Annotated in this window: 118 protein-coding genes and 1 pseudogene (2 of these 119 cut by a window edge); 3 read left to right on the top strand and 116 right to left on the bottom strand. The window is 41.2% G+C overall.

The genetic code is table 11. The annotated features are described in order from the left end of the window. From NSQ54_11370 to smc, 82 genes and pseudogenes are all read right to left on the bottom strand, one after another. Positions 1-330, bottom strand: the beginning of a protein-coding gene (locus NSQ54_11370) for a PolC-type DNA polymerase III (GenBank protein ID WYP28545.1). It extends 3,969 nt beyond the left edge of the window; only the first 330 of its 4,299 coding nucleotides appear in the window; the start codon lies at positions 328-330; the stop codon falls past the left edge of the window. A gap of 69 nt (positions 331-399) precedes the next feature. Next, positions 400-2,010, bottom strand: a complete 1,611-nt coding sequence (gene proS, locus NSQ54_11375; protein ID WYP24933.1) for a proline--tRNA ligase — start codon at positions 2,008-2,010, stop codon at positions 400-402. Between the two features lie 30 nt (positions 2,011-2,040). After that, the gene (gene rseP / locus NSQ54_11380; GenBank protein WYP24934.1) at positions 2,041-3,288 is read right to left on the bottom strand and encodes an RIP metalloprotease RseP; all 1,248 of its coding nucleotides are present in this window, start codon (positions 3,286-3,288) and stop codon (positions 2,041-2,043) included. Between the two features lie 24 nt (positions 3,289-3,312). Further along, complete coding sequence (locus NSQ54_11385; GenBank protein WYP24935.1) at positions 3,313-4,458, bottom strand: 1-deoxy-D-xylulose-5-phosphate reductoisomerase; 1,146 nt, start codon at positions 4,456-4,458, stop codon at positions 3,313-3,315. 42 nt (positions 4,459-4,500) lie between these two features. Then, positions 4,501-5,307: a phosphatidate cytidylyltransferase gene (locus tag NSQ54_11390; GenBank protein ID WYP24936.1), complete on the bottom strand. Its 807-nt coding sequence runs from the start codon at positions 5,305-5,307 to the stop codon at positions 4,501-4,503. A gap of 21 nt (positions 5,308-5,328) precedes the next feature. Further along, positions 5,329-6,096 (bottom strand): isoprenyl transferase, encoded by a 768-nt coding sequence (locus NSQ54_11395; protein ID WYP24937.1) that lies wholly within the window; start codon positions 6,094-6,096, stop codon positions 5,329-5,331. A gap of 102 nt (positions 6,097-6,198) precedes the next feature. Beyond that, on the bottom strand, positions 6,199-6,756 hold the full coding sequence (gene frr / locus NSQ54_11400) for a ribosome recycling factor (GenBank protein WYP24938.1): 558 nt from the start codon (positions 6,754-6,756) through the stop codon (positions 6,199-6,201). Beyond that, positions 6,753-7,475 (bottom strand): UMP kinase, encoded by a 723-nt coding sequence (gene pyrH / locus NSQ54_11405; GenBank protein WYP24939.1) that lies wholly within the window; start codon positions 7,473-7,475, stop codon positions 6,753-6,755. Before pyrH ends, frr begins: the two co-directional genes overlap by 4 nt. Before the next feature lie 92 nt (positions 7,476-7,567). Further along, positions 7,568-8,452, bottom strand: a complete 885-nt coding sequence (gene tsf, locus NSQ54_11410; GenBank protein WYP24940.1) for a translation elongation factor Ts — start codon at positions 8,450-8,452, stop codon at positions 7,568-7,570. Between the two features lie 103 nt (positions 8,453-8,555). Further along, positions 8,556-9,290, bottom strand: a complete 735-nt coding sequence (rpsB, locus tag NSQ54_11415; GenBank protein WYP24941.1) for a 30S ribosomal protein S2 — start codon at positions 9,288-9,290, stop codon at positions 8,556-8,558. Between the two features lie 151 nt (positions 9,291-9,441). Then, positions 9,442-9,894 (bottom strand): hypothetical protein, encoded by a 453-nt coding sequence (locus NSQ54_11420; protein ID WYP24942.1) that lies wholly within the window; start codon positions 9,892-9,894, stop codon positions 9,442-9,444. Positions 9,895-9,906: 12 nt separating this feature from the next. Then, positions 9,907-10,209, bottom strand: a complete 303-nt coding sequence (locus NSQ54_11425) for a hypothetical protein (protein ID WYP24943.1) — start codon at positions 10,207-10,209, stop codon at positions 9,907-9,909. A gap of 13 nt (positions 10,210-10,222) precedes the next feature. After that, positions 10,223-10,966, bottom strand: coding sequence for a FliA/WhiG family RNA polymerase sigma factor (locus NSQ54_11430; GenBank protein WYP28546.1), 744 nt, complete (start codon positions 10,964-10,966; stop codon positions 10,223-10,225). A gap of 77 nt (positions 10,967-11,043) precedes the next feature. Further along, positions 11,044-11,529, bottom strand: coding sequence for a chemotaxis protein CheD (locus NSQ54_11435; protein WYP24944.1), 486 nt, complete (start codon positions 11,527-11,529; stop codon positions 11,044-11,046). Beyond that, positions 11,522-12,160, bottom strand: coding sequence for a chemotaxis protein CheC (locus NSQ54_11440; protein ID WYP24945.1), 639 nt, complete (start codon positions 12,158-12,160; stop codon positions 11,522-11,524). Before NSQ54_11440 ends, NSQ54_11435 begins: the two co-directional genes overlap by 8 nt. Positions 12,161-12,175: 15 nt before the next feature. Continuing rightward, entirely contained in the window at positions 12,176-13,222 is a 1,047-nt protein-coding gene (locus NSQ54_11445) for a chemotaxis response regulator protein-glutamate methylesterase (protein ID WYP24946.1), read from the bottom strand. A gap of 31 nt (positions 13,223-13,253) precedes the next feature. After that, a complete protein-coding gene (locus tag NSQ54_11450; GenBank protein WYP24947.1) occupies positions 13,254-14,123 on the bottom strand; it encodes a MinD/ParA family protein in 870 nt (289 codons plus the stop codon). Beyond that, positions 14,110-15,204 carry a flagellar biosynthesis protein FlhF gene (locus NSQ54_11455; protein ID WYP24948.1) on the bottom strand — a complete coding sequence of 365 codons (1,095 nt, stop codon included), beginning with the start codon at positions 15,202-15,204 and terminating at the stop codon, positions 14,110-14,112. Before NSQ54_11455 ends, NSQ54_11450 begins: the two co-directional genes overlap by 14 nt. Then, positions 15,201-17,243, bottom strand: a complete 2,043-nt coding sequence (gene flhA, locus NSQ54_11460; protein WYP24949.1) for a flagellar biosynthesis protein FlhA — start codon at positions 17,241-17,243, stop codon at positions 15,201-15,203. The genes NSQ54_11455 and flhA overlap by 4 nt, the downstream gene beginning before the upstream one ends. A 20-nt stretch (positions 17,244-17,263) precedes the next feature. Then, entirely contained in the window at positions 17,264-18,358 is a 1,095-nt protein-coding gene (gene flhB, locus NSQ54_11465) for a flagellar biosynthesis protein FlhB (GenBank protein WYP28547.1), read from the bottom strand. A 16-nt stretch (positions 18,359-18,374) separates the two neighbouring features. Beyond that, the gene (fliR, locus tag NSQ54_11470; GenBank protein ID WYP24950.1) at positions 18,375-19,151 is read right to left on the bottom strand and encodes a flagellar biosynthetic protein FliR; all 777 of its coding nucleotides are present in this window, start codon (positions 19,149-19,151) and stop codon (positions 18,375-18,377) included. Further along, positions 19,151-19,420, bottom strand: a complete 270-nt coding sequence (gene fliQ / locus NSQ54_11475) for a flagellar biosynthesis protein FliQ (protein ID WYP24951.1) — start codon at positions 19,418-19,420, stop codon at positions 19,151-19,153. Before fliQ ends, fliR begins: the two co-directional genes overlap by 1 nt. A gap of 13 nt (positions 19,421-19,433) precedes the next feature. Then, a complete protein-coding gene (gene fliP / locus NSQ54_11480) occupies positions 19,434-20,141 on the bottom strand; it encodes a flagellar type III secretion system pore protein FliP (protein ID WYP24952.1) in 708 nt (235 codons plus the stop codon). Then, entirely contained in the window at positions 20,138-20,827 is a 690-nt protein-coding gene (fliO, locus tag NSQ54_11485) for a flagellar biosynthetic protein FliO (GenBank protein ID WYP28548.1), read from the bottom strand. The genes fliP and fliO overlap by 4 nt, the downstream gene beginning before the upstream one ends. After that, on the bottom strand, positions 20,802-21,164 hold the full coding sequence (locus NSQ54_11490; GenBank protein WYP24953.1) for a response regulator: 363 nt from the start codon (positions 21,162-21,164) through the stop codon (positions 20,802-20,804). The genes fliO and NSQ54_11490 overlap by 26 nt, the downstream gene beginning before the upstream one ends. Positions 21,165-21,181: 17 nt before the next feature. Next, a complete protein-coding gene (gene fliY, locus NSQ54_11495) occupies positions 21,182-22,336 on the bottom strand; it encodes a flagellar motor switch phosphatase FliY (GenBank protein WYP24954.1) in 1,155 nt (384 codons plus the stop codon). Continuing rightward, entirely contained in the window at positions 22,333-23,319 is a 987-nt protein-coding gene (gene fliM / locus NSQ54_11500) for a flagellar motor switch protein FliM (GenBank protein ID WYP24955.1), read from the bottom strand. Before fliM ends, fliY begins: the two co-directional genes overlap by 4 nt. A gap of 29 nt (positions 23,320-23,348) precedes the next feature. Then, positions 23,349-23,780 carry a flagellar basal body-associated protein FliL gene (gene fliL / locus NSQ54_11505; GenBank protein WYP24956.1) on the bottom strand — a complete coding sequence of 144 codons (432 nt, stop codon included), beginning with the start codon at positions 23,778-23,780 and terminating at the stop codon, positions 23,349-23,351. Next, complete coding sequence (locus NSQ54_11510) at positions 23,781-24,014, bottom strand: flagellar FlbD family protein (GenBank protein WYP24957.1); 234 nt, start codon at positions 24,012-24,014, stop codon at positions 23,781-23,783. A 37-nt stretch (positions 24,015-24,051) separates the two neighbouring features. Continuing rightward, on the bottom strand, positions 24,052-24,849 hold the full coding sequence (gene flgG / locus NSQ54_11515) for a flagellar basal body rod protein FlgG (protein ID WYP24958.1): 798 nt from the start codon (positions 24,847-24,849) through the stop codon (positions 24,052-24,054). Between the two features lie 69 nt (positions 24,850-24,918). After that, the gene (locus tag NSQ54_11520) at positions 24,919-25,299 is read right to left on the bottom strand and encodes a TIGR02530 family flagellar biosynthesis protein (GenBank protein WYP24959.1); all 381 of its coding nucleotides are present in this window, start codon (positions 25,297-25,299) and stop codon (positions 24,919-24,921) included. Continuing rightward, on the bottom strand, positions 25,292-25,750 hold the full coding sequence (flgD, locus tag NSQ54_11525; GenBank protein ID WYP24960.1) for a flagellar hook assembly protein FlgD: 459 nt from the start codon (positions 25,748-25,750) through the stop codon (positions 25,292-25,294). The genes NSQ54_11520 and flgD overlap by 8 nt, the downstream gene beginning before the upstream one ends. Positions 25,751-25,767: 17 nt before the next feature. Then, positions 25,768-27,741, bottom strand: coding sequence for a flagellar hook-length control protein FliK (locus NSQ54_11530; protein WYP24961.1), 1,974 nt, complete (start codon positions 27,739-27,741; stop codon positions 25,768-25,770). A 14-nt stretch (positions 27,742-27,755) separates the two neighbouring features. After that, positions 27,756-28,346 (bottom strand): hypothetical protein, encoded by a 591-nt coding sequence (locus tag NSQ54_11535; protein ID WYP24962.1) that lies wholly within the window; start codon positions 28,344-28,346, stop codon positions 27,756-27,758. 12 nt (positions 28,347-28,358) lie between these two features. Beyond that, the gene (gene fliJ / locus NSQ54_11540; protein ID WYP24963.1) at positions 28,359-28,796 is read right to left on the bottom strand and encodes a flagellar export protein FliJ; all 438 of its coding nucleotides are present in this window, start codon (positions 28,794-28,796) and stop codon (positions 28,359-28,361) included. 12 nt (positions 28,797-28,808) lie between these two features. Further along, complete coding sequence (gene fliI, locus NSQ54_11545) at positions 28,809-30,113, bottom strand: flagellar protein export ATPase FliI (protein WYP24964.1); 1,305 nt, start codon at positions 30,111-30,113, stop codon at positions 28,809-28,811. Beyond that, a complete protein-coding gene (fliH, locus tag NSQ54_11550; protein WYP24965.1) occupies positions 30,091-30,885 on the bottom strand; it encodes a flagellar assembly protein FliH in 795 nt (264 codons plus the stop codon). Before fliH ends, fliI begins: the two co-directional genes overlap by 23 nt. Then, on the bottom strand, positions 30,878-31,894 hold the full coding sequence (gene fliG, locus NSQ54_11555) for a flagellar motor switch protein FliG (protein WYP24966.1): 1,017 nt from the start codon (positions 31,892-31,894) through the stop codon (positions 30,878-30,880). Before fliG ends, fliH begins: the two co-directional genes overlap by 8 nt. A gap of 14 nt (positions 31,895-31,908) precedes the next feature. After that, a complete protein-coding gene (fliF, locus tag NSQ54_11560) occupies positions 31,909-33,510 on the bottom strand; it encodes a flagellar basal-body MS-ring/collar protein FliF (protein WYP24967.1) in 1,602 nt (533 codons plus the stop codon). Positions 33,511-33,557: 47 nt separating this feature from the next. Next, the gene (gene fliE, locus NSQ54_11565) at positions 33,558-33,797 is read right to left on the bottom strand and encodes a flagellar hook-basal body complex protein FliE (GenBank protein WYP28549.1); all 240 of its coding nucleotides are present in this window, start codon (positions 33,795-33,797) and stop codon (positions 33,558-33,560) included. Between the two features lie 77 nt (positions 33,798-33,874). After that, positions 33,875-34,306: a flagellar basal body rod protein FlgC gene (gene flgC / locus NSQ54_11570; protein ID WYP28550.1), complete on the bottom strand. Its 432-nt coding sequence runs from the start codon at positions 34,304-34,306 to the stop codon at positions 33,875-33,877. 7 nt (positions 34,307-34,313) lie between these two features. Beyond that, on the bottom strand, positions 34,314-34,712 hold the full coding sequence (gene flgB / locus NSQ54_11575; GenBank protein WYP24968.1) for a flagellar basal body rod protein FlgB: 399 nt from the start codon (positions 34,710-34,712) through the stop codon (positions 34,314-34,316). A 399-nt stretch (positions 34,713-35,111) separates the two neighbouring features. After that, positions 35,112-35,891 (bottom strand): GTP-sensing pleiotropic transcriptional regulator CodY, encoded by a 780-nt coding sequence (codY, locus tag NSQ54_11580; GenBank protein ID WYP24969.1) that lies wholly within the window; start codon positions 35,889-35,891, stop codon positions 35,112-35,114. Between the two features lie 31 nt (positions 35,892-35,922). Next, positions 35,923-37,317 carry an HslU--HslV peptidase ATPase subunit gene (gene hslU / locus NSQ54_11585; GenBank protein WYP24970.1) on the bottom strand — a complete coding sequence of 465 codons (1,395 nt, stop codon included), beginning with the start codon at positions 37,315-37,317 and terminating at the stop codon, positions 35,923-35,925. Positions 37,318-37,336: 19 nt separating this feature from the next. Then, positions 37,337-37,879 (bottom strand): ATP-dependent protease subunit HslV, encoded by a 543-nt coding sequence (gene hslV / locus NSQ54_11590; GenBank protein WYP24971.1) that lies wholly within the window; start codon positions 37,877-37,879, stop codon positions 37,337-37,339. A gap of 22 nt (positions 37,880-37,901) precedes the next feature. Beyond that, positions 37,902-38,810 carry a tyrosine recombinase XerC gene (gene xerC, locus NSQ54_11595; protein ID WYP24972.1) on the bottom strand — a complete coding sequence of 303 codons (909 nt, stop codon included), beginning with the start codon at positions 38,808-38,810 and terminating at the stop codon, positions 37,902-37,904. Positions 38,811-38,871: 61 nt separating this feature from the next. Next, on the bottom strand, positions 38,872-40,179 hold the full coding sequence (gene trmFO / locus NSQ54_11600) for an FADH(2)-oxidizing methylenetetrahydrofolate--tRNA-(uracil(54)-C(5))-methyltransferase TrmFO (GenBank protein WYP24973.1): 1,308 nt from the start codon (positions 40,177-40,179) through the stop codon (positions 38,872-38,874). 109 nt (positions 40,180-40,288) lie between these two features. Beyond that, entirely contained in the window at positions 40,289-42,364 is a 2,076-nt protein-coding gene (gene topA, locus NSQ54_11605) for a type I DNA topoisomerase (GenBank protein WYP24974.1), read from the bottom strand. A gap of 144 nt (positions 42,365-42,508) precedes the next feature. Next, a complete protein-coding gene (dprA, locus tag NSQ54_11610) occupies positions 42,509-43,339 on the bottom strand; it encodes a DNA-processing protein DprA (GenBank protein WYP24975.1) in 831 nt (276 codons plus the stop codon). 176 nt (positions 43,340-43,515) lie between these two features. Further along, positions 43,516-44,430, bottom strand: a complete 915-nt coding sequence (gene sucD, locus NSQ54_11615) for a succinate--CoA ligase subunit alpha (protein WYP24976.1) — start codon at positions 44,428-44,430, stop codon at positions 43,516-43,518. Positions 44,431-44,449: 19 nt separating this feature from the next. Beyond that, positions 44,450-45,610 (bottom strand): ADP-forming succinate--CoA ligase subunit beta, encoded by a 1,161-nt coding sequence (gene sucC, locus NSQ54_11620; protein WYP24977.1) that lies wholly within the window; start codon positions 45,608-45,610, stop codon positions 44,450-44,452. 141 nt (positions 45,611-45,751) lie between these two features. Next, entirely contained in the window at positions 45,752-45,943 is a 192-nt protein-coding gene (locus tag NSQ54_11625) for a hypothetical protein (protein WYP24978.1), read from the bottom strand. Between the two features lie 27 nt (positions 45,944-45,970). Beyond that, complete coding sequence (locus NSQ54_11630) at positions 45,971-46,255, bottom strand: EscU/YscU/HrcU family type III secretion system export apparatus switch protein (GenBank protein WYP24979.1); 285 nt, start codon at positions 46,253-46,255, stop codon at positions 45,971-45,973. Continuing rightward, positions 46,252-47,811 carry a hypothetical protein gene (locus NSQ54_11635; protein ID WYP24980.1) on the bottom strand — a complete coding sequence of 520 codons (1,560 nt, stop codon included), beginning with the start codon at positions 47,809-47,811 and terminating at the stop codon, positions 46,252-46,254. Before NSQ54_11635 ends, NSQ54_11630 begins: the two co-directional genes overlap by 4 nt. A gap of 26 nt (positions 47,812-47,837) precedes the next feature. Continuing rightward, complete coding sequence (locus NSQ54_11640) at positions 47,838-48,611, bottom strand: ribonuclease HII (protein ID WYP24981.1); 774 nt, start codon at positions 48,609-48,611, stop codon at positions 47,838-47,840. A 71-nt stretch (positions 48,612-48,682) separates the two neighbouring features. Further along, a complete protein-coding gene (ylqF, locus tag NSQ54_11645) occupies positions 48,683-49,549 on the bottom strand; it encodes a ribosome biogenesis GTPase YlqF (protein ID WYP24982.1) in 867 nt (288 codons plus the stop codon). Between the two features lie 8 nt (positions 49,550-49,557). After that, positions 49,558-50,115, bottom strand: a complete 558-nt coding sequence (gene lepB / locus NSQ54_11650) for a signal peptidase I (protein WYP24983.1) — start codon at positions 50,113-50,115, stop codon at positions 49,558-49,560. Positions 50,116-50,264: 149 nt separating this feature from the next. Continuing rightward, positions 50,265-51,224, bottom strand: a complete 960-nt coding sequence (gene manA, locus NSQ54_11655) for a mannose-6-phosphate isomerase, class I (protein ID WYP24984.1) — start codon at positions 51,222-51,224, stop codon at positions 50,265-50,267. A 16-nt stretch (positions 51,225-51,240) separates the two neighbouring features. Further along, the gene (locus NSQ54_11660; protein WYP24985.1) at positions 51,241-52,113 is read right to left on the bottom strand and encodes an ROK family protein; all 873 of its coding nucleotides are present in this window, start codon (positions 52,111-52,113) and stop codon (positions 51,241-51,243) included. A 30-nt stretch (positions 52,114-52,143) separates the two neighbouring features. Next, positions 52,144-54,066 (bottom strand): PTS sugar transporter subunit IIA, encoded by a 1,923-nt coding sequence (locus NSQ54_11665; GenBank protein ID WYP24986.1) that lies wholly within the window; start codon positions 54,064-54,066, stop codon positions 52,144-52,146. Between the two features lie 158 nt (positions 54,067-54,224). Then, on the bottom strand, positions 54,225-56,861 hold the full coding sequence (gene mngB, locus NSQ54_11670; protein ID WYP24987.1) for a mannosylglycerate hydrolase: 2,637 nt from the start codon (positions 56,859-56,861) through the stop codon (positions 54,225-54,227). A 41-nt stretch (positions 56,862-56,902) separates the two neighbouring features. Next, on the bottom strand, positions 56,903-58,024 hold the full coding sequence (locus NSQ54_11675; protein WYP24988.1) for a PTS fructose transporter subunit IIC: 1,122 nt from the start codon (positions 58,022-58,024) through the stop codon (positions 56,903-56,905). Positions 58,025-58,041: 17 nt separating this feature from the next. Further along, positions 58,042-58,365 (bottom strand): PTS fructose transporter subunit IIB, encoded by a 324-nt coding sequence (locus NSQ54_11680; protein ID WYP24989.1) that lies wholly within the window; start codon positions 58,363-58,365, stop codon positions 58,042-58,044. Positions 58,366-58,367: 2 nt separating this feature from the next. Next, positions 58,368-58,823 carry a PTS sugar transporter subunit IIA gene (locus NSQ54_11685; protein ID WYP24990.1) on the bottom strand — a complete coding sequence of 152 codons (456 nt, stop codon included), beginning with the start codon at positions 58,821-58,823 and terminating at the stop codon, positions 58,368-58,370. A gap of 196 nt (positions 58,824-59,019) precedes the next feature. Continuing rightward, entirely contained in the window at positions 59,020-59,877 is an 858-nt protein-coding gene (locus NSQ54_11690) for an alpha/beta hydrolase (GenBank protein WYP24991.1), read from the bottom strand. Positions 59,878-59,898: 21 nt separating this feature from the next. After that, positions 59,899-60,387 (bottom strand): DinB family protein, encoded by a 489-nt coding sequence (locus NSQ54_11695; protein WYP24992.1) that lies wholly within the window; start codon positions 60,385-60,387, stop codon positions 59,899-59,901. Positions 60,388-60,465: 78 nt separating this feature from the next. Further along, positions 60,466-60,878: pseudogene (locus NSQ54_11700) on the bottom strand (nuclear transport factor 2 family protein). A 46-nt stretch (positions 60,879-60,924) separates the two neighbouring features. Continuing rightward, on the bottom strand, positions 60,925-61,338 hold the full coding sequence (locus NSQ54_11705) for a nuclear transport factor 2 family protein (GenBank protein WYP24993.1): 414 nt from the start codon (positions 61,336-61,338) through the stop codon (positions 60,925-60,927). Between the two features lie 511 nt (positions 61,339-61,849). Continuing rightward, positions 61,850-62,401, bottom strand: coding sequence for a TetR/AcrR family transcriptional regulator (locus NSQ54_11710; protein WYP24994.1), 552 nt, complete (start codon positions 62,399-62,401; stop codon positions 61,850-61,852). A gap of 250 nt (positions 62,402-62,651) precedes the next feature. Then, positions 62,652-63,329, bottom strand: a complete 678-nt coding sequence (locus NSQ54_11715; GenBank protein WYP24995.1) for a hypothetical protein — start codon at positions 63,327-63,329, stop codon at positions 62,652-62,654. Positions 63,330-63,349: 20 nt separating this feature from the next. Further along, positions 63,350-63,796 carry a DUF4871 domain-containing protein gene (locus NSQ54_11720; GenBank protein ID WYP24996.1) on the bottom strand — a complete coding sequence of 149 codons (447 nt, stop codon included), beginning with the start codon at positions 63,794-63,796 and terminating at the stop codon, positions 63,350-63,352. Positions 63,797-64,016: 220 nt separating this feature from the next. Then, entirely contained in the window at positions 64,017-65,510 is a 1,494-nt protein-coding gene (locus NSQ54_11725) for a DUF4041 domain-containing protein (protein WYP24997.1), read from the bottom strand. A gap of 230 nt (positions 65,511-65,740) precedes the next feature. Then, positions 65,741-66,094: a 50S ribosomal protein L19 gene (rplS, locus tag NSQ54_11730; protein WYP24998.1), complete on the bottom strand. Its 354-nt coding sequence runs from the start codon at positions 66,092-66,094 to the stop codon at positions 65,741-65,743. Positions 66,095-66,243: 149 nt separating this feature from the next. Continuing rightward, positions 66,244-66,975: a tRNA (guanosine(37)-N1)-methyltransferase TrmD gene (gene trmD, locus NSQ54_11735; protein ID WYP24999.1), complete on the bottom strand. Its 732-nt coding sequence runs from the start codon at positions 66,973-66,975 to the stop codon at positions 66,244-66,246. Next, positions 66,972-67,487, bottom strand: a complete 516-nt coding sequence (gene rimM / locus NSQ54_11740; GenBank protein WYP25000.1) for a ribosome maturation factor RimM — start codon at positions 67,485-67,487, stop codon at positions 66,972-66,974. Before rimM ends, trmD begins: the two co-directional genes overlap by 4 nt. Continuing rightward, positions 67,471-67,893, bottom strand: a complete 423-nt coding sequence (locus NSQ54_11745) for a YlqD family protein (GenBank protein ID WYP25001.1) — start codon at positions 67,891-67,893, stop codon at positions 67,471-67,473. Before NSQ54_11745 ends, rimM begins: the two co-directional genes overlap by 17 nt. 81 nt (positions 67,894-67,974) lie before the next feature. Next, positions 67,975-68,205 (bottom strand): KH domain-containing protein, encoded by a 231-nt coding sequence (locus NSQ54_11750; protein WYP25002.1) that lies wholly within the window; start codon positions 68,203-68,205, stop codon positions 67,975-67,977. A 21-nt stretch (positions 68,206-68,226) separates the two neighbouring features. Further along, positions 68,227-68,499 carry a 30S ribosomal protein S16 gene (gene rpsP / locus NSQ54_11755; GenBank protein ID WYP25003.1) on the bottom strand — a complete coding sequence of 91 codons (273 nt, stop codon included), beginning with the start codon at positions 68,497-68,499 and terminating at the stop codon, positions 68,227-68,229. A gap of 97 nt (positions 68,500-68,596) precedes the next feature. Continuing rightward, the gene (gene ffh, locus NSQ54_11760; GenBank protein ID WYP25004.1) at positions 68,597-69,955 is read right to left on the bottom strand and encodes a signal recognition particle protein; all 1,359 of its coding nucleotides are present in this window, start codon (positions 69,953-69,955) and stop codon (positions 68,597-68,599) included. A gap of 11 nt (positions 69,956-69,966) precedes the next feature. Then, positions 69,967-70,296, bottom strand: coding sequence for a putative DNA-binding protein (locus tag NSQ54_11765; protein ID WYP25005.1), 330 nt, complete (start codon positions 70,294-70,296; stop codon positions 69,967-69,969). 94 nt (positions 70,297-70,390) lie between these two features. After that, positions 70,391-71,389 (bottom strand): signal recognition particle-docking protein FtsY, encoded by a 999-nt coding sequence (ftsY, locus tag NSQ54_11770; protein WYP25006.1) that lies wholly within the window; start codon positions 71,387-71,389, stop codon positions 70,391-70,393. 11 nt (positions 71,390-71,400) lie between these two features. Beyond that, positions 71,401-74,967: a chromosome segregation protein SMC gene (gene smc, locus NSQ54_11775; GenBank protein WYP25007.1), complete on the bottom strand. Its 3,567-nt coding sequence runs from the start codon at positions 74,965-74,967 to the stop codon at positions 71,401-71,403. A gap of 138 nt (positions 74,968-75,105) precedes the next feature. Between smc and NSQ54_11780 the strand changes: the two genes are divergently transcribed. Beyond that, complete coding sequence (locus NSQ54_11780) at positions 75,106-75,330, top strand: DUF1128 domain-containing protein (GenBank protein ID WYP25008.1); 225 nt, start codon at positions 75,106-75,108, stop codon at positions 75,328-75,330. Between the two features lie 59 nt (positions 75,331-75,389). Here NSQ54_11780 and rnc read toward each other — a convergent pair whose 3' ends face one another. From rnc to NSQ54_11840, 12 genes are all read right to left on the bottom strand, one after another. Beyond that, the gene (gene rnc, locus NSQ54_11785) at positions 75,390-76,178 is read right to left on the bottom strand and encodes a ribonuclease III (protein WYP25009.1); all 789 of its coding nucleotides are present in this window, start codon (positions 76,176-76,178) and stop codon (positions 75,390-75,392) included. A 139-nt stretch (positions 76,179-76,317) separates the two neighbouring features. Then, entirely contained in the window at positions 76,318-76,551 is a 234-nt protein-coding gene (acpP, locus tag NSQ54_11790) for an acyl carrier protein (protein ID WYP25010.1), read from the bottom strand. Between the two features lie 98 nt (positions 76,552-76,649). Next, positions 76,650-77,393 carry a 3-oxoacyl-[acyl-carrier-protein] reductase gene (gene fabG, locus NSQ54_11795; protein WYP25011.1) on the bottom strand — a complete coding sequence of 248 codons (744 nt, stop codon included), beginning with the start codon at positions 77,391-77,393 and terminating at the stop codon, positions 76,650-76,652. Next, positions 77,393-78,337, bottom strand: a complete 945-nt coding sequence (fabD, locus tag NSQ54_11800; protein WYP25012.1) for an ACP S-malonyltransferase — start codon at positions 78,335-78,337, stop codon at positions 77,393-77,395. The genes fabG and fabD overlap by 1 nt, the downstream gene beginning before the upstream one ends. Then, positions 78,337-79,350 (bottom strand): phosphate acyltransferase PlsX, encoded by a 1,014-nt coding sequence (gene plsX / locus NSQ54_11805; GenBank protein WYP25013.1) that lies wholly within the window; start codon positions 79,348-79,350, stop codon positions 78,337-78,339. The genes fabD and plsX overlap by 1 nt, the downstream gene beginning before the upstream one ends. Positions 79,351-79,369: 19 nt before the next feature. After that, positions 79,370-79,936, bottom strand: a complete 567-nt coding sequence (gene fapR, locus NSQ54_11810) for a transcription factor FapR (protein ID WYP25014.1) — start codon at positions 79,934-79,936, stop codon at positions 79,370-79,372. 91 nt (positions 79,937-80,027) lie between these two features. Continuing rightward, positions 80,028-82,073 carry an ATP-dependent DNA helicase RecG gene (gene recG, locus NSQ54_11815; protein WYP28551.1) on the bottom strand — a complete coding sequence of 682 codons (2,046 nt, stop codon included), beginning with the start codon at positions 82,071-82,073 and terminating at the stop codon, positions 80,028-80,030. 2 nt (positions 82,074-82,075) lie between these two features. Continuing rightward, complete coding sequence (gene sdaAA / locus NSQ54_11820) at positions 82,076-82,960, bottom strand: L-serine ammonia-lyase, iron-sulfur-dependent, subunit alpha (protein WYP25015.1); 885 nt, start codon at positions 82,958-82,960, stop codon at positions 82,076-82,078. A 16-nt stretch (positions 82,961-82,976) separates the two neighbouring features. Next, positions 82,977-83,639, bottom strand: a complete 663-nt coding sequence (sdaAB, locus tag NSQ54_11825) for an L-serine ammonia-lyase, iron-sulfur-dependent subunit beta (protein WYP25016.1) — start codon at positions 83,637-83,639, stop codon at positions 82,977-82,979. Between the two features lie 67 nt (positions 83,640-83,706). Then, positions 83,707-84,570, bottom strand: a complete 864-nt coding sequence (locus tag NSQ54_11830; protein ID WYP25017.1) for a DegV family protein — start codon at positions 84,568-84,570, stop codon at positions 83,707-83,709. Positions 84,571-84,600: 30 nt separating this feature from the next. Then, on the bottom strand, positions 84,601-86,295 hold the full coding sequence (locus tag NSQ54_11835; GenBank protein ID WYP25018.1) for a DAK2 domain-containing protein: 1,695 nt from the start codon (positions 86,293-86,295) through the stop codon (positions 84,601-84,603). Between the two features lie 21 nt (positions 86,296-86,316). Continuing rightward, a complete protein-coding gene (locus tag NSQ54_11840) occupies positions 86,317-86,679 on the bottom strand; it encodes an Asp23/Gls24 family envelope stress response protein (protein WYP25019.1) in 363 nt (120 codons plus the stop codon). 198 nt (positions 86,680-86,877) lie between these two features. Between NSQ54_11840 and rpmB the strand changes: the two genes are divergently transcribed. Then, positions 86,878-87,066 carry a 50S ribosomal protein L28 gene (rpmB, locus tag NSQ54_11845; GenBank protein ID WYP25020.1) on the top strand — a complete coding sequence of 63 codons (189 nt, stop codon included), beginning with the start codon at positions 86,878-86,880 and terminating at the stop codon, positions 87,064-87,066. A 42-nt stretch (positions 87,067-87,108) separates the two neighbouring features. Here the strand turns inward: rpmB and spoVM are convergent, their stop codons facing one another. The 14 genes from spoVM to NSQ54_11915 form a co-directional block, all read right to left on the bottom strand. Further along, positions 87,109-87,189 carry a stage V sporulation protein SpoVM gene (gene spoVM / locus NSQ54_11850; GenBank protein WYP28552.1) on the bottom strand — a complete coding sequence of 27 codons (81 nt, stop codon included), beginning with the start codon at positions 87,187-87,189 and terminating at the stop codon, positions 87,109-87,111. Positions 87,190-87,395: 206 nt separating this feature from the next. Beyond that, positions 87,396-88,058 (bottom strand): ribulose-phosphate 3-epimerase, encoded by a 663-nt coding sequence (gene rpe / locus NSQ54_11855; protein ID WYP25021.1) that lies wholly within the window; start codon positions 88,056-88,058, stop codon positions 87,396-87,398. A gap of 1 nt (position 88,059) precedes the next feature. Continuing rightward, positions 88,060-88,941 (bottom strand): ribosome small subunit-dependent GTPase A, encoded by an 882-nt coding sequence (gene rsgA / locus NSQ54_11860; GenBank protein ID WYP25022.1) that lies wholly within the window; start codon positions 88,939-88,941, stop codon positions 88,060-88,062. A gap of 341 nt (positions 88,942-89,282) precedes the next feature. Next, positions 89,283-91,337 carry a Stk1 family PASTA domain-containing Ser/Thr kinase gene (gene pknB, locus NSQ54_11865; GenBank protein WYP25023.1) on the bottom strand — a complete coding sequence of 685 codons (2,055 nt, stop codon included), beginning with the start codon at positions 91,335-91,337 and terminating at the stop codon, positions 89,283-89,285. Positions 91,338-91,342: 5 nt separating this feature from the next. Continuing rightward, on the bottom strand, positions 91,343-92,104 hold the full coding sequence (locus NSQ54_11870; protein WYP25024.1) for a Stp1/IreP family PP2C-type Ser/Thr phosphatase: 762 nt from the start codon (positions 92,102-92,104) through the stop codon (positions 91,343-91,345). Between the two features lie 34 nt (positions 92,105-92,138). Beyond that, positions 92,139-93,479: a 16S rRNA (cytosine(967)-C(5))-methyltransferase RsmB gene (gene rsmB / locus NSQ54_11875; protein ID WYP25025.1), complete on the bottom strand. Its 1,341-nt coding sequence runs from the start codon at positions 93,477-93,479 to the stop codon at positions 92,139-92,141. A gap of 1 nt (position 93,480) precedes the next feature. Continuing rightward, positions 93,481-94,416 (bottom strand): methionyl-tRNA formyltransferase, encoded by a 936-nt coding sequence (fmt, locus tag NSQ54_11880; GenBank protein ID WYP25026.1) that lies wholly within the window; start codon positions 94,414-94,416, stop codon positions 93,481-93,483. Positions 94,417-94,441: 25 nt separating this feature from the next. Further along, the gene (gene priA, locus NSQ54_11885; GenBank protein ID WYP25027.1) at positions 94,442-96,838 is read right to left on the bottom strand and encodes a primosomal protein N'; all 2,397 of its coding nucleotides are present in this window, start codon (positions 96,836-96,838) and stop codon (positions 94,442-94,444) included. Beyond that, positions 96,835-98,049 (bottom strand): bifunctional phosphopantothenoylcysteine decarboxylase/phosphopantothenate--cysteine ligase CoaBC, encoded by a 1,215-nt coding sequence (gene coaBC, locus NSQ54_11890; protein ID WYP25028.1) that lies wholly within the window; start codon positions 98,047-98,049, stop codon positions 96,835-96,837. The genes priA and coaBC overlap by 4 nt, the downstream gene beginning before the upstream one ends. A gap of 80 nt (positions 98,050-98,129) precedes the next feature. Beyond that, complete coding sequence (gene rpoZ, locus NSQ54_11895; protein ID WYP25029.1) at positions 98,130-98,351, bottom strand: DNA-directed RNA polymerase subunit omega; 222 nt, start codon at positions 98,349-98,351, stop codon at positions 98,130-98,132. Further along, on the bottom strand, positions 98,352-98,966 hold the full coding sequence (gene gmk, locus NSQ54_11900; protein ID WYP25030.1) for a guanylate kinase: 615 nt from the start codon (positions 98,964-98,966) through the stop codon (positions 98,352-98,354). A gap of 31 nt (positions 98,967-98,997) precedes the next feature. Next, positions 98,998-99,261 (bottom strand): DUF370 domain-containing protein, encoded by a 264-nt coding sequence (locus NSQ54_11905; GenBank protein ID WYP25031.1) that lies wholly within the window; start codon positions 99,259-99,261, stop codon positions 98,998-99,000. A 397-nt stretch (positions 99,262-99,658) separates the two neighbouring features. Next, positions 99,659-101,005, bottom strand: coding sequence for an IS4 family transposase (locus NSQ54_11910; GenBank protein WYP25032.1), 1,347 nt, complete (start codon positions 101,003-101,005; stop codon positions 99,659-99,661). A gap of 276 nt (positions 101,006-101,281) precedes the next feature. Then, entirely contained in the window at positions 101,282-103,987 is a 2,706-nt protein-coding gene (locus tag NSQ54_11915; GenBank protein WYP25033.1) for a calcium-translocating P-type ATPase, SERCA-type, read from the bottom strand. Between the two features lie 123 nt (positions 103,988-104,110). Here NSQ54_11915 and NSQ54_11920 point away from each other — a divergent pair, with 123 nt between their 5' ends. Next, a complete protein-coding gene (locus NSQ54_11920) occupies positions 104,111-105,826 on the top strand; it encodes an NFACT RNA binding domain-containing protein (GenBank protein WYP25034.1) in 1,716 nt (571 codons plus the stop codon). A gap of 318 nt (positions 105,827-106,144) precedes the next feature. Here NSQ54_11920 and pyrE read toward each other — a convergent pair whose 3' ends face one another. The 8 genes in view from pyrE to NSQ54_11960 are tightly spaced (at most 21 nt apart) and all read right to left on the bottom strand, a layout consistent with a single transcriptional unit that may run on beyond the window. Beyond that, positions 106,145-106,780, bottom strand: a complete 636-nt coding sequence (gene pyrE / locus NSQ54_11925) for an orotate phosphoribosyltransferase (protein WYP25035.1) — start codon at positions 106,778-106,780, stop codon at positions 106,145-106,147. After that, the gene (gene pyrF, locus NSQ54_11930) at positions 106,765-107,490 is read right to left on the bottom strand and encodes an orotidine-5'-phosphate decarboxylase (GenBank protein WYP25036.1); all 726 of its coding nucleotides are present in this window, start codon (positions 107,488-107,490) and stop codon (positions 106,765-106,767) included. Before pyrF ends, pyrE begins: the two co-directional genes overlap by 16 nt. Next, entirely contained in the window at positions 107,475-108,404 is a 930-nt protein-coding gene (locus tag NSQ54_11935) for a dihydroorotate dehydrogenase (protein ID WYP25037.1), read from the bottom strand. Before NSQ54_11935 ends, pyrF begins: the two co-directional genes overlap by 16 nt. Further along, positions 108,401-109,183, bottom strand: a complete 783-nt coding sequence (locus tag NSQ54_11940) for a dihydroorotate dehydrogenase electron transfer subunit (GenBank protein WYP25038.1) — start codon at positions 109,181-109,183, stop codon at positions 108,401-108,403. Before NSQ54_11940 ends, NSQ54_11935 begins: the two co-directional genes overlap by 4 nt. 16 nt (positions 109,184-109,199) lie before the next feature. Continuing rightward, the gene (gene carB / locus NSQ54_11945; protein ID WYP25039.1) at positions 109,200-112,397 is read right to left on the bottom strand and encodes a carbamoyl-phosphate synthase large subunit; all 3,198 of its coding nucleotides are present in this window, start codon (positions 112,395-112,397) and stop codon (positions 109,200-109,202) included. A 21-nt stretch (positions 112,398-112,418) separates the two neighbouring features. Then, a complete protein-coding gene (gene carA, locus NSQ54_11950; protein WYP25040.1) occupies positions 112,419-113,507 on the bottom strand; it encodes a glutamine-hydrolyzing carbamoyl-phosphate synthase small subunit in 1,089 nt (362 codons plus the stop codon). Next, the gene (locus NSQ54_11955; GenBank protein ID WYP25041.1) at positions 113,504-114,784 is read right to left on the bottom strand and encodes a dihydroorotase; all 1,281 of its coding nucleotides are present in this window, start codon (positions 114,782-114,784) and stop codon (positions 113,504-113,506) included. Before NSQ54_11955 ends, carA begins: the two co-directional genes overlap by 4 nt. 12 nt (positions 114,785-114,796) lie before the next feature. Then, positions 114,797-115,343, bottom strand: partial view of an aspartate carbamoyltransferase catalytic subunit gene (locus NSQ54_11960; GenBank protein WYP25042.1) — the 3' portion only. 365 nt of this gene lie beyond the right edge of the window; 547 of the gene's 912 nt are visible here — the last part of the coding sequence; the start codon falls outside the window, past its right edge — the gene reads right to left on this strand; it ends in the stop codon at positions 114,797-114,799.

Genomic DNA, 115,343 nt, shown 5'->3' on the forward strand with positions numbered 1-115,343 from the left:
TGAAACATCGGTAACCGTTGATGCAATCATTGGCCAGTAGCCTAACCAAACGGATTCTGTTGGAGTCGAGGTCTGATACGTGAAGCTATGAGTAACCGTTGCAATATGTTTAAATGTTTGAGTAAGTCTATCTTCAAACAATTGGTACACGGATGCTGGAACTAAGTTTGATAATGAAATATGAAAGTGCCAGCTTTTCTTTTCTTTTGAAATGACTAGTTTTTGTATAAAGCCTTCTGAAAAGTAACTAGAAATAAGCTCTTCGGGTATTTGTAATTGCGTCAATAACAATTGAAGTCGTTCTTGTCGCGTCTGTTTTTCTTGATCGATTTCTGGCACCCCCTCTTGTGTAGTCAATAAAAAAAGGGCTGATGCAAAAGATTGGATCAGCCCAAACATTTATACGTTTGAGAGCTCCTGCAGCTTGGATTGAATCACGTCTGCAAGATTATCAATGTGTACGTCTTCTGAATCACCAGTTGAACGTACCTTCACTTCTACAACTCCCTCAGAAGCTCGTTTGCCTACAGATACTCTAATTGGTAAGCCAATTAAGTCTGCATCCTTAAACTTAACTCCTGCTCTTTCAGGACGATCATCAAATAGAACATCCCAGCCTGATTGTTTCAAAGATATATATAGCTTCTCAGACAGTTCAGCCTGCTCTTCATTTTTTGAGTTTAGCGTTAATAAATGTAAATCAAATGGCGCCACAGCAGCCGGCCAGACAATTCCATTTTCATCATTGTGCTGTTCAATGATCGCAGCTACTGTTCTTGAGATCCCAATACCGTAACAACCCATTTTGTATGGGTTCGCTCGTCCATTCTGATCTAGGAATGACGCACCCATTGATTCTGAGTAGAACGTTCCAAGCTTAAATACTTGTCCAATTTCAATTCCCCTAGCAAACTGGATCGTCCCCTGGCCATCAGGTGACGCATCACCCTCTTGAATCATACGTAAGTCTGCATAAGAGTCAATGGAAAGCTCAGCGAAATCTACAGAAGTACCAGTGCTTTGCACCGTAAATGACGTGACACCTTTAAGGGACTGATCGGAAATCACTCGATATCCATTTAAATGTTCCGTAGATAACGATCCTTTTTCAACACTGAAGGTTTCTTGTACTTCTTGCTCATTAAGAATGGAAAGTGACTTTACATGAAGTTCATGTAATGATTTCACTTCATTTAATTCATGATCTGCACCAAGTAACAGAACAATGATCTCTTCATCTGCTTGAACTGGCAGAAGTTGAACCACCGGATTCGTCTCTTTTACGCTACCTGCTTGTACGGCTGCCATCTCAATGTTGGCTGCGTAATTGGAGCTATCCGAATAAGCAATGGTGTCTTCCCCTACCTCAGCAAGAGCCATAAATTCAAACGTATCTTTACCACCCATTGCTCCCGAATCAGCAATAACCGCTCTAAACGTTAATCCAACTCTTGTAAAGATCCGCTCGTATGCCTGATACATTGCTTGATACGTATCATCAAGGCTTTCTTCTGTATTATGGAAGGAATAAGCGTCCTTCATGATAAACTCTCGGCCTCGAAGTAGACCAAATCTCGGTCTGCGTTCATCACGGAACTTCGTTTGAATCTGGAACACGTTTAATGGCAGCTTTTTATAAGAACCAATGGCATCGCGAATAATGCTTGTAATCACTTCTTCATGTGTTGGTCCAAGCGCAAAATCTCGACCATGACGGTCTTTCAGACGAATAAGCTCATCGCCCATTTTGTCCCATCTTCCAGTCTCCTGCCATAACTCAGATGGATGTAAGCTTGGAAGAGTTAACTCCTGCACTTCAATCGCTTCAAGCTCTTCACGCACAATTGCTTCTACTTTTGATATCACTCGTTTTGCAAGTGGTAAATAGGTGTATACCCCAGCTGCATTTTGTCGCATCATTCCTGCACGTAGCATAAGCTGATGACTTTTTACATCTGCATCGGAAGGTATATCACGTAATGTTGGTAACAAAAATGTTTTTTGTCTCATAATCCTTATTTCCCTTCTAGGATTTTATCTCTACATAAACAATTTACTAATGTCGTTCCACGTCACGACAATCATTAGAAGCATAAGGAACGCAAATCCAACAAACTGAATCATTCCTTCTTTTTGAGGATCAACTGGTTTTCCTCTTACTGCTTCATATCCTAAGAAAACAAGTCTGCCTCCATCCATAGCCGGTATTGGCAATAGATTGACGATTCCAAGGTTCATACTTAACATTGCAGCAAAATTAATCAATGTAAGAATGCCAAGCGATGCTGCCTCTCCAGTAATATTATAGATACCAACTGGACCGGCAATATAATCTAATGAGAACTGACCCGTAATGATTGTTCCAAGCGTTTTGAAAATAGATATAACCACTTCATATGGTTTAATAAACCCTTCTAAAATCGCTGCACCAAAATCTTGTTTAATGACAGGACCTACACCTAATTGACCAATTTGCTCAGGACCGAGATCAACTGAAATAGTATTCGCATCAAGCTGTATCATTTGTCCATCTCGCTCTAGTCCAACAGTAATGGTTGTACTAGGATTATCTTCTATAATAGAAGTTACTTGTCTCCAAGTAGAAACGTCTTCTCCATTAATACTTTGGATGACGTCACCCTGCTGGATCCCGGCCTCTTCTGCACCTGAACCTTCAGCAACAGCAGAAACCTCCGGTGTTGGGATCCCTTGAATGGCTGCTACTATGACAAATAAGAAAAAGGCCAATACAAAGTTCATTAATGGACCAGCAAAAATGGCCATCGCCCGTTTCCCTACTGACTTTGAGCCAAATTGGCGATCATGAGGTGCAATTTGATTAGGAACTTCATCCTCAATTACATCTGCGCGTTCATGAACATGATACGTCATCAGTTCATCCTCATCATTAAATGCCTCAATGATCAGTTCGCGCTCCAAATCGATCCGCTCAACCTGAACCACTTGCGCCTCAGGGTGTTTCGACTTATTGTTCACATAGATCTTCGTTACTTTATCTTGTGCATCCAGAACTAGTCCTACTTCATAACCTGGTTTGATAGAAACTTGCTCTGGATCTTCCCCAGCCATTCGTACAAATCCACCGATAGGAAGGAGACGAACAGTATAAATTGTCTCATCACGTTTGAACGAGAAAAGCTTGGGACCCATACCAATTGCAAACTCACGGCAGAGAATTCCGGCTTTTTGAGCAAAGTACAAATGCCCCCACTCATGAACAAATACAAGTACACTGAAAATAACCAGAAACGAAAGTAATGTATTCAATGTTAAACTTCTCCGCCTTTCTTGTTACAATTTTGATTGAACAAATTGTCTTGTTCGCGCGTCAGCCTCTAAAATTTCATCTAAACTAGGTTCAGAAATTCGAATATGCTGATTTAAGGATGCTTCAATTAAATCTTCAATTTGTAAAAATGAGATTTGATTGTTTAAAAACGCAGCAACTGCCACTTCATTCGCAGCATTTAATACCGTTGGCACTGTACCAGCAGCACGACCTGCATCATAGGCAAACTTCATGCACCGATAACGCTCCATATCTAACTTGCCAAAATGAAGCTTACCCAATTCCCATAAGTTTAACCTTTCTGCTGTCTCTCGTGCAAGTCGTTCCGGATACGTTAGTGCATACTGAATCGGTAAGCGCATGTCAGCAGTACCTAGTTGAGCCATCACACTTCGATCACGAAATTCAATCATTGAATGGATGATACTTTCTTTGTGCATAAGCACTTCGATTTGATCGTATGGAATCTGAAACAACCAATGAGCTTCAATGACTTCTAACCCTTTATTCATCATAGTAGCAGAGTCAATTGTAATTTTTGCTCCCATAGACCAGTTTGGATGGGCGAGTGCTTCATCTACAGTTACACCTTCAAGCTCATTACGGGACCGATCTCTGAAACTACCACCTGAGGCAGTGACTATGAGACGATCGATTGAACTCGGGTCTTCCCCATTTAGTGCTTGGAAAATTGCTGAATGCTCACTATCCACCGGTATAAGTGCTACTCCATGTCTATTCGCCTCAGTAGTAACAATATGACCAGCTGTTACAAGTGTTTCTTTATTTGCAATAGCAATATCGCGCCCAGCTTTTATCGCTGCAAGCGTAGGTTTGAGTCCTACACTACCAATCACTGCATTCACTAATACATCTGCTTCCTGATGACAGGCAACTTCCATTAACCCATCTTCTCCTGATAGAATAATCGTGGAATCTCCTACTTCAAGCTTCAGCTTTCTCGCTTCTTCCTCTCCTTTTACACTTACAAGTAAAGGATGAAACTCGCGAATTTGACTAGCAACCAGTTCAATATTCGACCCTGCAGATAAAGCAACAAGATTAAAGTGATCTGGGTTTGATCTGATGACATCTAATGTTTGTGTTCCGATTGATCCTGTTGAACCTAATAAACTAATCTGCTTCAAGTGATCACTCTCCATGTTGTGGCTTTTTCTAATGTTGTATCCTTAAATTAGTTGAATGAGATGTAGAATGGGTAAGACAAAGATCAAGCTGTCAAAACGGTCCAAAATCCCACCATGACCCGGTAATACATTTCCAGAGTCTTTAACTGAATAATGTCGTTTTAGAGCCGATTCAACTAGATCCCCGATTTGACCAAATATAGAAGCAATTAGCATCATCCCAAATGCAGTTAAAAACGATATGTACGTTGATAAATCCGGCAACACAAAATAAATGACAGTTCCAATGATTAGTGCAAATACAACACCACCAAGCGATCCTTCAATGGTCTTGTTCGGACTAATATCGGGCCATAGCTTGTTTTTCCCAATGGCTCGTCCAACAAAGTAAGCCGCTGAGTCCGTTGTCCAGATTAATAGGATAACAAAAAAGACAAGGGACATGCCAATGATAGGTGTGTCTCTCGTTAACATTAGATAATGAAAACCAAAACCAACATATACAGATGAGACAACTAGAAATCCTACCTCATCAAATGTGAATGTATTTTTTGTTAATACAGTTAGCATAAGCATGATTAGAATAAAAAAGATAAACAGTTCTACTTTAGTAAATGGAAATGGGAAAATAGCCCCAAACCACTCAGCCGGTATTAATAATATCCACATGGAAAGCAGACCAGTCAAACCTGTAATCGACATGGCCTGCATTTTTTTCATTTTTAACAGTTCAACCATAGCAATTGTTGCTGTAATACTCACAGCCAGGTTAAACAATGTTCCCCCTAAAAAAATCATCGCAATCATAATGATGCCAAATCCAGCACCAGTAATAATACGCTGTTTCATACTGAGTCAGCCCCCTTTAGCTTACACTCCGCCATATCGGCGTTTTCGTTTCTGGTATACCGCAATGGCCTCCACAAAGTCCTGTTCCCCAAAGTCCGGCCATAATACATCTGTAAACCAGAATTCACTATAGGCAAGCTGCCAAAGCATAAAATTGCTCAAACGGATTTCTCCACTTGTTCGAATTAATAGATCAGGATCATTTAATTGTGAAGTCATTAAGTGTTCATGTATCGTTTCTTCAGTTAATGAGTCGGCCGATAATTTGCCTTCTTCAATTAACCTTCCGATGCTTTTAACTGCTTCTAGCATTTCATGACGACTACCGTAGTTTAAGGCAAAGTTTAAGATCATGCCTGTGTTGGACTCCGTGTCTTTTATTGCTTTTTCTACTGCTCTCAATGTGTGATCGGGCAGATGATCTGTCGTTCCAATTAAACGGACCTGTACATTGTTTTCAATTAATTTTGGAAGCTCGGCGTTTAAGTAAAGCTCAGGCAACCCAAGTAAAAAATCAACTTCTTTTTTGGGCCTCTTCCAGTTCTCTGTAGAAAAAGCGTAAAGTGTTAAAACCTCAATACCCATGTTACTTGCTGTTCGAACAATTTTGGTAACAACCTTCATTCCTTCTCGATGTCCAGCAATGCGTGGTAACCCTTTTTGTTTAGCCCACCTACCGTTGCCGTCCATGATGATGGCGATGTGCTGCGGAAGCTTGCCTTCCTCTGCTTGATCAGGTAAATCAGCTGATGTTAAGTTCGCTTTCCATTTTGAAAATATCTCAAGCATTCGTGCGCCCTCCATCTATCTAACAGTAACGTAAAACGTTAAGAATAAAAAACCCCCTGAGTTAGAGGGTCTTATTCTTGATTCATTTTACATGGAAATCGCTCACACTTCCATAACTTCTTGTTCTTTTTGATCGGCTTCTTTATCTGCAGTCGCGATAAATTGATCTGTAAGCTTTTGAATTTCATCTGTTGATTGTCTTAGATCGTCTTCTGTAAGCTCGCCATCTTTTTGTTGTTTCTTAAGATCGTCATTTGCATCACGACGAATGTTACGAATGGCAACTTTCGCATCCTCAGCAGATTTCTTAACGATTTTAACTAGGTCACGACGACGTTCTTCCGTTAGTGCTGGAATCGCAATACGAATGACTTGTCCATCATTAGAAGGTGTAAGTCCAAGATCCGCCTTAAGAATAGCGCGCTCAACATCAGCAATTGAAGATTTGTCGAAAGGCTGAATAACAAGTAAGCGTGCTTCTGGAACTGAGATTGTTGCAAGTTGATTTAATGGAGTTAATGCACCATAATATTCAACCGTTACGCGGTCTAAAATAGCCGGATTTGCGCGACCAGCTCTAAGTTTTGCGAGCTCTCTGCGTAATGAATCAATTGCCTTAGTCATACGCTCAGTTGCTTGTTGTTTTACTTCTGTTGTCATGCGTTTGTCCCCCTCACAATGGTTCCAATATCTTCTTTTAGAACCGCTCGTTTAATATTTCCTTCTTCAAGGATAGAGAATACAACTAATGGAATATCATTGTCCATGCATAAGGAAGATGCTGTGGAATCCATAACAGCTAGACCCTCTTTCAGCACATCCATATATGTAATTTCTTTGTACTTCACGGCGTTTTCATCAATTGATGGATCAGCACTGTAGACACCATCAACTTTATTTTTTGCCATTAAAATAACTTCTGCTTCAATTTCAGCTGCACGTAATGCCGCTGTTGTATCTGTAGAGAAGTACGGGTTTCCAGTACCGGCAGCAAAGATCACTACACGTTTCTTTTCTAAATGACGAATCGCTTTTCTCCTGATGTATGGCTCAGCCACTTGGCGCATTTCAATCGATGTTTGTACTCGAGATTGTACCTCAATATCTTCTAGACTGTCTTGTAGTGCCAGTGAATTCATAACAGTAGCTAGCATACCCATATAATCAGCAGTTGCACGGTCCATGCCCTTTGCACTTCCTGCCATTCCACGCCAGATGTTTCCTCCACCTACAACCACAGCAACTTCAACATCTAATTCTACAATTTCTTTTACTTGCTTGGCAACTGATTGAATAACACTTGGGTCAATTCCATATCCTAATTCGCCAGCTAACGCTTCTCCACTTAACTTTAACACAACTCGATTATACTTGTTCATCGTTACCCTCCATCAGTTTAACGCGATGTTATCACTCGCCGTCTATGTCTTTTCTTTGAAAAAAGGGACACGTAGGTGTCCCTCTTCTTATATTATTTCTTTACTTGTGACATAACTTCTTCAGCGAAGTTCTCTTCACGTTTTTCCATTCCTTCTCCAACTTCAAAACGAACAAATGATTTAGCTGTTGCGTTTTTAGCAGCAAGGAATTTACCAACTTTTTGATCGCCATCTTTAACAAACGGCTGATCTAGAAGACAAACTTGCTCAAAATATTTGCTTAGACGGCCTTCTACCATTTTCTCAACGATGTTCTCAGGCTTACCTTCGTTAAGAGCTTGTTGCTTAAGTACTTCGCGCTCACGGTTTACTTCTTCCGCTTCTACTTCATCACGAGATACATACGTTGGACGAATTGCAGCAACGTGCATTGCAACGTCTCTAGCAAGATCTTCATCAGAAGAGTTACCAAGAACCGTTAACACACCGATACGTCCGCCTTGGTGAAGGTATCCACCAAATACGTCTCCATCTTCTTTTGTAGCAACTGCAAAACGGCGAAGAGAAAGCTTTTCACCAATTTTAGCGATTGCACTGTTGATGTGTTCTTGAACGGATGTGCTACCATCTTTAAATGGTTGCTCAAGTGCTTCTTCAACATTTGCAGGTTCTTTTGCAAGAAGGTGCTCAGCAAGCTCCTTAACAAGTGTTTGGAAGCCTTCGTTTTTAGCAACGAAATCAGTTTCAGAGTTCACTTCGATGATAACTGCTTTGTTTCCTTCAGTTACAACAGCAGCTAGTCCTTCTGCAGCTACGCGATCTGCTTTTTTAGCAGCACTTGCGATCCCTTTTTCACGAAGAAAATCAATTGCTTTTTCCATATCTCCGTTTGTTTCTGTTAATGCTTTCTTACAATCCATCATACCTGCGCCAGTTTTTTCGCGCAATTCTTTTACCATGCTAGCTTTTACTGCCATAATGTGTCCGCCTCCTAATGATTATAGATCAAATTGAATTCATTCAAACGTAACAAAAAGAGTCGTAAAGGGCTTCCCCCTTACGACCCTTTTGGAAACGAGATTAAGCTGTAGTTGTTTCTTCTTCAACTTCCGCTTCTTCTTCTACTTGCTCTTCATGAGCTGTTGCTTCGATTACAGCGTCAGCCATTTTACCAGTTAGAAGTTTAACAGCGCGGATTGCATCGTCGTTACCAGGAATTACATAATCAATCTCGTCTGGATCACAGTTTGTATCAACAATCGCAACGATTGGGATATTTAACTTGTGAGCTTCAGCGATCGCAATACGCTCTTTACGAGGGTCAATGACGAATAGTGCGTCAGGAACACCCTTCATATCTTTAATACCGCCTAGGAACTTCTCAAGACGATCTTTTTCTTTGTTTAGAAGGATAACTTCTTTTTTAGGAAGAACGTCAAATGTACCGTCCTGTTCCATTTTCTCAATGTTTTTAAGACGTTTAATACGCTTTTGAATGGTTTCAAAGTTCGTTAACGTCCCACCAAGCCAGCGTTGGTTGATGAAGTACATTCCGCAACGGATTGCTTCATCTCTTACTGAATCTTGAGCTTGTTTTTTCGTACCAACGAAAAGGATTTTTCCTCCGTCAGCAGCGATATCGCGAACAAAGTTGTACGCTTGCTCAACTTTCTTAACCGTCTTTTGAAGGTCAATAATGTAAATACCATTTCTTTCTGTGAAGATGTAGCGATCCATTTTAGGATTCCAGCGACGAGTTTGGTGACCAAAGTGTACACCAGCCTCTAGCAATTGTTTCATGGAGATAACTGCCACATCAAACACCTCCTCTTATAATTGGTTTTTGTCTTCCTCCGCACTCATCATCTTTTAGCGACACTGACAAGCAGCACCCTCACTAAAATTAGAGGCGTGTGTAATAAACACCGTTAATTAATGTACCATATGTTACTAGCTGTTGCAACTGCTAGTTTGCTTTTTGTTGAAATTTGATGATTAAATCTACTTCACCTTTACCCATGTGCAATCGTTTAGCGATTTCAGCAGGAGAAAACCCTTGCTTGTACAAGTTGAGAACAGTTGCCTGTGTAGAAGGTTGATAGGATGCATCTTCCTGTTTTTCTGTTGGAATAAGAGGTTTATAGTCCTGCGGTAATCCTGAATTGCTACTCTCTACCGAACGCTTAGGTATAGAGTCTACTTTTATTGTCTCAACACCAGATACCTGTTTTAGAATGCGTTCATTCCCACTTTTCATTTCTTCCGCAAAGACAAGAAGAGATTGCTCCAACTCATCTCTCATTTGTTCACTTTTATTTAGGCGTTTCTCGAGCTCTGTCACCCTTCGTTCAGTTGACTGTGCCCTGAGATATAGAAAACTGATTAAACAAATACTAAGGATACTTAGCACGACAGCCATGACGGTTCCTCCTTACATCGAATAATCGATATGTGTCCCCTTTGTTGGATGCTGACTTTTAGCAGAGGGTTCCTCATTCTGCTTCTTTTTTTGCTTTTTTTGTTGATGACCAGATTGGCTGGACCCTTGAAATCTAGCTTCTTTCTTTAAGTCTGAAGCCGGTATCCGTTTTCTCGCTAATTGCTCTGCTTGTCTGCCTGCCTCTGCCATCATTACTTCGTTCATTTGCACTCTTTGTTGAAGCTGCGTTTGTGCTTTGCTTGCTTTAAATGTATGAGATAGGGACCCTAACGCTTCAATTGGCTTAAAGCTCACGCTACACGCCTCCTTATGAGTAAGAACGACTTTGTTTCTCCATTACTTGACGTAGTTTAAATAAAGCCTTTGAATGGATCTGAGAAATGCGTGAGGTAGACAATTCTAAAATATGACCAATTTCGGTTAGTGTCAGCTCTTCGTAATAGAATAAACTAATGACAAGCTGCTCTTTCTCTGTTAGCCCTGCGATTACCTCTGCAAGTTCATCTTTCGTTGCCGACTCCATTAATGTAGCCTCAGGTGTTTTTGTTAACTTATCTTCAATTGTCGCAGCAAATGACTCCTGGCGTTCTGCCTCTTGTGTTGGCTCGTCAATTGATAATATATTTGCAACAAATTGTTCAGCCATGATTTGTGCTACATCAGATTCATCCATATGAAGAAACTCCGCGACCTCTGCACTTGATACATATCTGCCTTCCTGTTGTTCAAGCTTCTCAGACGCTGCCTCTACTCGCTTAATCTTTTCTCTCATTGAACGTGATAACCAATCTTCTTTACGTAACCCATCAATAATCGCCCCACGGACTCTAAACGAAGCGTACGTATCAAATTTCAAATCACGATTCGGATCAAATTTCTCAAGTGCATCCAGCAATCCATATAAGCCGTGACTTGTGAGTTCATCTTTTCGAACACTGCCAGGCAAGCCGATTGAAATTCGTTGTACGTGAAATTGTACTAATGGCAGGTACATTCTTACAAGATGGTCACACGCCTCCCTACTTCGGTCATTAAACCAATCTTCCCACATTTTTTCTTCTTTACTTAACCCTACATTTATCAATTTTACTGCACCTCCATTTCAATTCTTACAACGGGATTCAAGCGTTAGATTACTTTTGTTCCTAAGTGAACCGTTCGGATTGTTAGTTCATGAGTAGCTGGATTAAAGCTGATCGTTCGTCCATTTCTACCACCTGTATCTTCAGCTATTAACGGGATATTTAATTCGGTTAGTTGTTCTTTCACAGCGATGACATTTCTTTCGCCAACACGCATCATTTCATTTCCAGCTGAGGCAAACATTTGCGCACCACCCGCAATCTTCGCTTTTAACCGATAGCTAGAGGCCCCTTTAGCCCTGAGCAGCCTGACTAATTCCGGAATAGCTACATCAGCAAATTTACCGATCTTGTGCTCACGATTACTTGAGATTGTGACGGAAGGAAGCATGATGTGAGCCATCCCAGCGAACGTTGATCCTTCTTGATAAATGATTACGCCTACGCAGGAACCCAACCCAGAGGTTCGCAGAGGAGCCGTATCATTTGAACATAATAGCTCTGCCATCCCAATTGTGACCACTTCATTCATCGATCTCGACTCCTAGGGCTTTGAATAAAACGTTAAACGAATCTGGGTCGAACAGAAGCAAAATACTGCCGAAATTTCTAGTTGCTGTTTCACCATCAATCCTCATATGGGTATCAATACAAATTGCGACATCGCTTTGAATTAATAATCGACTTAATCCGTGACTGATGATAGCGCCTGCCATATCTATTGATAAATCTGGCACTCCCCGTGTAACCTGCAATCCAGTTAAATCAGCAAACGCAGAAAGATAAGAACCAATGACAATATTTCCTGCTTCTAGAAAAGCAGATTGACCATATTGTGCTGCAAGATCTTGATGAGTCGCTTCAGAAAGAGGATGCGTTAATTGCTGAATGACCGCATTTGATTGAGTCACATCCGAGAAAAAATAAACGCTTCCTGGTGTATCTCCAGTGACTGGAGTAAAGATGGCTGCAATCTCATTTTCTGATCCGCCCATACGGTCAGGAAGTTCATCAAATGGAATGACCGTCGCTTCTGGAATCGTCATTTCGATTTTTCTTCCTAACAATGCTGACAACGAGGTGGCGGCATGTCCGGCACCGATATTTCCAATTTCTCGAAGTACATCTAGATGAGTTGAATGAATAAACTCATAGTTTTTCATATCAACACCCCCCCGCTAACAATGAGCTCGTATTTGATTGGCCAACTCTTGCAAATGAACAACTTGATCAATTTTCCCTGTTCGAACGGCCATCTTCGGCATTCCATACACAACACTTGTTTCTTCAGACTGAGCAAGGGCGTAACATAGGTGATTTGTTTTTAATTGTTTCAAGCCTTCAGAACCATCGGAGCCCATGCCTGTCATAACCACTGCAATGACAGCCGCGTCATCTAATCGGGCAATTGATTGGTAAAGTACGTCTACTGATGGGCGGTGACCGTTTACAGCAGGCTCAGTTGATAATGTACAGATCCACTGATTACCTACCTTTTTAACCTTGAGATGTTTTCCACCTGGTGCAATATAAGCTGTACCATCATCTAACACATCTCCTTCACTTGCTTCTACTATACGAATATCGCTTAAGGAGTCCAGGCGATCTGCAAGTGATTTCGTAAAACCTTCTGGCATGTGCTGAACAATAACAATCGGCGCAGCAATGTTTTTAGGAATTTTCGTGAGAACATCCTTTAACGCTTTGGGTCCACCAGTTGAAACGCCTATAGCAACTAGTTTTCTCTCCTTTGGTTTATGAACGAAAGAAGATAATTTTATAGAAATAGGTTGAACGGGCTCTTGGGCAATAGGCTTCCTAACGTTTGCCTGTGCCGCAAGTTTTATCTTATCCCTAAGGAGATCAGCAATCGTAAATAAGTCTAGAGAGATGGAACCACTCGTTTTTGCAACAAAGTCAACCGCTCCTGCCTCCATGGCGAGCATCGTTGTGTGAGCGCCAATACTCGTTAGACTACTCACCATCACAACTGGGATTGGGTGTTCTATCATAATTTGCTTAAGGGCGCCTAGCCCGTCCAAAACAGGCATCTCTACATCCATCGTAATGACATCCGGTTTTAACTCTAGATTCTTTTTGGTCGCATCTTCACCATTTCTTGCTGTCCCTACTACAAAAATTTCAGGATCAGCTTGTAACATATCCGTTACGACTTTACGCATAAATGCAGAGTCATCTACTACTAGCACCCTAATTGGATTCATTGTAAGTCTTCCTATCTATACTTTTATTCATTTAACTGTTTCGTAGCTTTGAACCATTAAACCACTTACCTAAGCGAGTTAAAAATGGTCTAGCTTCACTTTGAGTCTCGCGATTTCCTCTTAACAAAAGATAGGTATCAACAATCTGTTTTGTTGCCACACTCGCTTTCGCTTGCTTTTGATAAACCGTATAAGGAACCTGAGCTTTAACAGCCTTAGAAACCGTTCTATCATGCGGTACCATGCCAAGTTTATGTAGTTCAAGATTTAGAAACCGCTTTGTCACGTGAGATAAATTAGAAAGTGTCAGATTTCCTTCACGGCTTGAATCCGTTTGATTGGCAATTGCGTAGATTTGAGGCAAATCCGGCAACATTGCCAATTGCTTTAACAAGCTATAGGCATCCGTGAGTGCTGTTGGTTCAGGTGTTGTAACAATAAATAGATCATTTGCAGATGAAAGTAACTCTAAGCTCTCTTCTGTTACGCCAGCACCTAAATCAAGAAAGATATAATCGAAATGACCCGCGAGTACTTGAAGCTGCTGTTGGAAATAAGACAAGTCCTCTTGCGAAAAGGAAGTCATCTCACTTAGACCCGATCCACCCGCTATATAGGAGATGCCATATGATGTTGTTTCCATGACATCCCATACAGCAAGTCGCAGCTTAATCATATCTTGCAAATGATGAGCTTGCCCAACACCCATAATCACATCAACATTTCCCATGCCACTGTCCATATCTAAAATTACAGTTCTCGCACCTGTTAAATGCAGACCAATAGCTAGATTTACACATAAGTTCGATTTTCCTACCCCACCTTTGCCACTTGCTACTGCAATGACTCGTGCCTCACTGGATTTGGTCATTAATCTTCTTAAACTCTCAGCTTGATCCATCAATTGTCATTCCTTCGAGTACTGCTTCTACGATGATGTCCTCACTTGCCTGGATCACATCATCAGGTACATTTTGACCATTCGTTAAATAAGCAATTCCAAGCCCTTCGTTTAAGCACACATTAACAAGAGCACCGTAGCTGTTTGTTTCATCTTTTTTTGTAAAAATCACCTGATGGACGGCTAACTGTTTAAACTGCTTAAGCACAGCCACCATATCCAAATATTTAGATGTAAGTGCTAAAACAACGTATAAAGATGCTTCCTCTGAGAGGTGAATTGTCTTCTGCAATTCTTTTAAGTAAAAGTCATGTGTGAAATTCCGCCCAGCCGTATCAACCAACACCACATCATACATTTCAAACTGATTCATTGCAGCGTGAAAATCTTCTAATGAATAAGCTACTTCAATTGGAACATCTAAGATGGAAGCGTATGTCTTTAATTGATCGATTGCGGCAATACGGTACGTATCCGTTGTTAAGATTGCTACTTTTTTCCCGTGTTTGATTGAAGCTTCTGCTGCTAGCTTTGCAATAGTTGTGGTCTTTCCCACTCCAGTAGGTCCAGCAAAAATCATGTATTTTTTATCAAATTGCGAATGTCCAATCGTTACCTGCTGCAACCGTCTTTTAAACCATTGTCTTGTAAACGTAATGACTGAAAGAGGCGTTCGATTCTCTTTTTCTTGACTGTACCAAAAGCCAAATGCATCTTCCTTTAATTCCTCACGTATGGATTCATCCACTCCTTGAAGACGTAGCTCTTGATCAATCTGTCGTATAAGCGCCGGTGCCTCTAGCTGAGTAGATGGAGTTTGTAACTGATTAAAAGAGATTTGCGTTTGAATAGGCTCTATCTCCTTTTTTTCTTGAGATAGCTGTGGTTGTTTCGTAGCAACAGCGCGCTTTGCTGGATCAACCGCCGCCGTGACCTCTAGTTTCTTTTTAGCAAAGAAACCAAACCATCCACCTGTTGAAATCTCTTTGGTGTGAAGAATGACCGCTTCACTACCTAATTCACTCTTAATCTGTTGTAAGGCTTCAGGCATTGTTTCAACTTGGAACTTTTTTAACTTCATTCTGCGTTCACCACTCCAACACTTTGGACTTCAATATCAACTTCGAGCTCGTTATACGAAAGAACTGGAACAGTTGGTAAGTATCGTTCAAGCAACTGCCTTACGTACATTCTGACAGCAGGCGAACATAATAGAATGGCTGATTGCCCCATTTGAGATAATCGATTGGTTTCTTCGACTGCAGAATCTAATATCTTTTGAGAATGAGCCGGATCCATAGATAGGAAGGTTCCATGCTCTGTTTGTTGGACTGAATCAGCGATAAGCTTCTCCACGGCTCCACTTAGTGTGACAACATAAAGGGGTTCGTTTTTAGTGGACACCTGTGTAGATATTTGCCTTGATAATGACTGTCGGACATATTCAGTCAACAGATCCATATCTTTTGTCATTTGACCATAGTCCGCAAGTGTCTCAAATATCATTGGAAGATTACGTATCGACACATGTTCCTTTAATAGATTGGTTAACACACGCTGAATATCACCAATGGATAATAAGGAAGGTGTCGTTTCCTCAACCAGTACCGGATATGTTTCTTTAAGGTGATCAATTAACTGTCTTGTTTCCTGTCTGCCTAGTAGCTCATGGGCGTGGCGTTTAATGATTTCGGTTAAATGAGTCGAAACAACAGACGGAGGATCAACAACTGTATAGCCTGACATCTCCGCACGTTCCTTCATCTCTTCACCAATCCACAAGGCCGAAAGCCCAAAGGCTGGTTCGATTGTTTCAATTCCAACAATGCTGTCATCTTCAAAACCTGGACTCATAGCCATGTAATGATCGAGAAGAACTTCACCCTTGGCAACTTCATTGCCTTTAATCTTAATAACGTATTCGTTTGCTTGTAGTTGTATATTATCTCGTATCCGAATAACTGGTACGATCATCCCTAGCTCAATCGCCATTTGTCGACGAATCATCACCACACGGTCAAGTAGGTCTCCTCCTTGATTCGCATCCGCAAGCGGAATCAGCCCATATCCAAATTCAAATTCAATTGGATCAATTTGTAGAAGATTTACGACATTTTCAGGAGAACGCATCTCGTCCGTTTCATTGTCATCCGGTATATCTGGCGCAAGCTCCAGATTCGTTTCACGCGCTTTAATGTTTTGTAGCTGCCATCCTGCAAATGCAAGCAAGCCAGCCATCGAAAATGTTAAGGTTTTGCTAATAGGCGTAGCGACTCCAAGTAAAAAGATAGTGCCCGCTGTAACGTATAATAATTTAGGATAAGCTAAAATTTGTTTTGTAATATCATTACTCAAACTGCCTTCAGAAGCAGCCTTTGTCACGATGATCCCTGTTGCGGTAGAAATTAAAAGTGCTGGAATTTGAGTAACTAGTCCATCACCTACGGTCAGTAATGTATAGGTAAGGACTGCAGTATTTAAATCCATGCCCATCTGCATCATACCGATGATTAATCCAACAATCATATTAATCGCTACGATGATGATACTGGCAATCGCGTCCCCTTTTACAAACTTACTGGCACCATCCATTGATCCATAAAAGTCTGCTTCTTTTTCAATTTTTTCACGGCGCTGTTTGGCTTCTGCATCTGAGATCAACCCTGCATTTAAGTCTGCATCAATACTCATTTGCTTACCTGGCATCGCATCGAGTGTAAATCTGGCTCCCACTTCAGAAACCCTTTCCGCCCCTTTTGTAATAACGATAAACTGGATAACGACTAAGATGATAAAGACAACAAACCCGACAACTGCATTTCCTCCAATGACGAAGTTCCCAAAGGTATCAATCACATTTCCAGCGTCCGCATTTCCTAAAATCGATCGAGTCGTTGACACACTTAAACCCAAGCGAAACAGCGTAATTAATAGCAGTAACGTAGGAAAGATCGAAAATTGCAGTGAGTCTGTTGTGTTCATAGCTACTAAAATAATTAGAAGTGACAATGAAATATTAAAAATGATTAATACATCAAGAATGGGAGGTGGAAGTGGAATAATGAGCATGATGATAATTAAGATAACTCCAAACAATACAGCTAAGTCTTTTGCTTTCATACTTGTTACGCCTCCCTTCCTTAGTTTTTAAGATGACTATTCGCTCCATGCGCGTCTTTTAGCCTGTACACATATGCCAATACTTCAGCAACTGATTTGAACAAATCTGTCGGAACCTGCTGACCGATATCTGTTTGATGATAAAGGGCTCTTGCAAGCACTCGGTTCTCAACCATTGGAATGGCATGTTCCTCGGCGCGCTTTTTAATCCGTTGAGCAGAAAAGTCTACCCCTTTTGCTACTACAAATGGCGCCTCTGCTTTTGTTTCATCGTATTTCAATACGACAGCAAAGTGAGTTGGGTTTGTTATCACCACATCCGCGTTCGGGATTTCCTGCATCATCCGCTGCATTGCAAGCTCCATTTGCTTTTGCTTTCGTTTTGATTTAATCCGAGGGTCACCCTCAATATTTTTGTGCTCGTCTTTTATATCTTTTTTTGACATTCGAATTTGTTTCTCATGGTCATACCGCTGATAAATATAATCTGGAATGGATAGAACCATAAGTAGGATCGCAACGGCAAGCCCCATAAGTACGGTTAACCAACCGATTACACCCATGGCATCTGTGATTGATTTCTGAGACAAGAGAAGCACTTCATCCAGATGCGTCCAAATTATAAAAACAACCGTTGCCCCAACAAACGAAATCTTTAAAACAGACTTTACTAACTCAACAAGTGACCTGGCAGAAAAAATGCGTTTAAAGCCTTTAATTGGATCTAATTTATTTAGTTTTGCTTTTAATGGTTCCGTCGTGAACATGGCCCCTACTTGAATAAAACTGCCAAACGAACCAGCAAAGGCGGCAAGCAGCATGAGTGGAAGTACAGCCACAAGTGCCTGAGTTGAAATCGTTAGAAATAGCTCAGCAACCGACTCAGCTGTGACTTCCGTAATCAAGTAGTTCGTGAACATCTCTCTCTGCATATCAGCGAACATGGAGACGATCATTTCTCCGCCGTACATCCAGAGAAAGAGAAAAACAATGAGCATCATAAGAGAGGTATTAACATCTGTACTTTTTGGTACCTGCCCCTTTTTTCTCGTTTCATCTCTTTTTTTGGGTGTGGCTTTCTCTGTTTTTTCATCTGCAAATAGTTGCAAATTCATTTTTAATAACAAGGTCTTACCCACCCCCAAGTAATTGAAGAAGTGTTCTCATTACGAGGATCGTTTCTTGGAACAGCTTTTGAACAATCATCATAAATACAGCCATGTACACCATAATGAGTGGAAGCCCTACTAATATCTTTAATGGCATCCCAACAACAAACACGTTCATTTGTGGAACGGTTCTTGAAACCAATCCTAAAGCCAAATCAACTAAGAACAAGCAGCCTGCAATAGGAAAGGCAATTTGAATGGCAACGATAAACATCGTTGCTAAAATGGAAACTGCTTGATTTAGTACTCGTTCGTCTCCAAAAGGTACTGAAAGTTGATCAATTGGGACGTATTGATAGCTATAATAAATCCCATCAAGTAGCAAGTGATGCCCATTAACTGTTAAAAGGAATAGCAAAGCAAACGTATATAAATACCCACCCGTTAAAGGACTCTGAGCTCCTGTCTGTGGATCCACAACATTTGCAATCATAAATCCCATCGTAAAGTCTATAAGCCCACCCGCAACCTGTATCGCGTAAAGCAAAATCATGGCTGCAAGACCAACAGCAAGCCCTACAGCTATTTCTTTTATAATGAGTAAAATATAATTCCAATTAAACGTTAGCTCAGGTATATCAAAGGCTAGCACCATAATCCAAGCAAGCATAATCGAAAGTCCTAGTTTAAAAATCATTGGAACTGACCGATGAGAATAGAGAGGCAAAACAACCATAAACGAACTTACACGTATAAAGATCAATAAAAAAGCTGGTAAATAGGCCGCGAGCTGTGTCATTATCCAATAAACCGATGTAAGTTAGAATAAATTTGGTAAGTGAAATTAGTAATCTGCCCTAGCATCCAAGGTCCAAATACAATTAAAGCGATCAATACGCCTACAATCTTTGGTATAAACGCAAGTGTTTGTTCTTGAATCTGTGTGGTTGCTTGAAAAATACTGACTAAAAGCCCTAACACTAATGCAATGATAAGAAGAGGGCCTGCAACAAGCAGCACGGTCCATACGCCATTTTCAGCAATGCCAATAACAAATTCCTGACTCATAAACACCCTCTCCTTACTGGAAGCTAAGTAATAGTGATTGAACGATTAAGTACCAACCGTCAACCAGAACAAATAATAAGATTTTAAATGGTAAGGCGATCATAACAGGCGGTAGCATCATCATCCCCATGGACATCAAGACACTCGCAACAATCATGTCAATCACTAAAAAAGGAACAAAGATTAAAAATCCAATTTGAAAGGCCGTTTTGAGCTCACTAATTGCAAAAGCAGGTACGAGAACAGTTAGTGGAATATCCTCTAACGACTCAGGTCTTTCAAGCTCTGCATAACCCATAAATAAAGCCAAATCCTTTTCACGTGTATGCTTTGACATAAATTCTTTAATCGGTGCTGTGGCCCGGTCAAATGCTTCTTCCTGTGAGATTTCATTATTAGCGAATGGTTGTAAGGCTTCTGAGTTAATTTCACTAAAAACAGGAGCCATAATAAAAAAAGTAATAAATAAAGCAATACCAATTAAGACTTGGTTTGGCGGCATCGATTGTGTGGCAAGCCCTTGTCTAACAAAGGAAAGTACAATAATAATTCGCGTAAAGCAGGTCATCATAATTAAGATTGATGGAGCTAGTGTAAGTACCGTTAACAAAAGAAGCAGTTGAATCGTAGTAGCTGCATTTTCGTTTGAGCCTGTTAACCCCGTTAAATCAAAATTATTCAGGATACCTGTGGTTGAAAGAATCAGATGCTCCACATTCATGGTTGACGCTCCTTCATGACCTTCTCAAGCTCCTGTTGCGACTTCGATGCTTCTTGAAGCTTCTCTTGGAATAGATCTTGAAAAGAGGATGGCGCTTTTACTTTGTCCTGTTGCGTTTCTGGTTGAGCTTTGGACCTTGTAACCTTTGATCTAAACCAATCAAACGCTTTTTGTGCAGGAACTTGTAAGTTGGCTTGGTCTTGCTCTTCTTGAATCCTTTTTAATTCATCCAATTCCTCTTCAGAATCAATTTCCTTAAGCAGTTGTATAGACTCTCCCACTCCAACGACTAACACACGATCTCCCACTTTGATTAGTTGAATGGACCGATTTGGCCCAAGGGGCATCCCACCGATATTTTCTAACACTTGAGATTGTCTAAACGTTTTTGTTCGTTTTCCTAAAAAGCGTACAAGACCATACATTAACGCAATAATGAGTGCCAATGATCCAATTAGTTTTAGGACTGTTAAGAATCCATTTTCCGGTACAGCAGCTGGCGTTTGATCCTCATCGGTAGTCCCTGTTTCCCCTAGACTACCTGCATCTTTACATTCTTTTTTAAAGATATCGTCCACCATGCCATTGCAGTCAGCCGCCTCCGCCACATGGGCGAAAGACAGCATGAAGCTACCTACAATGAGTAATACAGTGAAGAAATTACGCAAGTGTTTTATTAATCGCATCAATTACGCGCTCCGCCTGGAAAGGCTTCACAATAAAATCTTTTGCGCCAGCTTGAATCGCATCAATAACCATAGCTTGTTGTCCCATCGCCGAGCACATGATAATTTTTGCATTTGGATCAAATAACTTGATTTCTTTTAACGCACTAATTCCGTCCTTCTCAGGCATCGTAATATCCATCGTAACGAGATCTGGTGACAATTCTTTGTACTGTGCCACAGCTTCGTTTCCATCTGCTGCCTCACCCACTACATCAAAACCATTCTTCGTAAGAATATCCTTAATCATCATTCTCATAAAAGCTGCATCATCTACTACTAAAACCTTTTGACCCATTTCATTCATCCCCTATGCTATTTTAAATTTCGAATTCGTTCTGCTTGACTTACAATATCTGTTACACGAACACCAAAGTTTTCATCAATAACAACGACTTCACCTTTGGCTATTAACTTTTCGTTAACTAGAATGTCAACAGGTTCACCTGCTAGCTTATCTAATTCAATGATTGACCCTTGAGTAAATTCAAGAATGTCACGGATAGACTTGGTTGTACGTCCAAGCTCTACCTTTACATTTAACGGAATGTCTAAAAGCATGTCCAAGTTACCTGTTTGTGCACTTGTAAGCTGAGGTTGATCAAAGCTTTCAAATGCAGCTGGCTGAATGGTACTTGCTCCTCTTCCAGACATACCACCTACGTGCTGTGTCGATTCTTTTGGCTCGATTTGGTACGGACGCTCGCTTGACGCTTCTTCTCTAACTGGCTCTTGGCTAACGGGCTCAGATACCGCAGCTACTTCCTCAACAACTTGTGGTTCTTCTGGATTAGTCAGATTTTTAATAAATTCCTTCGCAAAAGCCAATGTGACGATCTGCATAATCTTTGAATCAATTAAGTCGCCTACTTGAAGCTGGAATGAGATTTTAACAAGAATCTCTTCTGGAGGGACATAGCCCGTGTTCTCCCCATTTTTGATATCCATTACATCAACGGATGGCGGCGAGATATCGATTTTCATATTAAACAATGTCGACATTGACGTAGATGCGGAACCCATCATCTGATTCATCGCTTCCTGCACTGCGCTAATATGCATGTCTGTTAATTCTTCTAGTGGGTTGGTTCCATCTCCACCGAGCATAAGATCAGCTATGATCGCCGCATCCGTGGTTTTAATCATTAAAAGATTTGATCCTTCAAAGCCTTCTGTGTATTCCACTTGAACGGCCACGTGAGGGCGAGGGAATTCTTGATCAAGATATTTTTTCTCAACGACAGTTACTTCAGGTGTTGTAATATCCACCTTTTGGTTAAGTAGTGATGATAAGGCTGTCGCTGAACTACCAAACGAAATGTTACCAATTTCGCCTAATGTGTCTTTTTCCATATCTGTTAAATATTCATTTGTATCCAGACTTGGTGCGGATTCCTCTTTGTCTTGATCACTATCCATCCCATTCAGCAATGCGTTGATTTCTTCTTGAGAGAGCATGCCGTCACTCATTCATCTGCCTCCTCTAATACTTCCGTTACTTGAACAGCTAATTTGTTTTTTTGCTTTCCTGGCTGTGCCAAGTACTTTGTTTCTCCACCTACACTTAGCACAAGTGGATGATGAATGGATTGATTTAATTCGATAACATCCCCGTGTCCTAAATGAAGAAATTCCTGTACCGTCATTTCCGATCGACCAAGCTCCGCCTGAACAAGCAATGGGGTATCTCTTACTTGCTTTTCAAGCTGTTTTTGCTCATTTGGACTACGCAGCTTCTTTTTTTCTTGAAGCCAATAGTGATTTGACAGCTTAGGAAGAATCTCCTCAAGCACCATGTGAGGCAAACAAATTGTGATCATCCCTGACGTTTCTGCGATGTTTGTCACGAGTGAAATCACAACAACCGTTTCGTTTGGAGGAACCATTTGTAGAAATTGCGGATTCACTTCAATGTCATCAAGAATTGGATCCATTTCTATCACAGAACTCCATGCTTCTGTGAAACTGTCTAACGTTCGTTGAAAAAGAGCTGACATAATCTTTGTTTCAATCTCTGTTAAACTGTCGATTTTATTTACACTGACACCTTTTCCACCCATTAACCGGTCAAGCATCGCATATGCAATGTTCGGATTAACTTCCATTAAAATGCGTCCATTTAAAGGAACAGGTTCAAATACATTTAAAATGGTCATCTTTGGAATCGAACTGATAAATTCCTCATATGGCAGCTGATCCACGGAGGCTACATGAATTTGAACAAAGGTGCGAAGCTGTGCTGAAAAAAAGGTTGTGAGTAACCTAGAGAAATTCTCATGAATTCGTGTCAAACTTCGAATCTGTTCTTTAGAGAACCTGAGGGCCCGCTTAAAGTCGTATACTCTTACTTTTTTCTGCGTTTCTTCTTTTTTAAGCTCCTCTGCATTCATCTCACCTGTTGATAATGCGGAAAGGAGCGCATCTATTTCACCTTGCGACAGTACATCTGCCAATGGACTCACCTCTTAATTCATCGCCATACTTATTGCAAAACCCATTCAGTCATATACACCTTTTGAACCGTTCCCTCTTGCATGAGTTCATTAATTTGCTCTTTCAGTTCTTCTTCCAGAGCCAATTTTCCGTCAGGTCCACTAAGATCCGTTGCCTCTTTCCCTGATAAGGTTGTAATGATGACGTTTGTTACTTGAAAATCTCTTTTTTCTAGTTCATGTAGCGCATCCTTACTATCTAGTTGAATCTTGTATTTTGAACGAACAAAGCCATTGTTTAATAGATTGGTCGTTAACTCTTCCGTATCATAGGAGCGTTCAATAATTTCATCAATCGTCGGCTCTGCATTTTCTTTTTCTCCTGCAGTTATGTAATCCCAAGATAAAAAGACGGCTCCACCAGCCACAGCTAATGTTAAAAACATAACTAGCAAAACAACACCTAGCTTACTTTTAAACACTTACTTTCCTCCCTTCTTAAAAACTGATCCCAGGACCCCCACTTTCCCAAAACAATCATTAATGAGTGTATATACTTCTTCGATCTCATTTTTGACAATGATCTTTTTTCCGCCTATTAACGTAATACTTGTTTCTGGGATGGCTTCTACTTGCTCAATTAATAACGCATTTAACAAGAAAAATTGTCCATTCAGTCGTTGTAGTCTTATCATCTCATTATGTAGCAGGCACATACTGTGCCTGCATGCCTCCTATACTAAAATCAGTAGATTATCGTTTTAAATTAAGAAGCTCTTGTAAAATTTCATCAGATGTCGTGATGATCTTTGAATTTGATTGGAATCCACGTTGGGCAACGATCATTTCCGTAAATTCTTCTGAAAGATCAACGTTTGACATTTCAAGCATTGATGAGTTAATCGAACCTGTACCATTAGCTCCTGGAGCTTCAGTAGCTGTAGGCTGACCAGAGTTGGCTGTTGGAATGAATGTATTCCCACCCACTTTTGATAGACCACTTGTGTTTGCGAAACTAACTAAACCAATCGTACCAGCCACTGCTGCTTGCCCATTTTCATCTACTAAATTGACCGTTCCATCCTTACTTATGGAAAAGCTTTGGGTAGTATTTGGTATAGTAATAGCTCCTCCTCCAACACCATTCACTATAAATCCTTCTGCAGTTGTAAGATTTCCATTTTGATCTAGATAGAAGTTCCCTGAGCGAGTGTAATAATCTTGTTCCCCATCACTTACTACAAAATATCCTTCACCTTCAATGGAAAGATCAAGAGAACGCCCCGTAAATTGACTTGTCGCCCCTTCATGAATCGTATCAATTGATCCAAGTGTTGAACCTGCTCCTACCTGTTTGGAGTTAATCCCTCCACGGCCTCCGTCTTGAGCCGCTGTAGCTCCTGCAAGCTGTTGGCTGACGAGATCCTGGAATGTTACACGGCCTTTCTTGAAGCCGTATGTATTTACGTTCGCGATGTTGTTACCAATTACATCAAGCTTCGTTTGAAAGTTTTTCATACCGGAAATCCCTGAATACATTGATTTAATCATCTATACTCGCTCCTTTTGTTAACTGCTTCTCTCATTCCGCAGTTTGTGGCATCCCTTAATGGGTCCTGCCTAGATTGATGAATCTAAAAGAATGGTTCCATTAATATTTGTAAAAATATGACTTGTCGCTTCATTCCGATTAAGAGCTGTAATTATCGTTTGACTTTTGGTGTTTGCTACAAGTGCCGCTTCCCTTGTGACAACTAATGCGTCGGTAATTCCTTTTTGACTTGCTTCATGTAGCTTTTCAGAAATGAGCTTCCATTCAGATTGATTCATTCGAATGCCTCGTTGATGGAGACGTTCATTTGCATGCTTGCTTATGGTAATGCTTTGCTGTTCATTTTTTAAGATTTGACTAAAAGAATGGCTAGGGTGTTGCTGGACGTTTGGCTTTAATGCCGATTGGGACCTGTAACCTGGTTTAATATGGAGACTCGGATCAATCATTCACCTTGTCCTCAATGCCCGGAGCAATCCCAACGACTTGTTTTTCCAGAATCCATGTACCATCCTCCAAACCAATTTGAAGAACGCGGTCGCGGTCGTACTTTACTGATGTAACCCTCGCTGTTTTTTGTTCTCCTTCAAGCGAAGTGGAATCACCAAGCTCATACGTAATCTCTTTATTAATTAACTCACTATATTGCAACAACGTTTGTTTTGACTGAGATTGAACAAACGTTTCTAATGTTTTGTTCATATTCGTCATCTGCTCTAGAGATGAGAAGGTAGCCATTTGAGCAATAAATTCTCTGTCATCTACTGGATTACTTGGATCTTGGTTCTGTAATTGTATTAAAAGTAGTTTTAAGAAATCATCCTTACCTAAGCTATCGCCACTCCGTACAGCTTGAGAAGGTTTAGGTAATAAAAAATCATTTGTAATGGATGTCATCATACTCACCTGCCATTGTTTTATGAAAACAAACCTTCTAATAGTGTTTTAAAGGAAAAGCTTGTCTCTGTTCGTGATTCATTCTCATCCTTCTGATGATCTGGATGATCTGATTGTTGTTCATGCTGTTGCTGTTGATCCCGATCCACAAACTCTTCTACGTCAATTTGATCAAATGCGATATTTTGTGAATTTAGTGCTTGTCTTAATTGAGGCAAGCTCCGTTCCACTAATTCTTTTGTCGCACTTGATTCCGCAATAATTTGTGCAGCAAGTTTCTGACCACTTTGAATCACTTGAATCTGCAATTTCCCAAGGTGTTCAGGGAAAAGCTTTAACGTTAAAGTCGTTTGTCCATCAGACCGCTGAGTCATTGAACCTTGATGCAAAATACGTTGAAGTGTTTTAACAAAGCGTCTTTCTTCCGTTTGTCCTTCTGCCTTCAACGTTTCAGCTTGTTGCTGTACCCGATCAAATGCATGGACCGGTTTTACTGGTGCTAGTAGACTCTCATTTGAAGCGGTAGATTTCATGTCATTTACTGTTGGGGCCATCGCGCGATCAGTTGATTTACTTCCCTCTTCTGGTAGTACAGAATGGACAGTGGTTTTTAACTCCATCTCACTCGCTTCTTTATTCACACGTTCATTAAAGGAACGTGAAGTGAAAGTTTGGTTTGGTATGGAGTGTTCTGTTTTTTCAACTCTAGATTCAACAACCAATGGTTTAAGAGTGTCCTCTTTTGCTTTCATAGCTGACTTATCCGTTCTAATAAGCATTAATAGCTTTTCAAGCTCTTCAGATGATTTTAAATCATTTGGCGCACCCTCAATATCCATGTCAACCGGTTTCCTAAACGTCGGACGTACCGCGTCCTTAATCTCAGTGATTAATTGATTAAGTGTTGTTTGATCCTTTGAATGGAAGAATGTTTCTACTTTACTTGCCACTTGTTGAAAAAGTTCAGCATCCTCATATAATTGATGAAGTTTTGGTAGATCTACACTTCGTTTAATAGTATCTAGCAGAATTTCTGTCTGCTCTTGCACTATTTGATCTTCAACTGATTGAGTAGCTTGCTGCCCTTGAACAGGAAAGCTTTTTAAAGCTGATATAGGCATTCGGAATAAAGAAGGTTGATTTTTCTCTCGATTATTAGAGAGTTCTACTTCTTTTTTTTGCATGAAATGTCCTGACTCTTCAAACTCTGGCATAAATGTTATCGGAGTAACTGATTCATCCAATTCAGATTTTAATGGTAGCTGATTCATCGATCCATTGGATTTAGCCTTTAATAACACCTGATTAATTGATTCATTGAGTTTAGGGTTTAATGGTATCTGAGTACTTGTCTTATCAGGTTCAGGCATAATTAATTTGTTTTTGTTTTCCAAAGGTATTGCGCGAAATTCATCTAATTCTTCTGATTCCCGGTTAAGAAATTCTTTCTCAATAGAAGAAAAACGAGTCAATTTTGGCTCTAAACTATCTACGCTTTTTTGTTCAACAGTTGTCATGCTGTGAGTTTGAGAAAGTGGAACAACGTTGTTATCTTTTTTGGATTCTATATCTGTTTGGTTCGTTTGGGTTACTGGATCGGTTATTGCATCTTTGACTCCTATCGCTAACGCCTTATGATTCGTTTGATCCTGATCTTCTTGAGCAATAGCGTGAATAATAACATTTGTGACCATTTCCGGATCAAAATGTTCAGCTAATACTTCGGCATCTGCATATAAAAAAGGTACGATTGCTTTTTCAATACTAATTTCAGGTTCTTTGTGATCAATCGATTCAATTAAGGATTGTTCTTTAGTTTCAGAGTTAGTACCCTCAAACTGTTGGAGTACATTTGAAAATGATAAAACAAAAGACTCATCAGATTGGTTTTCTTTAATGGCCGTTGATTCACTACCATTACTTGAATGACTCTGGAGTTGATTACCTAATCCAACAAAACCTCTCACACTTTGAAATGGTAAAAACTGATTCACTTTTTCACCTCCCTTCAGTTCACTTCATCAGACCAGGCTCGTACAACGTCAGCAGCAAGAGGTGTGTCCATTTTTGCGAGAATAGCCGACTTTGTTTCCGATTTAACGTCTTTAAGTTGGGTGACAATTTCATCTACTGTTAATTCATTTAAAATGGCTGCAGCAGCTTTGGCAGACATTTGTTCGTAGGTTTTTGCAAGTTCTTTATTACGCTCTTCTACCGTAACATCGGTTGTTTCTATACTCGCGTCTTCATCTTGTGAGGCTAGATCTGTCTGAACCTGATCAAGCTCTTCTTGAGTAACCTGCAAGCTTTGTGTAGCTTCTTCTAATTGGCTTTTTGTTTGTTCAAGCTCTACTTTCAAGCTTGAATTTTCTGCCTTCAGATCATTCGGGGTATCCGTAGAAGGACTCTCATTTTCTTCCGTGACAAGAGAGGAAAGAACGGGTACACTTTGTGCCCACTGTTTACTACTTCCCATCACATCAAAACCAATTAAAGGAGCAACAAAAAACAGAACAAGCAAACACACAACGATGAGAGGTAATACAACAGCGAGCAACATCATTTTTAAACCATTGCTTTTCTTTTCTTCTTTTGGCATGTTTTCACCCTCTTACTGTCTGACAAATCGTTGCACAGAAATTTCATCCATACTTAACTGTTCCAGACGAGCTTCCTCTACCACAAATTGCTTCCGTTTCTTATCACGGATCTTTTCATGCTTTTTGTGCTCAAATGAGGCATCTAGAAGTAATTGGTGCTTTTCTTCCATTTTCGTTCTAGCAAGCTGAGTACGTTTTTGTTGCTTCACAATTGCATCTTGAAGAAATAACATACTGGCTTGCATAGACTGAATATCGAGTACGGAAACCAAGTTCGATAGCTTTGCACGTGCATCTTGCTCAAGCGCTTCTTTTCGCTTGAGTAAATGATAAAGTTCTGTTGCTACCTCTTCAAAGGTTTTCACAGCGTTTGAATACACGTTTTCGGCCTCTTCCTTCTCCCTCTCCTTTAAATCCATAAGTTTCTGTAAGGAATAGCGAAACTGCAAGGTAGTTCCTCCTTAGAATCGACCGACTAAGTGTCGTTCTGTTTCATCAAATGTTACTTGTTCATTTGTCGCTTGCTTGATGAAAGTCAATATATCTGGATGTGCGGCCACTGCTTCGTCCAGCTTCGCATTTGAGCCTCTTTTGTACGCACCTATTGAAATTAAATCTTCTGCATCTGTATAAATAGACAACAATTCACGTAATGTAGCAGCGGCAGTTAAATGTTGAGTAGATACAATGTCGCTCATCACACGAGACACACTTTTTAATACATGAATGGCCGGAAACTGACCTTTGTTCGCTAGCTGTCGATCTAAAACAAGGTGTCCATCCAGGATGCCTCGAACAGCATCAGCGATCGGTTCATTCATATCATCTCCGTCTACAAGAACCGTATAAAAAGCTGTAATACTCCCATGTTCATTTGTACCTGAACGTTCTAGAAGCTTTGGCAGCATGGCAAATACAGAAGGTGGATATCCTTTTGTTGTTGGTGGTTCACCAATAGCTAGCCCGATTTCACGTTGAGCCATTGCAAATCGTGTGACCGAATCCATCATCAAGTTCACACTTAGTCCCTGGTCTCTAAAATACTCAGCCACTGCCGTAGCAGTAAGCGCGCCTTTTACTCTCATAAGTGCAGGTTGATCAGAGGTTACGACTAAAAGAACCGTTTTTTTCATACCTTCTTCACCTAAATCGCGTTCAACAAAGTCTTTAACCTCGCGCCCACGCTCTCCAATGAGAGCAATGACATTCACATCTGCGGTGGAATACTTTGCAATCATAGCAAGCAGTGTACTTTTCCCTACTCCACTTCCTGCAAAAATTCCCATCCGCTGACCTTTGCCTACACTAAATAATCCATCAATGACTCGTACACCAAGCCCTAAACGCTCCGTAATTCGAGGTCGTTGTAGTGGGTTAGGTGGCGATTGCTCTACGGGAACCCATTCTACTGGATCCTGCATGTTTGAAGAGGTGAGTGGCTGACCAACTGCGTCGATGATTTGCCCGATTAAGCTATGGCCAACAGGAACGCTTAATGGCTTTTCAGTACACTCAACTAAATTACCAGGTGCGATTTCTACCGTATCTGAAAAAGGCATTAATAACACGTTACTTTCTTTAAAACCAACAACCTCTGCTTGAATTCTTCCGCTCCCATCTCGACCGGAGTGAATAAAGCAAATGTCTCCTACTGCAGCAATCGGACCTGTTGATTCAATGGTCAAACCAACAACTCTGGTCACCTTTCCATACCACTTTCTTGTTGACATTGCTTGAATCGAATCAACTAGCGTTTGATTGATCATGACTACGTTCCTCTAGATGTTTTAACAACTGACTTTTTAATGATTCAAGCTGTTGATCAATTGACGTGCTTAATCTGCCTTGCTTTGTTTCAATCCTACAAGCATTCTCTTCAAGCGCGAGATCTGGAACAATAAAAACGTCGCTCCCTGGCGGTAACACGTTTATTAGCTCTTGTTTATGGTTACTAACTTTTTCAAACCAAGTTGGATGAACGAAAATTTGGATGTCGTCATGATCTCTGGCTTCAAGAACTTGACCTTTTAGAAATTGAAGGACTGCTTCATCGGACGTCAGTTCCTTACCTAATATCTTCTGTGCAATGGCACATGCAAGCTGGATCATCTCAGGTTCAGAATCCTTTAACTTCTGGGCTTTCTCTTGGATTGTTTGATCAATTACAGACTGTGCTTCAATGATCTTATCGCTATACGTTGCCCAAGCAGCTTGCTCCCCTTCTTGATAACCGGTTTCATAGCCTTTTGTTCGGTGCTCTTCAAATAATTGTTCTGCTTGAGCGGCCATTTCTTTTTCTTTTCGTTCAAATAAATCTGTTAGTTGTTCAGATTGTTGCTCTGCCTCTGCCATCATGTCTTGAGCTTGTTTTTCCATTTCAATTAAACGATTCTCAGCCATTTGCTGCGCTGTCTCAAGCTCATCAAACTCTGAATTCGTTTCTGGCCACTTGTCTGCTTTATTCCACAATGGCTTTATGGCGATACTACGCTTTGTTTGAAGGGTCGTATCTGCTTTAGATTTTATGATCCTAGACAAGAACGTCATCTCCTCCGCCTCTGGCAACCACAATTTCTCCTGACTCTTCTAGCTTGCGGATCACTGCTACAATTCGTGATTGTGCTTCTTCTACATCGCGCAACCTGACAGGTCCTTTGTATTCCATTTCGTCCCGGAAAGCATCTGCCATACGTTGTGACATGTTGCCAAAGACGATATCTTTTACTTCTTCGCTCGCTACCTTCAGTGATAATTGTAGATCTTCATTTTCTACATCACGTATAATTCGTTGGATAGAGCGATTATCAAGCGTAACAATGTCCTCAAAGACAAACATTCTCTTCTTAATTTCTTCTGCTAATTCTGGGTCTTGAATTTCAAGTGCATCTAGTATGGTTCGCTCTGTAGAACGGTCCACCCCATTTAATACTTCGACGACTGCTTCTACTCCCCCAGCCTCGGTGTAGTCCTGAGTCACAGACTGAGAAAGCTTTTCTTCAAGAATCATTTCAACCTGACTCACGATTTCAGGAGAGGTGCTATCCATAATGGCAATTCTTCTTGCTACATCCGCTTGTACTTCTTGCGGCAGCTCTGATAGAATCTGGCCAGCCTGTGCCGAATCTAAATAAGATAGTATTAAAGCAATGGTCTGTGGATGCTCATGTTGAATGAAATTTAAAATCTGGTTTGGATCAGCTTTTCTGGCAAAGTCAAACGGCCTGACTTGTAGCGTTGACGTTAGGCGATTAATAATCTGCATCGCGTTTTCTTCACCAAGCGCTTTTTCTAAGATACTTTTCGCGTAACCGATTCCTCCTTGAGAGATGTAGTCTTGAGCCATCACAATATGGTGAAATTGTTCAAGAACTTCATCCTTCACTGAGCTTTCTACCTTTCGGATGTTTGATATCTCCAAGGAAAGTTGTTCTATCTCTTCTTCTGTTAAGTGCTTATATATTTGAGCTGAGACGTCTGGCCCAAGAGAGATGAGTAAAACAGCTGCTTTTTGTCTGCCTGTTAGTTCTTTGTTTGAAGCTCTTCCCACTTCTCTGCCCCCTCTTAATCTTCAGATAACCAAGAACGTAATAGCTTCGAAAATTCTTCTGGTTTTTCTTTCGCCATGTTTTCTAATTGTTTCCGTTTTTCATGAGCAGGCCCGCTTCCTTCAACAGGTAGATCAGGTACCTCCTCAGTTGGCAGTGCCACTGAATCTATAGTCACTTCTTCTGTAGATTCCTCAAGCGCCACTTGTTTTCTACTTCTAGCAAGCATGACAACAAGAACAATAACAACTAGTGCAAGAACAGCCGCTAAAGCATATAACCATGTTGGGATCGCTTGGCCAGTATCCGGTGCTAAGTCCTCTGTTTTTCCTGCAAATTGATGAGAGGTCACAACAATTTTAGAATTTATTTCTTCCTGACTTAATGGCTGTCCATCTACTTCAGGTAATGTGGTTCGAACAATTGTACCTAAGATTTGTTGAATGTCAGCGATTTGCTGAGCCGGAATAGTGTCCGCCCCTTCAGGAGGCTCAAGCATTACTTGTACACCAACATTCCTTATTTGATAAGGGCTTTGTGTAATTTCACGGTTAATACGGTTAACTTCATTATTAATTCGATCTTCCGTGCGCTCCCACTCAGAATTTTCGTTCCCTTCCCCTTCAACAAAATTAGGTATTCCTTCTCCTGTTCCGGCTGTCCCACCTTCAGGAATCGTACCTTCACCTGTATACGCTTCTGATATCCGCTCGACACTTACAGCGATACCTTCCATGTTTTCTTCATCGACAGGCTCAACGAGTTGCTCTGTCCGATTTTCTTGAGTAAAGTCGATATCTGTAGTAACAGAGATTAAGACTTTATCAGGTCCAATCATTGTTCCAAGCATTTGTTGAAGGTTACGAGTCATATCTTGTTCTATTTCTTTTTGAATTCCACGTTGCTGTTCAAAAGCAGCAAGAGTAGAATCTCCGGCCGAACCAGCATCGTATCCGTACGAATTAAAGTGTTGATCTGAAATAACGATATTTTCTATAGGTAAATTAGGTACACTTTTTGATATTAGATGGTAGAGTCCTTTGACTCTTTCTTGGTCCAGCTGTGTGCCTAGTTTAAGATCTAGAACAACAGCTGCGGTTGCAGATTCTTGTGTAGAGCTTAACCATACACTCTCTTCTGGTAAAGTGATGACGACGTTCGCATTTTGAACACCATCAATATTTTTAATTAAATTTGAAATCTCTGTTTGCATAGCTGCACGTTCCATCACTGAAAATTCATTATCAGTCATCCCAAAACCAGATGAATCAGAAAAAATAGAGTAATCGATGTTACCACTTTGGGGGAGCCCTTCTGCAGCTAATTCAACTTTCAAAGAATCCACCTGATTGTCCGGAACTTCAATGGTCATGCCATCCTTAGATACACGTGATGGAATTCCTTTTCCATCTAACGTTTCTTTAATTTGCCCTGTTTCTTGTAATGAAAGTTGGCTATAAAGTGGCACAAAGTTTTGTTTTGTACTGAAGTATGTAAGTGCCGCAGCCATTAATAGAATGAGAATAAGTCCTGCAACAAGCCATATCTTCTGCCGAGGCTCTCTCTCAGTCCAGTAAGTTAGTACTGCATTTTTATATCTTGCAATTGTCTCGTTCATGCGACCTCCTGGCACCCCTGCAAACGTATTTCATTCAACGATAAAGATTAAACTTGCATTCTCATTATTTCTTGGTAGGCTTCAACCATTTTATTTCGAATTTCAATAGTTGCTTGAAGGGATACAGATGCTTTTTGACCTGTGATCATCACGTCATGTAATTCAATCGGCTTCCCTAAAGCTAGAGCTTCTGTTTTTTGACTTGATTCATTTTGCATAGTATTAACCTCTCTAAGCGCATTGCCTAGCAAGGCTTTGAAACTTTCTTGAGCTTCTCCTGAAGAGATAGATTCCGCTTGTCGTTTTGCCGCTTGTCCAACTTGTAATGGACTCTGAATCGCATTTAATTCCAACTAGAACCCTCCTACTTTCCGATTTCAAGTGTTTTGAGTAGCATATTCTTTGATGCATTTAAGGCAGTTACATTCGCTTCATATGATCGTGTGGCTCCCATTAAGTCAACCATTTCGCGCAACGGATCCACATTAGGCATCTGAACAAAACCCTCTTCATTTGCATCTGGATGATCCGGTTGGAAGACAAGCTTAAAAGGTGTATTATCACGCTCTATAGCAGACACTCTCACACCATTTAACTCATTATGTAAAAAAGATTGAAAACCTTGCTTCGATTGATTTGGAGTGACCGAAACCATTTTCCGTCTATAAGGTTGCCATTCTCCATCCACAAGCTCACCACGTGTCGTTTCCGCGTTGGCCATATTTGACGAAACAACATCCATTCTTAAACGGTTCGCCGTTAAAGCTGAGGCACTAGCATGAAATCCAGTAAACATCGACACTCTATTTTCCTCCTCTTATCACTGATTGAAGGGAAGAGAACCTGCCATTCAGCCTTTCAATCAATGCATTGTATTGAATTTGATTTTCAGCAAGAATTGACATTTCCTTATCAATATCCACACCATTTCCATTGTGGTGATACCGATCTTTTAATTCATTTAACTGGGTTGAACCAGACTTACTACCTTTAAAATCCAAATGTTCCGTGTGCGTTTTATATGCACCTATCGATGGCTCTTTTAATGCAACCTCTAATGTTTGTGAGAATGGCACTTGTTTCGCTTTGTAACCAGGTGTATCTGCATTAGCAATGTTATTTGCAAGCACAGACTGCCTTTGCTGAGCTTGATCCAAACCTAGTTCAATAGACCGAAATGATGCACCAGAAAAAAGATCCATGACGTTTCTCCCTTCTATTCGTACAAATTCGACATAAATATTTAAATTCACTACAACTTTTTCACTAGTTATAAGGAAATTGTACTCAAATCTAATACTATTGTCTAACGATGTTTTTTTAAAACACAGTATTTACGATCAAGTACCTACGACATAATTACTATTTATATTCAAATATATGTAATTATTGACTATTTATTATTTGATAACGCTTTATTTTGTTATGATTAGAAATAAAACCGTCAAAAATACCTACAACATGATTCCCATAACTTTTGTATCGACACGTTTTTTGACTATAAAGTTAGTTATAAAAATAATTACTTTGATATAAACATTCATCTTACAAAAAAACCTCTGAGTCGTTTGACTCAGAGGTTTTTTTCATTTAAAACTAAATTATTTTGCTTTCATACGTTCTAATTCATTCAAGAATTTGTCATTTAATACTTTAATGTACGTTCCTTTCATACCTAAAGAACGTGATTCAATTACACCAGCACTTTCAAGCTTACGAAGTGCATTTACGATAACTGAACGAGTAATCCCTACACGATCAGCTACTTTACTAGCAACAAGAAGGCCTTCACGTCCATCAAGTTCTTCAAAAATATGCTCAACTGCTTCTAGTTCGCTATAAGATAATGAGCTAATCGCCATTTGTACAACCGCTTTGCTGCGGGCTTCTTCTTCGATTTCCTGCGTTTTTTCATGAAGAATTTCCATTCCAACAACTGTTGCACCATACTCAGCAAGGATAAGGTCGTCATCGTTAAACGAATCATTTAATCTAGATAGAATTAAAGTTCCTAAACGTTGTCCTCCACCTTTAATTGGAACAATTGTTGTTAGGCCTGATTTGAAAAGATCTTTATTCTCAACAGGGAAAGCTGTGTACTCACTTTCAATGTCAATGTTTGCAGACGTTTCGTCTACTTTAAAGAGACCTTCTGTGTATTCTTGAGGGAATTGTTTTTCTTCAAACATTTTTTTCATACGATCATTTTCAATTTCCTGATGTATTGAAAATCCCAGTAATCGTCCGCGACGACTAAGAACATATACATTTGAACTAATTGTTTCAGCTAGTGTTTGAGCCATATCACGAAAACTTACGTGCTGACCACCTGACTTCTGTAGCATATCGTTAATTTTACGTGACCTTGATAATAAATCCATCTTGATAATCTCCTCCAACGAATCGTTCGTTTTATAAAATAAATTGACTTAAATCTTTGTTTTTTGCAATAGATGCGAGTTTTTCGTCTACGTACTCTGGAGTAATTGTAATTTCCTCAAGAGAGATATCTGGAGCCTCAAAAGATAAATCCTCCAGTAGACGTTCTAGTAATGTGTGCAATCTGCGTGCACCAATATTTTCTGTTTCTTGATTTACCTCAGCTGCGATAACAGCAATCTTACGAACAGCATCGTCTGTAAATGTAATTTTAATACCTTCTGTTTCAAGTAAAGCCTGATATTGTTTTAATAAGGCATTATCAGGTTCTAGTAGAATTCGCACAAAATCATCTACACTGAGGTTTGATAGCTCTACTCGAATTGGGAAACGCCCCTGTAGCTCTGGAATCAGGTCCGAAGGTTTAGACATGTGAAAGGCTCCCGCACCTATAAATAAGATGTGGTCGGTTTTAACGGCTCCATGCTTCGTCACAACCGTTGAACCTTCAACGATCGGTAAGATGTCTCGTTGAACCCCTTCTCTAGATACATCGGCAGATTGCTGACTTTTTCCAGCTACTTTATCTATCTCATCAATAAAAATGATACCAAGCTGCTCAGCTCGATGAATAGCCTCTTGATTCACATCATCCATATCTATCAATTTCTGTGCTTCTTCTTCAATGAGGATCTTTCTTGCATCCGTTACAGGTAGCTTGCGTTTCTTTTTCTTTTTAGGCATCAGGTTACCGAACATTTCTTGCATATTCATGCCCATTTGCTCCATGCCTGCTCCTTGGAACATATCCATCATCTGTTGACTTTGCTCAGAAACCTCAATGGTTACTAAACGATCCTCTAACTCTCCAAGCGCAAGCTTATGAGCCATCTTACGTTTTAGTTCTTTTTGAGATAGTTCTTCTTCTGTCTCTTGTTCCTCTTCGTTTGTATCGTCACTTGAAAAAAATGCCTCGAACGGGTTTTTAACTGCTGATTTTCGTTTCCCAGAAGGAACAAGCAAATCAACAATTCGTTTGTTTGCAAGATCTTCTGCTGGTCCGCGAACGGTTTGAAGCCGCTCATCTTTCACAAGGCGAACACTCGTATCAACCAAGTCTCGAACCATTGATTCTACATCACGTCCTACATATCCAACCTCAGTAAACTTTGTTGCTTCTACTTTCGCAAAAGGTGCACCAACAAGCTTTGCAAGTCTACGAGCAATTTCTGTTTTACCGACCCCGGTTGGCCCAATCATTAAGATATTTTTCGGTGTGATTTCATCTCTTAATTTGTCAGTCAGCATACTCCGACGATAACGGTTACGTAATGCAATGGCCACCGATTTTTTGGCGCCCTCTTGTCCTACGATGTATTGGTTTAAGCGATTAACGATGTCTCTTGGTGTTAATGAGTCCTTCATCAATTACTCATCTCCCTTCAGCCTACTCAAGCTCCTCTAACACAAGTTGATCATTAGTGTACACACAAATCTCTCCTGCTGTTTCTAAAGCAGCTTTTGCAATCTCCTTTGCACTCAGCATGGGTGCATGTTTTTTCAAGGCTCTACCAGCGGCTAATGCATAATTACCACCTGAGCCGATGGCAAGTATTCCATCATCTGGCTCAATGACTTCACCCGTTCCTGAAACGAGTAATAGCTGATCCTTATCCATCACAATAATCATCGCTTCAAGCTTTCGTAACACTCGATCGCTGCGCCATTCTTTAGCCAATTCCACCGAAGCACGCTGCAGATTACCATTATATTCTTCAAGCTTTCCTTCAAACTTCTCAAAAAGGGTAAATGCATCTGCAACAGATCCTGCAAATCCTGCAAGTACTTTGCCACCAAAGATACGTCGAACCTTCTTAGCTGTATGCTTCATGACCACTGCGTTCCCAAAAGTGACTTGACCGTCACCAGACATCGCAGACTTCCCTTGATGCTGTACGGCGAAAATCGTTGTCGCATGAAATTGTTCCATTTTCTGACCCCCTCTTGCATCATTATGCACGTGGATGATGATTCATATATACATCTCGTAAACGGTCTTTAGATACATGTGTATAGACTTGAGTTGTTGAGAGGTGTTCATGACCAAGTAGGTCTTGAACAACCCGTAAGTCCGCGCCGTTATTGAGTAAATGAGTAGCAAATGAATGCCTTAACTTATGAGGACTGATTCGATGGAAAAGTGAAGCCTCTTCCATTCTTTTGGTAAAGATCGTTCGATAACTACGCTCTGATAGTCCATTGCCTCGGTAGTTCAGAAACAGTAGATTTGTTTGTATTACACTCTTAACCTGAAGATGAGGTCTTCCTTCATCGAGATATTGACGAATCGCATGGATTGCATAGGAACCTACGGGGACATAACGTTCTTTTTTCCCTTTTCCATAAACGAGTACTGTCCCAAGTGAAAAATCAAGATGGTTTATCTCCAACAAGCAACATTCGCTTACACGCATACCCGTTGCATAAATCAGCTCTAGAATCGCTCGGTCTCGCAGATCAATTGGATTGGTACCTTTTATTCCCTCAAACAGCTTCTCCATTTCCTCTTCATACAGAAATTGCGGGAGCTTGCTGTCTGCTTTAGGTAGAGATGCATGAGCAAACACATTTTCCTCTAGGATACCCTCTCTTTTTAAAAAGCGACAGAAGCTTCTCATTGAAGATAACTTACGAGAAATTGTTCTTTTAGCGTATTTCTTTTCATGCAACTCTGTCAGATACGTACGTAACACTGCATATGTAACGTCTTTTAACGAAGGCACAGCTTCTTTATTCATAAAGAGATAGAATGCTTTGATGTCCCGAGCGTAATTAGATAACGTATGAGGTGAGCAGCCCTTCTCAATTTGTAAGTAACGCATAAATTGTTCTACCCACTGCTGTTCCAGCTTTTGGTCCAAGTCACTCACCTCTTCTAAGCTTCTAAATTTTATCACGCAGCACAATCAAAAACAACGCTATTCACATTTCTTTCATAAAATTCTGAATTGTACCTAATGCTCGCTCAGCAAGCTGTTCATAGCGTTCTTTTTTTGACTTGATTCGTTCTTCAAGTGGCTTTAACAAACCAAAGTTCGCGTTAATTGGCTGGAAGTTTTTCTTCGCTTCTGTTGTAATGTATTCAGCCATCGCGCCAAGAATGGTTTCCTCAGGAAACACAAGTAGTTCTTGTCCTTTTACAAGGCGTGCTGCATTAATACCTGCAATCATTCCTGCAGCAGCAGATTCTACATAACCTTCAACACCCGTAATTTGACCAGCGAAAAATAGATCTTCTCTCGCCTTAAATTGATACGTGCGGTTCAATAGTTTTGGTGAATTTAAGAACGTATTACGATGCATAACACCATAACGAACAAAGTCAGCCTGCTCTAAACCTGGAATTAAGCGAAAGACTTCTTTTTGCGGTCCCCATTTTAGGTGGGTTTGGAAGCCTACCATATTAAACAATGTACCTGATGAGTTGTCTTGTCTTAATTGAACAACTGCATAAGGACGTTTCCCTGTCTTAGGATCATCTAAACCAACTGGCTTCATTGGACCAAATAACATCGTCTTTGGACCGCGAGCCGCCAACACTTCAATTGGCATACACCCTTCAAAGAAGATCTCTTTTTCGAATTCTTTTAAAGGAACAGTTTCCGCTGAGATTAATGCTTCATAAAATGTATTAAATTCCTCTTCGTTCATCGGGCAATTAAGGTAAGCCGCTTCACCTTTGTCATAACGACTTTTTAAATATACCTTGTCGCGATCAATGGTTTCTGCATCGATGATCGGTGCTGCTGCATCATAGAAGTATAACGATTCTTCCCCCGTTAATTCACGCAGGCTTTTAGACAAGCCTTCTGAAGTGAGTGGACCCGTTGCGATAATAGTCGGTCCATCAGGAATCGAATCTATTTCTTCATTAAATACTGTAATATTTGGGTGATTACGTACTTTTTGTGTGACCGCATCTGCAAAATCATGTCTATCAACAGCAAGAGCTCCACCAGCTGGAACGGCAGCTCCATCTGCTGATGCAATGATTACAGAGTCAAGTCGTCTCATTTCTTCTTTTAGAACGCCAACAGCATTTGTTAAGGAGTTTCCTCGTAATGAGTTACTACAAACCAATTCTGCAAATTTATCTGTATGATGAGCCGGTGTTTGTTTCACTGGTCTCATTTCGTATAAGTGGACTTGTATTCCTTCTTTAGCTATTTGCCAAGCAGCTTCACTGCCAGCTAAACCTGCGCCGATAACCGTAATTACTGGTTGTTCCATCTTACCATTCACCTTTCTTATCTAGCTTGCTTATAGAATAGTACACGTACCAAACAGGACTGTCCAGCATAAATCATTTTTTTGATTCAGACAGCCCTATTCTCTTCATTTAGTTAGTATCTTTTTCAGAATAATCACATGAAACGCATTGCACTTGAACACCTTTTTTCAATTTCTTTTCAACGAGTAAGGAACTACATTTTGGACATGGTCGTGAGATCGGTTTATCCCATGAAACGAATTCACATTCAGGATAGCGATCGCAGCCATAAAAGATTCGACGTTTCTTACTTTTACGTTCAACAATATTGCCCTCTTTACAGGTTGGACACTTCACGCCAATGTCTTTCACAATCGCCTTTGTATTGCGGCAGTCTGGAAAATTGGAACACGCCATAAATTTCCCATAACGCCCCATTTTATAAACCATTTCTGAACCGCATTTTTCACACGTTTCGCCTGCTGGTTCGTCTTTGATTTCAACTTCCTTCATCTGTTCCTCGGCAACACTTAATCGTTTCTCAAACCCTTGATAAAAGCTGTCAATAACCTTAATCCATTGATCTTTTCCATCTTCAATGGAGTCAAGATCTGTTTCCATTTTAGCTGTGAATTTCACATCTAAAATTTCAGGGAAGAATTCTACGATTAACTCTAAGACGATATCACCAAGTTCGGTTGGTATAAATCGTTTTTCACTAAGCGCTACATACCCACGTCGTTGGATTGTATCTAAGGTAGGAGCATACGTTGAAGGTCGGCCTATACCTAGCTCTTCCATCGTTTTTACAAGTCTTGCCTCAGTATAACGTGGTGGTGGCTGTGTAAAGTGCTGAGTCGGATCAAGATCTTTTTGCTTAACCGTCTGACCTTCCTCAAGGTTAGGTAACAGCTTGTCTTCTTCCTTCTTACCATCGTCGTTCCCTTCAATATAAACCTTCATGAAGCCTGGAAATTTCACCTTAGAACCAGTCGCTCTAAATAACACACCATTGTTATTAAGATCTACAGTCATTGTATCCATGATCGCTGGAGCCATTTGACTAGATACCAGCCGCTCCCAGATTAATTTATATAGTCTTAATTGATCTCGAGATAAGTAAGCTTTCATTTCTTTAGGGTCATAATTAACAGATGTCGGTCGAATCGCTTCATGCGCATCTTGAGTTTTCTGGTCTTTCTTTACACTACGTGCACCTTGAGCTACGTACTCTTTCCCGTATGTTGTCTCAATATACGTCTTTGTTTCTTCTTTAGCTGTGTCAGAAATACGTGTTGAATCTGTACGCATGTACGTAATTAAACCGACTGTACCCTGCTTGCCTAAGTCAATTCCTTCATATAACTGTTGGGCAATCATCATCGTTTTCTTTGCTCTAAAGTTCAGCTTTCTTGCTGCCTCTTGTTGCAAAGAAGAAGTTGTGAAAGGAGCAACTGGGTTTCGCTTACGTTCCTTTTTCTTAACGGAATCAACATCGTAGTTTTTTCCTTTAAGTCGAGCGAGAACTTCTTTTACTTCTTGTTCCGATCCAAGTTCCTTTTTCTTTCCATCCACTCCGTAAAACTTCGCTTCAAACTCATCTTTGTTTAAAAGAAATGTACCGGGAATACTCCAGTATTCTTCAGGTTTAAACGCTTGAATTTCTTTCTCACGATCAATGATCATTTTTACAGCGACGGATTGAACTCTTCCCGCACTTAATCCTTTTTTCACTTTCTTCCATAGTAATGGGCTAATGTTATAACCAACAAGTCGATCGAGGATGCGACGTGCTTGCTGAGCATCTACTAAGTCCATGTTTATTGGTCGAGGTGTCTTAAATGCATCTTTTATCGCTTGTTTGGTAATTTCATTAAAAACGACACGACATTCAGAATGTTCATCTATATCTAAGCTATGAGCCAAATGCCAGGCAATGGCTTCCCCTTCTCTGTCGGGGTCAGCTGCGAGATAAACTTTTTTTACTTTTTTTGCTGCTGTCTTTAAATCTTTTAAAACGGGTCCTTTTCCACGAATCGTAATATACCTTGGTTCAAAGTCATTGGATACATCAACACCCATTTGACTTTTTGGTAAATCCCTTACATGTCCCATTGACGCTTTAACGATATACTTTTTTCCTAAGTACTTACCAATGGTCTTTGCTTTGGCGGGAGATTCCACGATTACTAAATAATCGGCCATATAGCCACTCCCTCTCGTCTATAAATGAAATCTCCCTCATTATTAAACACACATTTGCTATTTGTCAAACATAAGAAAAAGGTTTCAAGGTTTTTTTTGCCAATATTGCGGTTTATTTCAACCCTTATTTTTTCTTTTTTTTGTTTAATCTACTTCATATTCTTCGATAATATCTTCTGCCGTTAATACTAACTTTGCTCCTTGTTGAATTAAGAAATTGGTGCCTATAGATAAAGGAGAAAAAAGGGGGCCGGGAGTGGCAAATACATTTCTTCCTTGTTCAAGTGCTTGATCTGCACTTATTAACGACCCACTACGCTGGGCTGCTTCAATCACAAGTAAGCCTCTTGATAATCCGCTTATCAGTCGATTTCGTGCTGGAAACTGCCACTTTTGGGGAGGTGTTGAAGGGGGATATTCGGTTATAACCACATGCTCTGTCACAAGATGTTCATAAAGTGCCAGATTTTCTTTCGGGTAAATGTACTGAAACCCAGATCCCATAACCGCAATCGTTTTACCATTTTGTTTGATTGCTTCAATATGAGCAAGCCGATCGATTCCTTTAGCCATTCCACTAACGATTGTAAAATTATTTTCAATGAGTTCTGGAAACAACGTTTGAATACTTTTGATTCCAAGCTCTGTAGGTTGTCTTGTTCCGACTACACCCAATGTTTTTGCCGTACGTAACAGTTGAATGTTCCCTTTGACTAAGATCACCCAAGGCGGGTCATAGATTTGCTTTAATTGTATCGGATACTCAGGGTCTACATAACTGATAGCCTGTATGTGATCCTTAGAATATAGATGAAGCGTGTCTTCTGGAGAATGTCGATGAAGATCTTGATAAAAAGCTTGTGGACTTGGAAGAGTCGGATAAAACAAAGAGGATAGTTGCGTGAGAGACATAGAGAAAATGCGAGTAAGCGAAGGATCTTTCAAAATTAGTTGAGAGAGCTTAGACCAAGTCATCCCTCTGCAGCTGTGAATATGGATCACTCGGGTTCTAAAATCAGACAGTGTACATCCCTTCCTTCCTATTAAAAAGATAGATAGTAAAATAGACCGATAGGGAGCGAGAATTAAACAGATGAACGTTCTTTTCTCATACCCCTATTCGGTCAATTTCTTATTCGATTGTTCTACAATTACTTCGTTGCTTCGTGTGTTGTACACGCTTCAAGTAAGTTGTTTTCCTTAAGTGCAGCAACGAGTGTATCACCCATATCAGATGGTGTTGCAGCTACTTTGATTCCGCAGCTTTCAAGAGTTTTGATCTTCTCAGAAGCTGTACCCTTACCACCAGAAATGATCGCACCAGCATGGCCCATACGCTTTCCTGGAGGAGCTGTTTTCCCGCCGATAAAGCCGACTACAGGTTTAGTCATGTTTGCCTTCACCCATTCAGCCGCTTCTTCTTCAGCTGTTCCGCCGATTTCACCAATCATGATGACAGCATACGTATCTGGGTCTTCATTAAATAGTTTAAGAGTATCGATAAAGTCTGTTCCATTTACAGGATCTCCACCGATTCCTACAGCTGAAGATTGACCAATACCTGCAGTAGATAGTTGGTGAACCGCTTCATATGTTAATGTACCAGATCTTGAAACAACACCTACATGACCTTTTTTGTGAATGTATCCTGGCATAATACCGATCTTACATTCTTCAGGTGTAATAACACCAGGGCAGTTCGGTCCGATCAAGCGAGTATTCTTTCCTTCTAGATAGCGTCTTACATCTACCATATCAAGTACTGGAATGCCTTCTGTGATACAAATCGCTAGCTCAATGCCTGCGTCCGCTGCTTCCATAATCGCATCTGCTGCAAAAGCAGGTGGTACGTAGATCACTGAAGCATTTGCTCCAGTTGCTTGAACAGCTTCCTCTACAGTATTAAATACTGGAATGCCTTCAATCTCAGTTCCACCCTTACCAGGTGTAACTCCACCGACAATGTTTGTACCGTATTCAACGGCTTGTTGTGTATGAAAAAGACCTGTTGCTCCTGTAATTCCTTGAACAAGTACTTTTGTATCTTTATTAATGAGGATACTCATTTCTCCACGTCCCGCCTTTCTATTTCACTAGAGCTACGATTTTTTGTGCACCATCAGCCATTGAATCTGCAGCGGTGATATTTAAACCAGAATCTTTAAGAATCTTCTTACCTAGTTCAACGTTTGTTCCTTCTAAACGAACAACTAATGGAATTTCAAGGCCAACTTCTTTAGTAGCCGCAATAACACCTTCAGCGATTACATCACATTTCATGATTCCGCCAAAGATATTAACAAAGATTCCTTTTACATTCGTATCAGATAGGATGATTTTAAACGCTTCTGTTACTTTTTCGGCTGTAGCGCCACCACCTACATCTAGGAAGTTAGCTGGATCACCACTGTAATGCTTGATGATATCCATTGTAGCCATAGCTAGACCCGCACCGTTAACCATGCAACCAATATTTCCATCTAAAGAAATATAGCTTAGATCATGTTTAGATGCTTCGATTTCTTTTACATCCTCTTCTTCTAGATCACGGAATTCAAGAACATCTTTTTGTCTATATAAAGCATTTGAGTCGAAGTTCATTTTAGCGTCAAGAGCCATTACTTTCCCGTCGCCAGTTGTAACAAGCGGGTTAATTTCAGCAATGGAGCAATCTTTTTCAACAAAGACTTTGTATAAACCAAGCATAAACTTAACAGCTTGACCAACAAGTTCTTTAGGAATATTAATGTTAAAAGCAAGACGACGAGCTTGGAAGCCTTGAAGACCTACAGCCGGATCGATTACTTCCTTGAAGATTTTTTCAGGTGTAGCCTCAGCTACTTCCTCAATTTCTGTTCCGCCTTCTTCAGAGGCCATCATAACAACGCTTGATGTCGCGCGATCTAAAACAAGTCCAATGTAGTACTCATTTTTGATGTCGCAGCCTTCCTCAACAAGTAAGCGCTTAACTTCTTTGCCTTCAGGACCAGTTTGATGAGTCACAAGAACCTTCCCCAAAATCTCTTCTGCGTATGTACGTACTTCATCGAGATTCTTGGCGACCTTCACTCCACCAGCCTTACCACGGCCACCTGCATGAATCTGTGCTTTCACAACAGATACGCTAGAGCCTAAATCCTTCGCTGCAGAAACAGCTTCTTCTACAGAGAACGCAACCTTGCCGTTCGGAACTGCTACGCCATATTGGCGAAGAAGCTCTTTCCCTTGATACTCATGGATATTCATTCTCTCTCCTGCCTCCTGTCGATTGCATGCGTTTGCATGCCTTTCAGATTTTCACCCCAACCCGGGTGAAATTCTCTTCTATCTTAGCATTTTTTTCATGCTTGTGGGAAGCAAATCGCAATAATTTGAAAAAACAGGTGATTATTTTTTTGCATTTGTCGATTTTTTCTCTTCTTGCTTTTCTTTTTTATCTTTTGATTCTGTTTTCTTAGTTAAAAGTCTACTCAACGCTTCTTTGGCATCGGTTTCCTGAATGGATGGAAATAGACCAAATTCACTTCCCATTTCCTCTGAATTTGTGCGGTTTGTGTTTGTTCTCTTTTGATTGCTCACGTCATCACCTCATCAATTGTTTGGTTTTTAGTCTTCCTCAGATTGAGGTTCTTGATTCCTATCGACTCGGTAGATAAAAGCAAAAAGTTCAGCAACAACTTCATATAACTCCGTTGGAATGGTTTCATTAATCGTCAACTGGCTTAATAATTCGACAAGAGCCGCATCTTCTTGAATGGGGACATGTGAGGATTTTGCAATTTCAATCATCTCAGTCGCAGTTTTCCCCGTTCCCTTCGCAACTACTTTAGGAGCTTTCATTTGATCTTGATGATATTGAAGCGCAATCGCTTTTTGATTTTCAGTATTCATATTCGAATATCCATCCCTTGATATGATGCTTGTGCTTGCATTGGTTTAAACGCAGGTCTGTTAGGTTCTTGAGTTTCCGCTTGCCACTTTTTCCATGAAACAGATGTGAACTGATAGTCTAGCTTTTCTAGACTGTGTTTAACCATCGGCTCAAGCAATGCAACTAACGCATCTGGGCGATCGTGCTGATTTGTTACCGTTACATGTACAATCTTTTTTTGAATGGTTACTTGAACCATTGTCTCTCTTAAACGCTCAAGTTCAAGGAAAAATAGTAAACGACAGTTCTCTGGATCAAGTGTGGCATCTTCACGCTTTTTACCTTGCCATTGAATGAGAAGATCCGTCTTCCATTCACCTAACGTTATTGGTAGGGAAAGCATCGTTTGTACAAAAGCAGGATCAGGTGACAGCGATTGAATCTGATGACCTGTAATGCTGTGAAGAACTCGCTCTGCTTGAGTGCGAATCTCAGTTGTTTGGTTCTCTCCCATTAGTTGTACAAGTACACTTTTAAAAGATGGTGGTTGGTGCACAGCAGCTGATTCATCCTGATACCCAACTAATTGAACCAGTTGAAAAAGTTGATTTGCAAATGTCGTTTGTTTCCCATTGATCATCACTTGTGGTAACACCGTTTCTTTTACAGCTGTTTGAATGAGTGCACGTTCTATGTCAGTAGAGGGCTGTTGTATGATTTTTGTCCAGTTTCTATGTATGGTTGCTTGCTCATTTTCAGAGAGCAACGTTTGCTTTATGAGTGATGATTCCGGTGTGACATCGGGTGGCATCCATTTAGTAAGGAATGATTCAACGGACACGTTTGGTGCTGCACCTGGCCATTGAAGCTTAGTTAAAATAGTCATCGCTGCTTGTTTAGTAACTGGGCTTGCATTTTGATCAAGAAGAGTTTTAAGAATCTGATCAACAGGAGACTGAGTAATTGGTCCATTTGTTTGATTAAGCAAGGCTTGCATCGCTTGAGATGATGAATTCATTGGAGAGGCTGCAAGTTTTGTTTCAAGGGTAGCTAGGCCCTCCGATAGCTGGGGAGACTGAGCTAAGGTAGCTAATGATTGAAATACAACTTTTGTTAGCGGAAGCTGTTGTTGAATTATTGTACGAATGGTATCTAACCCCACTTGACGAGTTACAGTCGAATCCTTTAATAGCTGCGCCCCATCTTTTAGTTGATCTCTTGTAAATGGGGTACCAGTAAGCTTTAGTTCTTGCAGCAGTTGTTGACCTTCTTTGCTCGTTGCAAGCTTCGAAGCATTCATCCCTAACGCCTCCGCATTTAAAGCTGTATGATCAGGTTGAACTATTTGAAGATTAGGCATGCCTTTGCCTTCTTTTACTAAGAACCAATAGGAGGACCCAGCATTCACCATCGTTTCCAGCTTGGCAACAACGGTTGTCCCTCGAATCGACAGAGCTGCTAGCTGGTCTGGATAATGCTTTAAGATCTTTCCAGAGAATAGCTGACCCGGTTTAAGCGAGAGAAGACTCTCACGATTATGAAGTAGATTTCCAATTTGTGAAACACTTTGAAGCATTACGTCTTCTCTCCTTTGTACGATCTTTACCCCAATAAATCCTTTACTGGCTGAAAGGACTTTCTATGTATAGGGGTAACTCCTTGTTGTCTCATTGCTTCTAAATGAGTAGGCGTCCCATACCCCGAATGAGCACTAAACCCATACCCTGGATAGGTTTGATCCCAGCGACTCATCAATTGATCTCGAGTAACCTTTGCAAGCACTGAAGCCGCTGCAATGCTTAAACTCTTTTGATCGCCTTTGATTAATGAAGTCTGTTCTATTTCTAATGGAATGTGCATGGCGTCTACTAACAAATAGTCAGGTTTAGTTGCTAGCTGTTCAACCGCAAGCTGCATCGCACGTTTAGAGGCTTGGTAAATATTAATCTCATCAATCGTCTCCACGTCAATTTCTTGGATTGCATAAGCAATCGCTTGTTTTTTGATTTCATCATAGAAAAACTCCCGCTGTTTCTTTGAGAGCTTCTTTGAGTCGTTTAAGCCAACTAATGAATGCTCACTCGGTAAAATAACCGCAGCAGCTACAACAGGACCAGCAATCGGGCCTCGTCCAGCCTCATCAATACCAGCAATAGCCTGATATCCTTTTTGCAAAAGGTCGCGTTCATACGCTTGAATTTCTTCGTGTTGTAAAAGAGCTTGCTTATGCTTTTCTTGCTTGCGTCTTACCTGTTCAATTATCTGTTGAACTCCCTTACGCTTGTCTTCTTTAAGGATTTCCAGGTATTCTTCAAGCTCTGCATGGGGTGCCGTTTCTAATCGTTTTTTTATATTTGATATGGATTCATTTAGCATACTGTCTCTCCCACTTTATCGTCTCTATCTATGATATTGTAAAGGGAAAAACCGCTTAAAGAGCTTTCTCCTTAAACGGTTTTCACTTCTATGTCTGATGGTTTTTCAAGTGTAACGGCTCCAATTGTTCCAGCACGAAGCTCTCTCAGAACCGTTTCTGCCGTCTTATCATAGTCAATGTATCCACGCTTTTGAAGGAATCCGCGTTTCTCTCCAATTAAATCAAACAACTCTACATTATCCTCAGGCAGCTCGTCCACTTTATAACGCGCTTGGATTAATGTTGGATATTCCTTTTTTAAATAAGTCAGTACAAACAATGCAATGTCTTGAAAATCAAGGAGCTCATCTTTGATCGCACCGGTGGCAGCTAAACGATAGCCAGTCCCTTGATCCTCAAACTTAGGCCATAAAATCCCTGGTGTGTCCAGCAACTCTAGAGATGTGCCAATTTTGATCCATTGTTGCTTCTTTGTAATACCCGGACGGTCTCCTACATTTGCGGTTCGTTTAGACGCAAGACGGTTGATTAATGTAGATTTTCCAACGTTTGGAATACCGAGTATCACCACACGAATGGCTCGTGGTTTCATTCCTTTAGATTCCCATTTATCAAACAATGGCTTAGCAAGTTCCTTACAAGCCGCTTCAATTCGTTCCGTACCTTGCCCATTTTGTGAGTTAATAGAGATAACAGAGGCTCCATTTCCCTTAAAATATGAAGTCCATGCTTTTGTCACAGCAGGATCAGCTAGATCGGTTTTATTTAAGAGGATTAAGCGAGGTTTTCCTTCTGCTAATTCATCAATCACCGGGTTTCTAGATGAAAGCGGGGCACGAGCATCTAATAACTCGATAACCACATCAATGTATTTTAGTTTTTCCGTAACTTCCCGACGAGCCTTCGCCATGTGGCCAGGGTACCATTGTATTGTCATGTAAACACCTACTCAGTCATTTTAATATTGCGGATTGGCCAGAACGTAAGACTCGCTCCACCAATCATATCTTCTTTATGAATAGCCCCAATGTCGCGGCTATCCTTACTTCGTCTACGATTATCTCCCATTACAAAGTAGGAATCGTCCGGTACAACTGAGCCAAGTGAATGCGGTAGCTCTTCTAACGTAAAGTCACCAGTCAAAATTTCTCCTTCGTAATGCTGTTTCATCTCATCAAGAAATGGTTCAGCAACAGGTTCTTGATTAACATAAAGGGTATCATCCCTATATTCAATCTCTTCTCCTGGCAACCCAATGACTCGTTTAATATAATCATTTCCTCCAGGAGCATGAAAAACCATAATATCAAATCGCTCTGGTTCACTCAGCTGTAACCCAATTTTATTGACAATCAATTTATCTTCCGGCTCAAGCGTTGGTTGCATGGATTCTCCATCAACAACAACAGATGCAAACATGAAGGTTCGGATCACAAATGCTAGTATGAGTGCAATCGCAATGGCTTTTACCCATTCCCAAGACTCTGATCGTTTTTTTTCCATGGACAGAACCTCCAACGGGCACTAGACTTTCGTATACAGTCTTAATAGTCTTATTTTATCATATTCACCCTTTGAATAGTAATGACGAGTCTAAACCAATTTAATTTAGACAAAAAAGAAGCGTAGGCACTGCCTAGCTTCTTGATCTATTACGTATGAGAAACCATACATTCCAATTGACCATGTATAGAATATGTTGTGATTCCACTCGGAAGGATAAAGTGTTGCCCTTTCCTAATTGGATATTCCACATCTTCTACTTTTAATAAGCCCTCGCCGTCAATGACACTTACTTGCAAGAAGTTAGCAGTTAATGAAAGAGTTGCGTCACCACTGAGCTTCCAATGATAAACGGTAAAATACGGATCTTCTACTAGCTTTGTTTCTGTTAAGTCCTGAACGGTTTTCTCTTGTTTCGTATATGTAGCATCTTGATGAGGTACTGTCGTTACTTCAATCGAGCGGTCCACGTGTAACTCTCGTTTGTTCCCATTTGCATCCGTACGCTCATAATCGTACACTCGGTACGTAATGTCTGAGCTCTGTTGCGTTTCCAAAATGACGATACCTGCACCAATCGCATGAATGGTTCCACTTGGCACATGAACAAAATCTCCTGCTTGCACCTTCACTCGTCTAAGCAGCTTGTCCCATTCTTTTGATTCCATTAATTGAGTCAGTTCCTCTTCACTTTGTGCATGATGACCAAGTATTAACTCCGAATCTTCTTCAGCACTCACTACATACCAGCATTCCGTTTTTCCGTATGGTACACCTTCAACATTTCTTGCAAACTCATCATTTGGATGAACTTGTACAGATAAATCCTCGGCAGCATCTAAAAGCTTAATTAAAAGTGGATATTCTTCCGTACTGCTGACTGGTTTATTAAAAATTTCCCCTTCGTTTTCCCATAAATCCTTTAGTGATTTCCCTGCATATGTTCCATTTTCTACGACACTTACGCCATGTGGATGAGCTGAGATCACCCAGGCCTCACCTGTATGCTCTGATGGGATCGTGTATCCAAATTCTGTTTGAAGCTTTGTTCCGCCCCAAATTCGCTCTTGTAATACAGGCTTTAAAAATAATGGTTCATGTACAGTCATAATGATCCTCCAAATTTTATTCGTTCGTATGCTCGTTTTGAGCTCTTTTCGCTAACATTAAAGCACCGGTTATTCCAGCCTGATCACCAAGTCCTGGTCTTACAATATAATCCTTTAGCTCAGGTAGCGCGATATACTCTGCAAGCATCTCCGGTAAATGCTTTCTAATCGCTTTAAACACGGCCTCTTGATGACTGACTCCACCGCCAAGAATGATTTTTTTAGGAGAAAGAATGAGGATGTATTGCATCATTGCCTGAGCAAGATAATAGCCTTCTAGCTCCCAAACTTCCTCTTTATTCGTTAATTCACTACCTTTTTGCCCCCAGCGTTTTTCAATGGCTGGGCCTGCTGCTAGTCCTTCAAGACAATCGTTATGGTAAGGGCAGACTCCTTCAAACGAATCACTAGGGTGTTTACGTACAAGAATATGTCCCATTTCAGGGTGTGACAAGCCTTGAAGCAGGTTTCCTTGCACCACTGCTCCTGCTCCAATACCTGTTCCTACTGTAATGTACAGGCAGCTATCAAGCCCTTTTGCAGCACCTAACATCGCTTCGCCGAGCGCAGCTGCATTAACATCTGTGTTAAAGCCGATTGGGATAGGAAACTCTTTTTTTAGTTCTTGCACGATTGGATAGTTCTTCCAAGCGGTTTTAGGTGTAGATGTGATGCTACCGTAGCTCGGACTATTTTGATCAATATCGATCGGGCCAAATGAGCCGACACCCATCGCCGTCACTTGATTTTTTTTGAAAAATGCAATGACTTCTTTCATCGTTTCAGATGGAATGGTTGTTGGAATCGTTACTTTATCAACGATGTTCCCCGTCTCATCCCCAACTGCACAAACAAACTTTGTACCTCCAGCTTCAATTGCTGCTAGCATGAACTCTCCCCCACTCTTTAAATAACTCGTTTATTCATAGATCAGCTTTGCCCGTAGCATAAACTCCGTAAAGCTTTTAGCTGAGCAAAGGACATCTGATAGGTTTTCTCTAATGATTTCAACAATAAAATCATAAATGCCCATGGCCTCTTCATAATCTTCTTTACTAATAGCTAGTAAAAAAATTAATCGAGTAGTCTGTCCATTGTCCCATTCCACTGGTGTTTCTGAAATCGCAATACCAATTTGAGTGCGAAGCGATAGCAAATTAAGTGGGTGAGGAATAGCAACACCCTCACCAATTAACGTTGAACCTAGCTCTTCTCGTTTAAAGATCGCTTCTGTAAACTCATTTTGATTTAGAATGACTTTTTCATTTGCCATAGCTTCAGTAAGGACTCGAATGGCTTCTTCCTTGGTTTTGAATGATCGTTTAAAAAACAATGCTGATGAAAAATATTTAGACAACAGTTCTTGTGTATCACTTAGCTCTTGAGTGATCCTCGTATCTAATTCAATCATTTCTTTTTTTGAGGGTAGTGTCTCGATTTTGAAAATCGGTTTATTCTTCTCTTCAATTTTCACAGAAGTAATGACTACATCTTCCTCAATGTAAGATAACGTATGATATTTTTGAGCAGAGATCGTCTTAGTTATAAATAGATGAGGAATCGCACGCTTAATAATAGATTCAATCATTCGTGCAGTTCCAAACCCTGATCCACACACAATTAAACAAGAGTTATGACGTTCATATTTTACTTGATAATTGCGTTCTAGTGAAGCACCAATATGGAGAGCTAAGTAAGCGACTTCCCCTAAATTGATATCGTAGGAAAACTCTTCTTTAATAGAGCGAACCGCATACAAGGTTACTTCGTACGCAAGTGGGAAGTATTTTTTAATATGTTCTTCCATTGGGTTCCTAACTCTAATATTGTTTTCCGCGCGGTACAGCATCGATTGGATGTGACTTTTTAAATCATGCTTCAGTTGCTCGTCTTCTGTCAGATCGTAATAATAGTTTTCATTGATTTTACTTAAAAACGCGTCAATATAGGCAATTAATAAGCTTTGTGAAGATTGATCAGGTACATTCTTACTAATGACTTTACTTTTTAACTGAACAAATAGATAAGAAGTTTCCGCTTCGGATAATGTCATTGAAAAAAGATTCTCTACTATTGTGACCAGTGGATCCATAACTTGCTTTAACTCAAAAGAAATGTGTGGCCGGTCATTACTAGTCTCTATATAAAATTGGTTCGCCATGCGATCCGCCATAATGACAAGATAATAAATAAAGTTATTTAAATTCTCATCTGAAAAATATAAATGAGCACTATGAAATAAAGGAGGTAGCTTCTTTTGAAGACTGTCTACATCCTTGTTCTGCTTTTTCCAAACAAAATACGTTTCAATTTGAGTATAGTCAATATGATTATCAATTAATGAGAAAAGAATCTCGCGTTTTTGTATTTCTCCTCCTTCTATAAAGATGCCTTTACCGACCTTTGAATGCAGGGTTAACTCGTTTTTCTGGATATACGAACGTACGCCATTCAGCTCAGAGCTCAGTGTTGTCCGGCTGACAAAAAGTCTTTCTGCCAGCTCTTCTAAACTAATGAAGTCCTTTTCATACAATAAGCTATAAATACATTGCTTCATTCGACCTTCCTTTGAATGAATGTCAAAGTATAAAGGGGATGATGAAGTTCCTTGTTTAAAATGTTGAAACGTCTCTTGTTCTGTAACCTCAAAATAAAACCCTTTGCCACGTAAATTCTTAATAAGAAAACCATGCTGCCGGCAGACTTCGTTCATTTCCTTAATTTCTTTTCGAATGGTACGGTCAGAAACAGATAGACACTCTGCCATTTGTTCGCTACTTAGAGTTGCTTCGTTTTTTTCTATAAGGGTAAACAGTTTGTTTTTGCGGTGATCAGTAAACATTGGACTCTCCTCTCCATGATGCACGATCTTTGTTGTCTTCCTTAGAGATCCGTCTCACAACGTTTAAACCATACCTAAAACCATTGCCTTATAGGGGCTTATTCTTTATGAAAGAATGTCCACCTACTTAAACAAAGTAGGTGGAACCTAGGAATTACTTATTGACCAATTAAGATGGTGCTAAACTGGTATGGTTTTAACGTATTCACGTTCTCCGCTTGAGTCGTTTCATCGAGCATGACGAATTGACCTCGTTCTTTTAAAGTTTCATCGATCGTTGAGTCTTTTTCTGTAAATGGATTGAACACACGAACAATGAAATGATCACTATCCTCTGCTTTTTTAATCGTACTTATCACAGAGTTCATGTTTTCCATTTGCAATAAGCTGTACGAACGCTCATTTGTTTTCTCTTCATCACGATACACATAGATCATTCGACCATTTAAGAAATCAGAGAATTGATAATAAGCAATTGGTGATAAATATTCCTTTGCAACTCTCGCAATCTCGGCTTCATCAAATGTCGTTTGGTTCTTTATGCTATAAGCAAATGTTGCTTTTAGGTTCCCTAAAAGCTGTGCATCTGGTGTTTCTACAATTGTTTCACCAGAAGCTCTGCCCGGACGGTATAGCAGATCTGTTTTCCCCATATGACTAAACGTTCTAAAGAGTGTTAATTGAATCGTGTCAAACGAATCACCAACGATTTCGTACTCACGCACGCCTTCTGTGAAAACAGTTGCCACACTACTTGAATTATGAAGCGAGACAAAGCTTTGCATCGGTTCGATTGAAATTGGCGCTTCTTCCCACTTTTCCTCTTCCCACACTTCCATTTCAGGTAAATAAACAGGTCTGGTTACAGTTCCAAATAGCTGATCAGCCGTTGAGAATTTGCTAGCAATTTCAGTATTAAACTGAACACATAGACGATGACTTAATACTTGATTATCCATTTCAACTTCAACACGAATGAGTTCCTCGTCTTTTCTCAAAGCTACTTTCGCTTTTAACACAAATTCACGATCTGCATTTTGTTTCGCTCGTTCTTCTAAGTTGTATGGAACGTTCATCTTCAGCGTGAATTCAAGATGCTCTTTAACCTCAGAAGCGACGTATTCCACTTGTACACATTCTGCATCTGTAGAATATACTAACAAGTCTTCACGTGGCGGAGAATAGTTGTACGAGTCTCCGTCATCCCCGTTCTCAACAAAAATCATTTGATTGTTATACTTTTTCTTGCTGAGCTTGTCTGTAATCGTTAAGGTATTATTTTCTGCTAGACTAATTTCAAAGAACTCATTTTCTATTTGTTTCTTTGAATCGTTTACTTTACCTTGTTGCTCTTCGTTATCCGAAAGATCAAGATAAAAACTGTCATATCCTAGCCCATTCACATTCGTTACGTATAAAAGAATTTCAGCTAAAAACACTTTTTCTGGTGTGTAAATCTTCTTACTTGGATTAAGGTGAATCGTTTGCTTTAATACATAATCCGTTAGTTCAACCTTCTTCTCTATCGAGTAAGGGATTGTATTCCCATTATAATCTTTTACCGAGAAGTTTTCTTCAGGAACATAAAGGGCAACCTTCACCACACCAGATCGCTTATATGGCAGCGGATTAAATAATGTAAAGTTCAAATCATGCTGATAAGGAATTCGTTCTGAAACAAGTCGCATATGAAGGTCAAGAAGATTCTTAGACTTCTCATCCGCTAGTTTATAACGATAGCCTATATCACGGTTTGTTGTATCACTGTTACATCCACCAATACTATCGTGTGCAGCATTCTCAAACATTAGCTTCCAGATCTCTTCTAGCTCACGATGCGGGTATGGATTCCCTAGAGAATAACTAATTGAAAGAATTGGTTCTAACACGTTTGCAAGGAAATTTTCAATTTCATTGTTCGATTGCTTTAAATCAGCACGCGTAGAGAAGATCGACTTGTGAAGGCGACTATGTTTTCCTTCTGTTAACTCCCCTTTTATAACCGGAAGATCCGCAACATCTTTTTCCAGCTCATCAAAGAATGTTTCTGGAGAATGAAGCACGTATTCTCTTTTTTTGTCTAGTTCATTAAATGTATTGATGATCTCAGGCAGATTTTTTCTTAGTGGTGCCTGGTCGAGACCATTTGGGAAATACACATGTTTTGTTGAAGCCTTAGCTTCTAGTCTGCCAATAAAATCTTCAACATACGATTCAATATCTTCTACATCTTCAGGAATGTTTCCGCCGTGATAATAGCCAAATGGAATTTGGTTTGAGAGCATCTGTGTGCCGTCATCGCCTTCCCACGTGAATTCTGTTTGCTTTAAGCGATTATCGGCTACACCTCTCCAGAATAGGAAACGATTTATTCCAAAGTTTTTATAGATTTGAGGCATGTTTCCGCCTTGACCAAATGCGTCTGGAACGTACCCAATTTCCATTGAATGACCTAACTCTTTTGCATATCTTGTTCCATATAATAAGTTACGAGTCACCGATTCTTGCGAGATCACTAGCTGATCGGTTTGCGTATACCAAGGTCCCGTCATTAGGCGCTTTGCTTTGACCAATGCTTTAATTCGATCTTCATCCTCAGGTCGATACTTAAGATAGTCTTCAATTAGAGATGTTTGAGCATCCATCAAGTAGTAATTAAACCCTTCGTTACTCTCTAGTGCATCAAGCACCTCACTTAAATGCTTTACCAAGTAAACGGTTGAACGAGAAGATGTAAAATACCATTCTCTGTCCCAGTGTGTATGTGGAATAACATGTACTTTTGTTTTTTTCATAACGTAAAACTCCTTTTTCGCGTGAGAGCGAGTTTGTTTAATTAATGATCAAATTCGATCTCAAGTTCATCCAGTTCATCATTTTTTGTCTCTGCTTTTTCAGCTTTAACCACGCTTTTTTCTTCGCGGAAATCAACTAATAGATTTGAACCAATCGCAATGATCAGTGCACCAACTAGAATTCCAGCGACATATGCCCAACCATTACCGACCGTAAAGAATCCATACACACCACCAACTGGAGGCATAATATCGTGCGCACCAAGTAAAATCGCTACAGCAGCACCCGTTGCTCCTGCCACTACATTTAATGGAATGAGCTTAAATGGACTTTTAAGTGTAAAAGGAATGGCACCCTCTGTGATTCCGATAATTCCCATTACAAATGAACCTTTTCCTGATTCTTTCAGCTCCGGAGAGAAATTTCTTTTCTTAATCATCGTAGCAAGTCCGTAACCAAGTGGCGGGATACAAATCGCGATGTTAACAATGATTGCAGGTAAGTAAATTCCACTCATAAGTAATGCATTTCCAGCCATCCAAGCAGCCTTATTGACTGGACCACCCATATCAAATGCGATCATCGCACCAAGTACTAATGCAAGAACGACGTTGTTTACGTTGCTTTGAGTCATGGACGTAATCCATTCAAGTAAGGCTGTATTCACCCACCCAAGTGGGCCACCGAGAACAAGTGACATTAGAATACCGGTTGCTCCAACCGTAATTAAAGGTAAGATAATGAGCGGGACTGCAGTTGCTAGAGACCCACCAATGACAATCTTATTTTTCACCCAGTTTGTTACCCAACCTGCGAAGAAACCAGCTACTACGGCGCCTAAAAACCCTGCATTTGTGGAAGTGGCTAATGCTCCACCAACAAGTGCCGCTGCAAGTGCCGGCCTACCAGCAATCGAGAAGGCAATAAAAGCAGCAAGTACAATGTTCAACAAACCAATGGCCGTCCAGCCTACTTGTTCAAACAGGTAAACGTAATGGAGGAAGCCCCCTGATTCAGCAAACTCACCTAAATCTGTATAACCTGCTAGAAAGGCAATAATTTTAGCGACAGCAACCACTAAAGAACCAGCGATGATAACTGGAAGAACATATGAAATTCCTGTCATTAGATGTTTTTTAAATTCTGCGGCTTGCGATTTCATATTCTTTTCCTCCTGTATTAGGACTGTTTTCTTTTTTCTAATGCTTGTACAATCTTCTCAATAACAGCCTCGCCATTCGATACCGCTTGTCCAAGCTTAATACGAACAACCGGTTTTCCTTTAAAGCGATCTTCACCCTCAATGGCTTTATCAGCAGCAATAATGACAGCATCCGCATCTTGTACATCCTCTGCTGTTACTTCATTAACAAGCCCAAGTGCCCCTTGCTGCTCCATTTTCACGTCATGACCGAGCTTTGCTCCGGCCTTTTCAAGTGCTTTAGCTGCCATTGGCGTATGTGCCAATCCAGCGATACACGCAGTCACTCCTACAAATTTCATCTTTACACGACCTCTCTCTCAACACTGTTTAATAACTCTAATACATCGTCTTTCGATTGAATGGTAGCTAAGCGTTCTTGGAACTCTTCCTCCATTAATTGACCCGCTAAAGCAGACAAGATTTGTAAATGTCTTGTTCCCGCCTCGACATTTGGAACAAGGATGGCGAATATGTTTTCTACTTTAAATTGGTCAGGTGATTGCCAATCAATTTTTTCTTTCATTTTTATAAAGATCAGAGCGGCTCTATTCACTGCCGCGCTCTTCGCGTGAGGTATGGCGATCCCTTCTTGAAAAGCCGTAGAATACGTAGTCTCTCTACTAATTAAATCTGCCAGCAGTTGCTCCTGATCATCCGTTATACCTAATTCCTGTGCCTTCTGGGAAATGAGATGTAAGACATCATCTCGATTGCCTAATTCGATATCTAAAAAAATCTGGTTGTCCTTTAAAAGCAATCTGTTTCTCCCCTTTCCGTTGTTATCGCTTACAATTGTAAGTATAAAACGGTTTCATTTATTGCTTAATACAGAGTTTAACCAATTAAGTTGGCAAAAAGTGAACGATAGCATGAAAACCTAAATGACTACTGGCTAAAACCTGACTTTAAAGCACAAAAAAAGAGAGGATTCTAGCCCTCTCTTCTTGTTTAAATTACTTTTCTTCAACTGGTGCTACACTTTTTAAAAACTGAACAAGCTCATAATTAAATTCATCCGCATGTGTCACATTAAACCCATGTGAGCCACCTTTAATGACAACTAAACGACTATTAGCAATGCGTTCGTGTGCTTTTTGTCCACTTACTTCTAGTGGTACAATAGCATCTGCATCACCATGAATAATGAATGTCGGTACATCAAACGCATCTAGATCAGCACGGAAATCTGTTTTACTAAAAGCTGCAATACAATCAAGAGTCCCCTTTGGTGAGGCAAACGCAGCAATATCACGATTATATAGTCGGAATGCTTCACTCACTAAATCTGTCTGATCACCAGAAGCAAAGAAGTTTGTTGTAAAATCATCTAAGAAGCTGATTCGATCGGTTTTCACACCATCTTCTAATCCTTTAATTGCCTCATCGTCAAACCCACCGTCTGGATGATCCTCCGTTTTGTAAAGATAAGGTGGTACAGCCCCTGCTAAGACGGCACTTGATATACGCTTTGTTCCATACGTACCAATATAGCGGGCCACTTCCCCACCACCCATCGAGAAACCAACTAATGTTACGTCGCTTAGGTTGAGATGGTTCAAAATCTTATTTAAGTCAGCAGCAAATGTATCATATTCATATCCATTCCATGGCTGTGATGATTGCCCGAATCCTCGACGATCATACGTGATAACGCGGTATCCAGCCTCAACTAGCACTGGGACTTGCTTCTCCCATGATCTTCCGCTAAGTGGCCAACCATGAATGAGAACGATCGGTTTCCCCGTACCCACTTCCTCAATGTGTAATTCAATCGGTGCTCCATTCTCGTATCCAACTGTTAATTTGCTCATAGTCAATCCCTCCAAATGATATTAATTTTGCTCGTCGTCATGATTCAATATGCTTAAAATGTTTTTTATTGTCGCAAAGTGCATCGCTTCATGGTAGATAGAGAAGGTCAATACATCGTCTACTGTTTTAAAGGTAAGCCCTGAAGAAGAAGAGTGATAGTGCGGATTGATATCTTCTTTAATATGATTTGTAAGTATAGATTCGATTCTAATAAATTGTTCTGATAATAATTCAAGTAATTCAGACATTGATGGACCTTTTTGAGTCCAGTCAGAAGGCTTCGTTCCAGGATCAAATAACTGATTAAAATTAGAAGGTAGGTGCGTTTGATGATTAGTTAAGCCAAATGCAAACTTTTCATGAATGACATAGATATGACCTAGATTCCACTTAATATTATTTCTTAATCCGGTGGGGATTTTCTCTGCCATCGAATCATTAATGTCGTTCACATACTTAAGTGTTTGTCGACGAGTAAATTCTAATTGATTTATGATAAAGTTGGTCATATTTTTTTCCTCCATTTAGGAATATTACAATTTTTATAAAGCAAAACGAACCTGTTTGTTCTTTCTCAATCATTCAGATTATTTATATCGACGATCCTGTTCCTTAATCGGATAATCATTTCCAGACATATCACGTCTTTTCATCAGACCGTCCTCAGCAAATTCCCAAAGCTCGTTCCCGTGGCATCTCATCCATTGACCCGTTTTTGCATCCTGGTATTCATACTCAGATCGAACAGAATCCGATTGTCAGTGTAGCACCACAGCTCTTTCATAAGTTTGTAGTTAAGCTCTCTCTCCCATTTATTAGAGAGAAACGTTTTAATCGCATCCCGTCCTGTTAAGAAATCCGTACGGTTGCGCCAGTTAGAATCTAAGGAATATCCCTTAGATACTCGTTCTGGATCTTGTGAGTTCCAAGCATCTTCTGCAAATTTAACTTTGGCCAAAGCTGTTTCGAGTGTAAATGGTGGGCGAATGTCTTTACTCATTGTTTATCTTCCTTTCAAATTTTAAATGTTAAATCGTTCTTATTCCTTACTTAAGCGTTCGGTCTGCTTCACGAATTGGATATTCGTTGCCAGACATATCTCGTCTTTTCATTAGGCCGTCTTCACCGAATTCCCAATATTCATTTCCGTGACACCACATCCACTGACCCGAGTTTACATTACGGTACTCGTACTCAAATCGAACAGCAATGCGGGAGTCTGTATAGCACCAAAGTTCTTTCTTTAATTTATAATCTGTTTCTTTGTTCCATTTGTTGGTTAAAAACGTTTTGATTGCTTCTCTGCCTGTGAAGAACTCTGTGCGATTACGCCAGTTGGAATCTAAGGAATATCCCTTAGATACTCGTTCTGGATCCTGTGAATTCCAAGCATCTTCCGCAAATTTAACTTTGGCCAGAGCCGTTTCATGTGTAAAAGGTGGGCGAATATCTTTACTCATATCTCATCATCCTTTTTTATTTTTTAAGCACAGTTGATATATGCTAGAAAGCCATCTTCTTCTTTTTTCAATTTAATGCTCCTCACAAAAACTATTATACAGACAGGTCTGTATAATTTCAAGTTATTTATTTTTCTTTCTTACTTTGATTGGTTGCTGCACCGTGCCAAAACTAAATTTAAGAGCGAAGAATAACTAGATATAAAATAGTTGCTACGAGATAAAAGGCCGAGCAACATTTATACGGATAGCAAAACACTAACACAGCTTAATAACCGCTACAGGAGAATCCCTCGCACCTGCGGGAACGGCCTCAGCCCCTTTCGCGGGAAAAGCGCCGCTACAGTGTCTTCACCGCGTTCTGTTTCCAGGAGTCTCGGGTTCTCCTTACGCTAGTTCAAATAAAATCAACTAGAAAATGGCGAATGATTCGATTGTAGAATCATTCGCCTTTTCAAATTGATTTTTAGTTTTGTCCCAGCCTCTCCATTAGATACTAGTTCAGTCAATATTAGATATGGGAAAGCATCAACTTAGCACCAGCCTTCGCTTTTTGGGCTGAATCACCCTTTTGGTACACTAACTCCGTAACGATCGCTCCCTCAACAAGAAGGTATAAGCTATCTGAAAGCTCTGTTTCGTTCGTTAGCCCTGCCTGTTTAACTAATTCAGAGATATAATCTTTTAACAATCTCTTGTGTTCAATCGCAGCCTCATGAAATGGATGTGTGATACTTGTAAATTCAGCAGCTGTATTAAGAAATGCACAACCATTGAAGTCAGTTCCATTAAACCAGCTATCTAATACATCAAATAATGCCAGTAATTTTTCAGTTGGATCGTTCGCCAATTTATTAACTGATTCAACAAACCAAGATCTCCACTCTGTATCACGCTTCTCAAGATAAGCAAGAATCAAATCATCCTTTGAAGGAAAGTGGTTATACATGGTCATTTTTGCTACTCCAGCTTCAGCTACAATTTTGTCTACCCCCGTAGCATGAATCCCGTCTCTATAAAAGAGAGCTGTTGCTATATCAAGAATTTGTGTTCTTTTACTCATTGTTATCATCTCCTAGAAACTAAACATAAAACCTATCTATGAAAAGCAGAAATGTTATAGTAACAGTTACTCTGTCTTCTATCTTCTAACTCTGATTATACAAACAGGTCTGTATAAATGCAATTAAATAAAAAAAGAGATTCCCATGTTATGATGGCTGAATCTCTTTTTTATTTATTTGCATACTTTTGTTTAGTTTGTAGGAATAGATTTCAATGGTCATCATGAGTATGGCAATGGTAAAGCAAAATTAATTACTGTTTCGAACATAATCATCTACTTCGCTCGTATCATCATTATTATAATGTGTAACCAAAAATGGTGTGTCATCAAAGGAATCTGCTGATGGCTTTTCCTGATTCACCTCATATCCGTTATAGAAGATATCTAAATCGTGCATGATGGTATGAGCAATCTCTATCCCTTTGATATCCTCGGTTTCAATTGCTTTTTCAACCGCTGAAGCGGCATTTACAACGTCCTTATTCATTTTATGGCCTTCTGATTTTTCACTAAATGTTATTAGGTTTTCTTTGATTCCATCTAAGTAAACAGCATCTTCCCCGTCAAAACCAATGGTCCCTTCCCACTCCCAAAACATATTATTAAAGCTAATATGCAAGTTGCTAATGTCATTCGCTAATTCTTCTCTCCACCAGTCATCCTCATCTCTTGCTTCATTCAGACCAGCTACACTTTCTCCATTTTGAATCATGGCTTTAATTTCCCTAGTCTTTAGGTTTCTCCAATCCGGCTCCTTCTTACTGTCTGCAATATTTTGAGCCCTATCTTCCCTCTCGCCTTCTTTTAACTCTTGTTCAAGTAAAGCCAGTTCATTAACCTCTGAGTTGGCTGATTGATAAATAAAAATTCCTCCCCCTATCCCTAAAAGGGATAGAACGAGAATCATTGATTTATTTTTTAACATGTATGTTCGGCTCCTACTATTTAATACGTTATTTCAGTACCTTCTGGATGTACCTCTACAACAAATTCATCAAAAAATTCATCCTCAATATACGTTTTAATTTTCCACATACCTTCTGAAGGGAATTGGACTTCAGATGGACTATGACTAATCGTTTCAAGGCTATCTCTTTGTGTAAGAATTGTACTTTGAATAATTGGATTTACTTCATCCATAGACTCTAGATTGGTCGCAACAGCGCTGAAATACTGATTCGGAGCTTCTTCTCCCCAGAAATGCCACATCCATTTTTGACTTTCTCCAGCTAGAACTGGCCCACCTACAATCCCAAGCTTTTGATCAATCCCAAACATCTCCCCAAACTCATTATCAAAAGTCGGACTGACTTCCACTTGACTCTCACCTTTAAAACAACTTGTAATAATAAATAGAAGGGCACTTCCGCTTAATAGAAAAGGAATTTTCATTTGAACGCTCCAATCTGAATTATTGGTGGTAGGATGCTTTCTTAATTTCATACACACTTTTTCTTGATGTAACAGAAGCGATGTATCGCGATTAATGGGAGACTAAGCACTTAGATGACAACCATGCACATATATATTTGTACGTTTTATCATGTCCCAACTTTCCGAGGGAACAATGGAGATGAACCTTTATTTAAATTACGAAAACTAATTGATCGAATTAACTTACAGCTATTTTTTCTAGAGTTTTCTCCTCAACTTCTTCTTGAATCATTTGGAGTGACTTTCTATAATCTTCAGCAACGGCCAATTTAGTAAATTCAATTGTTTTATTGTGATTATGTCTTACTACCTTAGCTATTTCGTTAATATCAACTCTAAAAAATTCTTTTCGAGGATTTACTTTGTTTATTTGATAATTTTCGAATGCTTTATGAAGCGATCGCTCTAGCTTAGGTGCATCGTCGGAGAACACCATTGCATGCACATCGAAGTTAAAAGGTACAGATGCACTTCCAAGTTCATTTACTCGATCCATAGGTTCTAGCCTTCTTGTCATTCCAATTTTAAAAACGTCTGCTCCAAACGAACCGATATTAGAAATTATATAAACATAACCGGCTTTAGCATTTTGTTCTCTAAAATCCACTTTTTCTTTTTCAGATTGTATATCTATTACTTTCTCTTTAATTTCCTCTATTTTCAGTTGAATTTCCTGTTTTAATTCTTCACTAGCAGTTTCCATTTGCTCATCGTACTTTTCCAATGCTTGTTTAAAATGTTTCTCATCTTTTTCAAGCTTTTTACGTTCACGTTCAATTTCAGCCTGAATTCGCTTTTCTTCACGCATCTGTTCTTTTAATAGTCGTTGTTCTTCTTTTTCTTCTTCTTTCTTAAGGTGAAATTCATGGACCAAATATAATTCATCAATCTTTAAAGCTAGATATTCATCTCTAATTTCAATACCATTACGTGAATTAAGTTTATTAATTTGATCTTGTGCCTTTTTAATTTGTTTTTCTATTACTTCTATATTATTAAACTTTGCTTTTAAAATTGCTGTATCACATTCTTGATTAAATGCCCTAACTGCAAGTTTAACGTTACTTTTCCTCATGGCTTCGCCTTCTTTTTCACTTCCATTAACTTGCCAGCTCCTCGAAATCGTAGCTTCATCTACATTTGCCATGATCTTTTGCTTCTGCCTTATATCATTTAACTCATTCTTAAATAATTCACTGTTTTCAAATCCGTACTTAGGTTCATAAAATCCAAATGTTTGATTGAGGTGCTCTTCTTCGTAGGATACTAACTCAGCTTTTAATGATTCTAGTTTATTATTTTCATTCTCAATCTCAAGCTTGATTAAATCATTGTCTTTAGAGAGTTCCCTTTCTTTATGCTTAACTTTCTCTTTGACTTTTTCAATTTCTTTTTCTAAATTTGCCGTTTCATTTAAAATCTCCTGTTTTATGTAATCATTTTGCTTTATTAGCTTTTCGGATTCTTTGGTTAGCTCTTCCGTTTTCAATTTGACTTTCTCTAGATCATCTAAACCATTAGCTTTCCAATATTCTCTTCTCTTTTTTTCAGCTACTTGTTTTATAATTAGCAACACAATACCTAAAATAAGTGGAATAGCTAACAACCACAATGCAAAACATATTGAAATAAACCATGTTGATAAGTACCATCGATTTTCAGTCATAGACATTTATACCCCCATTATTCAGTTAAGTTAAAAAATGTAATAAAACTCATTATACAATACATATATGATTCTCTCCTTATTTATCATTAAATGTTTTACTTTAGTATTAAAATTTTTAAGTGAAGCTTGTACTCCTATTTAAAATCTTTTATAAAAATATATATATTTGGCCCAAACAAAAAGAACGCCCTTCAACCGAAGGACGTTCCTTTTTGATCATTGTCAAACAATGATTATGCTTTTCTGCGAAGTTCTTTGATGCGGGCAGCTTTTCCACGTAGGTTACGTAGATAGTAAAGCTTAGCACGACGTACTTTACCGCGACGTTTCACTTCGATCTTTTCGATTTTCGGTGAATGTAATGGGAATGTACGCTCAACTCCTACACCATAAGAAATTTTGCGAGCTGTAAATGTTTCGCTGATTCCAAATCCGCGACGTTTGATAACCACGCCTTCAAAAAGCTGGATACGCTCACGAGTTCCCTCAACAACCTTAACGTGAATTGTTAAAGTGTCTCCAGGACGGAAATCTGGAAGATCTGTGCGAAGCTGCTCATTTGTAATTTCTTGAATAATGTTGCTCATAGTCGTATTCCCCTCCTTCCAAACAGACATTCTTGTCGGATAGCCGCAGCGGAACATCTTAATAACGGGCGAATTGCCACAATGTCTATAGTAGCATAGATAAAAGTGTGATACAAGATTCTTTTTATGAAATGCCAAGCTTTTTTACCTTACATCTCTTCTTTCCACTCTTTGATCCATGTTTGCTGCTTTTGGGTCAGATATTCTTCGTCTATTAACTCTGGACGTCTTTCGAATGTTCGCTTGAGAGATTCTTTTGTACGCCATTCTTCAATACGGCCGTGATGACCTGAGAGTAAGACCTCAGGTACTTCGAGTCCGCGAAACTCTGCTGGGCGCGTGTACTGCGGATGCTCAAGCATTCCTGTTGAGAAAGAGTCTGTTTGTGCAGATTCTTCGTTACCCAGGGCTCCTTTAAGCAAACGAGTCACACTATCGACAATAACCATTGCTCCAAGCTCTCCACCAGTTAACACATAGTCACCTAGCGAAATCTCATCTGTTACAAGATGCGTACGGATACGCTCATCATAGCCTTCGTAATGACCACAGATCAAGATCAGCTGCTCTTCTTTGGCGAATTCCTCTGCTTTGGCTTGCGTGTAAGGCTCACCTTGAGGGCAGAGCAAAACTACTCTCGCTTTTGCGTCTGGCTGCTTCACATCTTCTACCGCATCAAAGATTGGTTGAGGCGTTAAGACCATACCTGCACCCCCACCATATGGATAGTCATCCACACGGCTGTGCTTATTCGTTGAATAGGTTCTAAAATCTGTTACGTTTAGCGAGACAAGCCCTTTTTCTTGGGCAAGCTTCAAAATAGAGTGTCCGAAGACTCCTGTAAACATGTCAGGAAACAGACTTAAAACGTCAATTCTCATACATCAAGACCTTCTAGTAAATGAATCGTAATCGTCTTGTTTGTGATGTCAATTTCTCGCACAACAGACTCAATATAAGGGACGAGAAGATCCTTTTGACCTTCGCGTTTTACCACCCATACATCATTCGCCCCTGGACTTAAAATCTCAACCACTCGTCCGATTTTTAATCCTTCTTCATCAATGACTGTGCAGCCAATGATTTCGTGATAATAGTATTCACCAATTTCAAGCTCTTCTTGTTGATCGGCCGACACATAAAGGGTAAGCCCTTTATACCCCTCAACCTCGTTAATATTCGTATAGCCTTCAAATGTAAGTAAATGAAATTGCTTATGAACACGATGCGAGGCAACCGTTAATGTTTTGTACTGTCCATTTTCCTGTCTAATGGCAAGCTGACTTCCTTTAGCAAATCGATTTTCAGGGAAGTCTGTTGTTGAGAGAATTTTCACCTCTCCACGCACACCATGTGTATTAACAAGCTGTCCTACTTTATACCATTCCGTCATCCGAATTCCTACTTTCTCGAAATTGTTCAATGATTCCATCCTTCACAACGACCTCAAGCGTTTGTGTTGCGTCTGGCCATGGATCACCTACCTGTAGCTCAACGATAGCCTGTGCTTGGCCACTTGTAATCTCTGAGCCAATGGGAAGGCGCTCCAGCTGTTGAAGTCTGAACTCAATTCCCTTTTTCTTTTCAATCCGTTTATTCATTTCCTGCTCGTAACGCTTTCGTAATTGATATTCTTGAGAGGTGGAATCTGTTTTTTTAATTGATTTGTGCATTTGAAATTGAAACTGCTCAATTTCACGTGTGAGCTGTTCTTGTTCTGCATAGAGCTCATTCGTTAATGTATCTTTTTTGGTTTCGGTTAATACTTGTTTAATGGAAACGGTTTGCAAGAACTGCATGTCATCACACTCCATTCATAAACAATGAGACCACCTAATAATAGACATACAAGAAAAGGGAGAGGTTTCCCCCACCCTTTCTTATTCAACGATATCCAGCTTTACTTTCTTCCCCTGCTTGTTCACAGCTGCATAAACAACTGAGCGCAGAGCTTTTGCTGTTCGTCCGTTTTTACCAATCACTTTTCCCATATCATCCGGATGAACCGTTAATCGTAGATATACTGTCTGACCTTCTTGATGTTCTTCAACCTTCACAGATTCGGGATCATCAACAAGTGATTGAGCTATATGTTCAACCAACGTTTTCATCGCAGATCACCTCGGGTCAAATTACTTTTGGTTTTTAGCGTTGTGAAGCTTTTCCATTAACCCTTCTTTTGAGAAAAGGTTACGAACTGTGTCAGAAGGTTTTGCACCTTTTAACATCCAATCTAATGCTTTGTCTTCTTTAACAGAAAACTGAGCAGGTTGAGCAACCGGGTTGTATGTTCCGATTTCCTCGATGAAACGTCCATCACGTGGAGCACGAGAATCTGCAACTACTACACGATAGACAGGAGCTTTCTTTGAACCAATACGTTTAAGTCGAATTTTAACAGCCATTTCGCTGTACACCTCCAAGATTATTTACACAATTTAGTATAATATCATCAATTCCACGTTCCGACAAGACTTATCTTATGGAGCAGAATAGATTTTTTTAAAATGGTAGTTTCAGGCCACCGAGTCCTTTTCCACGACGCTTCCCTTTTCCAGTCTGCATTCCAGTCATCTGCTTCATCATTTTCTTCATATCTTCAAACTGCTTTAACAGACGATTGACATCCTGAATGGTTGTGCCGCTTCCTTTTGCAATCCTTCTTCTTCTACTTCCGTTTAAGATCGAAGGGTCTTGCTTTTCTTTTTTGGTCATTGAACGAACAATCGCTTCAACACGACCAATTTGTTTTTCATCTACTTGTAAGTCCTTCATGGCTTTGTTTTTCTTCATGCCAGGCATCATTCCAAGTAAATCCTCAAGAGGTCCCATGCTTCTAACCTGCTCAAGCTGCTCTAAAAAATCATCAAAAGTAAAGTCTGCGTTACGCATTTTTTTCTCAAGCTCACGCGCTTTTTCTTCATCAACATTAAATTGAGCTTTCTCAATCAGAGATAAGACATCTCCCATACCGAGGATCCGGGAAGCCATTCGGTCCGGATGAAACGGTTCAAGCTGATCCACTTTTTCACCAATACCAGCGAACTTAATTGGGATGTTTGTGACAGCTTTTACCGAGATCGCAGCTCCACCTCTCGTATCACCATCAAGCTTTGAGAGGACAGCACCTGTTAAACCAAGCTGTTCGTTAAATGTCTCAGCAACATTCACCGCATCTTGACCAGTCATGGCATCAATGACAAGAAGGATCTCATCAGGATTAACGGATTCCTTAATTTGACTTAACTCATCCATTAGCTCTTGATCGACATGTAAGCGACCCGCTGTATCAATTAATACATAATCATGATGGTCTTCTTTTGCTTTGGCGACTGCCTGCTTGGCAATCTCAACAGGACTCACTTGATCTCCTAATGAAAATACAGGCATGTCAATTTGCTTTCCTAACGTCTCAAGCTGTTTAATTGCAGCTGGACGATAGATATCAGCAGCAACCAACATTGGTTTGCGGTTGTGCTTTTTGCGTAAATGAGTTGCAAGCTTCGCTGTATGCGTGGTTTTACCCGCACCTTGAAGCCCAACCATCATAATGACCGTTGGTGGCTTTGAGGAAACAGCCAGTTTGCTTTGCTCGCCACCCATAAGTGCAGTGAGCTCTTCATTTACAACTTTTATGACTTGTTGACCAGGAGTTAAGCTTTTCATTACCTCTTGGCCAAGTGCCTTTTCTTTTACATCAGCAATAAATTGTTTAACGACTTTAAAGTTCACGTCAGCTTCTAGAAGGGCAAGCCTAACTTCACGCATCATTTCTTTAATGTCTTGCTCGCTAACTTTCCCTTTGCCGCGAATCTTTGTCAGGGTACCCTGGAGCCGTTCAGCTAAGCCTTCAAATGCCATGTTACCGCCTCCTAGTCCAGTTTCCGAATCGTATCTATTAGACTCTGCATCTCATAAGGAGCCGCGTTCTCTTGAATAGCTGTTTCTAATTGTGCCAGCAAACTTGTCCGTTTCTCAAACTTCTCGAGGAGCTCAAGCTTGGTCTCATACTCTTCAAGCATCGCTTCTGTCCGTTTGATGTTGTCATAAACCGCTTGACGACTCACTTCGAATTGCTCGGCAATCTCTCCAAGGGAAAAATCATCTAAATAATACTGGGACATATATTCGCGCTGCTTCAGAGTGAGCAGGGAATGATAGAAATCAAACAAATAGTTCATTCTGAGCGTTTTATCTAGCACGAAGCTTCACCCCTTGTTAAGTGATTCCCCTTTACGAGAATTTATATTACAGGAGAGGCGCTCTTGTGTCAAGTTTTTTTCTTAACATAACGATTTAACTCGATTGTACGTCCTCTGGAGAGTCCAGAACATCCTTAAAGAGCCCATAGACAAACTGATCTGCCTGGAATGGCTGCAGGTCATCCTTCTGCTCACCAAGTCCGACAAATTTAACTGGAATATCAAGCTCACGCTTAATGGCCATAATGATTCCACCTTTAGCCGTCCCATCAAGCTTCGTTAGAACGATTCCTGTTACATCTGTTGATTGACCAAATGTTTTGGCTTGTACCATCGCATTTTGGCCCGTTGTCCCGTCTAAGACAAGCAGAACTTCATGTGGTGCACCTGGAACTTCACGTTCAATGACACGCTTAACCTTTTCCAGCTCGTTCATTAAGTTCACTTTATTCTGCAAGCGTCCAGCCGTATCGCACAGAAGAACATCTGCGCCTCTTGACTTAGCTGCCTGAATCGCGTCATACATAACAGCTGCTGGATCACTTCCTGCTTGCTGCTTAATGACATCTGCTCCAACACGCTCGCCCCACACCTCAAGCTGATCAATGGCTCCAGCACGGAATGTGTCTCCAGCAGCGAGCATTACTTTTTTGCCTTCTTGCGTTAAGTAGTGAGCCATTTTTCCAATCGATGTTGTTTTTCCTACACCGTTCACACCCACTACTAAAATAACTGTCAGTCCATCTGTTTGCAGGTTCAGCTCTTGAGCTTCTTTTCCTTCATCTAGCATATTTGCAAGGAGCTCAGAGATCACAGGTTGAACATCTTTTGTATCCTTTAAGTTACGCAGGCGAACCTCGTCTTTTAACTGTTCTACAAGCTCCATTACTGTAGAAACACCTACGTCAGAACTAATTAATAGTTCTTCTAGCTCCTCAAAAAAGTCTTCATCAACTTTACGGTATTTATAAACAAGCTCATTCATTTTACCGGCAAATGATTCTCTTGTTTTTTCAAGACCTGATTTAAACTTATCTGTTACTTCTGTTGTTTGATTTGTAATTTTATCTTTTAGCTTCTTAAAAAAACTCATGTTCTTTCCTCCTAGCTTTCAATTAGTTCCTTTGTTTCTTCCAGTCTAACCGAAACAAGCCTAGATACACCTGATTCCTGCATGGTCACACCATATAAAACATCTGCTTCTTCCATCGTTCCACTGCGGTGAGTAATGACGATAAATTGAGTTGCTTCCGAGAAATCTTTTAAATACTGCGCAAAGCGGCTTACATTCGCTTCATCAAGAGCAGCTTCGACCTCATCAAGTACACAGAATGGCACAGGTCTTACTTTTAAAATGGAGAACAACAAAGCAATTGCTGTTAACGCACGCTCCCCACCTGATAATAACGCTAGGTGCTGCAGCTTTTTACCAGGAGGACGAGCCATAATATCAACACCAGTTGAAAGTATATTAGATGGATCTGTTAAGACAAGATCGGCTTCTCCGCCACCAAACAGCTCACGGAACACTTCTTGGAAATGTCCTCTTACTTGAGTGAAAGTATGCAAAAAGCGATTCGTCATTTCTTCATCCATCTCCGCAATGACCTGATGCAAGGTTTCCTTTGCTTCGAGTAAATCCTGTTGTTGCTCAAGTAAAAACGAGTAGCGCTCGTTCACTCGCTCAAACTCTTCGATTGAACCAAGATTCACTGGACCAAGCTCTTCAATCGTTAACTTTAAAAGCTTTAATCGTGTTTTCGCATCATCGATCGAGCCTTCTAGAGGATAATCTTTTACTGCCGCTTCAAAAGATAGCTCATATTCTACGCGAAGCTTCTCCAAGCGATGTTCAAGATCAACATCAAGGCGGTTTAAGCGTACATCCTGATGCTTATAGTCATCGTGTACAAGTGCATAATGACTTTGATTTCGTTTTAATTGTTCTTCAAGCTCAGTATACTGGTCATCAAGCTTCGCGCGCTTCTCTTCAAGGGATTTCAGCTGTTGCTGAACGCTCTCTTTTTCTGTTCGTAACGAATGAATCTGTTCCGTTAGCTGTTCTTCTCCACTCGAACCACTATTCATGGATGAGGAGAGCAACTCAAACTCTTCGCGTAAATCTTTAAGCTCCGTTTTTAGATCCGTTAGCTGTTGACTTGTAAAATCAAACTGCTCACTTACGTGTTTCACACGCTGCTTGGATTCAGCTTCCCCAATTCGTACGCGCACAAGCTTTTCTTGAAGATCTTCTCTGGAGTTCTGTTGTTCTTTTAATTGTGCCTCTAACTCTTCAATTTCAAGCTTCCATTGTTGCTCACGTTTGTTTGTTTCTACAAGTGCTTTTGCTAAAGCGTCTAAGCGGTCTATGACAGCTTGTTCTTCTCTTGCAGCCGCTGCTTCCTCACGATCCATTCGTGAATACTGTTGTTCCATATTCGCCGAAGTGAGCTCCAGCTCCTTCAAGCGCGAACGCTGCTCCTGCCATTCCGAGCGTTTTGCTTGAATCTTTTGCTGAACATTAGCGTGTTCTGTTCGCTGTTGTGCTCGTTGTTGCTTTTGTTGTTGCATCTGCTGCTCTAATTGATGCACCGTATGTTCTAGCTTTTCGGTTTGATGCGTTAGATCATCAAGCTCACGCTTACGCCCAACTAGAGATGTTTGGTTTTGTTTCACACTACCACCCGTCATGGATCCACCCGGGTTCACCACGTCTCCTTCAAGAGTCACAATGCGGAAGCGATGTCCAATCATGGCAGCTAGCTTATTTGCGCCTTCAAGCGTTTTAGCAACAACAATGGAACCAAGCAAATTAGAAAGGACGTGCTGATACTCTTCATCATAGCGGATAAGCTGAATGGCTAAACCGACAAACTCGTCCTCGCTTGCAATGATACGTAATTGAGCATCAGGCATCATCCGTGGCTTGATAACTGACATTGGTAAAAACGTAGCACGGCCAAAACGTTTTTGTTTTAAAAAGCGTATCGCTTCTCGGGCATGTTGTTCGTTTGTTACGACCACATGCTGAGCTTGTGCCCCAAGCGCCGTCTCAATCGCAAGCTCATGCTGCTTCTCAGTGCGAACGAGTTCAGCGACTGCCCCGCGTATCCCCTGTAGTTGCCCGTCACGTGCTTTAAGAATCTCTTTAACACCTTGATAAAATCCAGTGAAATCTGATTCCATCTCACGCAGGGCTTCGGTTCTTGATTTAGATTTTTGTAAGATACGATAGGCTTCATACAGCTTCGATTCATTCCGTTGATAGTCTTCTTCAAGCTTTGCTTGATTGGCTGTAATCGTTTGTTCCTCAAGCGTTAGTTGTTCAAGCTCATCATGCATGCTTGTCACTAGCTCTTGTGCATCGTTAAGTTGTTGCGTTAAGCTGTTCCGATTTGTTTTTGAATCGGCGTGTTCTTTTACTATTCGATCACGCTTAAAGGATTGCTGACGCTTTTGTTCTTCTAAATATCGCTGTTCATTACGAATGGAAGCCTGTTCGTTTAGAACTTCAATGTAATCAGCCTTAAGCTGATCAAGCTTTGCTTCAATTCCAGGTCCACTTCCTTGAAGTACACCTTCAAGTGAACGTAGCTCGGCTCTCCAGCGATTTAATTCAGCTTTTTCTTTTTCAACAAGCTCTTGTCTTGCCGCTGCTGTCTCTTCTAGACTCTCAAGCTTCGAAGATTTATCGGCAATGTCTTCTGTGAGCTGATCAATATTATAAACCGCATTTTTCTGACGCTCCTGCAAGACACCTCTGCGTCCCTCGTTTTTTTCTAATTCCTCACTTACATGGAGACGACGCTCCTGTGCTTTTTGCAAGGCCTCAGCTACGGCTTTGGATTCCGCGCGACACGATGTGATCGCTTCTTCTGACTGCTGAATGGTTTTCTCATGTACATCAAGCTGTGTTTTAAATGCCGCAAGCTTTTGTTTAGCTTCAGTCCATCGTGCGTGTAGGTTATTGATTTCAGCAGCAGTGATCGTAATGTCTTCTTTCTTACGTTTCTTTTCTGCTTCAATGAATTCTTTGGCAATGGACGATTGCTCGCGTAATGGCTCAACCTGGGATTCAAGTTCATGTAAAATATCTTCTACACGGTTCACGTTTTCTTGCGTTTCATTTAATCGCTTTTCAGCTTGAATCTTACGTGTTTTGTATTTTAAGACGCCTGCCGCTTCTTCAAAAATAAGGCGCCGATCGTCTGACTTGCTGCTCAAGATTTCTTCAATCTTTCCTTGACCAATAATGGAATAGGCTTCCCGGCCTAGTCCTGAATCAAGAAACAATTCCACAATATCCTTTAACCTGCAAGGCTGACGATTTAAGAGATACTCACTTTCACCTGATCGATACACTCGTCTGGTGACGCTAACCTCACTATAATCAATATTTAAATGCTGATCCTCATTATCTAAAATCAAACTAACTTCGGCGACATTTACTGATTTTCTGGAGTCACTCCCGGCGAAAATGATGTCTTCCATCTTGGCTCCGCGTAGTGATTTCGCAGACTGTTCACCAAGCACCCAACGAATACTATCTGAGATATTACTTTTCCCACTTCCGTTCGGACCGACTACAGCCGTTACACCTGGCACAAACTCAACATTTACTTGTTCAGCGAAGGATTTAAATCCCTTCACTTCTAATCGTTTGAGGAACATGCATTCCCTCCTTGCTCTAGACACTTTAGATTTTAGTTTATCACACTTTAGAACGATTTAAGAGATTTCTAAAGGGTTGGGACAAACGGGTACGATTATGATAGGATTAGCTTTATGTAATGGTAAAGGAGGTCCTATATGGACTTATCAATGAACACAGCTGAAAATATGAATTATATGCTTAAGGAAATTGAAAACAAGCTTCAAACCGTTAATGCTGGAGCCCTGAATGCCGAGAAGTTCGATGCTTCTTCCTACGAAGACATTCGTGACATTTTTGAATGGGTGCAAAAGCAACGTTCCGTTTCCGTTCGTGAAATGGAAGCCATTGTGTCGGAGCTTGGTCAATTACGCAAATCATAACCATGTAAAAAAGGCTGCGAGTACATCGACAGCCTTTTTTGCATCAATAATCTGTACCATTACCTGCTTCGGGTATTAGCGTTTAGCTTTTCAAGCGCGAGTTTCGCGGCTAGCTGTTCTGCTTCTTTTTTGGAACGACCAATTCCATCCCCAAGCGGCGTACCGTTTAGTTGTACTTCTGATACGAATTCTCGGTCATGAGCTGGACCTCTTTCTTGTATGATTACATACTGAAGGACGCCAAGACCATCTCGTTGGATGAATTCCTGAAGTTGACTCTTAAAATCCATTTTATGCGAAAAAGCACCCTCATTGATCTTTGGATACATCGTTTGGCTAAGAAACAAATAAACGGCGTCCAAGCCTTGATCCAGATAAAGCGCACCAATAAATCCTTCGAATACATCTGCAAGTAGCGCTGGACGAACTCGCCCTCCCGTTACTTCTTCACCTTTTCCCAGTAGAACAAGTTTGCCAAAGTCTAGCTCCGTTGCAAATCTTGCAAGTGATGGTTCACAAACAATCGAAGCACGAAGCTTGGTCATGTCACCCTCACTCATGTTCTTGTACTTTTTGTACAGGTATTGGGAAACGGCAAGTTCTAAAACTGCATCTCCGAGGAATTCTAGTCGCTCATTATCAGTCGCGGCATATAAGCGATGCTCATTCACATAAGATGAATGCGTAAAAGCCTGAATTAATAACTTACGGTTTTCAAACGTTAATCCGGTTCGGACTAGCAGGTCATCAAATTGACGCTTTTGTTCTTCGGACAAAATCAGACGACGTCCACCGCCTTTTTTGTCATGATTTCTTGATTTACGATAAGGCTTTGATTGATGTGGCATGGTGACCTCCAACACGGAAAATAAACTTACACCTAAATTGTATCAAAGTTTTTGCAAAAAGCTAAGCAAAAATTACAAAGTTCTGCTCACAGATCATAAATAAATCCCATATGGCAGAAGCCACATGGGATTAACTAGATTACTGCTGGCTGTCTATGTAAGAAATAACGTCTCCAACAGTTGCAATTTTTTCTGCTTCTTCATCAGAAATTTCAATGTCAAATTCGTCTTCAAGTTCCATTACAAGTTCCACCACATCTAGTGAATCTGCTCCTAAATCATCTTTAAAAGATGCCTCAGGTTTAACTTGCGCCTCATCAATATCAAGACGGTCGACAACAATTTTAGTCACACGTGAAAGTGTATCTGCCATGTTCATTCACCTCCTCTCAAAATAGCTTGTATCTCAGCTAGATGAATTCTAACGGCATTTTAAGAACCTGTCAAGAAGCACTTTGCCGCCTCATTCATCTAGGGCATTACTAACCCGCCATCTACATGTAGTGTTTGACCAGTCATATAGTCTGCATCACTGCTTGCTAGGAAACGAACAACAGACGCCACTTGCTTAGCTTCTCCAAGGGCTCCTAGAGGAATTTGAGTCAGGTACTGCGCTTTTACTTCCTCACTTAGTACCTCAGTCATATCGCTCTCAATAAAGCCTGGTGCTACCGCATTTACATGAATGTTCCGGTTAGCAAGCTCTTTAGCCATTGATTTTGTCAGGCCAATTACACCCGCTTTGGCGGCAACATAATTGGCTTGTCCTGCATTACCCATAACAGCAACCACAGAAGAAACATTGATGATACGTCCATAACGTTGCTTCATCATTTGTCTGGATACACCTTTTGCACAGTTAAATACACCTTTTAAATTGGTGTTCACTACCGCATCCCAGTCATCTTCCTTCATACGCATAAGTAAATTGTCTCTTGTAATCCCTGCATTATTAACTAGAATATCAATTCGACCAAATGTTTCGATTGACTGCTTAATAAGCGCTTGAACCTGCTCGGAGTCTGCAACGTCTGCTTGTACAGCAATCGCTTCTCCGCCTAATTGTTTAATGTCTTCAACAACCTGCTCCGCTCTTTCCTTGCTTCCTGCATAATTTACGACGATTTTGGCGCCCTTTTCAGCGAGCTCCATTGCAATGGCTTGTCCTAGCCCTCTGGATGCGCCTGTTACGATGGCTACTTGTTCTTTTAACATCATGCATCCCCCTTTAGTTCCGCTGCTACGTCTTCCACACTATTACGATCAGATACCGCGTAAGCTGCAACACTACGATCAATTTTTCTCATAAGTCCTGTTAATACATTTCCAGAGCCAATCTCAATAAATGTATCTACTCCAAGATCAATGAGGTGCTTAATACTCTCTTCCCAGCGAACAGAGGAGTAGACCTGCTCCACAAGTTGCTCTCGAATCGCTTCACCAGAGGTCGTTTCTTTTGCCGTAACATTTGCAATCACTGGTGTTTGTATATCTTGAATCTCTTTGTTTGCTAGAAGTGCAGCTAGTTTCTCAGCAGCAGGCTTCATTAGACTTGAATGGAACGGGCCACTTACTTGTAGTGGCAATACACGCTTTGCTCCGGCCTCACGCGCTAGTTCACCCGCTTGCTCCACTCCCTTTGCCGTCCCTGAAATAACAATTTGCCCAGGGCAGTTTAAGTTTGCAAGCTCAGCCACTTCCCCTGTACTTGCTACATCCTCACTAATCTTACGTAGGCTATCAGCGTCTAGACCTAAGACAGCTGCCATTGAGCCTACACCAAATGGAACAGCCTCTTCCATAAAGAGTCCTCTGTTATGCACAGATTCAATAGCCGTTTCGTATGACATTGCTCCTGCTGCTGCAAGCGCACTGTACTCACCTAAACTGTGACCTGCTACATAATCAGGTTTAATTCCAGCTTCTTTCACTAACTCAAGAACGGCCAAACTCATTGTTACAAGAGCCGGTTGTGTATTCTCTGTTCGTCTAAGTGACTCTTCTGGCCCCTCTTTCATCACTTGACTTAACGAATACCCTAGTGTTTGATCAGCAAGGTCAAAAATGTGTTTGCTGGATGCTTCTGTTTCGTACAACTCAGCTCCCATTCCCACTTTTTGTGACCCTTGACCTGGAAATAAAAACGCAATTTTACCCATTATGACTCTCCCTTTTCTTCCTCTGCTTGAGGCATTTTTGCAAGCTCTGCTTTCACGAGGGCGGCAACCTGCTGTTCTACCATCAGTTTGGCTTGTCGAATAGCATGGAATATCGCTGTTTCATCAGAGGATCCATGTGCTTTGATTACAGGTGAACGTAAGCCAAATAATCCGGCTCCACCGTATTCAGAGTAGCTCATCTGTGTTTTGATATCGCGAAATGTAGGCTTTAGGACTCCTGCAGCCAGCTTGTTTTTTACGGATTTAGTCAGCTCTTGTTTGATTAATCCAAAGAGCGATGAAGCGGTTCCTTCAATTGTCTTTAAAACGAGATTTCCCGAAAACCCGTCACAAACAACAACATCTGCAACTCCTTCTAACAAGTCACGCGCTTCTACATTGCCGATAAAATGAAGGTCTGATTGCTCAAGCAAAGGAAACGTTGCTTTTGTTAACTCGTTCCCTTTTCCACTTTCTGTTCCTACGTTTAGAAGACCTACCCGAGGCTTTGACACATTTTTCACAAGCTGCATATACGTACTTCCAATAACAGCGTGCTGCAAAAGATGCTGTGGCTTAGCATCCATATTTGCGCCAACATCTAAAAGGAGAAAGCCACTCCCACCCATTGTTGGTAGCATAGGAGCAAGGGCAGGGCGATCAACGCCTTTAATTCGACCAACATGCAAAAGTCCCGCAGTCATTAATGCACCTGTATTACCAGACGAGATACAGGCATCCGCTCTGCCTTCCTTTACTTCACGCACAGCGAGAACCATAGAAGCGTCCTTTTTCCTTCTGACCGCGTGAGTTGGCTTATCGGTGTCTTCGATCTTTTCTGTTGTATGTATAATCGAAATTCGTTCTTCATTTGTAAGATGGGAACGAATTGATTGTTCATCCCCAATTAAGGTGATTTCAAGTTCTTTAAATTCTTGAACAGCTCTCATTGCGCCAACTGTTTGCGCGCGAGGTGCATGATCTCCACCCATTGCGTCTAGAGCAATTTTCACTCAGCTTCCTCCTTCATATTCAAGACTCTGTCTTTGGACTTGAACGGTACATAATAAATTCCCCTTGGAACACTTTTTCTTTTTCCACATAGCTCTCAACGGAAACCATTGTTCTTTCTTTTTCAAGACGCGTGACAGTTGCTTTTGCAACAACTCTTTCTCCGCTTCTTACTTGACGCTTAAACCTAATTGTCGCTTTAGCCGTTAACGCCAGTTCGTCGTTAATGACGGCAACAGCTAGAGAGTTCGCCTGCGCAAACAAATAATGTCCACGAGCAATTCCTGACTTACTAAACACTTCATCCTTACTCACTTCAAAGATCGATATGGCTCTTTCATCTAGTTGCAAATCTATAATTTCACCAAAAACTTCTTCTGCAGAAATGGATTGTAATTCATCTAATTGCCTTTCGGCGACGCCTTTAATTCGTTCACGCAACTCCGGGATGGACAGCTCCATACGGTCTAGTCGTATTGTTTGAATACTTACTTCAAAATGAACCGCAAGTTCTTCGTCTGTCATAAACGGGTGTTGCTGTAAGGTCTCCTGAAGAAGGGCCTGCCTGTCCTTTTTTTTACGTCTCATTCTTAGCTGTCCCCCTTTTCCCTGACCGAAACTACTCTTATGACTAGGTCCTAAGAGTAGTATAAACATGAATGTTGTTTGATTTCAACTGCTAATCTAGTTTACCTTGATCGAGCGCACCCGTTGTTTCTAGATACTCTCTTAACCATTGATACTCAGGATCCTCCCAGAAATGCGTGGATTCAACCAACGCCTGTGCATCCTGTCTTGCCACTTCAAGTGTGCGATAATCGTGAACAACATCTGCTACCTTAAAATCTGGCAGCCCACTTTGCTTGGCTCCAAAGAAATCTCCCGGCCCCCGTAGCTCAAGGTCTCTTTCTGATAAAACAAATCCATCATTTGTTTCAGTCATAATTCGCATCCGTTCGCGCCCATTTTCCGTTTTCGGATCAGCAAGTAACACACAATAGGATTGTGCATCCCCCCGGCCAACTCGACCACGTAATTGGTGAAGCTGAGCCAGTCCAAAACGGTCCGCATCATAAATGACCATCATGGTTGCATTTGGGACGTTAACTCCTACCTCGACAACGGTCGTGGAAACAAGCACCTGCGTTTTATTTTGATCAAAGAGTCCCATGACCTCGTCTTTTTCATCAGAGCTCAACCTGCCATGCATTAAGCCTACAGCAAAGCGTTCTTTAAAATACCCGGTTAAAATTTGGTGCACATCCAAAGCATTCTGAACATCAAGCATTTCAGATTCTTCAATAAGTGGACAAATCACATAGGCTTGTCGCCCTTGCTGTAACTCACGCTCAACAAATCCCAGAACACGATCAAGCATGTCATGCTTCGCCCAGTAGGTTTCGATTGGCTTTCTACCAGCAGGCATTTCATCAAGAATTGAAACATCCATATCACCAAAGACAGAAATGGCAAGAGTTCTTGGGATCGGAGTTGCTGTCATAAAGAGCACATCAACATGCTCTCCCTTACTACGGAGTTGCCTTCGCTGATTCACACCAAATCGGTGCTGCTCATCTGTGATCGCAAAGCCTAGCCGGTTAAACACAACATCATCTTGTATTAACGCATGTGTACCAACGGCCAAATCAATGGCACCATCTGCTAAATCTTGAAGCAATTCACGACGACGTTTCCCTTTAAGAGAACCGCTAAATAGCTCCACTCGTTTTCCTAACGGCTCTAGCCAGCCTTTTAGTGATTCTAAATGCTGTTCAGCCAGAATCTCTGTTGGAACCATAAGTGCTGTCTGATACCCCTCACACATCACACCGTACAAGCAGGCAGCGGCAACTACCGTTTTCCCGGAGCCTACGTCACCTTGCAACAAACGGTTCATTTGGTAAGGGGATGCTAAATCACGAACGACTTCTTGAATAACACGCTGCTGAGCATTTGTTAATGGAAAAGGCAAGGATCCAATGAATGTGTTTAGAATTTCTTGGTCAACCGTTATCGCCTGTCCACTACTTTGTTCTCGTTGAACTTTTCTAAATAGCTGCATCTTTAATTGAAACGCTAGAAATTCCTCATACACCATACGTCTTCTCGCTTGTTTTACAGCCCCTTGATCAGTTGGGTGATGGAGCTGAGTCACAGCTACTTGCTTAGATACAAGCTTATACTTTGTTCGAACCGACTCAGGCAGTGGCTCAGGTAGTTCTTGGCCAAATTGCTTTAATGCTTGCGAGATGGCTCCTTTAATCATCTTACTTGGGACAGTCCCTGAAGCGGAATATACAGGTTCAATGGTTTGTTCCTGTTCCATCACACCTTGGTGAAGTTCTGTTCCGGTAATCGTCATACGGTGGCGATCCCATTTTCCAGAAACCGTTACTTCTGCGCTAACTGCTAATTGTTTTTTTAGAAACCCTCGATTAAAAAACGTAACGGTAACAAGCAATTTTCCTACAAGCATTCGGAATGATAAACGGTTTTTCTTTTTTCCATAGTATCGGACAGAAGGCTCACTATGGATAGTCCCAATAACCGTAACTCGTTCATCATGCTCTGCAGATTGAAGATCCTTTACTTTGTAATCTTCATATCTGAAAGGAAAATACTCAAGAAGATCCCCAACTGTTTTAAGCTTTAATCCTTCAAACAGTTTTGCCCTCTCTTCGCCGATACCAGTTACATCTGTAATCGGGCGTTTATGAGGATTTATACTCATTTGTCCATCGACACTCCAAATATTTCAGCTTCAAGTCTACGCCCTGTTGGTGTTGCTGCAAGTCCGCCCTGAGCTGTTTCTTTTAAGGCAACTGGCATCGTTTGACCAATACGATACATGGCATCAATCACTTCATCACATGGAATACGGCTTGTAATACCAGCTAGCGCCATGTCAGCTGCAGTAATGGCCACAGAGGCACCCATTGCATTACGTTTTACACAAGGAACTTCAACTAATCCAGCTACCGGATCACAGACAAGTCCTAGCAGATTCTTAAGTGCGATCGCAAGCGCCTCTCCTGATTGTTCTGGAGTTCCGCCCGCCAATTGTACAAGTGCCGCTGCTGCCATTGCTGACGCAGAACCTACTTCTGCTTGACAACCACCAGCCGCTCCGGATATGGACGCATTGTTGGCAATGACAAAACCAAATGCACCCGCTGCAAACAAATAATCAATCATTTCATCGTCAGTTGGTTGTAGTCTGTTTTGCATTCCAAATAGTACACCCGGTACTACTCCAGCTGCTCCTGCTGTAGGCGTTGCACAAATCGTACCCATCGCCGCATTAACTTCATTTGTAGCCATCGCCTTACTGACTGAATCAAGTAAGTTATCTCCACCGAGCGTGTTTCCTTTTGCGATATACGCTTGCAGCTTTTTCGCATCGCCGCCGGTTAACCCAGATACGGATTTAATATCTTCCGTCGTTCCTCTCTTTACCGCTGCTTTCATGACATCTAAGTTTGCGCGCATTCGCTCAATGACTTGCTCACGCGACCGTCCTGTTTCTTCCACTTCTTGTTGTATCATCACTTCGGCAATGGAAATCTCATCAGATACGGCTCTTTCTATTAATTCAGCTGCATTCCGAAACATAATAACCCTCCTATTCTTATTCGTGAATATTTGATACTAATTTTATATTTGGCAGTGAGGAGAGCTCATCTAGTAACTTTTGTTCAACATTTTGGTCAACTTCCATTACCATTAAGGCCTCTTCTCCTTTTTCTCTTCTTGATACTTCCATATGTCCGATATTCATTTCATATTTTGCTAGTAAATTTGAGACTGCTGCAATTACACCGTAACGATCATGATGCACAACAAAAATCGCTGGATGGTTTCCAGATAAACGTAGCTTAAACCCATTCATCTCAATGATCTCAATTTTACCGCCGCCAATCGAAATGCCTACCAGCTCCATTGATTTCTGCTCGTTTTCAAGGACAATTCGCATTGTATTAGGATGATCCGTGATGGCATCTTCTTCATGGAATGAAACGGCAATCCCAGCTTTTTTCGCTAACATTTCTGATTGCTGGATTCTAGGATCGTGTGTATCAAAATCTAGGATGCCCCCAACGACTGCTACATCGGTTCCATGTCCTTTATAGGTTTGTGCAAACGAGCCATATAAATAGATGTTTGCCTCTGTTGGATTGCCGTTAAATAACGTACGGGCAACACGTCCAATTCTAGCAGCACCAGCAGTGTGCGAGCTAGAAGGACCAATCATAATAGGACCAATAATATCAAAAACGGTCCGATATTTCATATCGAATCCCTCTCTCTTTCGTAAAAAAAGACTGACCTGAATGGAAGCGTCAGTCTTTTTAAAGAATTTATTTGTTCGTAGCTTTTGTACAAGAAATAGAAACAGTTCCTGGACCTACATGAGCACCAATAACTGCTCCAATCGATGTAATCACAACAGATTCCACCTGACATTCTTGTTTCACTCGATCTATTAACTCATTCGCAAGCTCTTCATTTAGTGCATGAGACGCTCCAATATGAATTGGTTCATCTCCATATTGTTCTTTAATTGCTTCAATAATTCGAGCTACTGCTTTTTTAGGTCCGCGAGCCTTATCAAACGGATAAACCTCGCCCTCTTTAGATAATGAAAGAATCGGTTTAACCTTTAATAAGGAACCTAAAATGGCCGAAGCCTTTCCAATACGCCCGTTCTTCTGAAGATATTGTAAGGTATCTACCAAGAAATAAACAGTCGTCTCTTGTAATAAATGTTCTAATTGTTCATCTAAAACGTTAACAGGCTGGCCTTCATTAGCCATTCTGGCCATCTCAGCCACAATAATACCAATCGCATAAGAAGCCTGCTTAGAATCAATCACTCGAATATCAAGCTTATCTTCTAATGCTTGTTTGGCAATGGTTGCTGATTGAAATGTACCACTTAGTTTCGAAGATAAGTGAATCGAATAAATCACTTCAGCTCCGTCTGAATGAAGAGACCGATATAGTTGTTCAAATTGATGCGGAGTTGGCTGAGACGTTGTTGGCATGACCGCATCCGTCTTTAGCTTCTCGTAAAAATCTTTTGGACTTAATGTCACTCCGTCTTCATAGGTTTCTACTTCAGAAAACACTACGTTTAAAGGAATTACTTCAATTCCCCATTGATCTACGAGCTCCCGAGGAATATCGGCTGTACTGTCTGTAACTATTCGTATCTTTGACATTGGTACATCCCTCCTTTTCTGCTGAGCTCATTATTCAACAGAAAAAATATAAGAATATAATGGCTGATCCCCTTGATGAATATCGAGTTCAACATCCGTAAATGTGTCTTCAAGATATTGAATCAACGCTTTGGTTTCACGTTCTGATACATCTTCACCTGCCAAAACGGTAACCATCTCACTGTCTTCATCGATCATATGAGAAAGAAGCTCCTTGGCCGCTTCAACTAGATCCTTGTGAGTGTTCACGATTTTTTTATCGGCAATGCCAATATAATCGTCTTTTTGAATTTGCAAGCCTTCAATTTGTGTGTCTCGAACGGCATACGTTACCTGACCTGACTTTACTGCTTTCATCGCTTCATTCATATGAGACGCATTCTTTTCAATATCAATCGAAGGGTTAAATGCAAGCAAAGCTGCCAGTCCCTGTGGCACCGTTTTTGACGGAATCACGATGGCTTTTGAGTCCACAACGTCAGCTGCCTGTTCTGCAGCCATTATAATATTACCGTTGTTTGGCAGAATCAATATATTTTTCGCATTCACTTTGTTAATTGCGCTAACAATATCCTCGGTGCTTGGATTCATGGTTTGACCGCCTTGAATGACCTCTTGTGCACCTAATCCCTTAAAGAGTTTAGAAACTCCTTCGCCCATCGAAACGGTTACAATTCCAAACTCACTTTTAGGCGTTTCTTTTTGTGTCTCCGCTTGTTCGGAAGCACCATAAAATGCCTGTGTTTCATCAAGAAGATGCGTATGCTGCTCTCGCATATTCTCAATCTTAATATTAATAAAATCACCGTAACGTTGCGCGCGAGATAAGACCTCACCCGGATATTCTGCGTGAATATGAACTTTGAGTAAGTCTTCATCAGATACCACAAGTAATGAATCACCAATCTCACTTAATTCATTACGGAAATCTTCTTCAATAAATGCTTCGTTTTTCAGACGTTCTTGATCAAAACGAACCATGACTTCTGTGCAATAGCCAAATTCAATATCTTCCGTCGCCATGTGGCTTTGCGCTGATTGATGATGGTGTTCAATTTTAACCAGGTCGTCCATATTAGGAGTGACTGGCTGCTGATCTTTTAACTTTTTTCCTTCAAGAACAGCAAGAAACCCTTCATAGATGTATAGCAAGCCCTGTCCACCAGAATCTACTACGCCCACTTCTTTTAAAACAGGCAGAAGATCCGGTGTCCGCTTTAAGGATGCTTTAGCTTCTTTAATCAAATCACTCATAACAACGATGATGTCATCGTTCTTCTTAGCAGATTTTACAGCTTGTTTGGCTGAGTCCTTGGCAACCGTTAGGATCGTTCCTTCTACAGGTTTAATAACCGCCTTATATGCCGTTTCAACGCCTTTTTCAAACGCTTTGGCGAAGTCTTCAGCATTTAGTTTCTCCTTGCCTTCTACTGCTTTAGAAAACCCTCTAAAAAGCTGAGATAAAATGACTCCTGAATTTCCTCTAGCCCCCATTAACAAACCTTTAGCAAAGGAAGCAGCGATAGTCGCTGCATCCTTTGCCGTTTGTGCTTGCACTTCCTTCACACCTGATGTGATTGAAAGATTCATATTTGTCCCTGTATCACCGTCTGGGACTGGAAACACATTTAGGGAGTCCACAATCTTAACGTGCCTCGATAAATTATCCGCTCCCTCAATAAACATATGAGCAAGCTTATTTGCTTCTAGTCTCTTAACCGTCACAACATTTCCTCCTAACTACCCCTAAGTGTTTAACACTCGAACACCTTGTACAAAGATGTTAACAGAACCAACATCTAATCCAAGCATCTGTTCCAGTTGATATTTCACTTTTGTTTGTACGTTATGTGCTACTTCAGAAATTTTAGTACCGTAGCTTACGATAATATACATATCAATATGAATGTCCTCTTCTACCTCGCGAATTACGACGCCTCGACGGAAATTCTCTTTACCCAGTAAATCAGACAAACCATCTTTTATTTGTTTTTGTGAAGCCATACCAACGATTCCATAGCAGTCAACCGCTGCTCCACCGGCTACCGTTGCGACAACATCTCTTGAAACATCTACCATTCCAAGTTGAGTTTTCATTTCAATAGACATATGTATCCTCCTTTAAGAACTGCACATTAGCTTTATTTTACTATACATTAGGCGAATAGGAAAGAAACAATAGGAGTGTCAAGGATTCTCCCTTGATAAAGTTGTTACTTTCTATTGCTTTCTCTTTATGCCTATGCTAAGATATTCGAGTATGAATTGGTCTCATCGTAAGGTGGAATGAATAAGGAGGTGCAAGTCATGGCCCGTGTTTGTCATATTACAGGCAAAAAAGCCCGTACTGGTAATAAGCGTTCTCACGCTTTAAACAAAACTAAGCGCCGTTGGGGAGTTAACGTACAAAAGGTACGTATTCTTGTAGACGGTAAGCCGAAACGCGTATACGTTTCAGCTCGCGCGCTTAAATCAGGAAAAGTACAACGTGTTTAATTGAACCTAGCAAAAAAGCACCGTATATTCGGTGCTTTTTTGCTAGGCTTTTTTAAATGAACTAAGTACAGCCCTCACAAATCCACCGAGAAACTTGGGCAGCTTGATAGTATAAAACTTCATGGCTCCTCCTCCTTAGCGAAATTCGCCAACACAGCTGATCACAACGTGACAACGAGATGTGTTAAAATTCTTACCGATTTCTAACGCTTGCGTCACACTAAGCTTTCTCCCCCAAAAATGAATGAATAAAGCCTACGTTGTCTTCCGAGAACAGCCAAGCTATTCTTTACCACCATGCTATGCCCTAAAACTCCAAAACAGAACTATTATTGCGTCACAGATTGAGAGTTGCGAATGTCTTGGATCGCTTTGCGACGATCAGACTCACCAAAAATGGCTGATCCAGCAACAAGGACAGTAGCACCAGCGTCAAGGCAGGCCTTGGCTGTTTGAGTATTAACTCCTCCGTCAACTTCTACTTCAAAGGAATACCCATCACGTTTACTGTATGCAGCGAGCTCTGAAATATTGCCTAAAACTCCCTCAATAAACTGTTGTCCGCCAAACCCAGGGTTTACCGACATTTGCAGGACAAGATCCACATCTTTTAAAATGGGGACAACTGAACTGACTGGTGTGGCTGGATTTAAGACAATACCTGCCTTCACCCCGTGCTGTTTAATCAATTGAATGGTTCTATGTAGATGTGTGCATGCCTCAACATGAACAGAAATAATATCAGCTCCTGCTTTTGCAAACGCTTCTATGTATTGGTCCGGATTTGAGAGCATCAAATGAACATCCAATGGTAGTTTTGTATACGGTCTAATGGCTTCTACGATTAACGGTCCGATTGTTAAATTTGGTACAAAATGTCCATCCATTGCATCCACATGAATATAGTCAGCACCACTTGCTTCTACATCTTGAATTTCTGCTCCAAGTTTTGCAAAATCGGCTGATAAAATAGAAGGAGCGATTTTAATCATGTTAGTATCTCCTTTTTCTCTGATGAATTTCGTCTAAAAATGATAGATAATGCTCATATCGATATGATTGAATTGCACCTTCCTGTACTGCATCTTTTACTGCGCATTTCGGTTCGGATGTATGCAAACACCCACGAAATTTACAATCCGGTAACCGTTTTGCAATTTCAGGAAAATTAAGGCCCAGGTCCTCTGCTTCAATCTCTGTGAACTCAACCGAACTAAATCCTGGTGTATCAGCTACTAAACCAGTGCCAATACTCAATAATTCTACATGTCTAGTTGTATGCTTACCACGGCCTAGATGGGTAGAGATTTCGTCGGTTTCAATTTGCAAATTAGGCTTTAATGCATTTAATAAAGACGATTTCCCCACTCCGGATTGACCTGCTACAACAGAAACACGGTCATTCAGATCTGGCATCAACCATTCCACACCCTGCTCGTCTTCTTTAGACGTTAATCGAACACGGTACCCGATTGCTTCGTAGTCCTTAACGTAGTTACGAATCTCTGCTTCCTGCTCTGAATTTACTAAATCCATTTTACTTATTAAAATGACTGGTTCAATTCCACTTGCTTCGATGTGGACTAAAAATCGGTCAAGTAACAACGTGCTAAATTCAGGCTCTAGGGCAGAGAACACGAGTAGAACTTGATCAACATTCGCTATAGGAGGACGAACCAATTCGTTCTTCCGCTCTAGTAATTCCATGATATAGCCGTCTGTGATGTTTTCAGCCTCATATTCCACGCGGTCTCCAACTAAAGGCTTGCGCTTCTGCTTACGGAACAATCCCCGACCTCGACATTGAATATACGAATCTCCATCTTGCACATAATAAAATCCACTAAGTGATTTTACGATTAATCCATTTGGCATAAAAACCTTCTTTCTCGTTCATTTATTAGAGTTGATGCGTGTCTTTGTGTGAAAAACTTAGCAAATGAGATGGAGCTAGGACAAAACATAAATTCGCTTATGAAAACACGAATTAAGCAACTTAACCGCTACAGGAGAATCCCTCGCACCCGCGGGTACGGCCTCAGCCACATCCGCGAAAAACCGTCGCTCCTGTGTCTTCACCGCGCACTTATCCACAGGAGTCTCGGGTTCACACCCGCTCGTTTAGTTAAATACGAATGTCGAATGATTTGATTTAAAAATCATTCGACATCTTCTAATCAGTTTGTGTAATGTCCCAAGTGCATCATCAGTTACTATCATTCATACGTTCGTTCACTTGAGCTTTTGATTAATTCGTCGTTAATATACAGATCAAATGAACCAGAGTAGCTTGGGCTTACTCGGATTGGAATGGTGTATGTTTTTGATTCGGAAATCTCTTCATCTACAAACACTTCGTCCTCGCCTTCCGTTGAGGCATCACGATAAACAATTCGGATGTCAAACACTTTTCCATCCTCTTGTTCCTGCTGCGATACTTCTACTGGTTGACTAACATCAATGACTCGACTCGGTTCTTCCTCATCATCCGGTTCGTCATCACCTGGGGTATCCGTTGCTGGAGGGGCTGTCCCTCCAGGAGATTCGCCTTCTGCTCCTCTGGACACAACCACTTCTACGTTGCTGCCTGGATCGAGCATTTCAAATGGCTCAGGATCTTGAGAGATGATTCTCCCTTCGGCAATTGTATCGCTATATTCAAAGGAAAACCGACCTCTTAACCCTTCATTATTGAAGTAAGAACGAGCTTCCTCTTCCGTTTCACCCTCTAGATTTGAAAGACGAATTTGACTCTCAACCGCATAGGTTAAATAGACTGGAGTATTTGAGGGTACAATGGTTGAACCTGCAACTGGTGTTTGACTAATGACCGTGCCTTCAGGCTTTTCATTGCTTTCCCTCGTTACTCTTTCAACTGTAACGTTTAATTGCTCTAGCAACCGTTCTGCTTGCTCAATGGGCAAGTCTACATAGTCTTGCAAGGTAATCTCTTCTTCTACACCACTCACCTGCACTCGAACCGTCGAGCCTTCTTTTACAGAGGATCCTACACGTGGATTTACTGAAATGACATTCCCTGAATCAACTGAGTCATCCTCAACCTCTTGAATATCTACAGTCAAACGAAGATCTTCAAGGGTTTGCTCTGCTTCTTCAATCGGTTCATCAATGATATCTGGAATGGTTACTTCTCCCACACGAAAAACACTTGGTAAAATCGCAAACGCAGTGGCCCCTACGACTAAAGTAAAGAGAGCCGTTAGGACAAGAATAATGAGCCATTTCTTTCGCTTTTTTGGTTTTTTCGGTTTGGCAATCGGCTCTGCTTGAGGCGGTTTACTTTCTGTAACCTGTTGGACAGGTTTTGTCGGTTCCGCTGCAATCGTTTTTTCTAAATCAACCGATTCTGGAAGCTTACCAACAATCGGAACCGCTTTTGTCACTTCATGATCGTCTTCCTTTTTCACCGTATAAGGTGTTTCATCCGATCGCTCTGGGTCTAGAAGTGTATATGCATCCTCTTCCATTTCCTCAGCCGTTTGATACCTTGCAGCTGGATCCTTCATTGTGGCTTTATGGATCATATTTTCTACACTTTGGGGAATCGATTGGTTGATGTTTCGAATGGATGGCATATCGTTTTGTAAATGTTTTATTGCAATAGAAACAGCTGTATCACCTGAAAAAGGTAACACTCCTGAGAGCATTTCATAAAACACGATGCCAAGAGAATAAATATCAGAACGGTAGGTAATATGACCACCACGTGCTTGCTCAGGTGATAAATAGTGAACAGAACCCATGACAGAGTTCGTATGCGTAATGGTCGCAGCTGACATCGCTCGTGCGATACCAAAATCAGCTACTTTTGCTTCACCGTCTTCACTAATTAAAATATTATGTGGTTTAATATCCCTATGCACGATTTGGTTCGCATGGGCGTGTGCCATTGCAGCTAGAATTTGTTTAAGGTAGCCTAGGGCAACTTCTACTTGAAGTGGTCCTTCTTGTTGAATTAACTCCTTTAGAGTCTGCCCCTTCACATATTCCATCACGATATAATATAAATTGCCTTCTTCTCCAACATCAAAGATATTCACAATATTTGGGTGAGCTAAGCTTGTTGCTGCTTGTGCTTCTCTTCGAAATCGTTTAATAAACTGTTCATCATCTGAGAACTGGGGCTGAAGTACTTTAACCGCCACGTGACGATCTAAAATCACATCTAGAGCTAAATAGACGTTTGCCATTCCGCCCCCACCGATGCCCTCGATAATCACATACCGGTCACTAATTCGTTGTCCTATCATGCAGATCACCCGACCTCATCAGAATCTGCAGGGAAACGTACTAGCGCAATGGAGATGTTATCTTCTCCCCCACGGTTGTTAGCTTCCTGTATACATTGCTTGGATACCGCTTCTACTGAATCGTTTGTGCTTAGGAATGATTCAATATCAGTGGTTGAAAGTTTATCGGATAATCCATCAGAGCATAGAAGTAAGTCCCAAGGTGCTTCTAATGAGAAAATCATGACATCCATTTTTATCTGAGGCTCTGTACCAAGTGCTCGTAATAGTACATTTTTTCGCGGATGATTCTCTGCTTCTTCAGATGAGATTTGACCTGTACGTCTTAGCTCTTCAACCAATGAATGATCTGATGTTTTTTGTGAAAATGATTCGTCTGTACGCAAATACGCACGGCTATCCCCGATGTGACCAATCGCAACATATTCTTCCGTACAAATCGCTGCCACAAGTGTTGTTCCCATTCCTTGACATTCTTCATGGGTGTTCGCATGATCATGAACAGCTAGGTTTATTGATGTAAATTGTTCCTTAAGCCAGTTCTCCGCTTCGTTAGCTGTGAGTGGCTGATCTAGTTCTACCCATGCCGTACTTAACAACTTGGAAGTCATCGCACTCGCTACATCTCCCGCAAGGTGACCTCCCATACCATCTGCAACAAACGCAAGAAGTCCTGCGTCTGTTTGGTAAATTCCACCTGAATCCTCATTATGAGACCTAACTTGTCCAACATCTGATAAGAAAATATAATCTAAACTGTTACTCATTCATCCACCTCTTTTCATGAGCTTCGTTGTTTCTTTATGCGTTTCTTTTTAGAGCTGTAATAAAAAATCCATCTGAATGATGATCCTGAGGAAGAACGGTGATCATTCCATCCGTAAAACGGTCTGAATCAAGAGCACTAGGCAATCGATCTTTTAAGCTTGCATCCAGTGAGAACTGAGGATTTTCTGCTAAGAATGCTTTTACTGTTTCTTCATTTTCATCCTTGTCCACTGTACACGTACTATAAACAAGTAAACCTCCAACACTTACACACGTACTAGCTGCTTGCAAAATATCTTTTTGGATGGAAGCAATCTGATGAACGTCTTTTTCTGATTTAGCCCACTTAATATCAGGCTTCCGCTTTAATACACCGAATCCCGTACAAGGCGCATCTACAAGTACTCTGTCATATCGTTCCGTGTGGTCTACAAGCTTTCTTGCATCAAGCGCCTGCGCTTCAATAATCGACAACTCTAATCGACTGGCTTGCTGCTTGATAAGCTTCACCTTTTGCGGATGCAGATCAAGAGCCAAGACGTGGCCCTGGTTGTTCATTCTCTCAGCAAGGTGAGTGGTTTTTCCTCCAGGGGCAGCACACGTATCCAGTACCTTCATTCCTTCTTCTGGAGCAAGCGCTCGTGCTACCAGCATAGAGCTTTCATCTTGAGCTGTCATCAATCCACTTAAGTAAGCAGCTGATTCAAATACAGCCCCTTTTACGATGATGATTCCGTCCTCAGTAAGTTCTGCAGGTCTTGCCTCTATTCCTTCTTCTGCAAGTTGATCAAGTAATGCTTCCCTCGACGTCTTCACCACGTTTACTCGCATACTGACAGGGGCAGGCGTGAGGTTTTCCATACACATTGCTTCTGTTTCTTCTAAACCATACTGCTCGATCCAACGTTTTAGTAACCAGCTTGGGTGGCTTGTTTGAATCGATAAACGCTCAACCGGATCTTTAATGGCATCAAATGATGGACGCTCGGTGCGTTGGAAACTTCTAAGAACACCATTAACCATTCCACTAATCCCTTTGTGCCCTAAGCTTTTTGCGATCGTTACTGCTTCATGAACAACTGCACGCTCAGGTACACGATCTAAGTAAACCATTTGGTAGACAGATAGCCGAAGCAGGACCAAAACCCACGTATCTAGTTTTGCTAAATCTTTTTTTATCAACGGTTTGATATAGTAATCTAGCGTTAGCTTACGCTGGATTGTTCCGTATACAATCTCTGTTAAGAGGGCAGAATCACGTCGATCCAACCCTGCTTTCTTTCTCGTTTCATTTAAGAGCAAATGGCTATATGCTTGATTTTTTTCAATCTTAAGTAGTACATCTAATGCTGATTCACGAACTGTTTTTCCCATGCTATTCTCCTACCTTTGTTCCTAAAGCCACTTTTTGGCCGACACCGCGATAGAAGGATGCTGCATCCATTCGTTTTTTACCGGCTGGCTGTAATTCTGTGATTTTAATCATTTGTTTATCTCCAGTGGAAATAAATAAGCCTTCGTCGTTAAGCCTAACAACGACACCCGACGTGCTCTCAGTTGACTCTTCATCTACGATTTCTGCCTTCCAAACTTTTAGATTCTGACCCTCAAGTGTTGTATAAGCGACCGGCCATGGGCATAGACCTCGAATCTGGTTGTACAGATCTTTTGCACTTTTTGACCAATCAAGCTTTTCCATGTCGCGTGAGATGTTTCTTGCAAATGTTGCTTTTTCGTCATCTTGTTTGATGGGTGTTATCTCGTTATTGAGTAATTGTTTAATCGTACGAATTAAAAGCGGCGCACCGATCTCGCTAAGCTTATCATGAAGGGTACCAACATTATCATCGTCTGAAATCGTCACAGATTCCTGACTAAGGATATCCCCGGCATCAAGCTTTTGAGCCATATACATAATCGTGATGCCTGTTTCTTTCTCACCATCGATAATGGCTTGGTGAATTGGTGCTCCCCCACGGTATTTTGGAAGAAGGGAAGCATGTACATTTAAACATTTATATTTCGGTACATCTAAAAGCTCTTGTGGCAAAATTTGACCGAATGCTGCTGTAACAATTAAGTCAGGCTCAAGATCAGCTACAGTCTGCCACTCATTTTTTATCTTCTCAGGTTGAAGCACCGGTAGTCCTAGCTCTTCCGCCTTCACCTTCACCGGTGGAGGCGTTAACGTTTTTTTGCGACCAACTGGACGATCTGGCTGTGTCACAACAGCTTTTACTGGATATGTGGAATGAAGTGCCTGAAGAACAGGCACCGCAAAGTCTGGCGTTCCCATAAATACGATATTCATAAACTAATTCACACTGCCTTTCACCCTACATAAAAAAGTAAGGATGCATATCTAAACTGATTTGTAATTGACCTTGTGTTGTATCGCGCATATAATGCTGCAAAATTTGTTGCAATGCTTCGATCAGCTTAGGTTCATTTTTGTATTTTATCATGCATTGATAGCGATATCTATCTTTTATCCGGGCGATCGGAGACACCACCGGGCCTAGGATCACTGTTTCTTGACTCAGCGTTCGCTTCAGAAAATCTGCAATCTTTTGTGATTTCTCAATTACATTCGGTAGGTCAGGATCTGAGATCGTAACAAGTGCCATAAAGCGGTACGGAGGGTATTCTCCCACCTTGCGTTGAAGCATTTCGGTTTGATAAAACGTTTCATAATCATGTGTTTTTACTAGTTGAATACTATAATGCTCCGGAGTATATGATTGAAGCAACACTTCCCCCGGTCGTTCATGCCTGCCTGCACGCCCGCTCACCTGCTCCATGAGTTGAAATGTTCGTTCAGCCGAACGAAAGTCTGGAATATGAAGCATCGTATCTGCAGCCAGCACACCTACTAATGTAATATTCGGGAAATCTAGCCCCTTTGCAATCATTTGTGTACCAAGAAGAATATCAGCCTCGCCTCTTCCAAATGAATCGAGTAGCTGCTGATGAGAACCCTTTGTTCTGGTTGTGTCGACATCCATCCGAATGACTCGTGCTTCAGGTAAGACACGCGTCAATTCTTCTTCGACCTTTTGTGTACCCGACCCAAAAAAGCGGATATGATCACTTTGGCATTCGGGGCACTTAACGGGCATAGCTTCTTCATGACCGCAATAATGGCATTTTAACGAATGATTGCTCCGATGGTAAGTTAACGAAATATCACAGTGCTCACATTGTGGTACATACCCACAGTCTCGACACATCACAAACGTGGAATACCCTCTTCTGTTTAGAAAAAGTACAGTTTGTTCACCACGTTCTAACCGAATCCTCAAAGCTTTCATTAAGGCAACCGAGAACATCGAACGATTTCCTGCACGTAATTCTTCTCTCATATCAACAATTTCAACAGATGGCATGGGACGATTATTTACTCGATGATGTAAGGATAGGAGTGTATATACCCCTTTTTGAGCCCGAGCATAGGTTTCAAGTGCGGGAGTAGCACTACCGAGAATAACCGGGCATCCGTGATACTGACTTCTCTCAATCGCTACTTCCTTCGTATGATACCGTGGCATGTCCTCTTGTTTATAGCTCATCTCATGTTCTTCATCCATAATGATAAGCCCAAGATGTTTAAAGGGAGCAAATACGGCTGAACGCGCTCCTACAACAACCTTGACCTCACTACGATGAATCTTGCGCCATTCATCATACTTTTCACCGACGGATAGACCTGAGTGCAGAACAGCCACCTGGTCACCAAAACGAGACTTAAATCTTGATACAATTTGCGGAGTTAACGAGATTTCGGGAACAAGCATGATTGCTTCTTTGCCTTGCTTTAATACAAGATCAATCGCTTGAAGATAAATTTCCGTTTTTCCACTACCTGTCACACCATGTAATAGAAAGGTTTCGCTTTTCTCCTCTTCAATCGTTTGTTTAATCGATGAAAAGGCCTGTTGCTGTTCATCCGTTAAAGGTAATGGCGGCGAGGACGGAACATCTATTCCTTGAAATGGATCTCGATACGTCTCCTTATCCCATTCTTCAATTAACCCTTTATCAATGAGTGTTTTTAAGACTGCTCTTGTTGACTGAGTGAGTTGAAGAAGCTCCTGTGATTTGATTGATTCGTTTCGGTCTGATAGGTAGCGGATTAATTCCAGTTGTTTATGGGCAGTTGGTTTAACAAGTGTTTGATCACCTTCAGGATGAAGCTTTACCCATTTCTCTGTTTTTTTCTTTCCTTTTTCTTTTACAACATAATGAACAGCTAGTTGACCTGACTCCATCGCCTTACGAAGGGTTCCGAGTTGTCCACCTAACACTTCAACGGCATCCTTCCAGAGAACACACGCTTTCTCACTAAAAAGTGTTTGAAGCGTCGGATGAAGCGATGCTACATCTATCTTTAAATGTATCTCTTTAATTACGGCTGTTTTTAAAGCGGCTGGTAGCATCGCTTGAAACGCACTGATTTGAAAACAAATTGTCTTCTCTGCAAGCCACTTCCCTAGCTTAAGAAGCTCGTCCGTTAAAACGGGAACGGGATCAAGCACCTCATCAATCGCTTTAAGCCGACCCACATCACTCGTCTGTGTAACCTCCATGACAAATCCTTGTATCTGACGAGGACCAAAAGGAACCACAACACGCATACCAGGCTGAATGATGTCCTCAAGGTGAGATGGAATCAGATAGTCAAATAACCGATCTGTTTGTGCAGCAGGTACATCGACAATCGTTCGTGCAATCATTCGTTATGAGGCTCCTTCGCAAACTCTTTAATCGCTGATAAAATATGCTGTGCCATTTGTTTTTTACTTCCAATAGGATAGGCTTGTTCTCCCCCTAAGCGATCATAGATGGAAATAATATTCGTATCTCCATTAAACCCTGCTCCTTCAGCGGAAATATCATTCGCAACGATAAGATCCAGATTCTTTTTCGCTAACTTCTCTTTGGCATAGTGCTCTACATTTTCTGATTCCGCCGCAAATCCGATTAATAACTGATCGCTTGTTTTTGTAGAACCGAGTGTTTTAAGAATGTCTGTTGTTGGTTCAAGCTCAATGACCCACTGCTCTTCTTTTTTCTTATGCTTTTGTTCGTATGTAATGGAGGGAGTATAATCTGCTACAGCTGCCGACTTAATCGTTACATCTGCTGTCTTAAATGCTTTAGTTGTTACTTGGAACATCTCTTCTGCCGAGTTAACCTTTATAAGATTTACACCAACTATTGGCTCAAGGGAAGTCGGACCGGACACTAATGTCACATCGGCCCCTTGTTCCATAGCCGTTTCTGCTATGGCATAGCCCATTTTCCCAGAAGAATAATTAGTGAAATACCTAACTGGATCAAGCTGCTCCTGTGTCGGGCCTGCCGTAATTAATACCTTTTTTCCAGACCAGTACGAATCCTTTTCAACAAAAAAAGCTTTTAATGATTGAACAATATCAAGCGGCTCTGCCATTCTACCTTTCCCAACCCATCCACATGCTAAATAGCCTGCCGTCGCATCAAGAAAATGATAGCCAAAGTCTTGAAGCTTCTCCATATTACTTTGAACAGCAGGATGATTATACATATTAATGTTCATAGCTGGTGCGATAAAAACAGGAGCTGTGGTAGCAAGCATGGTTGTTGTGACCATATCATCTGCAAGTCCATGTGCTAATTTTGCCAAAACATTTGCCGTAGCTGGTGCAATGACACACGCATCAGCCCAGTCTGCAATATCAATATGCGCGATACGCTCCGGATTCGGTTCGGTAAATGTATCAATATAAACAGGATTTCTTGATAACGCTTGAAATGTAAGAGGTTGGACAAACTCCTGTGCCGAATTTGTCATCATCACTTTAACCTCTGCACCTGCTTGTACCAATTTGCTTGTTAGGTCACAGGCTTTATACGATGCAATACCACCTGTTACACCAAGTACGATTTTTTTGCCCTCTAACATATTCCCCGCCTCTTTCTTCTATAGTTCCTCCATCATATAAGAAAACAACCTATTTCCGCAAAAATAGGTTGTTTGGTCTTTTATTCAACAGTGTCTTCTGGTTGTAGACGTTCAAACGTAAGCTTGTCTGAAACGATTTCTTCAAGCGCCATGCCTACTGACTTATATGATTTTGGCTTATCAACTAACGGACCACGACGAGCATCCTCACTAATTTCACGTGCGCGTCTTGATGAAACCGTTACTAACGTATACTTTGAATCTAATTTCTCCATAAGGGAATCAATTGATGGATATAACATTTATTCAACCTCCACAAGTTCTTTGTATTTTTCAATTAAACGTACACGTTTGCAGTGTTCCGCTGTGACGATTGACTTAATTCGGCTAACCGCATGCTCAACCGCATCATTTTCAACCACGTAATCGTACATCTTCATTAAATCAATCTCTTCTTTTGCAACCGTCATTCGTTGATCAATGACTTCAGCTGTTTCTGTTCCGCGTCCAACAATACGATTTCTAAGCTCAGCTAAGCTTGGAGGCATCAAGAAAATGAACACACCTTCAGGGAAGCTTTCCCTTACTTTCATAGCACCTTGTACTTCAATTTCTAAAATAATGTCCTGACCTTTATCTAATGTTTCGCGCACATAATCAACTGGTGTTCCGTAAAAGTTGCCTACATATTCTGCCCATTCAAGCAGTTTATCCTCGGCGATCATGGTTTTAAACTCGTCATGGCTCTTGAAGAAATAGTTCACTCCATCTACTTCACCAGCTCTTGGGTTACGAGTGGTCGCTGAAACAGAATATTGAATGTCTGTTTCCTCTTGTCTTAATGCTCCGCAAACCGTGCCTTTTCCTACTCCCGCGGGGCCTGATAACACAATCAGTAGGCCTTTCTCTTTTTTCATGTGAACCGTACCTCCATTTTAAACTGTTAGCTTACGAATCCTCGGAATTCTCATCTTTTACTGTTAGCCTTTGTGCGACTGTTTCTGGCTGAACAGCACTTAAGATTACATGGTCACTGTCCGCTACAATCACCGCTCTTGTTCTACGACCATAGGTTGCATCAATCAGCATATTACGGTCTCGCGCGTCTTGTATAATTCGTTTTATTGGTGCAGATTCCGGGCTCACAATAGAGATAATCCGGTTCGCTGAAACAATGTTGCCAAATCCTATATTAATTAATTGAATACTCAAAGTGGCATCCCCCTGTCTACTTGATCCTTCTAATCTCTCCGTTAGCTCTTTTTCTCATTATTATAACCAAATAATTCCTTATATTATACGAACACATTCTACTTATACGTTGTATAGTTGATAAGTAAACATTTATGTAACGAGATCGCATCCCTTCTATTCTAACGGAAACCGCGCTTAACAACAAGTCTACTTTAGCTTTGAACTAAAAAATACTAATAGTATCTGCCGCTACATGGAAACTTCGCTTTCCGTGGGTACGGCCCATAGCCGTCAAGTTAAGAAAGGAAAAAGAAAGAGCTCATCCTTTATCTTGTAGTGGATCTAGTATTTTCCATCAGGGTACGTATGGATAGATTGGCTCTTTTTATATTTTTTTGCACCGGATTCTACCGTTTTACTCCATACGCGCATGTGTTTCATAGGCGATCTGTAAGATGTCATAGGGACTTTGATGGCGGTGGCGATGGTCTTTTCGTCCATATCGGTAAATGTTCTCGTAGATATTTTCTAGAACGTCTTCTAATGAAGAACGATGATAGAGAGCGTATCCTTTTGACTCTTCTATAGCCCTTTTGGCATGATGGATACACTTGTATTCACTGCCTTCGAGGTGGTGTTTTTGATGAAGATAGAACCGGCATTGAAACGCCACCATCGAAGAAAGCAGAATGTGTATAAGTTTCCCATACATGTGGCAGAGAAACCGATCTGGATTCATCGCGCGCACGTGATCAATGGCGAAAAGGGATTTCCACGTTTTGAAAAGAATCTCGACTTGCCAGCGTAAGGAATACATCGGATACAATGCTTGCACATCCATTTCTTCCTGTGTTAGGTTAGTGGCAAGGATTTGGGTATGATCCTTTTTGTCGGCGGATTGGGTATGACCCCCTTTCCGTCTTCTTTTTCGTAAACCGGCTTTCCTCTTGTTTTGTTGATCCTCTGTCAATCGTTGCACGATGACACGGGTTTGAAGGGTGTTCTTTCCTTTGACCCCTAATTGGATGACCCCATAATCTTTGATCGCTCCCGGTTCTAGCTGCTTCGCATCTTCTTCTGGTTTGATTTGGATTCGTTCCCCTTGATCATCTCTAGTCCAATAGGTCATATTGGCCGGCGTCCGCGTGATATAAGAAGCGCCTGCACGATCAATTTGTTTCAAATGGTCGCCAGAAAAGTAGCCGAGATCACGGATGATCAAATCTCCTGGCTGGATCGTATCGGCTAATGCATAGGCGGCGTGATGGTCACTTTCTCTTGAACCGCAAAGTAAGGTATGCAAAAATTTCCCCTCATATAGCTCATACTCTAAATGAATTTTCGCTCCATCTGAAGAAGTACCTTCTTTCCTTGGTCGTTCAAATGAAGTCGCATCTAAGATGCGGATCCGAGAAAACGGGGTCTCCGGAAGAGGTGGCATGGCGATGACCTCTTGTTTGCCCGCCAATTGAAAAAACACATGCTTCAAAAAAGCGGCTCCTTTTTCATCGAAGCGTTGGTGTAAGGCTTGTTTGGAGAGCTGGGTATTCGATTCACGCGAAAGAGCTCCACAAAGCTGTGTTAACTCTGTAGAACCCACGGGTTGAGGCAGAAACGCACAAATACTCAAGAAATCCTCAGGTTTTAATTTCTTTAGACGCTGTACAAACCCAACGTCTCGGGCAGATTGGCGAAGGTTCGGTACAGATAAAACGTCCAACACGGTTTTCGCAAACGTACTGAACTCCTCTTTTAAAGACACAAACGATCCCTCCCTAGGACTGGTTAAACCCCCATCCTAACGAAGAATCGTCTATAATTAAACCGATTTTACTTAACTTGACGGCTATGGGGTACGGCCTCAGCCCCTTCCGTGGAAGAACGCCACTTCAGTGTCTTCACCGCGCACTGTATCCACAGGAGTCTACGTTTCCATTTCCGCTATTTAGGATTCAACATAAAAAAACTGATGACCCTATATTAAGGTCACCAGTCTTATGTTCGTCTTGATTAAATCTTTTGCTAAGATATTTACAATCTACTTCGCACGTTTCATTAACTGGAAGCCTCCAAGTACTACTGTTGGGATTGCGGCGAGTCCGAGGACTAGTAACCACTCTCTGAGTGAAATTGGAACGGTGTGGAACACTGGTTGTAGTGACGGGATGTAGATAACAGCCAGCATGAGTAGGGTTGAAATAAGTACCGCTACAACTAGGTATTTATTTTCAAATGGATTTCGGTGATAGACCGAATACTCACTCCGGCAATCAAATACATGGATTAATTGAGCCATGACAAGTGTTAAAAAGGCTACGGTCTGAGCACGAGTTAGGTCTGCGTCGTGCTCTTGGTACACAAGCCAGAAGGCAGCTAATGTAACTAGACCAATCATAAATCCTCGACTAATAATTTTCCATGTGAGTCCTCTTGCAAATACACCTTCATTCGGGCTTCTTGGCTTACGTTTCATTACATCGCCTTCAGCCTGATCCATTCCAAGTGCCATTGCAGGAAGTCCGTCTGTTACAAGGTTCACCCAAAGAATTTGGATAGCAGCAAGTGGAAGAGGTAATCCAAGAATCATCGCAAAAAGCATCACGAGAATTTCTCCAACATTTGAAGCCATCATGTAGCGGATGAACTTTCGAATATTTTCGTATATATTTCGCCCTTCTTTGATCGCTTCTTTAATGGTTGCAAAGTTATCATCACTTAAAATAAGCGAAGATGCTTCCTTTGCCACGTCTGTTCCGGTGATCCCCATCGCAATACCAATGTTGGCTGCTTTAATCGCTGGCGCGTCATTAACTCCGTCACCAGTCATGGCAACAATATGACCATTCGCCTGAAGCGCTTGTACGATTCGTAGCTTATGCTGAGGTGATACTCTCGCAAACACAAAGATTCGATCAATTTGCTCAACTAATTCTTCATCAGACATTTTAGAAAGAGTCTGACCATCCACCACAAGTCCTCCGTTTGGAAGAATGTTAAGCTGTCTTGCAATAGCTGACGCAGTAATTTTGTGATCCCCTGTAATCATGACCGTCCGAATACCCGCTTCACGACATTCAGCAATCGAGTCCTTCACTTCTGGGCGAGGAGGATCAATCATCGCCTGGATTCCAATGAACGTTAACTCTTTTTCTGTTTGCTCAGCTGTTTGTATCATTTCATGTGGATCAAGCACGCGGAAGGCGATCGCAATCGTTCGTAGTGCCTCCCCAGCCATCGTTGCCACAGCTTCCTCCAGCTCTTGTTTGCCTTTTGCACTCATTCGTTCGCTTCGGTCTCTTTTTAAAATGAGGCTTGTTCGAGACGAAATCACGTCCGGTGCTCCTTTTGTAATCAGGATTCGTTTCCCTGAGCGATCTCGAACGATGACACTCATCATTTTTCTCGTTGAATCGAACGGAAATTCATGAATCACCTGATATTGTTTCGTTAGTCCTTCTCGACTGTAACCAGCTTTTTTAGCTGCTACTACAAGCGCTCCTTCGGTTGGATCACCATCAAGAATATATTCCGTTTGTGATTTTTTAAAGCGTTTCTCTTCCTTGCGTTCAACAATGTCTGCGTGACTTGCCAGTAAGCCAAAGCTAAGTAATTGAGCGAGCTCACGATTTTGCTCAGGGAGCACATGCTTGCCATTCTCTAAAAACTCACCACTTGGCTCATACCCTGTTCCGGTTACATCCCAGTAGCGTCCACCGCTCCAAAGCTTTGTTACCGTCATTTTATTTTGTGTTAATGTACCAGTTTTGTCCGAGCAAATAACCGATGCGCATCCTAGTGTTTCAACCGCAGGTAACTTACGCACGATCCCTTTTCGTTTAATCATCCGTTGAACACCAAGAGCAAGCGCAACCGTAACGATCGCTGGAAGACCTTCTGGAATGGCTGCTACTGCAAGAGAAACCCCGCTTAAGAACATCGTATTTAACTCATGTCCTTGAAGTAGTCCAATCACTACAACTAACGCCGTTAAAAGTAGGGCCACAGCAATCAGCATCTTACCAAGCTGCTCTAAACGAAGTTGAAGTGGCGTGACGAGTGTTTCAGTTGTTTGAAGTAAATGAGCAATTTTCCCCATCTCTGTTTTCATGCCTGTACTTACCACAATTCCTTGTCCATTACCCTGGGTGATCATCGTTCCCATAAACAACATATTCTCTTGATCCCCAATTTCTAATTCATCTGAATCAAGGCTTTGACTTTTTTTGTGAACAGGTACGGATTCACCAGTGAGAGACGCCTCGTCCACTCGAAGCTCATTCGTATGAAGAAGGCGAATATCTGCACCAATTCGGTCTCCACTTTCAATACGAACCACATCACCTGGAACCACTTCAGCAGATGGGATTTTTATCCACTCGCCATCACGCTTTACTGTCATTTGTGGGGCTGAAAGTTCTTTTAGCGCATCTAGAGATTTCTCAGCCTTACGTTCTTGAACATAGCCAAGTATTCCGTTAAGCAAAACGATACACATGATCGTAATGGCATCAATAACTTCCCCAATCAAACCAGAAATTAATGTAGCTGCAAGCAACACCAACACCATAAAGTCTTTAAACTGAGCAAGGAATACAAGGATCGCTGGTGTTTTTTTGCCCTCATCTAGCTTGTTTGGGCCAACTTGATTTAAGCGTTTTTTTGCTTCTTTGGTTGTGATCCCAACCTCTACATTTGAACCGGTTTTACTTACAACCTCTTCTTCATTTTCTCGATACCAATTCATCTAGACACCTCACCTACAGCTTGGTTCATTAGGCCAAGCAGTCTCTTATACAAGCCATCTTATTCAGTGAAGGTGAAAAACATGCTATACTCGTTGAAGTGAGTTTTATTAAGAGGTGATTCGATGTCCTATGATGGTCTCATGACAAGAGCTGTCATCCATGAATGTGCAAGTCAATTGGCCAGTGGCCGTATATCAAAAATTTATCAACCATTTAAGACGGAATTAATTTTTACCATTCGAGCAAATGGGAAAAACCATTCCTTGTTACTTTCAGCTAATGCAAGCTTTGCAAGAGCGCATTTGACTGAAGAAAAATACGACAACCCTTCTGTTCCACCAATGTTTTGTATGTTATTGCGTAAGCATTTAGAAGGTGGAATGATTAAGAATATCCAACAAGATCAAATGGACCGGATCATTCATTTAGATGTACTAAATAAAGATGAGCTCGGTGATGAAAAAGAAAGACGTTTAATTATTGAAATCATGGGTCGTCATAGTAACATCATTCTCATTGACCCAAAAACAAACGTCATTATTGATAGCATTAAACATGTAAGGCTTGACCAAAGCAGCTATCGTACGGTTGGACCAGGACAGGCGTACAAGCGACCTCCTGAACAACATAAAGTCAGTCCAGTTGATGCAAGTGAGGAAGATGTGTTAAAGCACATCGACTTTAATGCTGGAAAAATATCTTCACAGCTCGTTGATCAGTTTGCCGGACTGTCTCCTTTGCTTGCTGAAGAGATTGTTACCCGAGCAGGCATGGTAAACAAAGAAAGCTTACCTAAGGCATTTATGGATGTAATACAACCAATTAAAGATCATACCTATCATCCAGAAATGGTGCTAACAGATAAAAAAGAATACTTCTATCTGGTACCCTTAACTCATATTGAGGGAAAACGATTATCGTATCCTACAATGAGCCAAATGCTCGATCGGTACTTTTACGGAAAGGCAGAGCGAGATCGTGTTAGACAACAGGCCTTTGATCTTGAACGGTTTTTACGAAATGAATGGCAAAAAAATAAACGCAAGCTAAAAAAACTGCGTAAAACATTAACAGATGCTGACCAAGCAGCCATCTATCAGAAGTACGGTGAGCTTGTCACAGCTAATATTTATCAAATCAAAAAAGGAGATCGTCGTGCAGAAGTCATTGACTATTACGACGAAGAAGGAAAAACGATTTCGATTGAGCTTGACCCGTTAAAAAATCCTTCAGATAATGCCCAAGCCTACTTTAAACGGTATAACAAGGCAAAGAACTCCATCCAGGCTGTTCAAGAACAGATGAGTTTGACGGAAAAAGAAATGGATTACCTCGATGGATTATTGCAGCAAATGGAAAGTGCATCTCCAAAGGATTTAGAGGAAATTCGTGAGGAGCTAATGGAAGAAGGCTACATTAAGAAAAAGCAGTCTAAAAAGCCTCACAAAAAGAAAAAAGACGTGAAGCCTCAGCTAGAGAATTATCAGTCAACAGCTGGCATTGAATTCTTAGTTGGTAAGAACAATACTCAAAATGAGTATTTAACAAACCGATTAGCCAGACAGGATGAAATTTGGCTGCATACTAAGGATATTCCCGGGTCCCATGTAGTCATTCGTTCGCTAGAGCCAGACGAAGAAACGATCAAAGAGGCAGCAACAGTCGCAGCCTTTTTCAGTAAAGCACGAATGTCCTCTTCTGTTCCTGTAGACTATACGCGTATTCGTTTTGTTAAGAAACCGAATGGTGCAAAGCCCGGGTATGTAACCTATGACAAGCAAACCACTGTTTTTGTGACACCTGACGAAGATCAAGTGATGAGTTTGCGGAAGAGGTAAAGGAAAGAGCTTGGGACATAACTAAAAATCACTTTGAAAAGGCGAATGATTCAATTGCAGAATCATTCGCCTTTAGTGTTTTTATTGAAACAAGCGAAGGGAGAACCAGAGACTCCTGCGGAACAGAACGCGGTGAAGACACTGTAGCGGCGCTTTTCCCGCGAAAGGGGCTGAGGCCGTTCCCGCGGAAAGCGAGGGATTCTCCTGTAGCGGATTATTTGCTATATTCGTGTTTTACTCACTACATTAAAGTTAGGCCCCGCCCTATTTTTTAGTTGATTTTTCGTTACGTAACAGCTTCATCTTTCTTACATTCTTTTACTTCATCCACGCATCAGACTGCGGGTTCACTCTCCATTTTGCGAGCATGCTTTGTTCTTCTTCTGTGATCACTTGAGTTTCTTTTGCCACTTGGATGAGCGTTGTGTAGTCTGTTAGGACAGTCGCTTCAACTTCAGCTGCTTTTAATTGCGCTGTTGCTTTTTCAAGCTCGTATGTAAAGATCGCAGCAACACCTAGTACCTCGGCTCCGTCCTCTCTTACAGCCTCTACAGCAGATATTGAGCTTCCTCCAGTTGAAATTAAATCTTCAATGACAACCACTTTTTGTCCCGCTTCGAGCTTTCCTTCGATTCGCTTTTGTTTCCCGTGTCCCTTTGCACTTCCTCGTACATAGATCATCGGTAACTCAAGTTCATCGCTTACCCATGCGGCATGCGGAATTCCAGCGGTTGCTGTTCCAGCAATGACGTCAACGTCCGGATATTGCGCTTTGATCAAATCTGCTAATCCTTTGGCAATTTCGCGACGAACCTTCGGATATGAAAGGGTTAATCGATTATCACAGTAAATAGGTGATTTGATTCCTGAGCTCCAGATGAATGGGTCAGCAGGCTTTAAACTTACGGCTTCGATTGATAATAATGTTTCTGCAAATGTTACTTTGTTTGACATGCGTTCATCTCCCATTCTGTTTTCACTTGATGATAAGCGGCATTCGGATCTATGGCCTTTGTAATACTTCGACCGACAACAATGCCCCAGCTTCCCTTTTCTCTTGCCTCAGCTGGTGTAACGATTCGGTGTTGATCGCTGGCCTCATCTCCTGCTAATCGTATTCCTGGTGTAACGGTTAGAAATGATGAACCGCATGCTTGATGAATATCAGCGACTTCATGTGCTGAGCAAACCACACCATCTAAGCCTGAATCCTTTGTTACTCGTGCATAATGAGCAACCACTTCATTCATTGGTTGATTGATTAATAGGTCGTTTTTAAGCGTCTGCTGACTTGTGCTCGTTAGTTGAGTGACTGCAATAAGCTTTGCGCGGTCCCGTCCGGCAAGTGTCCCTGCTTCAAGTCCTTCACGCGCTGCTGCCATCATCTTTTGACCACCGGCGGCATGAACGTTCACAAGATCCACTTCAAGGCTTGCTAATACTTTCATTGCTTGCTTAACTGTATTCGGAATGTCATGTAGCTTTAAATCGAGGAAAATGCGGTGACCTTGGTTTTTTAGTTCATCGATCACACTCGCTCCTTCCAGGTAAAAACCTTCCATTCCAATTTTCAAATCCAATGTTTCTCCTTTAAAGCTAGCTAAAAAGGCTTGGCGTTTTTCTTTTTGTTCAAAGTCTAAAGCAATGATTAGCGGACGTTGCATGCTTCCTTCCAGCTCCCTCCAATAAGATCTTGTACGTGATCAGCACCGAGTTCATCTAGCATGTCTGGTAGCTGTTCAATCAGTGTTGGACAAATCATCGGGTCCACAAAGTTTGCGGTTCCTACTGCTACCGCACTTGCACCGGCTAGAAGAAATTCAATCACGTCTTCTACCGTTTGCACGCCTCCCATTCCGATAATTGGAATGTCAACCGCTTGACTGACTTGATGAACCATTCGAATGGCCACTGGTTTAATAGCTGGACCAGATAACCCGCCGTACTGGTTAGCCAGGATTGGTTTTCTCGTCCGGATATCAATTCGCGAACCAAGTAGTGTGTTAATCATTGATAATCCATCAGCACCAGCCGCTTCAACCGCTTTTGCCATGGTCACAATGTCCGCAATATTTGGCGATAATTTAACGTATACTGGGACGGACGATACTCGTTTCACTTCACGTGTTAACTCAGCCGCCACTTCAGGGATGGTTCCAAAAGCAATCCCGCCTTTTTTCACATTTGGACAGGAGATATTTAACTCAAGCGCACGAACATTTTCAACCTTTGAAATCGTCTCAGCCACTTCAATATAATCTTCCATTTCAGAGCCTGCTACATTGGCAAGGATCGGGACATCATAAGCCGCTAGTCGTGGCAGTTCTTGTTGGATCACTGTGTTAAGTCCTGGATTTTGTAAACCAATGGCATTAAGCATCCCTGACTTCGTTTCCGCTACACGTGGCGCTGGATTTCCAAATCTAGGCTCAGCCGTTGTCGCTTTAATCGCAATCGCTCCAAGCTCACTTAGATCATAGAACTCAGCATATTCCTTACCAAATCCGAAGCAGCCTGATGCTGGCATAATAGGGTTTTTCATTGATAGGCCTGGTAACTCTATGTGTAAACGACTCATACAACAACCTCCCCGACTGGGAAAACCGGACCATCAGTACACACTTTACGGTACGTAGCACCTTCTGGATCTGATTCCACATGGCATACGCAGGCGAAACATGCACCGATGCCACATCCCATTCTTTCCTCAAATGATAGAAATGCTTTGCGCCCACGATAGCGATCTGTTAAGGAAGCCAGCATCGGAGTAGGACCACATGCATACAGCACATCAAACGTCGCTACATTTTGATCAATCGCATCCGTTACAAAGCCTTTTACGCCGTAGCTACCATCAACCGTGGCAACATAGCAAGCTCCTAAAGCCTGAAATTCTTGTTCGTAAAATACATCTTGCTTAGATTGAAAGCCAAGAACAGCTGTTACTTCAACGCCCTTTTTTACGAGCTCTTTTGCTAAATAATAGAGCGGTGGTACACCGATTCCTCCACCAACGAGTAGCGCATGATCACCTGGCTTTGCTTCTTCTAGCGGAAAGCCATGCCCAAGTGGCCCTAGCGTGTCGATTTCTACGCCATCAGACTTTGCAGAAAGACGCTTTGTTCCAGCGCCTTCTGCACGATATATCATCTTCATTTCACTTGTTTCAAGGTTTACATCACATATACTAATGGGGCGTCGTAATAAAAGATCGTCATAAGGATCCACTTTTATATGAAGAAATTGTCCTGGCTCACGCATTTGCTGCACAAGTTCTCCATGGCATGTTAGTTCAAAGATATTGCGAGCAATTTCGTGTTGCGCGACAACGGTTAGCGTACCTCGTTTCTTTTGCATCGTGACATCCCCCTTCTTAAGCCTGTGTTTGCATAGCTGGCATACTTTCTGAAGAAAACGTGATCGACTCTAGCACACGTAGTAGTGCGTCTGCCGTATCGATGGATGTTAGACACACCACTCCATTTTCAACCGATTCTCGACGAATTCGGAAGCCATCTCGTGCTGTTTGCTTTCCTCTTGTAAGTGTATTTATGACAAACTGTGCTTCTCCCTGGCGGATCGTGTCAAGCAGGTGAGGTTTTTCCTCTCCAATTTTGTTGACTACCTGAACTGGAATACCTGCTTCTTTAATAAGTTTCGCCGTTCCAGCCGTTGCTTGTAGGCTGTATCCAATTCGATGGAAACGCTGGACCAGACTCATTGCTTCTTCTTTGTCCTTATCAGCGATTGTAAACAAGACCGAACCATGAGTTGGGATTTTCATGCCTGAGGCAATCAAGCCCTTGTAAAGTGCCTTTTCCAGCGTTACATCTCGTCCCATGACTTCTCCGGTAGATTTCATTTCAGGTCCAAGCGTAATATCTACTCGACGTAGCTTAGCAAACGAGAAAACTGGTACTTTTACAGAGACTTCTTTCGGTTCTGGTTGATAGCCTGTTTCATAGCCGAGCTCCGGTAATGTCTTACCCAGCATCACTTTTGTTGCTAGGTTTGCCATGGATACACCAGTGATTTTACTTAAGAACGGCACTGTGCGGCTTGAGCGCGGATTCACTTCTAGCACGTACACATCGTCTTTGTGCCACACAAATTGGATGTTGAGTAGACCAACAATCTTTAACCCTCGTGCAATCGCAATGGTACGGTCGATTAATCGCTGCTTTAACTCTTCTGGAACCGACTGAGTAGGATACACCGCGATGGAATCTCCAGAGTGTACACCTGCACGTTCAATATGCTCCATAATTCCTGGAATAAAGACATTCTCTCCGTCAGAGATCGCATCAACCTCAAGCTCTTTTCCTGTTAAATATCTATCAATTAAGACTGGATGCTTTGGATTTACTTTCACTGCATTGGCCATATAGTTTAATAGCTCAGCTTCTTTATAAACAATTTCCATTGCGCGTCCTCCAAGTACATAAGAAGGACGTACAAGAACTGGGTAGCCAATGTCGGTTGCAATAACAACCGCTTCCTCAACAGATGTCGCTGTGCGTCCAAGAGGTTGTGGAATCTCTAGTTCTAGTAACGCTTGCTCAAATTTGTCTCGGTTCTCTGCTCGGTCCATGTTTTCAAGTGAGGTTCCAATGATCCTTACCCCACGGTTTTCAAGCTCGTCTGCTAGGTTGATCGCTGTCTGACCACCAAATTGAACGATTACACCTTCAGGCTGCTCTAAATCAATCACGTGCATGACGTCTTCAATGGTAAGTGGTTCAAAGTAAAGCTTATCTGAGGTACTAAAGTCGGTCGAAACCGTTTCAGGGTTATTGTTCATAATGATTGCTTCGTATCCGGCTTCGCGGATGGCCCAAACTGAGTGTACTGTAGCGTAATCAAACTCAATTCCTTGACCGATTCGAATAGGTCCCGATCCTAGTACGAGGATACTTTTCTGATTTGTTCGGATTGACTCATTTTCTTCTTCATAGGTTCCGTAGAAATATGGTGTGCTTGATTCAAACTCTGCTGCACATGTATCGACCATTTTATAGACCGGCACAATGCCTTTTTCTTTTCGTGTTTGATAAAGTTCAGCCTCGTCCATTCCCCATAGTCTAGCTAAATACGAGTCAGCAAATCCTAAACGTTTTGCTTTTTCGAGTAGTTCATCATTGTTGCGATTTTCTACTAGCTCGCCTTCAAGCTGAACAATTCGTTCCAGCTTTTGTAGGAAGAAGAAATCAATTTTGGTTAGGTCATGAATTTCTTGGATTCCGACACCACGTCTTAACAGCTCACCAATCGCAAACATTCGCTGATCATCTGGTCTTGAAATCTTTTTACAAAGATCCTCTGTTGATAAGGCTGGCATATCTGGATCGATTAAGTGATCATAACCTGCTTCGAGTGAACGAACCGCTTTTAAAATCGATTCTTCAAACGAGCGACCAATGGCCATCACTTCACCTGTTGCTTTCATCTGCGTTCCTAAACGACGGTTGGCTGCTTCGAACTTATCAAATGGCCATCTTGGAATCTTTGTGACAACATAATCTAGTGCAGGCTCAAAGCTCGCATATGTTGTACCGGTAATAGGATTTTTTAATTCATCCAGGCTGTATCCTACAGCAATTTTTGCTGCCATTTTTGCGATCGGGTAACCTGTCGCTTTTGAAGCGAGTGCAGATGAGCGACTCACACGCGGATTTACCTCAATGATGTAGTACTGATCACTGTCAGCATCAAGTGCAAATTGAACGTTACATCCTCCTTCTATTCCTAGAGCACGAATGATCGAAAGGGAAGAGTTACGTAGCATTTGATAATCACGATCTGTTAGCGTTTGACTTGGTGCGGCTACGATGGAATCTCCTGTGTGGACACCGACCGGATCAAAGTTTTCCATGTTACACACAACGATTGCCTGGTTCTTGCTATCACGCATGACCTCGTACTCTACTTCTTTAAAACCAGCAATGCTTTTTTCCACTAAGCATTGCGTCACAGGACTGTATTTTAACCCACTCGCAACAATCTCAATGAGTTCTTCTTCATTATGCACAATCCCTCCGCCTGTTCCACCAAGCGTGTAGGCTGGACGAACGATCACTGGGTAGCCGATCGTTTGAACAAACTGGAGCGCTTCATCAAGCGTATGCACAATCTCACTTTCAGGCACAGGCTCACCTAGTTCATACATTAATGAGCGGAACTGTTCTCTATCTTCCGCTTGCTGTATGGCGTCAAGCTTTGTTCCTAGAAGCTCAATTCCGTAAGTCTCGAGAATGCCCGATTGCTCAAGCTCCATCGCCATGTTCAGGCCTGTTTGTCCTCCAAGTGTGGCTAAAATACCGTTCGGTTGTTCCTGACGAATGATCCGACTAACAAACTCTAATGTTATGGGTTCAATGTACACGCGGTCGGCCATTGTTGTGTCTGTCATGATTGTGGCCGGGTTTGAATTAATCAGGATGACCTCATAGCCTTCTTCTTTTAATGCTTGGCACGCCTGTGTACCTGCGTAATCAAATTCCGCAGCTTGACCGATTACGATTGGACCAGACCCAATCACCAAAATTTTGTTTATATCTGTACGTTTCCCCATGCTACTCATCCCCTTTTCTATTTACGCTAGTACATTTGCTGTTTGTGTTTGATTCATTAACGTCATAAACTGATCAAATAAGTGGTTCGCATCATGTGGTCCAGGGTTTGCCTCCGGATGATACTGCACGCTGAATGCTGGGTATTTCTTATGCGCTAAGCCTTCTACCGTTTCATCGTTCACTGCGATGTGTGTGATGATAAGATTCGTACCTTCTAGAGAGTCTTGATCAACCGTATACCCATGATTCTGTGCTGTAATATCTATGGCGCCGGTTGATAGTTCTCGGATCGGATGATTTGATCCACGATGACCAAAGCGAAGTTTACTCGTTGTTGCTCCTGATGCTAGAGCCAGCAGCTGATGGCCTAAACAAATGCCGAACAATGGAACCTTTCCAAGAAGATCTCCCACCGTTTGAATCGTTTCAGGAACATCCTGTGGATTTCCTGGTCCGTTAGAGACAAGCACGCCATCTGCTCCTAAGCGAATGATTTCCTCAGCAGGCGTATTATAAGGAACCACCACTACATCGCATCCTCGTTCGATAAGCTCCAGCAGGATCCCGTGCTTCATTCCACAGTCAACCAACACCACACGTTTTCCTTTTCCTGGGACGTGGTATGGATCTTTTGTTGATACTCTTGACACTTGATCTTGAAGTGGCGCACTATCTTTTAACTCTTGTACCACTGCGTCAACATTTACCTCCATAGAACAGATACGCCCTTTTAATGTTCCGACTTCACGGATCATCCGCGTCAGTTTTCGTGTGTCAATGCCAGACAGTCCTGGAATTCCTTTTGCACGTAACAAGGTATCAAGTGATTCCTCATTACGCCAGTGACTTGGAGCGAGCTCAACCTCACGAACAATTAATCCGTGAATTGCCGGGCTGATTGACTCAAAGTCATCGCGATTGATTCCATAGTTTCCAATGAGTGGGTAGGTCAGTGTTACAATCTGACCGCAGTAAGACGGGTCTGATAAAATTTCCTGGTACCCTGTCATTCCTGTGTTAAAAACAACCTCTCCGCTCATCTCTTGATCTGCTCCGAACCCAACTCCTACTAGTACTTCGCCATTTTCTAAGATTAGTTGTTTTTTCATTTTGACACCTTCTCCTTTTCCCAAACCAATTTTCCATCGACAAATGTTTGAATAGACCAGCCTGCGCAGTTCCACCCTTCAAATGGGGTATTTTTTCCTTTTGATGCAAAGTGCTGCTTCTGAATGGGTTCTGTCTGCTCTAAGTTAACAATCGTTATATCCGCCTTTGACCCTGCTTCTAGTGTTCCGGCATCAAGTCCAAATGTTTTTGCTGGAATAATCGTTAACCAATCCACAAGCTGCTTTAGCGTCATGCGGTCCTTTTGAACAAATTCAGTATAAAGAAGTGGAAAGGCTGTCTCGAGTCCAACAATCCCAAATGGTGCTCGTTCAATCGGCGCATTTTTTTCTTCTTCTGTATGAGGTGCATGGTCCGTAGCGATAAAATCGATCGTGCCATCCAGTAACCCTTCAATTAACGCCGTATGATCCTCGCTGCCTCTAAGTGGAGGGTTCATTTTAAAGTTTGTATCAAGTCCTGGGATGTCATCTTCACAAAGAAGTAAGTGATGTGGCGTAACTTCTGCTGTCACACGAATCCCCGCTCGCTTCGCATCTCTTACGACACGAACCGATTCTTTGGTACTAATGTGGCATACATGGTAGTGAGCGCCTGCTGCTTCTGCAAGAAGGACGTCTCTTGCAATATGTACTGATTCGCAGACAGATGGGATTCCATTGATTCCTTTTTCTTTTGAGAAGGTTCCTTCATGTACTGAACCATTTTGAATGAGTGTATTATCTTCACAGTGAGCGACAATGGCCATATCTACCTCAGCTGCACGTTTCATCGCTTCAAGCATTACACCTGCAGATTGGACTCCAACACCATCATCTGTAAAAGCAAAGGCACCAGCTTCTTTTAATCCTTTAAAATCAGTAAGCTCCTGTCCTAATTGTCTTGTCGTGATCGAAGCGTATGGAAGGACTCTAACCGATCCCGTTTCCTTTGCTCGATTCACAAGCCATTCCATTTGTTCAGGTGTATCGGGTACCGGACGCGTATTTGGCATTGCTGCGATCGTTGTAAAACCACCTCTTGCCGCTGCCTTTGTACCTGTTTCAATTGTTTCCTTTTTCTCACCGCCTGGTTCACGAAGGTGAACGTGCGCGTCAACAAATCCTGGTAGGATCAAGTTCCCCGCTACATCAATGGTTTCCGTCACTTCACTTTGATCTGCCTCATACTGGATAAGTCCATTAATCATGTATACATCCTGTTGTACTTGCTCCCCGTTCTGCGTTAATACTTGTCCGTTTATTAGCTTAATCCCCATGATAACGCCCCCTTAGATTTGTTTAAGTGCTCGTTTTAATACAGCCATTCGTACAAACACACCATTTTTCATTTGTTTAAAAATTCGTGACCGCTCGCATTCTACAAGCTCATCGGCAATTTCAACTCCTCTATTTACCGGAGCTGGGTGGAGAATAATACTATCTTTTTTCATCTGTTGTTCACGTTGAACCGTTAAACCATATTGCTTATGATATTCAGATTTTGAGAAGCTTTCATGCCCATCATGTCTCTCATGCTGAATTCTTAGCATCATCATGACGTCGGCTCGTCTCGCAGCCTCATCCATGGAAAGATATCCGTAGTGATCTTCAAAGCCATTCATCCATGAGCGTGGTCCACTAATCCAAACGTTCGCTCCTAGCTTTGAAAGCATTTCTGCATTAGAACGCGCGACCCTGCTATGTCTGAGGTCTCCGCAAATGACTACATCTAGATTGTCAAAATCTCCAAATTCCTGTTGGATAGTTAAAAGATCGAGTAAGGATTGAGTTGGGTGCTGTCCACATCCATCACCTGCATTAATAATCGGAATCGAG

The sequence above is a fragment of the Alkalihalobacillus sp. FSL W8-0930 genome (assembly GCA_037965595.1).
Lineage (GTDB): Bacteria > Bacillota > Bacilli > Bacillales > Bacillaceae_D > Alkalicoccobacillus.

Coding starts and splice junctions, on each gene's coding strand:
- proS (WYP24933.1), bottom strand. CDS start 2,010: ATGAGACAAAAAACATTTTTGTTACCAACATTACGTGATATACCTTCC.
- NSQ54_11390 (WYP24936.1), bottom strand. CDS start 5,307: ATGAAACAGCGTATTATTACTGGTGCTGGATTTGGCATCATTATGATT.
- NSQ54_11395 (WYP24937.1), bottom strand. CDS start 6,096: ATGCTTGAGATATTTTCAAAATGGAAAGCGAACTTAACATCAGCTGAT.
- frr (WYP24938.1), bottom strand. CDS start 6,756: ATGACAACAGAAGTAAAACAACAAGCAACTGAGCGTATGACTAAGGCA.
- pyrH (WYP24939.1), bottom strand. CDS start 7,475: ATGAACAAGTATAATCGAGTTGTGTTAAAGTTAAGTGGAGAAGCGTTA.
- tsf (WYP24940.1), bottom strand. CDS start 8,452: ATGGCAGTAAAAGCTAGCATGGTAAAAGAATTGCGCGAAAAAACTGGC.
- NSQ54_11420 (WYP24942.1), bottom strand. CDS start 9,894: ATGGCTGTCGTGCTAAGTATCCTTAGTATTTGTTTAATCAGTTTTCTA.
- NSQ54_11430 (WYP28546.1), bottom strand. CDS start 10,966: ATGTGGGAAGATTGGTTTAATGACCGAAGTAGGGAGGCGTGTGACCAT.
- NSQ54_11435 (WYP24944.1), bottom strand. CDS start 11,529: ATGAATGAAGTGGTCACAATTGGGATGGCAGAGCTATTATGTTCAAAT.
- NSQ54_11440 (WYP24945.1), bottom strand. CDS start 12,160: ATGAAAAACTATGAGTTTATTCATTCAACTCATCTAGATGTACTTCGA.
- NSQ54_11445 (WYP24946.1), bottom strand. CDS start 13,222: ATGAATCCAATTAGGGTGCTAGTAGTAGATGACTCTGCATTTATGCGT.
- NSQ54_11450 (WYP24947.1), bottom strand. CDS start 14,123: ATGGATCAAGCTGAGAGTTTAAGAAGATTAATGACCAAATCCAGTGAG.
- NSQ54_11455 (WYP24948.1), bottom strand. CDS start 15,204: ATGAAGTTAAAAAAGTTCCAAGTTGAAACAATGCCTGAAGCCTTACAA.
- flhA (WYP24949.1), bottom strand. CDS start 17,243: ATGAAAGCAAAAGACTTAGCTGTATTGTTTGGAGTTATCTTAATTATC.
- flhB (WYP28547.1), bottom strand. CDS start 18,358: ATGAATTTGCAACTATTTGCAGATGAAAAAACAGAGAAAGCCACACCC.
- fliR (WYP24950.1), bottom strand. CDS start 19,151: ATGACACAGCTCGCGGCCTATTTACCAGCTTTTTTATTGATCTTTATA.
- fliQ (WYP24951.1), bottom strand. CDS start 19,420: ATGAGTCAGGAATTTGTTATTGGCATTGCTGAAAATGGCGTATGGACC.
- fliP (WYP24952.1), bottom strand. CDS start 20,141: ATGAATGTGGAGCATCTGATTCTTTCAACCACAGGTATCCTGAATAAT.
- fliO (WYP28548.1), bottom strand. CDS start 20,827: ATGCGATTAATAAAACACTTGCGTAATTTCTTCACTGTATTACTCATT.
- NSQ54_11490 (WYP24953.1), bottom strand. CDS start 21,164: ATGGGTCAAAAGGTTTTAGTAGTAGATGATGCAGCTTTTATGAGAATG.
- fliY (WYP24954.1), bottom strand. CDS start 22,336: ATGAGTGACGGCATGCTCTCTCAAGAAGAAATCAACGCATTGCTGAAT.
- NSQ54_11510 (WYP24957.1), bottom strand. CDS start 24,014: ATGTGCCTGCTACATAATGAGATGATAAGACTACAACGACTGAATGGA.
- flgG (WYP24958.1), bottom strand. CDS start 24,849: ATGATTAAATCAATGTATTCAGGGATTTCCGGTATGAAAAACTTTCAA.
- NSQ54_11520 (WYP24959.1), bottom strand. CDS start 25,299: ATGATTGATCCGAGTCTCCATATTAAACCAGGTTACAGGTCCCAATCG.
- flgD (WYP24960.1), bottom strand. CDS start 25,750: ATGATGACATCCATTACAAATGATTTTTTATTACCTAAACCTTCTCAA.
- NSQ54_11535 (WYP24962.1), bottom strand. CDS start 28,346: ATGCCAAAAGAAGAAAAGAAAAGCAATGGTTTAAAAATGATGTTGCTC.
- fliI (WYP24964.1), bottom strand. CDS start 30,113: ATGATCAATCAAACGCTAGTTGATTCGATTCAAGCAATGTCAACAAGA.
- fliF (WYP24967.1), bottom strand. CDS start 33,510: ATGAACGAGACAATTGCAAGATATAAAAATGCAGTACTAACTTACTGG.
- flgC (WYP28550.1), bottom strand. CDS start 34,306: ATGTTTACTGGATTTCATGCTAGTGCCTCAGCTTTAACGGCGAACCGT.
- flgB (WYP24968.1), bottom strand. CDS start 34,712: ATGGATCTTTTTTCTGGTGCATCATTTCGGTCTATTGAACTAGGTTTG.
- codY (WYP24969.1), bottom strand. CDS start 35,891: ATGGATTTATTATCAAGGTCACGTAAAATTAACGATATGCTACAGAAG.
- hslV (WYP24971.1), bottom strand. CDS start 37,879: ATGGAACAATTTCATGCGACAACGATTTTCGCCGTACAGCATCAAGGG.
- trmFO (WYP24973.1), bottom strand. CDS start 40,179: ATGGAACAACCAGTAATTACGGTTATCGGCGCAGGTTTAGCTGGCAGT.
- topA (WYP24974.1), bottom strand. CDS start 42,364: ATGGCCGATTATTTAGTAATCGTGGAATCTCCCGCCAAAGCAAAGACC.
- dprA (WYP24975.1), bottom strand. CDS start 43,339: ATGACTTGGTCTAAGCTCTCTCAACTAATTTTGAAAGATCCTTCGCTT.
- sucD (WYP24976.1), bottom strand. CDS start 44,430: ATGAGTATCCTCATTAATAAAGATACAAAAGTACTTGTTCAAGGAATT.
- sucC (WYP24977.1), bottom strand. CDS start 45,610: ATGAATATCCATGAGTATCAAGGGAAAGAGCTTCTTCGCCAATATGGC.
- NSQ54_11630 (WYP24979.1), bottom strand. CDS start 46,255: ATGAATACTGAAAATCAAAAAGCGATTGCGCTTCAATATCATCAAGAT.
- NSQ54_11635 (WYP24980.1), bottom strand. CDS start 47,811: ATGCTTCAAAGTGTTTCACAAATTGGAAATCTACTTCATAATCGTGAG.
- NSQ54_11640 (WYP24981.1), bottom strand. CDS start 48,611: ATGCTAAATGAATCCATATCAAATATAAAAAAACGATTAGAAACGGCA.
- ylqF (WYP24982.1), bottom strand. CDS start 49,549: ATGACAATACAATGGTACCCTGGCCACATGGCGAAGGCTCGTCGGGAA.
- lepB (WYP24983.1), bottom strand. CDS start 50,115: ATGGAAAAAAAACGATCAGAGTCTTGGGAATGGGTAAAAGCCATTGCG.
- manA (WYP24984.1), bottom strand. CDS start 51,224: ATGACTGTACATGAACCATTATTTTTAAAGCCTGTATTACAAGAGCGA.
- NSQ54_11660 (WYP24985.1), bottom strand. CDS start 52,113: ATGCTAGCAGCAATTGAAGCTGGAGGTACAAAGTTTGTTTGTGCAGTT.
- NSQ54_11665 (WYP24986.1), bottom strand. CDS start 54,066: ATGTTTACTGATCACCGCAAAAACAAACTGTTTACCCTTATAGAAAAA.
- mngB (WYP24987.1), bottom strand. CDS start 56,861: ATGAAAAAAACAAAAGTACATGTTATTCCACATACACACTGGGACAGA.
- NSQ54_11675 (WYP24988.1), bottom strand. CDS start 58,024: ATGAAATCGCAAGCCGCAGAATTTAAAAAACATCTAATGACAGGAATT.
- NSQ54_11680 (WYP24989.1), bottom strand. CDS start 58,365: ATGAAATTTGTAGGAGTGACTGCGTGTATCGCTGGATTGGCACATACG.
- NSQ54_11690 (WYP24991.1), bottom strand. CDS start 59,877: ATGAGCAAATTAACAGTTGGATACGAGAATGGAGCACCGATTGAATTA.
- NSQ54_11695 (WYP24992.1), bottom strand. CDS start 60,387: ATGACCAACTTTATCATAAATCAATTAGAATTTACTCGTCGACAAACA.
- NSQ54_11705 (WYP24993.1), bottom strand. CDS start 61,338: ATGAGTAAAGATATTCGCCCACCTTTTACACATGAAACGGCTCTGGCC.
- NSQ54_11710 (WYP24994.1), bottom strand. CDS start 62,401: ATGAGTAAAAGAACACAAATTCTTGATATAGCAACAGCTCTCTTTTAT.
- NSQ54_11715 (WYP24995.1), bottom strand. CDS start 63,329: ATGTTAAAAAATAAATCAATGATTCTCGTTCTATCCCTTTTAGGGATA.
- NSQ54_11720 (WYP24996.1), bottom strand. CDS start 63,796: ATGAAAATTCCTTTTCTATTAAGCGGAAGTGCCCTTCTATTTATTATT.
- NSQ54_11725 (WYP24997.1), bottom strand. CDS start 65,510: ATGTCTATGACTGAAAATCGATGGTACTTATCAACATGGTTTATTTCA.
- rplS (WYP24998.1), bottom strand. CDS start 66,094: ATGAGCAACATTATTCAAGAAATTACAAATGAGCAGCTTCGCACAGAT.
- trmD (WYP24999.1), bottom strand. CDS start 66,975: ATGAGAATTGACGTTTTAAGTCTGTTTCCTGACATGTTTACAGGAGTC.
- rimM (WYP25000.1), bottom strand. CDS start 67,487: ATGACGGAATGGTATAAAGTAGGACAGCTTGTTAATACACATGGTGTG.
- NSQ54_11745 (WYP25001.1), bottom strand. CDS start 67,893: ATGCAGTTCTTGCAAACCGTTTCCATTAAACAAGTATTAACCGAAACC.
- NSQ54_11750 (WYP25002.1), bottom strand. CDS start 68,205: ATGAAAACGTTGGTTGAACATATAGCTCAATCACTTGTTGATGATCCC.
- rpsP (WYP25003.1), bottom strand. CDS start 68,499: ATGGCTGTTAAAATTCGACTTAAACGTATTGGTTCAAAGAAAGCTCCT.
- ffh (WYP25004.1), bottom strand. CDS start 69,955: ATGGCATTTGAAGGCTTAGCTGAACGGCTCCAGGGTACCCTGACAAAG.
- ftsY (WYP25006.1), bottom strand. CDS start 71,389: ATGAGTTTTTTTAAGAAGCTAAAAGATAAAATTACAAATCAAACAACA.
- smc (WYP25007.1), bottom strand. CDS start 74,967: ATGTTCCTCAAACGATTAGAAGTGAAGGGATTTAAATCCTTCGCTGAA.
- NSQ54_11780 (WYP25008.1), top strand. CDS start 75,106: ATGGACTTATCAATGAACACAGCTGAAAATATGAATTATATGCTTAAG.
- rnc (WYP25009.1), bottom strand. CDS start 76,178: ATGCCACATCAATCAAAGCCTTATCGTAAATCAAGAAATCATGACAAA.
- acpP (WYP25010.1), bottom strand. CDS start 76,551: ATGGCAGATACACTTTCACGTGTGACTAAAATTGTTGTCGACCGTCTT.
- fabG (WYP25011.1), bottom strand. CDS start 77,393: ATGTTAAAAGAACAAGTAGCCATCGTAACAGGCGCATCCAGAGGGCTA.
- fabD (WYP25012.1), bottom strand. CDS start 78,337: ATGGGTAAAATTGCGTTTTTATTTCCAGGTCAAGGGTCACAAAAAGTG.
- fapR (WYP25014.1), bottom strand. CDS start 79,936: ATGAGACGTAAAAAAAAGGACAGGCAGGCCCTTCTTCAGGAGACCTTA.
- sdaAA (WYP25015.1), bottom strand. CDS start 82,960: ATGTTTCGGAATGCAGCTGAATTAATAGAAAGAGCCGTATCTGATGAG.
- sdaAB (WYP25016.1), bottom strand. CDS start 83,639: ATGAAATATCGGACCGTTTTTGATATTATTGGTCCTATTATGATTGGT.
- NSQ54_11830 (WYP25017.1), bottom strand. CDS start 84,570: ATGTCAAAGATACGAATAGTTACAGACAGTACAGCCGATATTCCTCGG.
- NSQ54_11840 (WYP25019.1), bottom strand. CDS start 86,679: ATGTCTATTGAAATGAAAACTCAACTTGGAATGGTAGATGTTTCAAGA.
- rpmB (WYP25020.1), top strand. CDS start 86,878: ATGGCCCGTGTTTGTCATATTACAGGCAAAAAAGCCCGTACTGGTAAT.
- spoVM (WYP28552.1), bottom strand. CDS start 87,189: ATGAAGTTTTATACTATCAAGCTGCCCAAGTTTCTCGGTGGATTTGTG.
- rpe (WYP25021.1), bottom strand. CDS start 88,058: ATGATTAAAATCGCTCCTTCTATTTTATCAGCCGATTTTGCAAAACTT.
- rsgA (WYP25022.1), bottom strand. CDS start 88,941: ATGCCAAATGGATTAATCGTAAAATCACTTAGTGGATTTTATTATGTG.
- pknB (WYP25023.1), bottom strand. CDS start 91,337: ATGATAGGACAACGAATTAGTGACCGGTATGTGATTATCGAGGGCATC.
- NSQ54_11870 (WYP25024.1), bottom strand. CDS start 92,104: ATGAGTAACAGTTTAGATTATATTTTCTTATCAGATGTTGGACAAGTT.
- rsmB (WYP25025.1), bottom strand. CDS start 93,479: ATGGGAAAAACAGTTCGTGAATCAGCATTAGATGTACTACTTAAGATT.
- fmt (WYP25026.1), bottom strand. CDS start 94,416: ATGAATATCGTATTTATGGGAACGCCAGACTTTGCGGTGCCTGTTCTT.
- priA (WYP25027.1), bottom strand. CDS start 96,838: ATGATTGCACGAACGATTGTCGATGTACCTGCTGCACAAACAGATCGG.
- coaBC (WYP25028.1), bottom strand. CDS start 98,049: ATGTTAGAGGGCAAAAAAATCGTACTTGGTGTAACAGGTGGTATTGCA.
- rpoZ (WYP25029.1), bottom strand. CDS start 98,351: ATGTTATATCCATCAATTGATTCCCTTATGGAGAAATTAGATTCAAAG.
- gmk (WYP25030.1), bottom strand. CDS start 98,966: ATGAAAAAAGAGAAAGGCCTACTGATTGTGTTATCAGGCCCCGCGGGA.
- NSQ54_11915 (WYP25033.1), bottom strand. CDS start 103,987: ATGAATTGGTATCGAGAAAATGAAGAAGAGGTTGTAAGTAAAACCGGT.
- NSQ54_11920 (WYP25034.1), top strand. CDS start 104,111: ATGTCCTATGATGGTCTCATGACAAGAGCTGTCATCCATGAATGTGCA.
- pyrE (WYP25035.1), bottom strand. CDS start 106,780: ATGTCAAACAAAGTAACATTTGCAGAAACATTATTATCAATCGAAGCC.
- pyrF (WYP25036.1), bottom strand. CDS start 107,490: ATGCAACGTCCGCTAATCATTGCTTTAGACTTTGAACAAAAAGAAAAA.
- NSQ54_11935 (WYP25037.1), bottom strand. CDS start 108,404: ATGAGTCGTTTACACATAGAGTTACCAGGCCTATCAATGAAAAACCCT.
- NSQ54_11940 (WYP25038.1), bottom strand. CDS start 109,183: ATGCAAAAGAAACGAGGTACGCTAACCGTTGTCGCGCAACACGAAATT.
- carB (WYP25039.1), bottom strand. CDS start 112,397: ATGGGGAAACGTACAGATATAAACAAAATTTTGGTGATTGGGTCTGGT.
- carA (WYP25040.1), bottom strand. CDS start 113,507: ATGAAAAAACAACTAATCTTAGAAAATGGCGAAGTACTAGTAGGAGTT.
- NSQ54_11955 (WYP25041.1), bottom strand. CDS start 114,784: ATGGGGATTAAGCTAATAAACGGACAAGTATTAACGCAGAACGGGGAG.